Source organism: Chryseobacterium sp. LJ668 (assembly GCF_019613955.1).
Classification (GTDB): domain Bacteria; phylum Bacteroidota; class Bacteroidia; order Flavobacteriales; family Weeksellaceae; genus Chryseobacterium.
Window position 1 is genome coordinate 2,789,387 of sequence record NZ_CP080443.1, and the last position, 115,343, is coordinate 2,904,729.

General features: G+C 35.0%; 100 protein-coding genes, 3 tRNA genes and 3 pseudogenes (2 of these 106 running past the window's edge). 70 read left to right on the top strand and 36 right to left on the bottom strand.

The annotated features are described in order from the left end of the window. On the bottom strand, positions 1–2,383 hold the 5' portion of the coding sequence (locus tag K0U91_RS13015; RefSeq protein WP_220179958.1) for a DUF4450 domain-containing protein. It extends 1,181 nt beyond the left edge of the window; the window shows 2,383 of its 3,564 coding nt (coding positions 1–2,383); the start codon lies at positions 2,381–2,383; its stop codon lies off the left edge, out of view. A 1-nt stretch (position 2,384) separates the two neighbouring features. Continuing rightward, positions 2,385–3,788, bottom strand: a complete 1,404-nt coding sequence (locus tag K0U91_RS13020) for a glycoside hydrolase family 28 protein (RefSeq protein ID WP_220179959.1) — start codon at positions 3,786–3,788, stop codon at positions 2,385–2,387. A 283-nt stretch (positions 3,789–4,071) separates the two neighbouring features. Here K0U91_RS13020 and K0U91_RS13025 point away from each other — a divergent pair, with 283 nt between their 5' ends. Both K0U91_RS13025 and K0U91_RS13030 read left to right on the top strand, forming a co-directional pair. Next, a complete protein-coding gene (locus K0U91_RS13025; RefSeq protein WP_220179960.1) occupies positions 4,072–6,225 on the top strand; it encodes an outer membrane beta-barrel family protein in 2,154 nt (717 codons plus the stop codon). 194 nt (positions 6,226–6,419) lie between these two features. Next, the gene (locus K0U91_RS13030) at positions 6,420–6,596 is read left to right on the top strand and encodes a histone H1 (RefSeq protein WP_219969300.1); all 177 of its coding nucleotides are present in this window, start codon (positions 6,420–6,422) and stop codon (positions 6,594–6,596) included. 137 nt (positions 6,597–6,733) lie between these two features. Here the strand turns inward: K0U91_RS13030 and K0U91_RS13035 are convergent, their stop codons facing one another. After that, positions 6,734–8,857 (bottom strand): Tex family protein, encoded by a 2,124-nt coding sequence (locus K0U91_RS13035; RefSeq protein WP_220179961.1) that lies wholly within the window; start codon positions 8,855–8,857, stop codon positions 6,734–6,736. Positions 8,858–8,964: 107 nt separating this feature from the next. Continuing rightward, a complete protein-coding gene (locus tag K0U91_RS13040; protein ID WP_220179962.1) occupies positions 8,965–11,370 on the bottom strand; it encodes a hypothetical protein in 2,406 nt (801 codons plus the stop codon). Positions 11,371–11,509: 139 nt separating this feature from the next. Here K0U91_RS13040 and K0U91_RS13045 point away from each other — a divergent pair, with 139 nt between their 5' ends. The 38 genes and pseudogenes from K0U91_RS13045 to K0U91_RS13225 all read left to right on the top strand — a co-directional run bounded on the left by K0U91_RS13045 (position 11,510) and on the right by K0U91_RS13225 (position 50,716). Beyond that, positions 11,510–11,773 carry a helix-turn-helix domain-containing protein gene (locus K0U91_RS13045; RefSeq protein WP_219969298.1) on the top strand — a complete coding sequence of 88 codons (264 nt, stop codon included), beginning with the start codon at positions 11,510–11,512 and terminating at the stop codon, positions 11,771–11,773. Positions 11,774–12,039: 266 nt separating this feature from the next. Next, positions 12,040–12,681 (top strand): DUF6266 family protein, encoded by a 642-nt coding sequence (locus K0U91_RS13050; protein WP_220179963.1) that lies wholly within the window; start codon positions 12,040–12,042, stop codon positions 12,679–12,681. A 345-nt stretch (positions 12,682–13,026) separates the two neighbouring features. Then, a complete protein-coding gene (locus tag K0U91_RS13055; RefSeq protein ID WP_220179964.1) occupies positions 13,027–16,170 on the top strand; it encodes a type III restriction-modification system endonuclease in 3,144 nt (1,047 codons plus the stop codon). A gap of 6 nt (positions 16,171–16,176) precedes the next feature. Beyond that, a complete protein-coding gene (locus K0U91_RS13060; RefSeq protein WP_220179965.1) occupies positions 16,177–18,114 on the top strand; it encodes a site-specific DNA-methyltransferase in 1,938 nt (645 codons plus the stop codon). 26 nt (positions 18,115–18,140) lie between these two features. Next, entirely contained in the window at positions 18,141–19,055 is a 915-nt protein-coding gene (locus tag K0U91_RS13065; RefSeq protein WP_220179966.1) for a COG2958 family protein, read from the top strand. A 277-nt stretch (positions 19,056–19,332) separates the two neighbouring features. Continuing rightward, on the top strand, positions 19,333–20,889 hold the full coding sequence (locus K0U91_RS13070) for a T9SS type A sorting domain-containing protein (RefSeq protein WP_220571808.1): 1,557 nt from the start codon (positions 19,333–19,335) through the stop codon (positions 20,887–20,889). A gap of 4 nt (positions 20,890–20,893) precedes the next feature. Next, positions 20,894–23,671 carry a hypothetical protein gene (locus tag K0U91_RS13075; RefSeq protein ID WP_220179067.1) on the top strand — a complete coding sequence of 926 codons (2,778 nt, stop codon included), beginning with the start codon at positions 20,894–20,896 and terminating at the stop codon, positions 23,669–23,671. Positions 23,672–23,681: 10 nt separating this feature from the next. Beyond that, positions 23,682–27,359, top strand: a complete 3,678-nt coding sequence (locus K0U91_RS13080; protein WP_220179068.1) for a DUF6443 domain-containing protein — start codon at positions 23,682–23,684, stop codon at positions 27,357–27,359. Positions 27,360–27,369: 10 nt separating this feature from the next. Continuing rightward, positions 27,370–27,735, top strand: a complete 366-nt coding sequence (locus tag K0U91_RS13085) for a hypothetical protein (protein ID WP_220179069.1) — start codon at positions 27,370–27,372, stop codon at positions 27,733–27,735. Positions 27,736–27,906: 171 nt separating this feature from the next. Next, positions 27,907–28,806, top strand: coding sequence for an RHS repeat domain-containing protein (locus tag K0U91_RS13090; protein WP_220179070.1), 900 nt, complete (start codon positions 27,907–27,909; stop codon positions 28,804–28,806). A gap of 4 nt (positions 28,807–28,810) precedes the next feature. Next, positions 28,811–29,269, top strand: coding sequence for a hypothetical protein (locus tag K0U91_RS13095; protein WP_220179071.1), 459 nt, complete (start codon positions 28,811–28,813; stop codon positions 29,267–29,269). Positions 29,270–29,382: 113 nt separating this feature from the next. Continuing rightward, on the top strand, positions 29,383–30,276 hold the full coding sequence (locus tag K0U91_RS13100) for a hypothetical protein (protein WP_220179072.1): 894 nt from the start codon (positions 29,383–29,385) through the stop codon (positions 30,274–30,276). A gap of 23 nt (positions 30,277–30,299) precedes the next feature. Beyond that, a complete protein-coding gene (locus K0U91_RS13105) occupies positions 30,300–30,653 on the top strand; it encodes an enoyl-CoA hydratase (protein WP_220179073.1) in 354 nt (117 codons plus the stop codon). Between the two features lie 231 nt (positions 30,654–30,884). After that, positions 30,885–31,292: an RHS repeat-associated core domain-containing protein gene (locus K0U91_RS13110; protein ID WP_220179074.1), complete on the top strand. Its 408-nt coding sequence runs from the start codon at positions 30,885–30,887 to the stop codon at positions 31,290–31,292. Positions 31,293–31,345: 53 nt separating this feature from the next. Beyond that, positions 31,346–31,783, top strand: a complete 438-nt coding sequence (locus K0U91_RS13115; protein ID WP_220179075.1) for a type III secretion system effector protein — start codon at positions 31,346–31,348, stop codon at positions 31,781–31,783. Positions 31,784–31,801: 18 nt separating this feature from the next. Further along, the gene (locus tag K0U91_RS13120) at positions 31,802–32,491 is read left to right on the top strand and encodes a hypothetical protein (protein ID WP_220179076.1); all 690 of its coding nucleotides are present in this window, start codon (positions 31,802–31,804) and stop codon (positions 32,489–32,491) included. A 55-nt stretch (positions 32,492–32,546) separates the two neighbouring features. Then, a pseudogene (locus tag K0U91_RS16375) lies at positions 32,547–32,738 on the top strand (RHS repeat-associated core domain-containing protein); the annotation flags it as partial. After that, on the top strand, positions 32,712–33,368 hold the full coding sequence (locus K0U91_RS13125) for a hypothetical protein (RefSeq protein ID WP_408912593.1): 657 nt from the start codon (positions 32,712–32,714) through the stop codon (positions 33,366–33,368). The pseudogene K0U91_RS16375 and the gene K0U91_RS13125, both read left to right, overlap by 27 nt. Before the next feature lie 3 nt (positions 33,369–33,371). Next, positions 33,372–33,788, top strand: coding sequence for a hypothetical protein (locus K0U91_RS13130; RefSeq protein WP_220179078.1), 417 nt, complete (start codon positions 33,372–33,374; stop codon positions 33,786–33,788). 36 nt (positions 33,789–33,824) lie between these two features. Further along, positions 33,825–34,862, top strand: coding sequence for an RHS repeat-associated core domain-containing protein (locus K0U91_RS13135; RefSeq protein ID WP_220179079.1), 1,038 nt, complete (start codon positions 33,825–33,827; stop codon positions 34,860–34,862). Beyond that, positions 34,859–35,293, top strand: coding sequence for a hypothetical protein (locus K0U91_RS13140; RefSeq protein ID WP_220179080.1), 435 nt, complete (start codon positions 34,859–34,861; stop codon positions 35,291–35,293). Before K0U91_RS13135 ends, K0U91_RS13140 begins: the two co-directional genes overlap by 4 nt. A gap of 6 nt (positions 35,294–35,299) precedes the next feature. Next, positions 35,300–35,485 (top strand): annotated as a pseudogene (locus tag K0U91_RS16380) (RHS repeat-associated core domain-containing protein); the annotation flags it as partial. A gap of 119 nt (positions 35,486–35,604) precedes the next feature. Then, positions 35,605–36,159, top strand: coding sequence for a hypothetical protein (locus tag K0U91_RS13150; RefSeq protein ID WP_220179081.1), 555 nt, complete (start codon positions 35,605–35,607; stop codon positions 36,157–36,159). A 1-nt stretch (position 36,160) separates the two neighbouring features. Beyond that, positions 36,161–36,529, top strand: a complete 369-nt coding sequence (locus tag K0U91_RS13155) for a hypothetical protein (protein ID WP_220179082.1) — start codon at positions 36,161–36,163, stop codon at positions 36,527–36,529. A gap of 53 nt (positions 36,530–36,582) precedes the next feature. Continuing rightward, positions 36,583–36,771, top strand: a pseudogene (locus tag K0U91_RS16385) (RHS repeat domain-containing protein); the annotation flags it as partial. A gap of 386 nt (positions 36,772–37,157) precedes the next feature. Then, entirely contained in the window at positions 37,158–37,406 is a 249-nt protein-coding gene (locus K0U91_RS13165) for a hypothetical protein (RefSeq protein ID WP_220179084.1), read from the top strand. Positions 37,407–37,426: 20 nt separating this feature from the next. Then, positions 37,427–37,921: a hypothetical protein gene (locus K0U91_RS13170; RefSeq protein ID WP_220179085.1), complete on the top strand. Its 495-nt coding sequence runs from the start codon at positions 37,427–37,429 to the stop codon at positions 37,919–37,921. Between the two features lie 272 nt (positions 37,922–38,193). Then, entirely contained in the window at positions 38,194–38,625 is a 432-nt protein-coding gene (locus K0U91_RS16305) for an RHS repeat domain-containing protein (RefSeq protein ID WP_408912591.1), read from the top strand. 406 nt (positions 38,626–39,031) lie between these two features. Next, complete coding sequence (locus K0U91_RS13180; protein ID WP_220179086.1) at positions 39,032–39,220, top strand: hypothetical protein; 189 nt, start codon at positions 39,032–39,034, stop codon at positions 39,218–39,220. A gap of 666 nt (positions 39,221–39,886) precedes the next feature. Continuing rightward, the gene (locus K0U91_RS13185) at positions 39,887–40,435 is read left to right on the top strand and encodes a type 1 glutamine amidotransferase domain-containing protein (RefSeq protein WP_219969283.1); all 549 of its coding nucleotides are present in this window, start codon (positions 39,887–39,889) and stop codon (positions 40,433–40,435) included. 303 nt (positions 40,436–40,738) lie between these two features. Then, a complete protein-coding gene (gene typA / locus K0U91_RS13190) occupies positions 40,739–42,544 on the top strand; it encodes a translational GTPase TypA (RefSeq protein ID WP_219969282.1) in 1,806 nt (601 codons plus the stop codon). 209 nt (positions 42,545–42,753) lie between these two features. Beyond that, entirely contained in the window at positions 42,754–43,869 is a 1,116-nt protein-coding gene (locus K0U91_RS13195; RefSeq protein WP_220179087.1) for a M23 family metallopeptidase, read from the top strand. 186 nt (positions 43,870–44,055) lie between these two features. Beyond that, positions 44,056–45,657 carry a glycoside hydrolase family 10 protein gene (locus K0U91_RS13200; protein ID WP_220179088.1) on the top strand — a complete coding sequence of 534 codons (1,602 nt, stop codon included), beginning with the start codon at positions 44,056–44,058 and terminating at the stop codon, positions 45,655–45,657. A 231-nt stretch (positions 45,658–45,888) separates the two neighbouring features. After that, positions 45,889–46,440: a ferritin gene (locus K0U91_RS13205; protein ID WP_219969279.1), complete on the top strand. Its 552-nt coding sequence runs from the start codon at positions 45,889–45,891 to the stop codon at positions 46,438–46,440. Positions 46,441–46,641: 201 nt separating this feature from the next. Then, entirely contained in the window at positions 46,642–47,733 is a 1,092-nt protein-coding gene (gene ychF / locus K0U91_RS13210) for a redox-regulated ATPase YchF (RefSeq protein WP_220179089.1), read from the top strand. Between the two features lie 82 nt (positions 47,734–47,815). Then, on the top strand, positions 47,816–48,892 hold the full coding sequence (locus K0U91_RS13215) for a hypothetical protein (RefSeq protein ID WP_220179090.1): 1,077 nt from the start codon (positions 47,816–47,818) through the stop codon (positions 48,890–48,892). A 35-nt stretch (positions 48,893–48,927) separates the two neighbouring features. Continuing rightward, positions 48,928–49,866 (top strand): helix-turn-helix domain-containing protein, encoded by a 939-nt coding sequence (locus K0U91_RS13220; protein WP_220179091.1) that lies wholly within the window; start codon positions 48,928–48,930, stop codon positions 49,864–49,866. An 85-nt stretch (positions 49,867–49,951) separates the two neighbouring features. After that, positions 49,952–50,716 (top strand): SDR family NAD(P)-dependent oxidoreductase, encoded by a 765-nt coding sequence (locus K0U91_RS13225; protein ID WP_220179092.1) that lies wholly within the window; start codon positions 49,952–49,954, stop codon positions 50,714–50,716. Positions 50,717–50,804: 88 nt separating this feature from the next. Here the strand turns inward: K0U91_RS13225 and K0U91_RS13230 are convergent, their stop codons facing one another. Beyond that, positions 50,805–51,953: a methionine aminotransferase gene (locus K0U91_RS13230; RefSeq protein WP_220179093.1), complete on the bottom strand. Its 1,149-nt coding sequence runs from the start codon at positions 51,951–51,953 to the stop codon at positions 50,805–50,807. Positions 51,954–52,175: 222 nt separating this feature from the next. On the opposite strand from K0U91_RS13230, the gene K0U91_RS13235 reads away from it, so the two are divergent. Genes K0U91_RS13235 through K0U91_RS13250 form a run of 4 tightly spaced genes read left to right on the top strand, consistent with a single transcriptional unit; the run spans position 52,176 to position 57,814 of the window. Next, positions 52,176–54,062: a DNA topoisomerase IV subunit B gene (locus K0U91_RS13235; RefSeq protein ID WP_219969274.1), complete on the top strand. Its 1,887-nt coding sequence runs from the start codon at positions 52,176–52,178 to the stop codon at positions 54,060–54,062. 13 nt (positions 54,063–54,075) lie between these two features. Continuing rightward, entirely contained in the window at positions 54,076–54,549 is a 474-nt protein-coding gene (locus K0U91_RS13240) for a hypothetical protein (RefSeq protein WP_219969273.1), read from the top strand. Positions 54,550–54,559: 10 nt separating this feature from the next. Next, entirely contained in the window at positions 54,560–57,145 is a 2,586-nt protein-coding gene (locus K0U91_RS13245; RefSeq protein ID WP_220179094.1) for a DNA gyrase/topoisomerase IV subunit A, read from the top strand. A gap of 12 nt (positions 57,146–57,157) precedes the next feature. Continuing rightward, positions 57,158–57,814 carry a rhomboid family intramembrane serine protease gene (locus tag K0U91_RS13250; protein ID WP_219969605.1) on the top strand — a complete coding sequence of 219 codons (657 nt, stop codon included), beginning with the start codon at positions 57,158–57,160 and terminating at the stop codon, positions 57,812–57,814. A gap of 197 nt (positions 57,815–58,011) precedes the next feature. Here the strand turns inward: K0U91_RS13250 and K0U91_RS13255 are convergent, their stop codons facing one another. Beyond that, complete coding sequence (locus K0U91_RS13255; RefSeq protein WP_220179095.1) at positions 58,012–60,507, bottom strand: pectate lyase family protein; 2,496 nt, start codon at positions 60,505–60,507, stop codon at positions 58,012–58,014. 242 nt (positions 60,508–60,749) lie between these two features. Between K0U91_RS13255 and K0U91_RS13260 the strand changes: the two genes are divergently transcribed. Next, on the top strand, positions 60,750–61,547 hold the full coding sequence (locus K0U91_RS13260) for a T9SS type A sorting domain-containing protein (RefSeq protein ID WP_219969270.1): 798 nt from the start codon (positions 60,750–60,752) through the stop codon (positions 61,545–61,547). Positions 61,548–61,710: 163 nt separating this feature from the next. On the opposite strand, the gene prmC is transcribed toward K0U91_RS13260, so the two are convergent. From prmC to K0U91_RS13280, 4 genes are read right to left on the bottom strand one after another with little or no spacing between them, the layout of a single operon-like run. Further along, on the bottom strand, positions 61,711–62,562 hold the full coding sequence (prmC, locus tag K0U91_RS13265; RefSeq protein ID WP_220179096.1) for a peptide chain release factor N(5)-glutamine methyltransferase: 852 nt from the start codon (positions 62,560–62,562) through the stop codon (positions 61,711–61,713). Then, a complete protein-coding gene (yaaA, locus tag K0U91_RS13270; RefSeq protein WP_220179097.1) occupies positions 62,563–63,321 on the bottom strand; it encodes a peroxide stress protein YaaA in 759 nt (252 codons plus the stop codon). A gap of 3 nt (positions 63,322–63,324) precedes the next feature. After that, positions 63,325–64,026, bottom strand: a complete 702-nt coding sequence (locus K0U91_RS13275) for a CPBP family intramembrane glutamic endopeptidase (protein WP_220179098.1) — start codon at positions 64,024–64,026, stop codon at positions 63,325–63,327. Between the two features lie 15 nt (positions 64,027–64,041). After that, entirely contained in the window at positions 64,042–64,653 is a 612-nt protein-coding gene (locus K0U91_RS13280) for an L-threonylcarbamoyladenylate synthase (protein WP_219969266.1), read from the bottom strand. Positions 64,654–64,753: 100 nt separating this feature from the next. Between K0U91_RS13280 and K0U91_RS13285 the strand changes: the two genes are divergently transcribed. The 4 genes from K0U91_RS13285 (at position 64,754) to K0U91_RS13300 (ending at position 65,709) form a co-directional block, all read left to right on the top strand. After that, positions 64,754–64,826: transfer RNA gene (locus K0U91_RS13285), tRNA-Met, on the top strand. Positions 64,827–64,866: 40 nt separating this feature from the next. Then, positions 64,867–64,939 (top strand) — tRNA-Met (locus K0U91_RS13290). A 39-nt stretch (positions 64,940–64,978) separates the two neighbouring features. Beyond that, positions 64,979–65,054 (top strand) — tRNA-Met (locus K0U91_RS13295). Positions 65,055–65,310: 256 nt separating this feature from the next. After that, positions 65,311–65,709 (top strand): hypothetical protein, encoded by a 399-nt coding sequence (locus tag K0U91_RS13300; protein ID WP_220179099.1) that lies wholly within the window; start codon positions 65,311–65,313, stop codon positions 65,707–65,709. A 61-nt stretch (positions 65,710–65,770) separates the two neighbouring features. On the opposite strand, the gene K0U91_RS13305 is transcribed toward K0U91_RS13300, so the two are convergent. After that, entirely contained in the window at positions 65,771–66,340 is a 570-nt protein-coding gene (locus K0U91_RS13305) for a hypothetical protein (RefSeq protein ID WP_219969264.1), read from the bottom strand. Between the two features lie 324 nt (positions 66,341–66,664). Here K0U91_RS13305 and K0U91_RS13310 point away from each other — a divergent pair, with 324 nt between their 5' ends. The 4 genes from K0U91_RS13310 to K0U91_RS13325 are packed head-to-tail and all read left to right on the top strand — an operon-like array spanning position 66,665 to position 70,647. Beyond that, complete coding sequence (locus tag K0U91_RS13310) at positions 66,665–67,030, top strand: BlaI/MecI/CopY family transcriptional regulator (RefSeq protein ID WP_220179100.1); 366 nt, start codon at positions 66,665–66,667, stop codon at positions 67,028–67,030. Between the two features lies 1 nt (position 67,031). Next, positions 67,032–68,864: a M56 family metallopeptidase gene (locus tag K0U91_RS13315; protein ID WP_220179101.1), complete on the top strand. Its 1,833-nt coding sequence runs from the start codon at positions 67,032–67,034 to the stop codon at positions 68,862–68,864. Positions 68,865–68,912: 48 nt separating this feature from the next. After that, on the top strand, positions 68,913–69,737 hold the full coding sequence (locus K0U91_RS13320) for a GLPGLI family protein (protein ID WP_220179102.1): 825 nt from the start codon (positions 68,913–68,915) through the stop codon (positions 69,735–69,737). 1 nt (position 69,738) lies between these two features. Continuing rightward, the gene (locus K0U91_RS13325; protein ID WP_219969260.1) at positions 69,739–70,647 is read left to right on the top strand and encodes a GLPGLI family protein; all 909 of its coding nucleotides are present in this window, start codon (positions 69,739–69,741) and stop codon (positions 70,645–70,647) included. Positions 70,648–70,705: 58 nt separating this feature from the next. Here the strand turns inward: K0U91_RS13325 and K0U91_RS13330 are convergent, their stop codons facing one another. From K0U91_RS13330 to K0U91_RS13370, 9 genes are all read right to left on the bottom strand, one after another. Then, on the bottom strand, positions 70,706–72,562 hold the full coding sequence (locus K0U91_RS13330; RefSeq protein ID WP_219969259.1) for a M61 family metallopeptidase: 1,857 nt from the start codon (positions 72,560–72,562) through the stop codon (positions 70,706–70,708). Positions 72,563–72,616: 54 nt separating this feature from the next. Beyond that, positions 72,617–73,228, bottom strand: coding sequence for a hypothetical protein (locus K0U91_RS13335; protein ID WP_219969258.1), 612 nt, complete (start codon positions 73,226–73,228; stop codon positions 72,617–72,619). An 8-nt stretch (positions 73,229–73,236) separates the two neighbouring features. Continuing rightward, positions 73,237–74,868 carry a M1 family metallopeptidase gene (locus tag K0U91_RS13340; protein ID WP_220179103.1) on the bottom strand — a complete coding sequence of 544 codons (1,632 nt, stop codon included), beginning with the start codon at positions 74,866–74,868 and terminating at the stop codon, positions 73,237–73,239. A 53-nt stretch (positions 74,869–74,921) separates the two neighbouring features. After that, positions 74,922–75,320: a hypothetical protein gene (locus K0U91_RS13345; protein WP_220179104.1), complete on the bottom strand. Its 399-nt coding sequence runs from the start codon at positions 75,318–75,320 to the stop codon at positions 74,922–74,924. A 10-nt stretch (positions 75,321–75,330) separates the two neighbouring features. Continuing rightward, the gene (locus tag K0U91_RS13350; RefSeq protein WP_220179105.1) at positions 75,331–76,083 is read right to left on the bottom strand and encodes a class I SAM-dependent methyltransferase; all 753 of its coding nucleotides are present in this window, start codon (positions 76,081–76,083) and stop codon (positions 75,331–75,333) included. Continuing rightward, positions 76,074–76,811 carry a DUF2071 domain-containing protein gene (locus tag K0U91_RS13355; RefSeq protein ID WP_220179533.1) on the bottom strand — a complete coding sequence of 246 codons (738 nt, stop codon included), beginning with the start codon at positions 76,809–76,811 and terminating at the stop codon, positions 76,074–76,076. Before K0U91_RS13355 ends, K0U91_RS13350 begins: the two co-directional genes overlap by 10 nt. Beyond that, positions 76,811–77,191 (bottom strand): DoxX-like family protein, encoded by a 381-nt coding sequence (locus K0U91_RS13360; protein ID WP_220179106.1) that lies wholly within the window; start codon positions 77,189–77,191, stop codon positions 76,811–76,813. The genes K0U91_RS13355 and K0U91_RS13360 overlap by 1 nt, the downstream gene beginning before the upstream one ends. Before the next feature lie 149 nt (positions 77,192–77,340). After that, the gene (gene tatC / locus K0U91_RS13365) at positions 77,341–78,165 is read right to left on the bottom strand and encodes a twin-arginine translocase subunit TatC (RefSeq protein WP_219969254.1); all 825 of its coding nucleotides are present in this window, start codon (positions 78,163–78,165) and stop codon (positions 77,341–77,343) included. 145 nt (positions 78,166–78,310) lie between these two features. After that, positions 78,311–79,270 (bottom strand): KpsF/GutQ family sugar-phosphate isomerase, encoded by a 960-nt coding sequence (locus tag K0U91_RS13370; protein ID WP_220179107.1) that lies wholly within the window; start codon positions 79,268–79,270, stop codon positions 78,311–78,313. Positions 79,271–79,428: 158 nt separating this feature from the next. Between K0U91_RS13370 and recQ the strand changes: the two genes are divergently transcribed. From recQ to K0U91_RS13425, 11 genes are all read left to right on the top strand, one after another. Continuing rightward, positions 79,429–81,633, top strand: a complete 2,205-nt coding sequence (recQ, locus tag K0U91_RS13375) for a DNA helicase RecQ (RefSeq protein ID WP_219969252.1) — start codon at positions 79,429–79,431, stop codon at positions 81,631–81,633. Positions 81,634–81,672: 39 nt separating this feature from the next. Beyond that, positions 81,673–82,758: a glycosyltransferase gene (locus tag K0U91_RS13380; RefSeq protein ID WP_220179108.1), complete on the top strand. Its 1,086-nt coding sequence runs from the start codon at positions 81,673–81,675 to the stop codon at positions 82,756–82,758. Between the two features lie 18 nt (positions 82,759–82,776). Then, positions 82,777–83,406 carry a hypothetical protein gene (locus K0U91_RS13385; RefSeq protein WP_220179109.1) on the top strand — a complete coding sequence of 210 codons (630 nt, stop codon included), beginning with the start codon at positions 82,777–82,779 and terminating at the stop codon, positions 83,404–83,406. Positions 83,407–83,465: 59 nt separating this feature from the next. Further along, positions 83,466–83,813, top strand: coding sequence for a hypothetical protein (locus tag K0U91_RS13390; protein ID WP_220179110.1), 348 nt, complete (start codon positions 83,466–83,468; stop codon positions 83,811–83,813). A 99-nt stretch (positions 83,814–83,912) separates the two neighbouring features. Next, positions 83,913–85,316, top strand: coding sequence for a dihydrolipoyl dehydrogenase (gene lpdA / locus K0U91_RS13395; RefSeq protein ID WP_219969248.1), 1,404 nt, complete (start codon positions 83,913–83,915; stop codon positions 85,314–85,316). A 142-nt stretch (positions 85,317–85,458) separates the two neighbouring features. Next, entirely contained in the window at positions 85,459–86,283 is an 825-nt protein-coding gene (locus K0U91_RS13400; protein WP_220179111.1) for a CvfB family protein, read from the top strand. A gap of 149 nt (positions 86,284–86,432) precedes the next feature. Further along, positions 86,433–87,026 carry a TetR/AcrR family transcriptional regulator gene (locus K0U91_RS13405; RefSeq protein ID WP_219969246.1) on the top strand — a complete coding sequence of 198 codons (594 nt, stop codon included), beginning with the start codon at positions 86,433–86,435 and terminating at the stop codon, positions 87,024–87,026. Positions 87,027–87,119: 93 nt separating this feature from the next. Beyond that, complete coding sequence (locus tag K0U91_RS13410) at positions 87,120–88,478, top strand: TolC family protein (RefSeq protein WP_220179112.1); 1,359 nt, start codon at positions 87,120–87,122, stop codon at positions 88,476–88,478. 48 nt (positions 88,479–88,526) lie between these two features. Beyond that, a complete protein-coding gene (locus tag K0U91_RS13415; protein ID WP_219969244.1) occupies positions 88,527–89,780 on the top strand; it encodes an efflux RND transporter periplasmic adaptor subunit in 1,254 nt (417 codons plus the stop codon). Positions 89,781–89,808: 28 nt separating this feature from the next. Beyond that, complete coding sequence (locus K0U91_RS13420; protein ID WP_220179113.1) at positions 89,809–93,381, top strand: efflux RND transporter permease subunit; 3,573 nt, start codon at positions 89,809–89,811, stop codon at positions 93,379–93,381. 639 nt (positions 93,382–94,020) lie between these two features. Continuing rightward, the gene (locus tag K0U91_RS13425; RefSeq protein WP_220179114.1) at positions 94,021–94,860 is read left to right on the top strand and encodes a hypothetical protein; all 840 of its coding nucleotides are present in this window, start codon (positions 94,021–94,023) and stop codon (positions 94,858–94,860) included. Positions 94,861–95,142: 282 nt separating this feature from the next. Here K0U91_RS13425 and K0U91_RS13430 read toward each other — a convergent pair whose 3' ends face one another. The 6 genes from K0U91_RS13430 to K0U91_RS13455 form a co-directional block, all read right to left on the bottom strand. Further along, on the bottom strand, positions 95,143–95,589 hold the full coding sequence (locus K0U91_RS13430) for a KTSC domain-containing protein (RefSeq protein WP_219969241.1): 447 nt from the start codon (positions 95,587–95,589) through the stop codon (positions 95,143–95,145). 225 nt (positions 95,590–95,814) lie between these two features. After that, positions 95,815–96,381 (bottom strand): hypothetical protein, encoded by a 567-nt coding sequence (locus K0U91_RS13435; protein WP_220179115.1) that lies wholly within the window; start codon positions 96,379–96,381, stop codon positions 95,815–95,817. A gap of 20 nt (positions 96,382–96,401) precedes the next feature. After that, positions 96,402–96,983 (bottom strand): GDP-mannose pyrophosphatase NudK, encoded by a 582-nt coding sequence (gene nudK / locus K0U91_RS13440; protein ID WP_220179116.1) that lies wholly within the window; start codon positions 96,981–96,983, stop codon positions 96,402–96,404. Positions 96,984–97,003: 20 nt separating this feature from the next. After that, entirely contained in the window at positions 97,004–97,921 is a 918-nt protein-coding gene (locus tag K0U91_RS13445) for a TIGR01777 family oxidoreductase (protein WP_220179117.1), read from the bottom strand. A 33-nt stretch (positions 97,922–97,954) separates the two neighbouring features. Continuing rightward, on the bottom strand, positions 97,955–98,293 hold the full coding sequence (locus K0U91_RS13450; RefSeq protein ID WP_219969237.1) for a hypothetical protein: 339 nt from the start codon (positions 98,291–98,293) through the stop codon (positions 97,955–97,957). 5 nt (positions 98,294–98,298) lie between these two features. Then, positions 98,299–98,895, bottom strand: a complete 597-nt coding sequence (locus tag K0U91_RS13455; protein ID WP_220179118.1) for an HPP family protein — start codon at positions 98,893–98,895, stop codon at positions 98,299–98,301. Positions 98,896–99,069: 174 nt separating this feature from the next. On the opposite strand from K0U91_RS13455, the gene K0U91_RS13460 reads away from it, so the two are divergent. The 5 genes from K0U91_RS13460 (at position 99,070) to K0U91_RS13480 (ending at position 102,757) form a co-directional block, all read left to right on the top strand. Then, positions 99,070–99,402 (top strand): single-stranded DNA-binding protein, encoded by a 333-nt coding sequence (locus tag K0U91_RS13460; protein WP_219969235.1) that lies wholly within the window; start codon positions 99,070–99,072, stop codon positions 99,400–99,402. Between the two features lie 25 nt (positions 99,403–99,427). Continuing rightward, entirely contained in the window at positions 99,428–99,886 is a 459-nt protein-coding gene (locus tag K0U91_RS13465; protein ID WP_220179534.1) for an HRDC domain-containing protein, read from the top strand. Positions 99,887–100,023: 137 nt separating this feature from the next. Beyond that, complete coding sequence (gene hisS / locus K0U91_RS13470) at positions 100,024–101,394, top strand: histidine--tRNA ligase (RefSeq protein WP_220179119.1); 1,371 nt, start codon at positions 100,024–100,026, stop codon at positions 101,392–101,394. A 17-nt stretch (positions 101,395–101,411) separates the two neighbouring features. Beyond that, on the top strand, positions 101,412–101,948 hold the full coding sequence (locus K0U91_RS13475; RefSeq protein ID WP_219969233.1) for a PH domain-containing protein: 537 nt from the start codon (positions 101,412–101,414) through the stop codon (positions 101,946–101,948). An 11-nt stretch (positions 101,949–101,959) separates the two neighbouring features. Beyond that, positions 101,960–102,757, top strand: coding sequence for a class I SAM-dependent methyltransferase (locus tag K0U91_RS13480; protein ID WP_220179120.1), 798 nt, complete (start codon positions 101,960–101,962; stop codon positions 102,755–102,757). 53 nt (positions 102,758–102,810) lie between these two features. Here K0U91_RS13480 and K0U91_RS13485 read toward each other — a convergent pair whose 3' ends face one another. The 3 genes from K0U91_RS13485 to K0U91_RS13495 form a co-directional block, all read right to left on the bottom strand. Then, on the bottom strand, positions 102,811–103,053 hold the full coding sequence (locus tag K0U91_RS13485; protein ID WP_220179121.1) for a YtxH domain-containing protein: 243 nt from the start codon (positions 103,051–103,053) through the stop codon (positions 102,811–102,813). A 99-nt stretch (positions 103,054–103,152) separates the two neighbouring features. Continuing rightward, positions 103,153–103,995, bottom strand: a complete 843-nt coding sequence (locus K0U91_RS13490) for an isoaspartyl peptidase/L-asparaginase (RefSeq protein WP_220179122.1) — start codon at positions 103,993–103,995, stop codon at positions 103,153–103,155. Between the two features lie 81 nt (positions 103,996–104,076). Then, positions 104,077–104,961 (bottom strand): cyanophycinase, encoded by an 885-nt coding sequence (locus K0U91_RS13495; protein ID WP_219969229.1) that lies wholly within the window; start codon positions 104,959–104,961, stop codon positions 104,077–104,079. Between the two features lie 186 nt (positions 104,962–105,147). Here K0U91_RS13495 and cphA point away from each other — a divergent pair, with 186 nt between their 5' ends. Continuing rightward, positions 105,148–107,775: a cyanophycin synthetase gene (gene cphA, locus K0U91_RS13500; protein ID WP_220179123.1), complete on the top strand. Its 2,628-nt coding sequence runs from the start codon at positions 105,148–105,150 to the stop codon at positions 107,773–107,775. Between the two features lie 103 nt (positions 107,776–107,878). Here the strand turns inward: cphA and K0U91_RS13505 are convergent, their stop codons facing one another. The 7 genes from K0U91_RS13505 to K0U91_RS13535 form a co-directional block, all read right to left on the bottom strand. Continuing rightward, a complete protein-coding gene (locus tag K0U91_RS13505; RefSeq protein ID WP_220179124.1) occupies positions 107,879–109,060 on the bottom strand; it encodes a hypothetical protein in 1,182 nt (393 codons plus the stop codon). 73 nt (positions 109,061–109,133) lie between these two features. Next, positions 109,134–109,967 (bottom strand): type 1 glutamine amidotransferase, encoded by an 834-nt coding sequence (locus tag K0U91_RS13510; protein WP_219969226.1) that lies wholly within the window; start codon positions 109,965–109,967, stop codon positions 109,134–109,136. Between the two features lie 33 nt (positions 109,968–110,000). Continuing rightward, a complete protein-coding gene (locus tag K0U91_RS13515; RefSeq protein ID WP_219969225.1) occupies positions 110,001–111,119 on the bottom strand; it encodes a carboxylate-amine ligase in 1,119 nt (372 codons plus the stop codon). Positions 111,120–111,142: 23 nt separating this feature from the next. After that, on the bottom strand, positions 111,143–112,096 hold the full coding sequence (locus K0U91_RS13520) for an ATP-grasp domain-containing protein (RefSeq protein WP_219969224.1): 954 nt from the start codon (positions 112,094–112,096) through the stop codon (positions 111,143–111,145). Between the two features lie 44 nt (positions 112,097–112,140). Further along, positions 112,141–112,854, bottom strand: coding sequence for an alpha/beta hydrolase-fold protein (locus K0U91_RS13525; protein WP_219969223.1), 714 nt, complete (start codon positions 112,852–112,854; stop codon positions 112,141–112,143). 104 nt (positions 112,855–112,958) lie between these two features. Then, complete coding sequence (locus K0U91_RS13530; protein ID WP_220179125.1) at positions 112,959–114,170, bottom strand: ATP-grasp domain-containing protein; 1,212 nt, start codon at positions 114,168–114,170, stop codon at positions 112,959–112,961. A gap of 141 nt (positions 114,171–114,311) precedes the next feature. Further along, positions 114,312–115,343, bottom strand: the 3' portion of a protein-coding gene (locus K0U91_RS13535; RefSeq protein WP_220179126.1) for a M17 family metallopeptidase. 384 nt of this gene lie beyond the right edge of the window; 1,032 of the gene's 1,416 nt are visible here — the last part of the coding sequence; its start codon lies off the right edge, out of view — the gene reads right to left on this strand; the stop codon is at positions 114,312–114,314.

A 115,343-nucleotide genomic window follows, 5' to 3' on the forward strand; every position in this document is an offset into this window, starting at 1 on the left:
TTTTCAGTTCTTCTCCAGAATAGTTGATTTCAATTTTAAAATCATCTCCTTGCAGCGTTTCAAACTGAATAAATGGTTGTGAAATCGAATTGGATTTAATCTTCCAATCCACCTTTTTGCCATTCACTTTCACCGATTTGATGTTGGAATAATTAACAGGAATCTGCATTTCCAACGAAACCGGATTCTGATATTTTGATTTAAATAAATATTCCGTCTTTTTAGAAGTTCTGGTAAATTGATATTCCCAATCCGGAAGTTTTAACTCAGCAGAATTCCAGTCTTTCGGGAAACCAGGTTTGATGCTGATTTTATTCTCTAACAAATTAGGGTAAACTCCAAAAAGTCCTTCCGTCAAAGTTCTTGAAGCCACACCAATCGGGTCGGCAAAATCACGGTATAATTCTCCACGGAACGCGTCGTAATGAGAAAGCTGTTCGAAATTCCCGGGACTGATGCCGTAATACATCGACTCAACCAGATTTCCCTTCCAAAGTTGGTAGGCATCTTCATTTCGTCCCGCCTGCCAATACGCCAAAGCAGTCTGTAAATTTTCCGCCAAAGCGACATTGTTAATCGACCAGTCGTAAGGTTGCCAGTTGGTGGTTGCTAAAGTGAAATAGTCTTTATTATCCGCACCTTTTACCGTCACCGGAATTTTCGGAGTGTGATGATTGATGTACTGTAAGTTTTGGTAATCTTCAAATTCATTCAGAATAAACGCGTCGGAAACGTGATAAATCGACCAGATTCCAGGTTTGTCATGAACGATTTGATTTCCTAATGCATCTTTATATTCAGCAAAATATCCTTTTTCTTTAATCCAGAGCTGGTTTTTCATTGCTTTTAAAATCGCATCAGCTTCCTGTTCGTAAGGTTGAGGATTTTCGCCAATGATTTTAGCCAGTTTCGCCATTTCACGGTTGGCTCTGTAATTATAAGCCGAAGTGTGCGTTACTTTTCCACCCGAATATTGCAGCGCATCGCTCGCCCAAATCGCAGCGTAGGCATCATACAAATCACCACGCTTGAAATTCCTTTTTTCCCAATCCATATGACGAACCATCGTCGGCCACATTTTTTTTAGAAATTCTTTGTCTCCCGTGTAATTGAAATGCGAAAATAGCTGGTCAAAAAATACCAGATTCATATCATAATGATGCGGTTTGGTATTGTCATTCGGGTTTCTGGAAATATATCCGCTCGAAAAAACCGAGGTTCCCATTTTTTCTGCACTCCTCGCCAAATGAAGCAAAGTATCCATTTCGACAGGCGCAGAATCAGGTTTTAAAACCTGAGAATTGGCATAACTTTCGAAATGTTCTTTCGCTCGGTCGTGCCAGCTCAAAGCATCGGCTGTGTAAGCACCACGCCACGCATTCAGTCGCATTCTCCACGCCACCGCACCGTGAAGGAAGGTCGGACTTTCCCAGATTCCGTCTGCAGCAACCGCTAAATTGGCTCCGAAATTATTCAGATCTGCATCCGGTGTTTTGAGCTGAATTCTGTTCGTTAATGTTAAACGGGATTTTTCCGCTTCATTAAAGATATTTTTCAATGCCTCATCCGAAAAGTTTTTCTCTGATTTTCCTTTGGCAACCTGAATATAAACCGGTTGTTTTTGTGAAGAATACGAAGCGTAAACAATCGGAGATTTGTCTGTTTTATTTTGAGTAAACTCAGACAATTTTTCTAAAGTCGTCGCATCGGTTTGCTGTAATGAATTAACATTTGAAAAACTTCCGCTGACCGTTTGACTTTCCTTTTTCTTATTTAAATAATTGAGTTGAAACTGATTTTTATTCAATTGAAACTGGTTGTTCAGACCATATTCAGGCAACAGATAAAATCCGGATTCCGGGTCTGCGCCGATGTCACCGTTTCTGCTGAAAGTCGTTCCGCTCGCACCGCCGAAAACCGCATAGATTTTTGTGGAAGAATCTATATTGACAGTTTCCATTTTTAAAACTAAACCTTCTTCTTTAGCCTGCGCCAAAACAGTCAGTTTTAAAATTCCCGTTCCCAGAATAGGATCTTTGATTTCATACAACATTGAGCCGGGTCTATAACGCGTTTCAATTTGATCCGCGTGAATCAATTTCTTAATCGAATTTCCTTTCTCAATGACGAACTGAAGATTGCCGCCCATTCCCGGAAGATAGAGTGCGAATTCCGGCAAATCTCCTGCTTCCACTCGTGATGCACGATTGTCTCCATACAACGCTCTGTTGAATCTGTACTTTCCGTTGACAAGTAAAAAATCGCCTTTGTCTTCTTTGTAATGCAGTTCACGCTCGTTATTTTGCCAGTGTTTCGACTGAGAAAAAGAAAGTGAGAATGCCGACAAAACAATCAATCCGGCGAATAGGGGTTTTCTTCGCATTTTATGGTTTTAACTCGGTTAACGGCTGTCCGTTGACGGTTACATTTTTTAAAGTCACATTTTTTAAGTAATCCACTTTATACGGAATTTCAACGCCGGTCATTTTAGCATTGATCATGGTGAAATCGGTTACAGGAGAAGTTTCGTAAGCATCAGAGAAGACAGCATATTTTCCGCCTTTGTCAACGGTTAGATTTTCAACCCAGATATTTCTGATGGTCGGAATATGATTCCCCGGTTTTTCATAATGCATATTGAAACGCACTGCTGCTTCCTTGTAAGCACCTACTTTTGTGTTGTAGAAAAATACATTTTCGATGATACCGCCACGGCTTGAGCTGGTTTTAATTCTTAAAGCACGGTCAAGATTCTTGCTGTCCATCACGTTACCGATGGCATAAATGTTTTTCGCACCACCAGCAATTTCGCTTCCGATCACCACACCGCCGTGACCGTCTTTCATTTCACAGTTTTCAATGATATGATTTTCGGCAGGTCTTCCGATATCTCTTCCATCCTCATCTCTTCCGGATTTGATGGCGATACAGTCGTCTCCGGTGTCAAAATAAGAGTCTTTAATCCAGACATTTTTACAGGCTTCAGGGTCGAAACCGTCATTGTTGGGTCCGTGGCTGATGACTTTTACCCTTTCAATCAAAACATTTTCGCATAAAACCGGATTTAGATTCCACATGGGAGAATTTTTTACCAAAACATCTGCCATATAGAAATTCTTAGACTTATACGGCTGAACGAAATTGGGTCTCAGGTACCATCCGTCCCCAAAAATTCTTTCTCTGGCAGGTTTTCTCTGAGCCATATATTCGTGAAGCTTTGCACGGGCCGGATTTTGTCTTCCCGGACGTGATGCGTTGTAACCATATTTTGTAGCGCCACACCAAAACCACCAGTTGTCTAGATCTGCGTTTCCGTCTAAGGTTCCTTTTCCGGTAATGGCGATATTTTCTTCTTCATAAGCATAAATTAAAGATGAATAATTCATGCATTCCATACCTTCCCAACGGGTGAAAACAATAGGGTAGTCGTCGCTGTCCTGGCTGAACAAAATGGTAGAACCGTCGCTCAGATGTAGATTGACATTAGATTTTAAATAGATAGCCCCGGTTAGGAAGATACCGTTCGGAACGATTACTCTTCCGCCGCCTTCAGCATTGCATTTTTCAATCGCTTTTTTAAAGGCTTCCGTATTTTTTGTTTTTCCGTCACCTACAGCTCCGAAATCGGTTATCAAGTAATCCACTTTTCTGAATTCGGGCTTTTTGATTTGTTTTTTTAGAGCTTTGATTTCTTTTAAAGGCTGCTTTGCCGAGGTCCAGGGTCTGTACTGAGCTGAAACCGAGACATTCAGCAGCATTATAAAGAAGAATAAAAAGTATTTTTTCATGATGTTGAATTACTAAAATTTGTAAGAATCAATTGTTTTATTAGGATGACTCTTTCTAATTGCAATCTAAAATATTTGTAGTACATGATTATCCTGCACTGTCGGCATATGGAATTTTCAAACTTAATTTAAATGTAATCATTGTTTTTGCCAATTACCTGAAGCCGCTAAAAAGATTACCCGTAACTAAAATTTAGTTTTGATATTAACGCAATTTAACGTTTAAGGGATGTAACAAATATTCCCTTACTGGTGTCTAAAAGTAATAAAAACTAAAGTTTTAATGAAAACCTTCTTTACACCGATCGCATTCTTAACAGGAATTCTTGCTTATTCACAAACGAATAATGATACGATAAAATCAAAAGAGAAAGAAATAGAAGCCGTTACCTTGACCTATAAAAAACCAACAGTTGAATCTAAAGCTGACCGCACTGTTTTTAATGTGTCCAACAGTTCTATTCTTGCAGGAAATACGACCTGGGATATTTTAAGGATGACCCCTTTGCTCAGTGTCGACAGCAACGATCTCTTAAAAGCAGAGGGAGAATCTGTAACCGTATATATCAACGACAGAAAATCAGTTTTTACAGGAAAAGAACTCAAAGACTATCTGCAAACCATTCCTGCAGATAATCTGCTGAAGATCGAAGTGATTACAAGCCCGTCATCCAGATATGAAGCTACGGGTTCTGTAGTGAATATTGTTCTTAAAAAACGTGATGACGAAGGTATAAAAGGCAGTGTTACCTTCAACAACAGGCAAAATACTCAAAATTCGCAATACACCAATTTAAATTTAAATTATCACAGGAAAAAATTTACACAGACTTTAATAGGGAGTTACAGCGATAATACTTTTGTGCAGAAAAATGCCTTCCTCAATACGGTATATGAAAATAATATCCTCACGACAGGAAGAGCAGTTAGCGTTTATAGAGGTAAAAATCCTTCGTTGTCTTCAACATCTGAGTTTGAGATCAATGATAAAAATACGGTTGGAGTTGTTTTGGAAATGTACCGTGGGAAAAGAAACAATTCTTCCGAAGCAGATGGGATACGCACCATTGATGATGTTCTCGATTATTCTTATGATCAGTTCCAAAACGCATCACAGCTCAGCCGTTCGTTGGGAACGAATGTTTTCTACAAATATTATGACAAAGATAAAAACAGAATTCTGGATATCAATCTAGGAACCAACTATAATGACCAGGACGATCATAATAATTTTCTTAGAAATACAGTTTCAAGCATCGATACTTCTGTAAGTGAAATTGGATTACTAACCGACAGTAAAAACAGAAATTATTTCATTAAAATTGATTACACCCATCAGTTGGGAAAATCCGGTGGGAATTTTGAAGTCGGCGGTAAGATGGATATTAATAATAACGCCATTGCAAACAATTTATCCGGAAATCTGCTTGACGGTCTCAGTACAAAAGATGTTTTCCATTATGAAGATCATATTAATTCTTTATACTTCAATTATTCTAAAACTTTCTTTAAAAAATTGGAAGCCAGAGTGGGAATCCGGTATGAATATATGGATTACAAAATCCGTCAGGATATTGCCGGAACTTCGAGAAATGATTCATACGGTAACTTTTTGCCCAATATTCTGTTGAAATATTCTTTTTCTGACCAATATGATCTGAGTCTTACGTATAACAAAAATCTGTGGCGGCCTTGGTATTCGGAGTTTAACCCTTTTATGCAGCCCACAAGCGAAGGATTTTATTCCCGTGGAAACATCGGTCTGGATCCCAATCCTAGCGACAGGGTTTCTATGAAGTTAGGATTTTTAAAGAAATATTTTCTTTCCGCAAGATACCTGTACACCGATCAGGATTACTGGACGTCTTATCTGACGGAGGGGGATAAAATTATTTCCCAGGAAACCAATTTCCCGGGTAAAGTGCACAAATATTCTGTGTATACCAGTACCAACCAGTCGTTTTTGAAGAATAAATTAAATGTCAACCTGAGCCTGGGCTGGAATTATATCGACAACAGTGATTTCAATACCAGAAACAAGCTGAACGGCGCAAGCAACTCTATCAGCTACTGGGCGGGATCTACCAATGTATCTTATACTAATCTCTTTAACAAAAATATTAATCTGAGCGCTTGGGTTGAAGTCTCAAATCAGAATAACGGGAATTCTTATGCGAACAGAACCAATGTTTTTCATAATCTTTCCGCTACCAAAATATTTCCCAAAACACAGATGGAAATCAGTGTACAGCTGATCAATATTTTCAGCAGACCCAATTTTGATTCAACCTCCTTCAACCAGATCGGCAGCTTCAGAAATTCAAATAAATCAGATTGGTACGGAGTTTCACTTTCATTTGTGAAACGTTTTGGAAACCAAAAAGTAAAAGAAAATACCAAAACGGATGTTGAGAAAAGCGACGGTGGAGAAAAATAACATTGATCTTAAGGCTTTGGCTTCAATTCATATTGAATGTGTAATTACCTGTTATACACCATGATCATGTTTCAGGTTATTTTTCCATAATTTATATTGTGAGACAAATAATTCACCTTTAGTATTAAATTTTTTCTCCAATGTTAGGCTGGAAACGTCTTAAAGTATATATTTGCATCCTAAATTTTATAGACATGAAAGAACTTATTGAAAAAATCAACGCAGAATTTGAAGCGTTCACCACAGAAGCAACTCAACAATCTGAGAAAGGAAACAAAGCAGCGGGTACAAGAGCTCGTAAATCAGCTTTAGAATTGAGCAAATTGTTTAAAGACTTCAGAAAAGTTTCTGTAGAAGAATCTAAGAAATAAAAATAATCCCTGTCAGTTATGACGGGGATTGTTTTTTAGTATTGTTTTTCTTTAAGTAATTCCTTATTTCTTTATGGTGGCAACTTTTGTTTCTTTTGTTTGATTCCGCCGAATCTTCAATTTCAAGACAAAAGAAATTATAAAATCATACTCAGCTGAATTCTCTTTCTCGCTTCATCCACTTCCGTTACTTTGACCTGTACGTGCTGATGCAGCTTCACCACTTCATTCACATCAGATACAAAACCTTCTTTTAATTGTGAAATATGTACCAGTCCGCTTTCTTTGATGCCCAGATCTACAAAGCATCCGAACGCAGTAATGTTGTTGACAATTCCGGGAAGAATCATTCCGGTCTTTACATTTTTAATGCTTTTTACATTCGGGTCAAACTCAAAAACTTTAGCGGCTTTCCTGGGATCCAATCCGGGTTTCTCAAGTTCTTTCAGAATATCTTTGATTCCCAAAATACCGATAGTTTCGTTGGTGTATTTTTCCGGATTGATCTGTGCGATTTTTTCTTTATTGGCAATCAGTTCAGTTGTTGTAATACCTAAATCTATCGCCATTTTTTCAACAATTCCGTAAGCTTCAGGATGTACTGCTGATTGATCCAACGGATTTTTACCGTTCGCAATCCTGATAAATGCAGCTGCCTGCTGATAGGCTTTTTCACCCAGTCTCGGAACTTTTTTCAATTGTTTACGGTCTTCAAAAGCGCCATTTTCTGCACGGTAGTTGACAATGTTTTCAGCCATCTTTTCACCGATTCCTGAGACATAGCTTAACAGAGATTTGCTTGCGGTATTCAGGTTGATTCCAACAGAATTCACGCACTTCATCACGGTAGCATCCAGCTCATTTTTCAGCTGGGTCTGGTCGACATCGTGCTGATACTGACCGACCCCGATCGATTTGGCATCGATTTTTACCAGTTCAGCCAACGGGTCGGCCAGTCTTCTTCCGATTGAGACGGCTCCACGTACCGTTACATCGTAATTCGGAAATTCTTCCCGGGCAATTTTACTGGCGGAATAGACCGAAGCACCCGCTTCTGATACCACAAAAACCTGCAGCGGCTTGTCGAAAGCGATTTTTTTAATAAAAAATTCTGTTTCCCGGCTTGCCGTTCCATTTCCGATAGAGATCGCCTGAATCTGATAAGCATTCACCATCGAACGGATTTTCTTCATCGCCATTCCGCTTTCGTTTTGCGGAGCGTGAGGATAGATCGTTTCGTTATGCAGCAGATCGCCCTTTTCATCAATGCATACGACCTTGCAGCCGCTTTTGTAGCCGGGATCGATGGCCAGAATTCTTTTCTCACCCAATGGCGGGGCTAAAAGCAGCTGGCTCAGGTTTTCCGAGAAAATCTCAATGGCTTTCTGATCGGCTTTTTCTCTAGCCTCCTGTAATGTTTCATTAGAGATAGCAGGTTCCAACAGCCTTTTGTAAGAGTCTTTTATGGCTAAAGCAATCTGTTCCGAACTTTCATTTCTTGACTTGATGATGGCATTTTCTATAAAATCAATCGCTTCTTCTTTATCAATTCCAATGTTTGTTTTCACAAAACCCTCGGTTTCGGCCCGCAGCATCGCTAAAAGTCTATGAGAAGGCGTTCTGCTGAGGCTTTCTTCCCATTCAAAATATTGGGAAAACTTCTGTGCTCCTTCCTCATTTTTTTTTGCCTTGACCACCTTTGAGGTAATGAGTGCTTTCCGCTGAAACAATCGGCGGAGATTTTTCCGGACGTACATATTTTCGTTGATCCATTCTGCCATGATATCCCTTGCGCCCTGCAAAGCTTCTTCTTCGGACGTGACCAGATCGTTTAGATACCTTGAAGCCAAATGCTGCAGATCATTTGATTTCTGGCTCATGATGATTTTGGCAAGAGGTTCCAGGCCTTTTTCTTTGGCAACATCCGCTTTTGTTTTCCTGCGTTTTTTAAAGGGCAGATACAGATCTTCCAGTTCCTGGAGATCAAAGCTTTCGTTAATTCTCTGTTGTAGTTCTGAGGTTAAAGCATTTTGCTCTTCAATCGATTTCAGAATGCTTTCCTTCCGCTTTACAATTTCATCAAACTGCTTATTCAGTTTAAAAATCTGTTCGATCTGTATTTCATCCAGGTTTCCGGTAGCATCTTTACGATACCTCGAAATAAAGGGAATGGTGCAGTCTTCCGAAAAGAGCTTTAAAGTAGCCTGGATGCTTTTATCAGATATTGGGAGGGTATTTTTGATATAGTCGGTCGTATTCATTCGGCATTTTTGAAGATGCTAAAATACTGACTTTTTCAGACTATTGAGATTGAATTGAATTAAAAAAAACCAATTATAAAACTATAATTGGTTTTGTGGAGCTATTTTTATTTTAAAATATCATTGTAGTAGAATGGTGTGTCTGTTTCCTCATCAAATCCGATAATGATTACTTTAAAACTTTTTGCATGATCATTATTGTAAAACTCAATAGGTTGATTATCATTTGATTCTATAGTATATTTAGGATTCCAATATAATGTTTCTCTGTTATCGTTGTCCAATTTTTTAAATTTTGATTCATCATATAACAGATTAATAAATTTAGTTTCGATATCATAGCCTTTTAAAGTATATTTTTTAAGATAAGATACTTCTGAGTTATGTTTATGAGGCATGTTACCGCGCCTTGTGTAAACAGCTATTGCATTCTTAATAATTCCCATAGCTCCTGGAAAGACCTTAACCATTGCAATGCTTGAAACAGGTATTGCCTGGAGCTGTTCATATCTTGCAGGCATCTCATTCAAATAAAGGTTTATTGGATTTCCTCTTAGATTGGCATTAATTCCTATCCCGGTAGAATATACTTCCAAGCCAGCTACCCGTCCTTGTAGCCAAAGAAGAATACTAGGGGCGTTGTATGCATTTTCATTATCATTCACAAAATCAAAAACTTTTTCATCAATACTTTGAAATAGGGAACTCACAAGTTCTTTTTCAAGTTTTTTTGTTTTACTCTGCAAGACTCCTTTTATTTTCACCTCTTCAATCTCGGTGACCTTTTCGTCAAAAGCTGTCTGAAATTTTATATTATTTATTGCTTTAATGGCGACATCCGTTTTTTGATCTTCTGCAGTTTTTTGGACTAATTTATATTTTTTATCTGGAAGATTATTTTTGTAGGCAATAAAATTATTATTAGGCTGAAAATAAACATTAAAATTATTGTTAGAACTTTTTGTATCCTTTTCTATCTGATAAGAGACATTCATATTTCCCTCAAACTGTAATCCACTTAATGTAAAATTGCCTGAGCTATCCGTTTGTACCTGATAAAATTTTGAACCGACTTCAGAACTATCAAAAATTAAATTCAACGCCTTGTTTACCGCTGGACCATTATCTAGCATTACTTTAGCCTTGTAAGAAATATATGCATCAGATAGATTTGTTATTTTTGGATATCGATCTGAAATTAAATCTTTAAAATTAAAACGTTTCCATTTTTCAGATATCAATAAAGCATCAAGCGCCTGTGAATTCCGGTTTTTTGTAAAATATTGTGCCGGCTTAAAAATATTTGCTCCTAAATCTCCTGTAAGCCAAAGACTGCTGAAGATGCTATTTTCTTCTTCTGAACTTTTTGCATTATAATCCAATACCATAATACTGTAGTCAGTGTAATGTTCATTTTTAGGTATGGTAAATGAATTTTTAGCTCTTTTTTCAGTATTAAGATTTGATTTTAATTCGGGAATTTTAATATTCACTTGATCAGCCTGTACAAAACAGAGACGTTGTGCGGCTACATTCTCTTCTGAATCGAATACCGTAAGCTGTAGAACTCCATTGGTCAAATTTTCTACAGGAATAATGAAGGTTTTGTCAGAAAGTTTTTTAAATTCTGCCTTGTAAACCAATTGACTGTTTATCGTAGCCAGTACTTTATAAGGTTTATTATCAGAAATATTTTTAGAATGTATTGAGTATTTTACTTCATTGTTTGTGCTTTCAACCTGAAGGTTTAATCCGCTGGTGGCAACCGGGGGTAAATTAAGGAGTACTTTTTTTCCTGTAGTGTCTTCAACGGTAAGCCGGTAATTTTTTCCGGCTTTGGGATTTAGACTGAAAGATCCTACATTCTGATCAAAACCTGTAAACTTTACGATAGGTACATCAGGACTCTCAGCGTCACTCACAAAACCACTCCATTCTGAAGGTGTGATCCCTTTTGAATGTAATCTTACCGCAAATTTTGTTTTAATACCATCTATAAAAGTCCCGCTTTCAGGATATACCGTTGCTGACCATACTGCCTCAGTGTCAGTTTTTAACTTCTGTGGGGATTCAGGATTATATACAGTAATCGGCTGAAGATAATTGAAGTTTTCACTGAAATTTGTCATCCAAGTAGTGTAGGCCCTGATAAAATACGCATCTTCTTTTAAGTTTGTTGGAAGAAGAAAACTGCCATTTCCTTCTCCTTTTATAAGGGGAACCATCTTTTTGTCGATGAGCTTTTTGCTGATATCATAAAGTTCTACAAAAAGAGATGTAGAAATTGTAGAACGGTTGTACCCTTCAAAAACAAAACATTTAAACCAGAGGTTTTCTCCGGCTACATATTGGTCTTTGTTAAAAAGAAGATGAATTTTTTCCTGTGGATAATCCTGCTCAAATTTTTGAAGTGCTTTTTCTGCTTTATCCTGAGCACTGAAATACTGAATAAAGCTCAGAAGAACAATAATGAAATAAATTTTTCCAAACAACTGCTTATGGGTAAATTTCATGTGTTTTTTTGACAAAAATACATTTTTTCTTTTTACTGGCAGATACTATCTTGAGAAGATTTTACGTTAAAAATAAATGAAAAAATTAAGATCAGAAATATGATTTAAAAATAATTCTGATCCGTTAAAACATTATTTGATGAAAACAAAATTAAACCGGCAGGTAACGGAAGACCCGCTAATGGAGGCTGTTCTGGTGCTCCTTTCAGAAATTTTGGAAACGTTGAAGCAAACGCATAAGCACGATGCGCTGTATTATGACAGTGCAGATGTCAAGCGGCTGCTGAATATCAGCGACAGCACGCTGAGCCGTATCAGGAAATCACAGAGTATTCCTTGTGTCAGGATTGGCAAGAAGTTATTTTATCCTAAATCATTTTTCAATAAAGCCTTCAAAAAGTGAAGGCTTTTTTTTATGGGTGCAGGTGGTCATCAAGAAATCCGGTCATTTCTCCATATTTCTTCGCATCCGGTATGGTATCGGTTCGGAAAAAGATCCTGTTTTCCGAAAGAAACTGAAACAAAAGCCTTGCAAAACCCGAAAAACGTTCATAGTATACCCGTCAAAACCAGCCATTTTTTGTCAGAACCTATCATTATTTTCGCAGGTGGTCCGGTGACTGGTTTTCTGTTTTACCTTCGTATCATTAACCTCAAAAAACAAGTGATATGGCTAGAATTACAAAAGGGATCCTTGGCGGATTCTCAGGAAAAGTAGGAACCATCGTAGGCGCCAACTGGCGCGGGCAGGACATCATCAGGAGTACGCCCAAACCCAGTAGCAGGCCGCCGAGTGAAAAGCAGCTCTTACAGCAGAGCAAATTCAAGCTGGTGATCAGCTTTCTGCAACCGATCAACAGCATTCAGAAAAGATATTTCGGATCGGGGACCGGTTCAAAATCCAGGGTCAATATGGCGGTGTCATACACCATCAATGAGGCTGTGGAGGTAGTAGGGGATGTGCCGCAACTGATGTACAACAAAGTGCTGATTACCAGGGGCGATCTTGCAGGTTTTCAGAATGTATCGGCTACTCCGCAGGCGGCACAGGCTATCGTCCTGAACTGGGAAGACAATTCTGTACAGGGAAATGCCAATGCTGCCGATAAAGTGAATGCAGTCTGCTATTGCGAAGAGCTCGGCACCTTCGAGATCTTTGAATCACTGGGTGAGCGCAGTTTCCTGACCGCAGCAGTCACGCTGCAGTCCTATTATGCAGGAAAAACGGTTCAGGTCTGGGTCTACTTCAACAATACAACAGAGACCCTTGCCTGTAACAGTCCGTATCTCGGGACGTTTACGATTCTTTAATTTTTAATCTCCATCGTTAGCTGGAGATTTTTTTTGAATCGTAATGTAATGTTCTCCTGGATACAATTTATGATGGATTGGTTAAATTCTCATTGAGGTAAAGAAGCATTTATATAGGCCGCAACTGACCAAGCTGGAGTGATATGAAGCAAGAATATAAAATACATTGAGTATTGCTGTGATGAATGACGTTAAGCTTTTAGAGTTAATCAAGGATTTTCTTGACTAAAAAACAAAGTTTTATTATTCTAGTGAAATTTGTTTTAATATATAAATAACTAATTATGCTTTGTTTTCTAAAGATAGTATAGTTATTTTCGCATAAAAATAGAATTAAATTTATTAATGAAATTACAATTCAAAGAGCAGAATTTTCAGATTGATGCTATTAATGTTGTCATTAAATGTTTTGAAGGACAGACCTTGACAACTAATAGATTTACTTTGGAAAGAAGTAGAGATATATTGAGGAGAACCAAGCAAATTGTTTCAAATAATGCTTATCAAGCTTCAGCTTTTGAAAGTGTTGTTTTAGAAGATATTGGTTATAGAAATAGTGCTATTCAAATTACAGACTCTCAGATTCTTGAAAATATTATTGGTGTACAGCGTGAACATTACCTAATTGAAAATCAAAAAATTGATATTGTAAAAGGTACGAATATCGGCTACAATTTTACCATTGAAATGGAAACAGGTACGGGTAAAACCTATACTTACATCCGTACAATGTATGAATTGAATAAAAAATATGGTTGGAGCAAGTTTATTATTATTGTTCCCAATATTGCCATAAGAGAAGGCGTTTTCAAAACTTTTGAATTGACCCAAAACCATTTTCAGGAAATTTATGGACAAAAAATCAGTCCGTTTATCTATAATTCTTCACGCCCGCAGGATATTGAAACGTTTGCATCTGATGGTCGTATCAGTGTCATGGTTATCAACACGCAGGCTTTTGCCGCAAGAGGTGCTGATGCCAGACGTATCCATCAGGAGCTCGATCATTTTGGTTCAAGACGACCAATTGATATCATTTCACAAACAAAGCCCATTATCATTATTGACGAACCACAATCCGTAGGGAAAGAAGGTTCTGTTACTTTAAAAAGTATGGAGGATTTTCAGCCTCTGTTTACCTTGCGTTATTCTGCAACACATTTAGAAGAATACAACAAAATTTACCGGTTGGATGCGCTTGATGCGTACAATAAAAAATTGGTGAAGAAAATTCAGGTAAAAGGAATTAATCTGAAAGGTTCTACGGGAACTACTGGGTATTTATATCTGGAGTATATCAGTCTTAGTGCCAACAAAGCGCCTTTGGCGTATTTGGAATATGAGAAACGTTCTGGGAATGGTGTAAAGCGTGTTCGCGAAAAAATAGCTCAAGGAACGGATTTGTATGAAATATCAGGAAACTTACCAGCATACAAAAATTGTTTGGTGACTGAAGTCAATGGCTATCTGAATAAGATTGTGGTCAATGGTCAGGATATTTATCCCGGAGATATTATCAATGATAAAGACGAGTTGGCTTTCAGAAGAATTCAAATCAGGGAAACTATTCTTTCGCATCTGCAAAAGGAAAAATATCTTTTTGAAAAAGGCATTAAAGTCCTTTCTCTATTCTTCATCGATTCGGTTGAGAAATATCGAAAGTACGATGAAATGGGTGAAGAAGTTTTGGGCGAATATGCGCAAATATTTGAAGAAGAATATAAAAATGCCATCAACCAATTTGTTGATCTTTTCCATCAGGAATATACCGATTATGTGATTGAAACCGATGTCAATAAAACTTCAAAAGTGTATGCACCTGGTAATTATCTCGATTATTTGAAACGTGATGATGCCGACCGTGTGCACAACGGCTACTTTTCTATAGATAGAAAAGGGAAACCTGTTGACCCAACCATAAAGCGTGGCAGTGAAGATTCGGATGATGTTTCTGCTTACGATTTGATTATGAAAGATAAAGAACGTTTGTTGAGTTTTGAAGAACCCACGCGTTTTATCTTTTCACACTCGGCTTTGAAAGAAGGATGGGATAATCCCAATGTTTTCCAGATTTGTGCTTTGAAGAATGCGGACGGTGGAAGCCAAACCAAAAGACGGCAGGAAGTAGGACGTGGAATGCGTTTGTGTGTTGATAAAAATGGAGTTCGCCAGGATTTTGAACAAGTGGGTGAACAGGTGCACGACCTCAATGTGTTGACGGTGATTGCTTCTGAAAGCTACGAAGAGTTTGCAAAAGGATTGCAAACAGAAATTGCAAAATCGCTGAAAGACCGCCCAGTAAAAGCGGATATTAAATTCTTTTTTGGAAAAGTATTGACGAATGAAATGGGCGAAACTTTGCGCCTTACTGATGAAGATGCAAAAAAACTGAATAAGTTTCTTTATAAACACGATATTCTGGATGAAGATGATAAAATCACACCCGAAGGAAAAGAACGAATCAAGAAAAATGAAGTTCCTGTTCCGGAACATTTGACAGCTTATGCTTCTGCAATAAGCCAATTGCTGCAAACGGTTTATGATGGAGAAGGTATTAAGCCGGATGACGACCGGGACACTGTACCTTTAACCGTTAATAAAAACTTTGCTAAAAAAGAGTTTCAGGAGCTTTGGAAAAAGATTAGTCTGAAAACGGTATATGAAGTGAAATTTGATACGGATAGACTGATTGAGGATAGCGCAATACGAATGGATGCAGATCTGCATATTTCTGAACGAAAATATGAAATTAAAACCGGAGAAATGCGTGAGGTTTCCAAAGAGGACCTGAAAGAGGGAACGGCTTTCAATGTAACCAGAACGGAACCTAAAAAACTGTCTTCTGACCTTTACACTGAAGTAACTTATGACATTGTTGGCGAAATAGAAGCATTGACCAATTTAAAACGAAGCACGATTGTGGAGATTTTAAAGAAAATCAATCCGAATACTTTTGCATTATTGCGAAAAAATCCTGAAGAATTTATTGCCAAATGTGCGAAGCTTATCAATGAAACCAAGGCTTCACTCATTATCAATAATATTGCTTATCATAAAACCGAAGAATCATTTGATGCGAAAACCGTTTTTACCAATGGAAAAAATGTATTGCGTACCGAAGAAATCCTTAAAAAACATATTTATGATTTCCTGGAAACCGATTCTAAAATAGAACGAGAATTTACCAAGAATCTGGAACAGGCTACAGAAGTAGTGGTGTATGCCAAATTGCCAAAAGGATTTTACATTGCTACCCCGGTTGCCAATTACAGCCCCGACTGGGCAATCGTTTTGGACAATGAAAAAGTGAAGCACATTTATTTTGTAGCCGAAACCAAAGGTTCTGAAAATACGATGGATCACAGAGGAATTGAACAATTAAAAATACACTGTGCAAAAGAACACTTCAAAACTATTAGTAATGGAGAAGTGAAATTTGATGTCATTACGACTTATGACAAATTAAGAGATATTGCGCAACTAAAATAAACCAAGATGAAAGATAAATTAGACCTACAATCTACCGATATAACCAGCCTTAATATAGAAAAAATTGCTGCCCTTTTTCCGAGCTGTGTTACCGAAACGGCAGAAGGTAAAAAGATTGATTTTGATTTGCTGAAACAGGAGCTTTCTACCGAAATTGTAAAAGGTAACAAAGAACGCTACCGACTGGAATGGCCGGGTAAACGTGAATCTATTGTCAATGCCAACTTGCCTACTACCAATACCTTGCGACCAATAAGGGAAGATTCTGTTGACTTTGATACTACCGAAAACATCTATATAGAAGGTGATAATCTGGAAGTGCTAAAACTGTTGCAGGAAAGCTACCTGAGCAAGATTAAAATGATCTACATAGACCCACCTTACAACACTGGGAAAGATTTTGTATATAAAGACAATTTTGCCAAAACAGGCGACGAAGAACTAATAGAAAGCGGACAAAAAGACAAGTACAACCAACGCTTGGTAGCCAACCCGGAAACTAGTGGGCGCTACCATTCTGACTGGCTTTCTATGATGTATCCAAGATTAAAACTAGCAAGAAATCTTTTGACCGAAGATGGTGTTATTTTTATTTCTATTGATGATAATGAGGTTCATAATTTAAGAAAAATTTGTGATGAGATTTTTGGCGAAGGAAATTTTGTTGGAAACATTATATGGGAAACAGCAACAGATAATAATCCCTCTCAGATTGCAGTAGAACACGAGTATGTAATTTGTTATTCAAAAAACAAATTAAATTTAGGCATTTGGCAAGTACAATCTGAAAAAGCGCAGATAATACTAGAAAAATACGAACAATTTAAAAAGAATAATTTATCTGTAAAGGAAATTCAACTTAATCTTAGAGCTTGGATAAATTCAAATAAAAAGTCAAATGCTGTTGATTTATCAGGTGTTTCTCATTATAATTATGTTGATCATAAAGGTGTTTTTTACCCAGGAAATCCTGCCAATACAAAAAAAGGAGGTTATGATTTGGATATTGTTCATCCTATAACTAGAAAAATATGTGTTAAGCCGGAAAATGGTTTTAGATGGCCTCTAACAACTTTTAGAAAGGCAGACAATGAGGGTGACGTGTTGTGGGGAGATGATGAAAACACAATACCAAAAATCAAAAAACGCATAGAATCAGCAACAGAACTATTCAAATCTTACTTTTATCAAGATAACAGAATAACAACAAATATGCTCAAAGAGTTATTTGATAATAAAAAAATATTTGAAAATCCAAAATCCTTAAATCTTTTAAAAAAATCAATTTCTTTCGCTTCAGATAAAAAAGCAATAATTCTTGATTTTTATTCAGGTTCAGCTACAACAGCTCACGCGGTAATGCAACTTAATGCAGAAGATATAGGTAACCGTAAATACATAATGGTGCAACTACCCGAAATCACAGATGAAAAAAGCGAAGCGTATAAAGCAGGCTACTTAAACATCTGTGAAATAGGCAAAGAAAGAATCCGCCGTGCTGCCAACAAAATAAAAGAAGAAACAAAAGCAAATATTGATTATGGTTTCCGTGTGTACCGTTTAGATTCTTCCAATATGCAGGATGTGTATTACAAACCGCAAGATTATAATCAAGGTACGCTAGACCTTTTTGCAGACAACGTAAAAGAAGGCCGTACCGCAGAAGATTTGCTCACTCAGGTAATGCTCGATTGGGGATTGCCACTTTCGTTGCCTATAGAACGCAAAACCATTTCGGGCAAGGAAGTCTATGCCGTAGCCGGAGATTCTCTGTACTGCTGTTTTGATGACGGCATCGATGAAGCTTTCGCCAAAGAAATCGCACAGGAAAAACCATTGCGTATTGTTTTTAGAGATAAAGGTTTTAAAGATGATACGGCAAAGGAAAATGTGAAGCAATTGTTGAAGCAGTTGAGTGGTCGGACGGAGATGAGGGTAATATAAACATTAAAAAAACTAATACACCGTAAATGACTTTTTTAGAATTATCAGAATTAATAATAAAAGAAGAAAATAGACCTTTGACCGCCAACGAAATTTGGAATATGGCTGCAGAAAAGGGATATGATAATCAGCTTAATACTCAAGGAAAAACACCTTGGGCTACTTTGGGCGCGTTACTTTATGTGAATGCAAAAGATAATCCCAAGTCAATATTTTTAAAAACAGATTCAAGACCAAAAAGGTTTTATCTGAAAAATATGGCTGGTAAAGTTGACTTTTATGAAAATACAATTCCGGAAGAACCAATTATAAAAAATAAGAAATTTGATTTTTTAGAAAAGGATCTTCATAAGCACTTGACATTTCATGCATATTATTATATGCAATGTTATACTAAAACTATAAATCACAGTGTGTCAAGCAAAAAAGAGTTTGGTGAGTGGGTGCATCCCGATATGGTAGGATGTTATTACAGAACTCAGGATTGGAAAAAAGAAGTCGGAGATTTTAGCAATGCTATTGGTGTAAAATCCATTGTTTTGTATTCTTTTGAAATTAAAAGAGAATTGACTTTTGCGAATTTAAGAGAAAGCTTTTTTCAATGCGTTTCCAATTCTTCCTGGGCTAATGAATCATATCTTGTTGCTGCAAGGATTTCTGAAGATGAAGATTTTATGAAAGAGCTTGAACGACTTTGTTTATCTTTTGGAATAGGAGTTATCGAATTAGATCTCGAGGATCCTCATTCTTCTGATGTAATAATTCCTGCAAAACATAAAAAGGATTTAGATTTTGAGACAATAAATAAGTTAGCAATGAATAGTGATTTTAGGGAATTTCTTGAAACAGTAAAAATTGACTACAAAAATGGAAAAATTCACGATAAAGAGTATGATAAAGTATTTGAACTTGAAGAATTGATAACTAATAAAACAAATTAATGAGATGAAAAAAATGTTCACTTTACTTGATGCTGAAATAAAATACTGTTCTATTCAATAATTTAAAACACTTTTTGTTCTTAAAATATTACTTCCATGTTGTCTCATAAACAGCATGGAAATTCATATTATAACACGCCACGTTCTGTCGCATTACCCATTTAGCTTTGCATTAAATAATTACATCGTATTACATTTAGTTAAAACTATTGTAGTATATATTAAAAAAAAGATAAATTCGCAAAAAATTAATAACAAACCATAAAAATACATAATGATGAAAAAACTCTACACGGGTGCATTTTTGATATGCACTGCTGCTGTATGGTGCGCTCAGGAAGTAGTATGGCAGAAAGACATCAAATCTTCCACGCAGGATTTTCTTTCACAGGTTACTACAACCATCGATCAACAGTATCTTATCACAGGAAGTTCCATTCAGGCAAAAAAACTCACTTCAGAAAACAAACAAAACAACGGCTACGACTTTCATTTGGTGAAGCTCAACCAGCAGGGTGAAGAAGTCTGGGAAAAATATTTCTCGGGTCAGAACCATGATTTTCTTTCGGCAACGGTTGCCACGCAGGAAGGCGGATTTCTTTTAGCAGGGACATCCTATTCAGGCAAAAGCTCAGACAAAAAAGATGATGCTAAAGGCGGATCTGATATCTGGCTGATCCGGATTAATGAATTTGGAGATGAGCTGTGGCAGAAAACACTGGGTTCGGCTCAGGATGAAGAGGCGAAAGCAGTCATTCAGACCACAGATTTCGGATTTTTCGTGGCCGGAAATGTGCAAAATGCACCGAAAGGTTACGGATCAAAAGATGTGCTGATCTCAAGACTGGATAAAAACGGAAAAGAACTGTCACAGATTATTTTAGGCGGAAAAGGTCTGGATGAAGTGGAAAAGATGATTCCAACCATTGACGGCGGAGCTTTGCTGGGAATTTATTCTCGAAGCAATACCGGCGGATCAAAGAAAACGGAAAACTTCGGTGAAGGCGATTACTGGATCATCAAGCTCAACAAAGACGGAAAAGTAGAATGGGAGAAGAATTTCGGAGGAAAAGGAGATGACCATCTGAGAACTTTAGCGATGACTTCTACAGGATATATTGTTGGCGGTGAATCAAGATCCGAAAGATCAGGAAACAAAACAGCAGGCATTGAAGAAGGAACCGATATCTGGCTGATTTCATTAAATGAAAAAGGGGATGAACAATGGCAGAAATCCTACAATTTCAAGAACCGGGATATTCTGATGGGGATGAATGTGATTCAGAGGAAAGATGAAAGAGCAAAGAATAAAGATTTAACTCAGGGTATTTTACTTGGTGGTTACACTCAGGCAGAAGGAAGAATTGAAACTGATGATGAAACTTTCTGGATGCTGTACCTGAACCAGGATGGAAATGAGCAGTGGAGAAAGCATGTAAAAGGAGAATCGAGAAAAAGAGAAGAAAGGTTATCGGATATCAAACTCAACAGAGACGGTTCGATTATTCTGGCAGGAACGAGCGCCGAAGAACTAGGAAAGGAGAACTGGAAGATCGTAAAGCTGGGAGACAAACAGCTGGATCAGCTGATTGAAAAGCAGGACATCAAGATTTATCCGAATCCTGTTTCTGATTACTGTTATGTAGAAATCGGCTTTGACTTTAAGGAAGCAGACATTACCATTTACGACATGGGCGGAAGACAGCTGCAGAGCCTGAAAACTAAGAATAAAGTGACCAAGATTAATACGCAGAATCTGATTCAGGGGGCGTATCTGGTGACGATAAAAACGGATACGAATGAGACTGCGAATGCTAAACTGATTAAAAAATAAAAACATGATGAAAAAAATAATTACATTATTATTTGTTATTTGTCTGGCAAATAATTACTGGGCACAGACAGGAATAATCACAGGTCCTACTTATTCAAGTCCTGCGGCAGCTTCAGTTCCGACATTGATCAAAAGCCCTATATCTGTTGCAAGTGGTATTCCTGATGTAAGTTTTTCTTTATTCTCTTTGGCTACCCATAGCAAAAACATAACTGTAGATTCAGGGATCATCTATCACCCTAATAACACATATCAAGATAATGGTGCTACTGAAGTAGGCTTAGGCTGGGGAATTACAAATACACATTGTGTAATTTACAATGAGTCTGAAGCAGGTGCAAAAACAAATATTTACTATTTTACATTTTTAGGAAGAAATGGAAAATTTAAAATTAATAAAGATGCAAATAACAATTGGTTTGTAAGTTTGTTAACACAAAATAAACTAATTATAGATCTCACTACAGACTCTGCAAACGAAATTACTAAATATACAATCACAGATGAATTGGGGTATAAATTCATATTTGACATACAGGACAAAGTTCGTCTTTCCGGGATAATCACCACAGGTGGATATTTCCTTTCAAGTATAAAAGACCCCAAAAATAGTGAGCTTCTAAAATATGAATATATAGAAGACAATTACAACACATCACCACCGGGCAATCCTATCCAGATAATGGCTAAAAATTTAAAGCTGAGCAAAATAATTTCACATGATTTTGGCTCGATTAATTTTGAATACATCTTTAATGCAGCGCAAAGAAATAGCTATAACGATCCTTTTACATTAACTTATGCCATACTGAAAAACACAGCCGGAAAAGAAATACAGAAATTTGGTTTTCAATATCTTGATTTAGGCTATGACTATCCCATCCCTTACCGGGAAGGATTTGATGTGATCTGCCAAACCCAACATATTAGTAAAAGAGCTCTTCATAAACTATTAAAGTATAGTAATTCGGGAAGCTATGAGATCACAGAGTTTGGTTATGGTAATTATTTTTTGGATAATGCATGGACAGAGGGTATATACCAGTTAGGGTGTCTGAAAAATGAATATCTGAATCCTAAGCATTTTGCACCGGGAATCTTGATTTCTACAAAATTACCTACAGGATCAGAAATTAGATATGAGTATGAGCCCAATCAGTATTTTGTCAACAAAAACACATCTGAGTATCTGACCTATTTTGGTGCTCCTGAAGATCTCAACGATCGTGATGCCCAGTATTATGAATATGTAACTACCGTTAATTTTGATAGTCAGTTTTTAAATACTTTTAACTTAAGTCCAAATCCTGACAATCAAAGCGGGTCAAGTTATCTTGCATATTGGTATACAGTGAATGAATATTATAATGATGACCTTACAAATACAACCAACACAACACCTACAAGTAATCAGTATGTAAAGCTTAAAATACCAGGTACAGAAACGTATTCGGATAATCGTGTAAAATGCAATGCGGGATTTAACAATATTGAAATTTTGGGTACCGGTGGTAAAGGTACGCTTACTATTATGCGAATAAGATATAAAACGGTACCAATGCGTAATTTTTCTACCGGTCAGGGTGTCCGTGTAAAAACAATTGATTATTATGATAACGGAACTTTGGTACCTGCTCTTTCACGCAAATATTTTTACGATAAGTTTGACAGTCCTATTACCAGTGGGATATTGAACAATTTTGACAACAATAACTCTGTAGTATATAAAAACGTAAAAGAAGTGATAGGAAATGGTATTGGATATACAAAACATTATTTCCTGACTGTTGGAGATTTTATTGAGAATTTAAAAGAGGACGGATCCCTGAAAAGTTACGGTTTAAAATACACCAATATATTATCTAAAGGATTACCACTAAAAAAAGAAGTTTACGACAACAATAATATGATTGTTGCATCTGAGGAAAATGGGTATGATTTTCAGGAAATACCTCGTTTTTTTGACAATAAACCTGCAATCATAAAAAAGCAGGTGACTACGTCAAAAAATATATCTTCATCGGGAACGCTTACCCAAATCAGCGAATCTGTAAGAGATGTAAAAGACTATAATATAACATATAATAAAACTATTGCTCCGGACGGAACGATCATAGAAGAATCCTTTACATATCCTTGGAATCAAATCCTTACAGCTCCACGGTTGTATGAAGCCGGCATCAGAGATATTCCGCTGTCCAGAGAAGTAAAAAGGAACGGATCGGTTATTGCAAAAACAGAGACAAAATTTGATGACATTTCTCATTTCTATCCCACTTCAGAGATCAGCTTCTTGCCAGATAATCTTTCTCAATCTGTGAAAAACGTATCGTATGATCTATATGATGATAAAGGTAATCTGGTACAGTTTTCTACTTTTCCGGATGTAAACTCGGGAGGAGTTCCAACAACCATCATTTATGGATACAACAAAACTCTTCCGATTGCAAAAATAGAAGGTGCCAAACTTTCAGACATTCCTACATCGTTGATTACAGCTATTGTGAACGCATCCAACGAAGATGGTAACGCAACAACCGCACAGGAAGAAGCTAAAGAACAGTTATTAATCAATGCATTGAATTCATTTAAAAATGATGCTGCGCTTCAGAATTTCATGATTACCTGTTTTACCTACAATCCTTTGGTAGGAGTTACCACAACGATTCCGCCTAACGGAATGATGGAACTCTACAAATATGATACTTTCAACAGGCTGCTGAAGACTGTAGATGTTAACGGAAATACGGTAAAAGAACATAAATACAACTACAAACACTAAGAATCAAATCATGAAAAAAATAATCATCACACTTTTGTTGTTTGTAGCTCATTGTATTTGGGCGCAGTCATTGACAACAAGTGAAAATTATGTTTACACCAAAGTATACCTATCTGAAGACGGCAGCAAAAAATCTGAAACTGTACAGTATTTTGATGGTTTGGGTAGAGCTAAACAGATTGTCCAGGTAAAGGCCACTCCTCTGGGACAGGACCTTGCCGTACCTGTAACTTACGATCAATTTGGCAGACAGACCAGAACATTTCTTCCGATTCCTGTTGCGACAGGAAATTCAGCGATCCATACGATTGATGAAAACTCTGTCAACAGCTATTATGGCGTTGCCAATTCATACTCCGAGCAAAAACTGGAAACATCACCTTTGGGAAGAGTACTTGAAGTTGCCAATCCCGGAGCGGAATGGGCAATGAGTTCCGGGCATACCACCAAAATGCAATATCTTACCAATACAGAAGCTGATAAGGTAAAAAGATTCAATACCACTTCCGCATGGAATAACGGTATATTAACGACTTCTATAAGTAATGTTTCTTTTTATGATGCTAACCAACTGTCTAAAAATAAAGTAACTGACGAAGACGGAAAGATCACAGTAGATTTTAAAAACTCTGAAGGTAAGACGGTGCTTCTAAGAAAAGAAAGTGCATCGGGAAAGCTTGATACTTATTATGTCTACAATAATTACGGCCAGCTTGCCTTTGTGATCTCACCGAAAGGAAATGAGAAGATCACTGCCAATGGTAATGCTGTAACACCGCGAATCTTAGACGATCTCTGCTATCAGTACGTCTATGACAACCGATTCAGGCAGGTAGAGAAAAAGCTTCCCGGTAAAGGCTGGGAATATATGGTCTATGATCAGCAAAACCGCCTCGTAGCCTCACAGGACGCCAATATGAAAAACAATGCGACTCATCCCAACAGGTGGAATTTCACCAGATATGATCAGTTCGGGAGGGTGTTATATACCGGAGTTTTTACGGGCGGAACCAGAGCAGAGGAGCAGAGCAATGCCAATGCTAAAGGACTCAACAACGAAACACGCAGTACTACTTCCTTTACGCTCAACGGTCAGCAAATATTTTATACCAGTACTGCTTATCCTTCTGTAAGTTTTGTACCGTATTCCGTCAACTATTATGATACGTATCCGGGAACGAATGCTAACAATACGGTTGTAGCGCCTTTTAGTATTCTTCTGCAAGTTACTCTTACAGGCTCATACAGCATGACACAGAACGGAGTGACCAGTATCAGAAGCTTGAAATCTATGCCTACAGCATCTATGGTAAAGAATCTGGATGACGACGCATGGTCTTCTACTCATATTTGGTATGACAGATCTGGGCGATCAATCGGAAGCCAGGGTAAGAATTATTTAGGCGGGTACACAAAAACGGAAAAGCAACTTGATTTTTCCGGTGCCGTACTGTTTGCCAATACCTATCATAAAAAAACAAATTCAGATACGGAAGTCGTGATTAATGAAAGGTTTGTTTATGACAACAATTTCAGGCTCAGACAGCATTATCACAAAGTAAACAGCAATGCAGAAGAGCTTCTTTCAGACTACACCTACAATGAGCTGGGTCAGGTGACCAATAAAAAAGTAGGAAATAACCTGCAAAGTATAGATTATACCTATAACATCCGTGGTGCGATGATCAAGGTGAATGATCCTTCAAATCTTGCCGGTAAGTTATTTGGATATGAGCTGAAATTTGCTTCTACCTCCGACGCATCTGTAGCTCCGGCAAACTACAACGGAAACATTACCGAAATGATCTGGAAACATGCAGGAGATGACGTGCTGAAGAAGTACAGCTACCAATACGACTCGTACAACAGATTGACAGCAGCATTGTATCAGGAGCCCAATGCCAGTCTTCCGCAAAACGGACTGTATAACGAAACCATGCATTATGACAGCAACGGAAACATCACCGACCTCAAAAGAAACCAAAAAGGGTATGATGGTTTTGTAGAGGAAATCGATGATCTAGTGTATGCTTACAATACCGGTAACAGGCTGACTTCTGTGGTAGATTATAAAAACAATTACAGCGGGTATCCCGATACATCAGGACATACCATTACGTATGATGATAACGGGAACATGACCAATCACGTAGACAAGGGGATTCTTGAAATAAAATACAATGACCTAAATTTACCTTCTTATATTAAGTTTAACAATTTTGTGGTAAGAGCCGGCGGAAATGTTTACCAGAACCTGAGCTATTCTTACCGTGCAGATGGGGTAAAGATCAAAAAAGTTCATCATTATTTCTCAGGAAGAAAACAAATTGATGCTTTTGCAACGACTGACTATATTGATGGCTTTCAGTACAGTGATGACCAATCCGGTTTTATGGTGCCATCTGCATTAAAGTTTTTTGCTACTTCAGAAGGGTATTTTGATTTCGAAAACAATCGTTATATTTACCATTACAATGATCATTTAGGTAACGTAAGAGTAAGTTTTGCAAGAGAAGGTAACGAGGCAATCATTGTAGGGCAAAACGATTATTACGCATTTGGCTTAAAGCATAACGGTCCTGTCTATAATCCTACAGGATTGAACTATAAGTATCAATACAATGGTAAGGAAATGCAGGATGAAATCGGAATGTATGATTATGGAGCAAGATTCTATATGCCCGATTTGGGAAGATGGGGAGTTGTAGATCCTTTAGCGGAAATGAATACCAGATTTTCACCGTATCATTATGCTGCGAACAACCCGATGAGATTTACTGATCCTGATGGCAGAAACGCAATGGATACCATGATGCAGCTTGGCGGAACGTGGCAAAATGTAGGATATGGTTACTTTAATGCTGAACTCGGTAAATACATTGATTACGAAGGTAACGAAATGAATGCTGCTCAAGTGTTGGAGTCAAGAGCCATTATTAATGGTGGTGGCGGTGCTGGTTCTGGCGGTGGTTCCAGCAGCGGAAATGGATTTTGGCAATCTATTGGCAATCTCTTAGATAATATTTTTGGAAGAAGTAGTAAGGGAGCAGGTATTAAAACTTTTGCTGCAGGAGCAACTGTGACGAGAATACCTCCTGTACAGGTGGGACCTCTAATTTCTGAAGGTGTCGTTGCAGAAGCAGCGGCAAGTATGGAAGCTATAATTGCAACAATTGCATCTACAGGAGCCATGACACTTGGAGCAGTTTTAATGCCTACGATGATTGCAGAACCTGAATTTGACTGGACGAGAGGTTTAACAAGAGATATTCCGATTACAACAACAGACAAACCAGATTCTGAAAAATTGTATTTTTATAGAAATATGAGGAGTGTGAATGGTATGCCTATGGTTGGAGAAGGTTTAGATAAATTAGGTTTAAGAGATAGAGATGTTAATAATCTTTCTAGTTCTACCATGATAACACCACTTTTTTCAAATGGACTTTCTGTCACTGTAGGATATGGTAATGTAATACCGTCTGATATTCCTGATTTTAGCAGAGGTAAAGGAACACTTTTTAGAGTATCAGCAAATTCATTATTAACTTTTGGTTTAGTAGGATTACCTGTTTTAAATCCTTCAATTCCAAACTATGGACAGATTCGTCCTGCGATACCTATGAATATAGGAGCATTTAGAACATTTATTCAAAGTACTGCCCCTGCTTGGCAACCTGTAAGATAATTTAATATATATGGAAAAAAGAGATATTATTATAAGAAAAATTTTAGAAAAATTATATATTGAATTTAATCCGGAAAATCTTTCTAAGCTAACTTTAGATCAATATAGAGATTTTTTCTTTTCAATATTTGAATATATTAATTTGTATAAAAATAAATACGATTTGACAGAAAAGGATTTTATTGAATTTAGCAAGAGTATTCATCATAAATATAATTATGATGAATACGAAGATAATTGTTGGGAAAGAGTAGCTTTTTTTATGGATGAATTGATATTTCGTTTTTCTACACCTCCTCCGTATTTTTTTCATTCTAATTTTGAAGATTTTAAAAATAAATTGAAAAGAGATTTTACACAAGGTAATGGTTTGTGAAAGTGGGGGTAATGTATCAGAAGTGTTTGTTTGTTGTATTGATCAAAGTTTAATGTGGAGTTGCTATCTTTTTTAGGACAAAATTGAGCTAATGTTGAAAAATTAGGGTATTGAAATTTCAATATCCTAATTTTATAAAAATAAATACAACGGTAAAGAGTTTCAAGAGGAATGTATGATTACGGCGCAAGATTCTATATGCCTGATTTGGGAAGATGGGGCGTTGTAGATCCTTTAGCGGAACTAAACACAAGACACTCACCTTATCATTATGCATTAAACAACCCGATGAGATTCATCGATCCCGATGGCAGAAATGCGATGGATACCATGATGCAGCTTGGGGGAACGTGGCAGAATGTAGGATATGGATATTTTAATGCTGAATTAGGAAAATATATCGATTACGAAGGAAATGAGATGAATGCGGCTCAGGTTCTGGAAACGAGAAGTATTATAAATGGCGGTGGCGGAGCTGGTAGCGGTTCATTTATAGAAAAATTTTTCGGAAATAGTGGATCTGCTGTTGGTTTATTGAGTTTAATCAACCAATTGAAAACTACTGAAGTAGATAAAGAAACCAGAAAACTATTTAGGACTCTTGTTAGAGCTAAAGATTATCAAGGTGCATTTGATTTAGTAAATTCTAAATATAATTTAGACGAAAACATTAAAGGCGAATACATTATGTTTTACCAAAATGCTGACGAATTTTCTGGTTTAACTGAAGGCAGTGCATATGGACTTCAAACCGTAACCATTTCTACGAAAATTTTCAACAATTCAGCTGAAGCATTTATTAGGGTTGTTCACCATGAGTTTATCCATGTACATCAACGGGCTGTATTAGGTTTTGCTGGTAGTTTGAATATTTATGAAGTTAGAGAATTTCTCGCATATCATGATACTATATTTAATAAAAATATTCCTAATGCTTCATTTACAGAGATGGAAGGATATTGGAAGAAAGCACAAACGTTTTATGACTATATGAAAAAGAATCCAAATCTTATTAACGAATATCAATCACAATATAATGATTTTATGAAAACTTATTTTTTTAATAAATAATATTATGTACAAATTTATTTTTCTATTTCTATTAAATTTTCTATCTGCTCAGCAAGCATGCAGACTTTCTTTTTCAAATAATTGTCTTTCAGAAAAAGGCAGTATAACTTTTTCTATTAAAAATATGGGCGAAAAAAAAATAAAAATCCCTGTAGAGTTCAATAAATATTGGGCAAGACCAACAGATATACAAGTGTATGATGAAGGAGAAAAAGATTTCCTTGACACTAATTATAGCTTTGATGGCGCAACATGTTTAGATGTTAAGAAATGTTTAGGAAAAACTCTTTCTTTAAAAAAAGAAGGAATAAAAAAATATGATATTCAAATTATTCCTGGGAGAATAACAAAAGCCTTTAAGGAAAAGAAAAAATATAGATTTAAATTATCATTTGATACTTATCTATTCAGTGGTTGTAATGATTTTGTTACAGATTGGCTTTATTATGACAATAATAATTAATATGATTACGGAGCAAGTTTCTACATGCCTGATTTGGGACGATGGGGAGTCGTTGACCCGTTAGGGGAAATGAATACAGATTCTCACCGTATCATTACGCTGCGAACAACCCGATGAGATTTACTGATCCTGATGGCAGAAATGCGATGGATACCATGATGCAGCTTGGGGGAACGTGGCAGAATGTAGGATATGGATATTTTAATGCTGAATTAGGAAAATATATCGATTACGAAGGAAATGAGATGAATGCTGCTCAGGTTTTGGAGTCAAGAGCCATTATTAACGGCGGCGGCGGTGCTGGTTCTGGAGGAAATAGCGGTCCTTCAGTTTGGCAATCAATCGGAAACTTCTTCAGCAATCTTTTTGGAGGAAATAAAGGGGCAGGCATTACAACTTTTGCAGCAGGTGCTACCATAACAAGGATACCTCCCGTGCAAGTAGGACCTCTAATTTCCGAGGGGGTAGTTGCTGAAATAGCTGCAAGTATGGAAGCTACAGTTGCAACAATATTTTCGACTGCGGGGATGACAGCTGCAGCAATTTTTTACCCTGCAATGATTAAAGAACCGGAATTTAATTGGACAAGAGATTTACCTAAGAGTATACCTATAACGACAACTGGTGATAATCCACAACAAACAATAACTTTATATAGAGGTATATCATCAAAAGCAAAAGGTTCAATGTATTTTGAAGCAATGCAGGGAATTGCAATACCAAATGGCTTTAGACAGGTTGCTGCTACATGGGGACCTCATAGTGACATGGAATTACATGCTGGAGGAGATAATCTTAGCATTTGGACTAGTTGGACAAGTAATATAAATACTGCAAGAGATTTTGCTACAGGTACAGCACTTTATAAAAACGGGGTTCCGGGAATTATTATGTCTAAAACATTTAGGACAGGACAAGCCACTCCAAACCCTTTCAATCCGGCAGAATCAGAGTGGTTAGTGCCAGGAATTACATATGGTGCTAAAGTTAAATATGTTTCACCATGATCAAAATAAAAAAGTAATCTATTATGTTAACATCAGAAAATATTTTTAAATTAATCAAAAAAGAAAGAAATTCTTTAGGCAATATTGAAGAATATAAAATTAAAATAAGTGATAGTAATAATTTTGAAAGGGAAAACTTAATAGGAGTGTATAAGATTAGACAGTATACCGCTACAAGGGAGGGTAACAATAAATTATCAAAACAAATTAACACTCTAATATTAGGTTTGGAAAATTATTCTAAAGAACAGCTAAGATTTGTAAGTATATTAGGTCAAAAATACTATGGAACATTTTATTTAAGTGAAGATTGGGATAAAGTTATTGGATATTTAGAAAGTGAAGTTGACGAGGAAGGAAATATTATAAATGAATAATGGTAATGTATCAGAAGTGTTGGTTTCCTTTGTTAATAGATGTTTAAGAATAGACACCTTATAAAAATCAATTAAAAAGAGTAACCATTTAGTGGAGTTGCTATCTTTTTTAGGACAAAAAGTTTATACTTCTAAATTGAAGTAATGTTGAAAAATTAGGGTATTGAAATTTCAATATCCTAATTTTATAAAAATAAAAAAAACGGTAAGAAGCTACAGCAGGAAATCGGAATGTATGATTACGGCGCAAGATTCTATATGCCGGATTTAGGTAGATGGGGTGTGGTAGACAATTATAGTGAGAATTACTTTCCTATTTCTCCTTATAGTTATGTGGCAAATAACCCCTCTAAATTTATTGATATAAATGGAGAATGGATTTATATCAATGACCAAAATGGGACACAATATAGATATCACAATGGTGCTACACAGAATCAAGTAGACGGAAAATGGACGAATATAGATGCAAATACGCAATTATCTGATTATGTTACTCAGACTGTAGCAGGATTAAACTATTTAGACAAAAATACTTCAATAGGAAATGAAATGATTGGATATTTTGACCAGGCACAAGGTAAAGATGGAAAAGTAAGAGATATTTATTTTAATTATACTAATGGTGGTTCACAATAAAATATGGCATAAGCAATATAATTGAATTAAATACATCATCAACCAAAGGGGTTTTGACTACTTCGGGTAATGATGCTAAATATTCTCCTTTATATACAACAATAGCACACGAAATGGGGCATATTTACGAAAACTATGCTTTAGGAGTAAACTCTCAATCCGATACAAGATTTGGACCTAATAGTACCACAGCGGAAATATATGGTACACACGTAGAAAATATTGTAAGAGCTGAATCAGGCCTTCCTTTAAGAACACATTATGGAAAAATTATAGATGGTGCTGGTAATGTATTTCCTTCAAAAGCAAGCAGGTTAATAGATAATGCGGGAAGTAGTATTTATTATAATTCAAATGGAGGTCAAATATCTCCTACTCCTAGTGTTCAAAGTGTCCTTAATGTAAATAGTACGATATTGCAAAATAGGTATAATTATAATGGTGCAGCAGCAGTATTTCATATGCAAAAATTTAAAAGTCGAGGTAAGTAATAATTTAAAAATTATTTTATGAAAAAAATTATTTTATTGTTGAGTGTTATTTTATTTTATTCCTGTCTTTCTCAAGAAAAGAAGTCCCTTAAAGAAATGAATGATTATTTACTGAATAATAATTATGTTTCTTTTGGTGATTTGGATTCTATTGAGCTTAAAGGTATGAAAACCGCACTCTCAAAATATAGATTATTAGGTGTGAAATCTTGCAATATAAATCCTGATAAGAAATATTCCCATATATACATAGAAGATGGTTTTCACGATGAAGAAGGATTTTATAACGGAATTATTGTGGTAAATAATACAGAGGTTTGCGAGATAACAGACAGCCATTACAAATTAAAGGCTGACAGCCTTTCATATATGAAAATCAAAGATGGTAATTTTGTATTATATTCTAAGAAAGTTTCTATGCAAGACTTTAAGAAGAAATATCTTAATGAGTATTTTAGGTATGAACTGGTAGTTCAAAATAAAGCAAGCGATTTAAAAAAATGTTTAGCAATAGATGAGTATACCCCAAAACCATCTACTTATGTCCAAAACTATTATTTTGCAGACAAAAAAGTAAATAATTATGGTATTGTAAGAATAAAATATGAAGAAATCAAAGACGGTATAGAAGGGATTCCACATCTTAAAGAAGATAAAAAGATAGAATTTATAGACTGTATAGGAAGATTAAATATTGTAACCGAGTAAGATAAGAGAATAGACTCAATTCCGTTAATGAAAATAATCCTACTTCGGTACTGCTAATTTTAAGAATTATAAGTACAACGGTAAGGAGTTGCAGGAAACAGGAATGTATGATTACGGCGCAAGATTTTATATGCCCGATATTGGTAGATGGTCACAAATAGATCCTTTAAGCGAAAAATACAGAAGGCATTCTACTTATAATTACGCAGTAAATAATCCCATGAGATATATTGACCCTGATGGAAGATTTATTATTGATCCAAACGCAACTAAAGAACAACGTGCTATAATACAAAGGGCAATAAATATGGCTAAAATGTTACTACAAGACAAAAAAGTACTTCAAGCTATGATGTCTAAAGGACATTTAAGCCGCTCTCAAATAATGAATGATTTTACCGATGGTAAAGGACCTGTGTTAACCTTAAGTAAGGATTTGTTTGGAAGAGCATTCGGACAATATACGCCCAACGGCAAGGGATCTGGAAAATTTGAAATAAATGCAGTTACAACTGATAATGCATCAGAATTCTCCGAAGATTCACAATTAAATGTAATATTTCTACTCGCTTCTACAATAATGCATGAAGATGTACATAGAGGAAATGACGCTGCTGGATTCAATGAACATGAAGAAGGTGTGGAACAAGGTGAAGCCTTTGAAGAACAAGCTTTTGGAGAAAGTGTACAATATTCCAATTCAGAGGAAATTAGAACCCGCTTCAATAGTCATTTTAAAAAGGTTGTTAATTCAAAAATTTTCGATGCAAATTTTAAGGCAAAAAACGAATGGAAGAAATATGAAGAAAAAAAAGTAAATGACAAGATAGATATAAAAAAACGTAAGGAAGAAAATATATTAAAAAGCAAAAAATAACTTATGAAAACTATTTTTTTATTTTTATTACTAATCAGCTGCAATCCAGAAAAAAAAGAAGTCGTTCAGGAAGATTATTCAAAATTAATTGAAATAGCATTGAACATTTGTCCAGAAGTTGAAAAGTATTATCATTTTGAAATTGAGGAAAGGAGAACAATAAATTTATTATCAGGTAAAAATAGTCCTTTAATAGGAACTATAATGTGCTTCGATTATAAAGTTAATTATGGGAAAAAATATCAGAACAATAATAGTACATGGATAGAAATTAGGAATTACAAAAAAATTAGTGCAAATGAGTTTTATTTATTATATAAAATTGAAAATGAAGGTGTGTTTGTAGAAACAACGATAAAAAATTCAGATGGTAAATGGAGAACAGATGATTGTAAAATAAGTGAAACGAAATCTAAATAGAAGGATCTCTAAAATTTATAAGACTATAAATTCAGTATGGATTGCTACAAAAGTCGAGATATTAATGTAAGAGAATGCACCGATATGGGAGATGGAAATGTAGTGTGTATTGACATTTGGAAACCCGGAGAAATTGTAGAAGTAAATAACTATTATCCTTTTGGATTGATGCATAATTATACAGCAACTACAACGAATGCTTATCAGTATAAGTACAACGGTAAAGAACTTCAGGAGACCGGAATGTATGATTACGGCGCAAGGTTTTATATGCCGGATATTGGAAGATGGGGAGTCGTAGATGCTTATGCAGAAAAGTACACAAACAATGGTGAATATAATTATGCCATAAATAATCCTATACGATATATTGATCCCGATGGAAATTATATTCGAATTTATTTCGGTTTGAACAATCAATATAGTGATGACTATACTTATAAAAAAGGTAGAGATTATGACAAATTAAATATGCCAGATTATTTGAAAGATACTTATAAAGTTTTAGATGTACTTTATGAAGCATCCAATATAAATGTCGATGGCAAAGAAGTTAACCTAATCCAAAACATAATTAATGACAAAAGAGAATTGTCAGTGTTTGATGATCATAATGATAATACTTTAACCAAGTTTAAAAGTGGAGTAACAAAAGACCAAAAATATGAGCCATCTACCCATATCGGATCAGTTATCTTTAAATCTAATGTTGGAGTACTTTTCGACGATAAAAATGATTTAAATTATGAAGATTTGAAAGCAAAATATGAAAAGAATGATTTAAAAGGTTTAAAAGTTGCCACTCCACTTCATGCTTTAGGTCATGAAATTGGACACGCTTACGGTTACGCCACTAATGCTAGTAAACATGCCGTAAGACAGAATGATCTTAGCACTCAATATTGTTCACCATATTTTAGGAATGCTGAAGAAAAAAGAGTAAATGGAATTTCCCAACAGATTGATATGAATCTAAAGAAGATTTATCCCAATATTGTAATTAGAAAAAATCATAGTGGATTTCCTGTCATTACAACAGGACCTACGTCAAATACAATAAACGCTAAACCATGAAAACAATATTGTTTTTTTTCTCCGTCATTTTATTATCTACAATTTCTTTTGAAAAAGAAAAAATAATTCCTGCCAAATATAAAAATGAGACTAAAGTAATTAAATTTATGTACTCAGAAGAGTATCTTATGGATTATGGTGAGAAAATGTTTTGGGATAATACACAAGAACACGCTATTATGTTTCAAGACCGATTTGAAATTAAAAATTTAGTGCAAAAGTTACCACAATCTAATTCGAAATTATTTAAAAATCATAACTATTGCTTTATTATACCTAACTCGAAAGTTAATGATACGGTTTATGCCGATTTTAGTTTGAAAGCTTGGATAATAAAAAAAGATGGCAAAAGTATATATTATTACGATAAAGAGGGAAATTTAGCACGCGACTTAAGAGCTAATTATTCTTTTTTTAGAGAATGTTGGTAACCAACCTATCAATATAAGTACAATGGCAAAGAACTTCAGGAAACTGGAATGTATGACTACGGAGCGAGATTTTATATGCCGGATATTGGAAGATGGGGTGTTGTAGATCCGCTGGCGGAAACTTCGAGACGTTGGTCACCCTATACTTACGCTTATAATAATCCGATTAGGTTTATTGATCCTGATGGAATGGAAAACAAAGACATTCATATTTTAGGTAAATTGGCTCAACAAGGTTTTGATCAACTACAAGCAAGTAGTAAACTTTCAATGGAATTTAATAAGAATCCGGAAATGTTACGACGGCTGATTTGAGTAAAGAAGATTATAATAATCTTTCAAAAAGTGATAGAGCAATCTACGATGGAATAAAAAATGAGAATACAGACTCTAGAATTCATGCTGAAAATAACAATATTACACCAGATGGTGGTTTGATTCCGGGTGGATCTTTTGGAGGAGCAACATATGATAAGGCTACAGGTAAAGTTATCAGTAACCAATATGTTAATCCTAGTGTTTTAGGTAGTGCGGAAAACTTTACTGGAACTAGATCTGGTACTGGTATGAAACATGAAGTTGTAGAAAATATACTTATAGCATCTAAGGCTTTAGAAACAAAAACTTCAGTTCCTATTGATACTGAAGCAAATCAAAGCCCTATGTTTAGAGAAGCACATAATAAGACAAAAGCAATGATGCCAAATGATAATATCGTTATTATGGCGAGACAAAATTTTGACACTGTGGGTATGAGTATTAATAGATATTGGGAAGGAGTTGCTAAGAAAACTGATATTAATGGTAAAATACAAACAAAACCGTTATATAGGGTTGATATTAACGATAAAAGATTGAGAAAATAAGATGAAGAATTTACTTTTTTTATTAATAGTTATATCTATTAATTTTAGTTGCCAAACTAAAAAAAATACTATTAGTTCAAAACCTTTTAATTTAAAACGAAATATTATAGCAATGCAGGAGAATGAAAAAGCTTATGTTTTAATTGCAGATAATAATGATATAATTGAAGTCTTTAAACCGCCTTTTAATAAATCAACTACTTGCAAAAAAATGGACTTGAATAAAAAGTATAGTTTTAAAGTTTTTCCTGTAAGTAATTTAATACAATCTGGTATTGAATCACCAAATGAGTATATTTTAAATGACTCAACCATAATTAAATACAAGAATTACTATTCTTCAAAAAAATTTCAATTTTTTTGTAAATAAAAAACTCTCCAGCTTTGCGGAGATAAACAAAAAAACCTCAAAAATGTGAGGTTGCTTATCAGTATATGTACAACGGAAAGGAGTTTCAGGAGATGGGTATGTATGACTACGGTGCAAGATTCTATATGCCGGAGATAGGTAGATGGGGTGTTGTTGATCCGCTGGCGGAGAAGATGAGGAGATGGTCGCCATACAATTACTGTTTTGATAATCCTTTACGTTTCATTGATCCTGATGGGCGAGGTCCAAATTATTATGTTGGTACAGATGGAAAAAGAGTTGATGCTAATGTGGTAAATGGTAAAATAGTTTTAGGTACTAATGCGTCAAAAGATTTACAACGTATGGCTTCTATGACAAATGATTCTGGAAGTTCCAAGGGTATGTCTCAATTTATGGGAGTTGCTAATAATGAAACTAAAACTAATTTTCAAATAAAGTCAGAAAAAATTAATAATGGTTTATTAGGTCTACACCAAGCACATGACGCAAGTGGCAAAGCATTAAATTGGAATGATAAAACAAATACTTGGGATGGGAAAGCTGAATATATAAAAGATTCAAATGGGAATTTTGTTTACAAAGAAGCAACGATTACGATTTTCGAGGGAATCACACCCCAGATCAAGTGGATGTAGCGAATATCACAGGAGCTAATAACTTCACCAAGGCAGATGCAATGGTAGTAACGAATGCACACGAAGATGAACACAATTTAAATATAGAAGACACTAGTACTATTAAAGGTCGATCTGAAGGAATACCCAGTTCCAGAGATCCTGAAGCTGCCGCTACGAAGGTCGAAATGACAACTGCCGTTCAGATTGGAATTAAAAGAGATCCTGTCAATGCTGAAAAGTTTTTAAATTCTAATTAAAATAATGTAAAAAAGTTAACATGAATAAGTTTATATGTTTGTTTCTACTTATAATTGTGAATTGTAAGGCTCAAATAAAAAATGATAATGATTATCAAAATATGAAGGATGTAATAAATGAAAATATAAAAAACACTATATATTATGAAGTTTTAAAAGAAAATAATATACAAGCAAAATTTTATATTACGGATTTGTCTTCTGATGTAAAAGAAACTATAAAATCTGACTCTGTAAAAAATAAGCCATTACTAAGTGCTGGAGTTTATGCTTTTTATATAAAGGATATTAGATACTCATTTATTCACATTTATTTAAAGTCTAAAGGAAAAATAAAAATATTTGAATCCGTAAATTGTCCTCCCAATAATCTAAAAATAAAGCAAGCAATTACTTATATAAAAGATAATTTTGGATATAAAGAAAATTTAGTTGAAAGTGTTTCTAATTATTCAAAATATATTCAATATTATAAAATTGATCCCCAATCTAAATTTAATTGTGAAACACGATGAACACTCACCCCCCGCTACCGCACGATTGTATCGTGTGGCAGATAATAAAAACTTCGCAAAAAGCGAGGTTTTTTGTTTTATAATGCAGCTACACTTTTATTAAAGAAGTCTTTAAATTTTTTTGTGGTAAGCATTTTACCGATAATTTTAAAGACGGTGCTTTTGTCTTCTTCGTCGAGCTGCTGAATGAGTCTAACTACTTACGAAGCTATTTTGATTTTGAAAAAAATAAGTATATTTACAATTACAGCGATCATTTGGGTAACACCAGGTTGAGTTATCTGAATGGTCCGGGTGGAATAGAAGTTCTTGAAGAAAATAATTATTATCCGTTTGGGCTAAAACATGAAGGATATAATGCTTTGGCAGGAAACCCTAGTTATCAATATAAGTACAACGGAAAGGAGCTTCAAGAGACCGGGATGTACGATTACGGCGCAAGATTCTATATGCCGGATATTGGGAGATGGGGTGTTGTGGATCCGCTGGCAGAGAAAAGTAGAAGATTTTCTACCTACACTTATGCTTTAGACAACCCGATTATGTTTATTGATCCAGATGGTAGAGAAGCTACAACTTATACGGGACAGGCTGCGCAAGATATGGTGAGACAATTACAAAGTCAAATGCCTACTGATGATCATTTAATCAATTTGGGAAGTTTCTGTCTACTGATAATAAAAAAACAAATAATATTGTCATAGATTTTCAGAACCCAATGACGCTTATCCTTTTAACGCTTTAACCCCAACTAAGGGAACTGATGATAAAGTATTTACTAAATTTTCAACTAATATTATTGTAGGAAGATTAGAAGTTGGTAATAATACCAATATTTCAAGAAAATCTGATGGAGGTTTTAACGATAGTAGACCTATAGGAGCTGCTGTTTATAACTCAAATGGTAATTTTAGAATGAAATTAACAGTACCTGTAATTAAGAATATTTTAAATCGAAATTCAAAATAAATTATGAAAAAGACAATGGTTATGATTTGTTGCCTTTTATTATTTTTATGCAACGCTCAATTAAAAAAAATTAATTTCCTTATTATGATTGATGAAAAACCATGTTTAATTGTGAGCAATCTACAAATTGAATCTTAATCTATGAAATCAATTAATGCAAATTATAATGTTGGTGCAATTGATATTTCAGAAAATAATTATTCTACAATGATTGATGACAAATCATCATCTTTTAATCTAACTTTTGAAGCAATTCTGTCAAAAAACACTTATTTATCAATCTATTCAATTATTATCCCTAAATTTTTTTCAATCAAAAATACATTATAGTTAATATATTTAATATGGATAATAAAATATATAGGAAAAAATACTCGAAACTGATGAAAGATAAATCAAAATATTATGTAGTTATAGAAACACCCAATTCTATGAGATTTAATTAGTAGGAATAGTAGATAATGTATTAAAAGTGTTGGTTTCCTTTATTAATCAATTTTTGATAAATAACTTATAAAAATCAGTGGTAATGTTTCAAAGTTTGTGATGAGCATTTTAAAAGATTAAATTGTTGAATTTTAGCAATATTTAAAAATAAAACAATCAAAACAAGAGTAGGCATTCCCTGCTCTTGTTTATTTTTGCAGAAAAAACATATTTAAATGATTGAAGATCAGTCCTTGTGTATCAGAGTTAATGATGAGAAAATTTGTAAGAATTGTTATTCAAAAAACATGATCAAAACGGGAGTACAAAGACAAAAAAACAACAGTATATCTTTAAGAATTGTAAAGAAGATTTTTAGAGTTTTAAAGCTACAAAAGCTTATCAAGAGAACATCAATTCAAAATAATTCGACTCATAAGGGTATAGAGCGTAATTTAAATTAGTTAAAAAAACATCTAGACAATCTCTTTAACAAAAATTATAATTCCTAAAAACCTCCACGGCACCATTTTTTCTTATCCATTGACATAACATCAAAAATAAAATAATATGTCAAAGAAAATTGCAATCCTGTCGACACACGGTTTTGAAGAAAGCGAATTAAAATCTCCAAAAGAACATTTAGAGCAACAAGGCTGGACGGCTCACATCATTAGTCCGGAATCTGGAACCATCAAAGCATGGGCAGAGAAAGACTGGGGCAAAGAATATGATGTTGATAAGACGTTGGATGAGGTTTCGGCGTCAGATTACGATGCTTTGGTTTTGCCGGGCGGAGTCATCAATCCGGATCAGTTGAGGACAAACGAAAAAGCACTGACTTTTGTGAGAGATTTTTTCGACCAGCACAAACCTGTGGCAGCCATCTGTCATGGACCACAAATTCTGATTAATGCAAACGCTGTAGAAGGAAGAAATTTAACTTCAGTCAACTCCATCAGTCAGGATCTGAAAAACGCAGGAGCAGTATGGGAAGACAGTGAAGTAGTGGTAGACAACGGTTTGGTTACCAGCAGAACCCCAAAAGATCTTCCGGCCTTCAATGCCAAACTGGTAGAGGAAATCAACGAAGGAAAACACGAAGATCAAAGTATCTGATCAAACTAGTACATAAAGATAAAGGCTTGGATAGAGAATTATCCAAGTCTTTTTGTGTGCAACATTTCTTGTTTCACATAATGATGAGAATAACTTTGTAAGAGAACTATTCTTTTAGAGTCTAGTAAAAAGTAATCCGAAAATCTACATTCTCATCTTAGTCTAACCTCATCCTCAATCTCATTATTAATACCTCAAAACTCATAACCGCTCAAACCTTCTCATTATGAATTTGTTAATTAATAAAACTTTTTATGGTTAATTCATTAAAAATCACTAATTTCGCACCCGTAAAAATCATTCATGCAAAACATTAGAAATATTGCGATTATCGCACACGTTGACCACGGTAAGACTACTTTGGTTGATAAAATAATCCACGCAACAAGCGTCTTTAGAGACAATCAGGAATCTGGAGATTTAATAATGGATAATAACGATCTGGAGAGAGAGCGTGGTATCACTATTTTATCAAAAAATATTTCTGTAATGTACCACGGTACAAAAATAAATGTTATTGATACACCTGGTCACGCCGATTTCGGTGGTGAAGTAGAGCGTGTTTTAAAAATGGCAGATGGTGTACTTTTATTGGTAGATGCTTTTGAAGGACCAATGCCACAGACAAGATTCGTATTGCAGAAAGCTTTGGAATTAGGTTTAAGACCGGTTGTGGTGATCAATAAGGTAGATAAGCCAAACTGTCGTCCGGATGAAGTTCATGACAAAGTTTTTGACTTATTTTATAACCTGAATGCTACCGAAGAACAATTGGATTTCCCAACATTCTACGGTTCTTCAAAACAGGGTTGGTTCAATACTTCATTAGAACAAACTGACAATATTTTCCCTTTATTAGACGGGATTTTAGAACACGTTCCGGCTCCTGAAGCTAAAGAAGGTCCATTGAGAATGCAGATCGTATCTTTAGATTTCTCTTCTTTCTTGGGAAGAATTGCTATTGGTAAAGTGATTCAGGGTTCTGTAAGTGAATCACAATGGATCGGCCTTGCACAGGAAGATGGTAAAATCGTAAAAGGTAAAGTAAAAGAATTATACGTTTTCGAAGGTTTAGGTAAGAAAAAAGTTACTGAAGTGAAAGCCGGAGATATTTGTGCAATTGTTGGTTTTGATAAATTCCAGATTGGTGATTCATTCGTTGATTTAGAAAATCCGGATCCATTGCCAAGAACTGCAATTGATGAGCCAACGCTGAATATGACGTTCTCAATCAACAACTCTCCTTTCTTTGGAAAAGACGGTAAATTTGTAACTTCAAATCACCTGAAAGAAAGATTGATGCGTGAGTTGGAGAAAAACTTGGCATTAAGAGTTGAACCAACTGAAGATGCTAACACATTCTTGGTTTTCGGTAGAGGTATTCTTCACTTGTCAGTTTTGATCGAAACAATGAGAAGAGAAGGGTACGAAATGACGATCGGTCAGCCACAGGTTATCCTGAAAGAAATTGATGGGGTGAAATGTGAGCCTTACGAAAGTATGGTGGTAGATGTTCCTGAAGAATTTGCTTCAAAGGTAATCGACTTGGCGACACAGAGAAAAGGTGACCTTCACATTATGGAAACTAAAGGTGAAATGCAACACCTGGAATTCGAAATTCCTTCAAGAGGTTTGATCGGATTGCGTTCTCAGATGTTGACGGCTACTGCTGGTGAAGCGATTATGGCACACCGTTTTGTAGATTATAAGCCTTTCAAAGGAGCAATTCCTGGAAGATCTGTTGGGGTTTTGATCAGCAAATCTCAAGGTCCTGCAACTGAATATTCTATTGCTAAATTACAGGATAGAGGTAAGTTTTTCGTTGATCCGGGCGAGGAGATCTACGCTGGAATGGTGATCGGTGAACAAAACAAGCCGAATGATATGGTAGTAAACATTGTAGAAGCAAAACAGCTGAACAACATCCGTGCTGCAGGAAAAGATAAAGACGGTAACATCGCTCCGAAAATACTTTTCTCTCTTGAAGAATGTATGGAATACATCCAGGGTGACGAAGCAATCGAGGTAACTCCAAACTTCATCCGTATGAGAAAGAAAGTACTTTCTGAAGAAGAAAGAAAAAGAATTGAAAGAGGAGCGAAAGCTTAATCTGAAAATCTAAAATATATTGAAGCCCCGAATTTTCGGGGCTTTTGTATTTGTGCAAGACAAAAGTTTTTTTTCAAGTTTCCAGGTCTTGTTCAGGAGTTTGGTATTGTTCTTTTGTTTGACTTCGTTGAATCTTTTATTTCAGGACAAAAGAATATATATTGTATTTACTATCCGTCCTACGGCTAAATTTTTGTATTTAACCGCTTATGGTCAGATACAAATCATTTTTAGCCCTCATCCTTTCAGTTTTATTCCTCATTTCCTGTGACGGATTGAAGATTCCCAAAAACGTGTTTGAAACTTCCGAACGTGCAAAATATGAACGTAGCTTTTTGGGAGCAGATAGTCTGATGACGCAATGGAAGAGAGATTTTTCTGCAGCCGCCGCCAATCAACTGAAAATTAAAGACGGAACATCTTTAATCATTAATGCAGACAGTTTGGATACTCCTGCATTTGGATATTCAATAGAACTTCAAAAAGGAGATTTGCTTGTCATCGAAACCGAAACGATTAATGCGGATAAGAAAATATTCATTGATCTGCTTAATCAAAATTCCGGTTCTGAAATCATGAAAAGCGGTGTTATAAAAAATAATTTATTTTCAAAACAGATCACAGAAAACGGTTGGTATAAATTGGTGATGCAGCCTGAAATTGCTTACAGCGGAACATTTAAAATAAAAATCTACACCCAGCCATCTCTTACCTTTCCTGTTGCAGGCAAAGGAAATAAAAACGTTCAGAGTTTTTGGGGCGCAAGCCGTGATGGTGGTGGCAGAAGTCATGAAGGAGTTGATATTTTTGCACCTCGAAAAACTCCTGTTGTAGCCGTTGCTGATGGAACAATAGTACGAACCGGGAATCAGGGATTGGGTGGGAAACAGGTTTGGTTGCGTGACGATGCAGTGGGGAACTCGCTTTATTACGCTCATCTCGACAGTATTATCACCCAAAACGGAAAAAGCGTAAAAGCCGGAGACACATTGGGATGGGTAGGGAACACAGGCAATGCAGCAGGAGGAGCCACTCATCTTCATTTTGGAATCTACTCAACTGGTGGTGCCGTAGACCCCTATCCATTCATAAAACAACGTGCTGTTCCTCAAATGATTTCAGAATTAAATAAAAAAAAGTTTGATGATAAAAATCTAAAGGCCGGAAAGAATGTGAGAAGTGGTCCGGGAACTCAATACGCAATATTGGCAACGAATGACCTCAAAAGATCTGTTCAGATTCTTGCAACCGATGGACAATGGTATCATATCAAAACTTCAGACGGTCTTGAGGGATTTGTGGCAAAAGATCAGATCGAGCATTAATCCTGTCCCTAAGTCTTAAAGCCAAACCCACTCAAATGCTTTCTGAAAAATGTTTTTAAATAAAATTAACAGCATAATTATTCAATTTTGTACTGTTAATTTTATTTCAACTTTCTAAATTTGTATTTCTTCAAATAAGAATGAGATTGGTCTTATTCAAAACTGTTAACATCCTTTTTGCACTCTATGAAAATCAACAAAATAAAAATACTATTCATTTTAGGTTTTTTTGCCTCAATCAGCAGTTCGTGTTCTGTCCAGAAAAATACTTCAACGATACAAAATACATCTAAAGAGAACAGATATAAATCTAAACCTAAAGATTCTGCTGTTGCTGTTAAGCCACAGACGACCACAATCATTGAAACAGATTTTAAAGTAAATCTTCCTGCCATCAAGCGTGAGTTTCGGGGTGCATGGATTGCCAGTGTTGCCAATATCAACTGGCCTTCGAAAAATAATTTGTCTGTTGAGCAGCAAAAAGCCGAAGCCATCATTATGTTGAATATGCTTCAGGAAAATAATTTTAATGCCGTCATATTTCAGGCGCGTCCGTCCGCAGATGCTTTATATACAAGTGAACTGGAGCCGTGGTCATACTTTCTGACAGGAAAAACAGGTGAGCCGCCTTACCCGAACTATGACCCCTTACAATTCTGGATCGAAGAATCTCACAAAAGAGGAATAGAGCTTCATGTGTGGCTAAATCCATACAGAGCGCATCATTCTAATGGAGGTGTCGTTTCCAACCAATCGATGGTCTATAAGCTCTCAGATATTACCATAAAATTAAAAAACGGGATGTATTGGTTTGATCCTGCCAACCCCAAAACTCAGGGGCATGTATCCAATGTGGTGAAAGATCTGGTCAAGAGATATGATCTCGATGCGATCCATTTTGACGATTATTTTTATCCGTATGCAACGTACAACAGCGGAAGAGATTTTCCGGATCATACAAGCTGGAATGCCTATCAGAATTCAGGCGGAACCCTTTCAAGAGCTGACTGGAGGCGAGATAGTGTCAACAAATTTGTAGAAAGAATTTATAAAGAAATTCACGCAGAGAAAAATTATGTACGTTTCGGAATCAGTCCGTTTGGAATCTGGAAACCAGGTTACCCGGAGGGAATCGTTGGGTCATCGCAATATGATGAATTGTATGCCGATGCAAAATTGTGGTTAAACAAAGGTTGGGTAGATTATTTTTCGCCCCAATTATACTGGCCGATCGAATCTAAAGGTCAGCCGTTCGGTTCATTACTCAACTGGTGGAAATCTGAGAATACCATGAACCGCCATCTGTGGCCGGGATTAAATACGGTAGAGATTAAAGTTTCAGACCGCCCGACGGAAATTAAGAATCAGATTGAATTGTCTAGACAGATTTTAAACAACGATGCCGGTGAGATTCATTGGAGTATTGCAGGTCTTACAAAAAATTCAAATATGCTTCCAACGTTGAAAAACGGACCTTACAGAGAGAAAGCATTAATCCCGAAAAGTCCGTGGATAAAATCTATTCCCTTAGAAAAACCGACCTTATTTATAAATGATAACGGAAGCTTTATCAAAACAAGCTGGAGTTCAAAAAATATAGGAAACGTTTTCCAGTGGGTTCTTTTTACTCAATACAACGGGATCTGGGAAACTGAAATCCTGACTTTGGAAAAACTTTCAAAAGAAATTCTTAAAAACAAAGACGGTAAAATTCTAAATACTATTGCAATAAAGGCAATCGACCGTCTTGGGAATGAAAGTGACTACATGGCAAAGCAAATAAAATAAGTTGAGGAGTTATACTGTCATTCATAGTAACAAAAATCTTCCAATATCATCATATTTAAAGTCAGTTAGAAAAATCGAACTGGCTTTTATTTTAGATTCACTATAAATTAAATATATAAATTATTGACACACAATTTACTACAGTCCTGTCACGGCCAATTTATATCTAAAATATTGTCTCGGAATCATTTTTGTATCCTATTAAGCTTATACACTTAAAAATATATAATTATGAATACAAACAGACTTTCACCAAGACTGGAACAGGCTTTGAGCGACCAGATGAATACTGAAGATTTGCAGTCCAGAGTTTATTTTTCTTATGGAATTTGGGCTGCAGATAAAGGGTATGGTGGAATTTCAAATTTTCTCTTTCGCCATGCACAGGAAGAAAGAGACCACGCTGTAAAATTTATGCAGTATGTGCTCAACAGAGGCGGCAAACCAACTGTTACAGCACTGCCTTCACCGGGTCAGGAACCGACAAGTCTTTCCCATTGTTTTGATCTTGTTTTTCAACATGAAGTAGACAATACAACAGCAATTTATAACTTAGTCAATATTGCTTTCGAAGAAAAAGACTGGGCTTCATGGAATTTTCTGCAATGGTTTGTTAAAGAGCAAATTGAAGAAGAAACTTTTGCAATGAATTTAATAGATAAATTGAAAATTGCAGGTGGAGACAGAGCCAGTGACGAATCTCTGTTTACACTTGATAAAACTTTGGAAACACTACCGGACGATGCTGAGCAGGCGCAAGATGCAACCGGTGCAAACCCATAAAAACACTTCGTTAAATTATTATTTCTGAAAATCTGTCAATTCTTTTGGCAGATTTTTTTTATTATGAATCTCTCTTTAAAATCACTATCTTTGCTGACCTTTATTTTTAACATGCAAAAAGCAAAAAGCTGATTGCAAAAACCAGGTAAAGTATGGAGCCGAAAGGTTGCATAACACAATAAATTAAAACAAAATTTCGTTATGAAATGTGGAATCGTAGGCTTACCCAATGTAGGTAAATCAACTCTTTTTAACTGCTTGAGCAATGCTAAAGCGCAATCAGCCAATTATCCTTTCTGTACAATTGAGCCTAATTTAGGAACAGTTTCTGTACCTGATCAGAGACTATTTGAGCTTGAAAAACTGGTAAATCCTGAAAAAGTTTTACCTGCTGTTGTAGAGATCGTTGATATTGCCGGTTTAGTGAAAGGAGCGAGCAAAGGGGAAGGTTTAGGAAACCAGTTTTTGGCCAACATCAGAGAGTGCGAAGCGATTATTCATGTTTTAAGATGTTTCGAAAACGGAAATATCATCCACGTTGAAGGTTCTGTAGACCCGATGAGAGATAAAGAAATTATTGACATCGAACTTCAGTTGAAAGATTTGGAAACTATAGGAAAAGCAGTTGAAAAAGCTAAAAAATTCATCAAGTCAGGAAAGAAAGAAGATATTTTGACGTATGAAACGCTTCATAACCTTGAAAAATTTCTCGAAGACGGTAAAAATGCAAGAGAATTCCCGATGGATGATTTTGCAGCTTCAATCATAGGAGATGTTCAGCTATTGACCAATAAACCAGTTCTTTACGTTTGTAATGTAGACGAAAATTCTATCAAAAATGGAAACGAATGGATTGCCAAGATTGAAGAAATGGCACAGAAAGAAAAGGCTGAAGTCGTGGTTTTAGCTGCTCAGATCGAAGCAGATATCAATGAATTAGACACCTTTGAAGAAAGAGAAATTTTCTTGGAAGAATTAGGCTTAACTGAACCAGGTGTAAACCGTTTGATCAGAAAAGCGTATGATTTATTAAAGCTACAGACTTATTTTACTGCCGGAGTAAAAGAAGTGAGAGCGTGGACAATCGGACAAGGCTGGACGGCTCCTCAAGCTGCAGGTGTTATTCACACCGATTTTGAAAAAGGATTCATCCGAGCAGAAGTGATCAAGTATAACGATTACGTGAGCTACGGTACAGAAGCTAAGGTAAAAGAAGCCGGAAAGCTCTCTGTTGAAGGAAAAGAATACATCGTACAAGACGGTGATATTATGCACTTCAGATTTAATGTTTAAAAATATTAAAAGTTAGTTATAGTATTTTAAAGAGCGCTCCCATGAATTTGGGAGCGTTTTTGTTATCTTCATAAAAAGTTTTATGAAATATTTTATGCTTTTACTGTTTATCTTATTTTTTGTATCGTGCTCGAAAAATCCCGAAGAAAATTGTTTTATTGAAAAGGAAGATAAGACTATTTATGAGGAAGAAAAACCATTTACTGCTCAGCAAATTCTTGAAAATAAGCCAGATTATCTTGAAGTGGTAAGTTTAAAAAATTACAGATCGTTCAGGCAAGACAGTATTGAACGTAATTATTTTCAAGATGAAGAATTAGAAGAAATAAAATGGGAAAAGAAAAAAGAAGAATACAAAGATTTTAAGGAGAAATTTGATGATCAGTTTTCATGCTCTAATAAACAAGTTTTGGGAAGTGCTCAATACTGTTTGGGGGAAAATAATCTGGGATACTGGCTGTTGAAAATTGAAAATAATAAAACAAATGCTTATTTTTTAGGATTGAGTTTCAGCCATTATTATTTTAATGAAATTCAGAAAAAGCCAATGATCAATAAGGGTTTTTTAGAACTTGAAGGAAGTCTCGTTAAAATTGTTAAAGTTGCTGGCTTACCTGGATATGATGATTATTCTGCGATTGCAGACGGAAAATTATTTAAAATTAAATTAGAAGATTTAATGAAAGATTCCGACGATGATGGCTATAATGATATTTTTGAAAACGGTTTTGGTTTAAATCCGGATAGAAAAGATTCGGATGGTGACGGAATTGATGATTTTAAAGACCTCAATCCGATGTTTAAATCTGAGAAAAATAAATTTACCCAACTTTACGAAGATCTTCTTCCTGATTATGGAAATGAAAATCTTCGTGATCATAATTATTTTTTTGAAGTTTTTATCAGTGATTGCGATTACTTTCATCAGATAAATCCTAAATATCATGTTTTATTTATTCCAGAAGATTTGAAATCACAAACAGATTATGTGAAAATTACTGATGTGTCAAGACATGGAATTGATAAAATCAAGAAAAATAAAAATAATCCGGATATTTTTTATATAAACAGTTGGGGAAGCGGCAGTTCGAGCGATTTTTCTGCTGAATATAAGAACGGAAAATGGGTTTTAACTATGGTAGGACAAACAGTGTCATAAAATTTTTTATATTTGATTCATACAAATTCCGCATCATGGAAAAAATTGCTCACGCTTCTTTAGAAGACTTTTATGGAGAAATGGCAAAAATGCTCGGGAAAGATCTGGAAAGTATTTTTCCTAAAGGACTTCACAAAGATATCGGTCATTTTAATGTTTTTGATATTGCTCAAACCCTTGCGAATGTCAAGAAGACTTCTGAAATGCCTTACAACAGAAGAAAATATTATAAAATCAGTTTGATTCGGGGTAAAAACAGAGCGGAATATGCAGATAAAGTAATTTCGATAAAAAAGAACGCTTTGCTTTTTGCAACGCCCAAAGTTCCTTACCATTATGTTCCTGAAGATGAAGATCAGAAGGGAAGTTTCTGTGTTTTCACCGGTGATTTTTTTACTAAAAATTCTTCTCAGAATATATTGGAAGATCTGCCTTTATTTCAGCCGGGCGCAATTCCTGTTTTTGAAATTGATGATAAAATGGCGGATGAAATTGAATTATTGTTTTCAAAAATCAAAAAAGAAATTGATTCTGATTATGTCTTTAAATATGATCTGATCAGAAATTATGTTTTTGAACTGATTCATTACGGACAAAAGTTACAGCCCGCCGTCAAATCTTCAACTTCTCACAACGCTTCGCTGCGTGTCGTTTCTTTATTTATTGAACTGCTCGAAAGGCAGTTTCCTATCGAATCTCCCGATCAACGTATTCAGCTGAAAGTTGCCAAAGATTATGCGGAAAGATTATCAATTCACGTGAATTATTTAAATAAAAATTTAAAAGAAAGTACAGGAAAAACGACCACCGAATTTATTGCAGATCGTGTCATTCAGGAAGCTAAGATCTTATTAAAGCAAACCAATTGGAACGTTTCTGAGATTTCCTACGCATTGGGATTTGAAGAAATTGCTCATTTTTCAAATTTCTTTAAAAGAAAAACTACAATTGCTCCTCTTGAATTTCGTTCGTGATTTGAATTATGCAAATTTCAGATTGATTGAAGCAAATAAAGAACTTACAAAATGACGGAACTTTGTCTCAATAAAAATATCAAAAATGGATAACAGAACAAAAGTCGCAGTAATAACAGGCGGAAGTCGTGGATTAGGAAGAAATTCTGCATTGAAAATCGCTCAAAAAGGTCTAGATGTCATTATTACTTATCATAGCAATAAAGAAGAAGCTGAAAATGTAGTGAGCGAAATTCAGGCTTTAGGAAGAAAATCGATGGCTGTGCAATTAGATACTAGAGATGTAAAAAGTTTCGATCACTTTATTAAAACCGTCACCGAGCATTTACAAGAAAATACAGGAAGCCCGAATATAGATTTTCTGATCAATAACGCAGGAACGGCTTTGTATTCTCCAATCACAGAAACCACTGAAGAGCAGATGGATGATATGTTCAACATTCATTTCAAAGGTGTTTTCTTTTTAACTCAGAAATTTTTGCCATTCATCAATGATGGTGGCGGAATCATCAATATTTCTTCAGGATTGGCAAGATTTGCCTTACCGGGATCATCAGTTTACGGTTCTATGAAAGCCGGAGTTGAAATGTTGACGAAATACATGGCGAAAGAATTAGGTTCAAGAAGAATAAAAGTCAATGTGGTCGCTCCGGGAGCCATTGAAACCGATTTTGGTGGAGGAAGAACAAGAGATGATGAAAATATCAATGCAATGATTGCTTCAAATACCGCATTGGGAAGAGCAGGTTTGCCAGACGATATCGGTGGAGTAGTAGCATTTTTGTGTACCGAAGATGCAAGATGGATCAATGCACAAAGAATTGAAGCTTCTGGCGGAATGTTCTTTTAAACTGACAAAAAATAATTTCTTTTAATTCATTATCTCTAGCGGATTTTGCGAATTGTACAGATCAATCAAAATCTGCTAGAGATTTTTATTACAACTTAGCCAAATTCTCGATCGCTTTTTCCAATGTTTCCTGCTTTTTAGCAAAACAAAGTCTGATTACATTTTCGTTCAGTTTATTTTTATAAAAAGATGAAAACGGAACGCTCGCCACTTTATGTTTAACCGTTAATTCCTGAGCGAAATCAAAATCAGATTTGTCTGAGATTTTATCATACTTCAAAGCCTGAAAATAGGTTCCTTCACAATCGAGCAATTCAAATGAAGTTTGCGCTAAACCTTGTCTTAAAAAATCTCTTTTTTCCTGGAAAAAATGATTCAGACCCAAATAATGCTCATCATTTTTCATATATTCCGCCAAAGCCATTTGAATGGGTGTGTTGACCGAGAAAACATTGAACTGATGTACTTTCCTGAACTCGTCTGTCAAAGCTTTTGGAGCGGCACAATATCCGATTTTCCAACCGGTAACGTGAAAAAGTTTTCCGAATGAAGCAACTAAAAGACTCCTTTCTTTCAGTTCGGGATATTTGCAGATGCTCAAATGTTCTTTTCCGTCAAAAATAATATTCTCATATACTTCATCGCTTAAAATGAGGATCGAAGTGTCCTTTACAATAGAAATAAGTTCCTTAACATCGTTTTCCTTTAAAATCTTTCCTGAAGGATTGTTGGGATTGTTTATAATAATCATTTTGGTTTTTTCCGAGACTAAATTTTTCACAACATTCCAGTCAATTTCATAATCGGGAGCTCTCATTTCAAAACGTTTTATAATTCCTCCGAAAAGCTCTACTGTAGGCTCATAACAATCATAGGCAGGTTCAAAAATAATGACTTCATCATCTTTTTTAATGAAAGTAGCAATTGTCGTAAAAATAGCTTGGGTTCCGCCTGCGGTAATGGTTATTTCAGAGTCCGGATGATAAGCCGTCTGATGACTGTTTTCGATCTTTCTAGCTATTTCTTCTTTTAGACCCATTATTCCACCCATTGGCGCATATTGGTTAAAACCTTTTTGAATGAAATGATTTACAAAATTTAAAAGTTGAGAATCGGGCATAAAATCAGGAAATCCCTGCGATAAATTGATGGCCTCATTTTCATTGGCCAATTGAGTCATCTGACTGAAAATTGTGGTTCCTACATTTGAAAGTTTTGAAAAAGGGAGTTGTATCATGTGATAAAAAATAATAAACTCTAATGTACAGCAATTTTTGAAATTTCAATTATATAACACTATTGAAATTTCTAACTTAATCAATATTTAAACTTAAGTATCTGTCAATTTTTAAGGTTTAAACTTTAAACCGACCCCTATAAAATATAGTAGAAAAAACGGTCTCAAATATTCGGATATTTTTGTTTATTTCGTACTTTTGTATGTTTGCTGAAATAATCTATGTCACAAGAAATAAACCCTGTATATTCCGAAGATAACATCAGAACCCTCGATTGGCAGGAGCATATTCGTTTACGTCCCGGTATGTACATTGGGAAGTTGGGAGACGGCTCATCTGCCGATGACGGTATTTATATTTTACTGAAAGAAATTCTTGATAACTCAATTGATGAGTTCAGAATGAAATCCGGGAAAAGAATTGAAATAAAAGTCGACGACGGGAGAGTAACGATTCGCGATTTTGGGCGTGGAATTCCGTTAGGAAAAGTGGTTGATGCAGTTTCAAAAATGAATACCGGTGGAAAATATGACAGTAAAGCCTTCAAAAAATCTGTTGGTTTAAATGGAGTGGGGACTAAAGCTGTGAATGCACTTTCAGATTACTTCCGTGTACGGTCTTTCCGGGAAGGGAAAATGAAAATGGCAGAATTTTCAAGAGGAATCATTACCGAAGATCATGTAGAAAAAGAAACTTCAGACCGTAACGGAACTGAAATTTCATTTGTTCCGGATGCTGATATTTTTCTTCATTTTAAGTACAGAAAAGAGTATATCGAGAGAATGCTCCGTAATTATTCTTACCTGAATCCGGGGTTAAAAATTCTTTTTAACGGCGAAACTTTTTATTCTGAAAACGGTCTTAAAGATTTACTGGAAGAAGAACTGGAAAATGATGTATTGTATCCGATTGTCCATTTACGCGATAATGACATCGAATTGGCGGTGACGCATACTGATAAATCACAAACAGAAACGTATTTTTCTTTCGTCAACGGACAAAATACTACCCAGGGCGGAACACATTTGAATGCATTTCGTGAAGCTTACGTAAAAACGATCCGTGAGTTTTTTAATAAAAATTTTGATGCATCAGATATCAGAAAATCTATTGTCGCAGCAATTTCAATCAATGTCGAAGAACCGGTTTTTGAATCTCAGACGAAAACGAAATTGGGCTCAAACGATATTGGCCCCAATGGTCCGACCGTAAGAATTTTTATTATCGATTTCTTAAAAAGTAAGTTGGATAATTTCCTGCATAAAAATCCTGAGATTGCAGAAGCGATTCAGAGAAAAATTTTAATTTCAGAAAGAGAAAGAAAAGAACTTTCAGGAATTCAGAAGTTGGCGAGAGAAAGGGCAAAAAAAGTTTCGCTTCACAATAAAAAATTGCGTGACTGCAGACAGCATTACAACGATCAAAAAGCAGAAAGAAAAGCCGAAACTCAGATTTTCATTACCGAGGGAGATTCTGCATCAGGATCTATCACAAAATCTAGAGATGTAGAAACACAGGCTGTATTTTCTTTAAAAGGTAAACCGTTGAACTGTTATGGTTTAACCAAAAAAGTAGTTTATGAAAATGAAGAATTCAACCTTTTGCAAGCTGCTTTAAACATTGAAGAAAGCCTTGAAGATTTAAGATATAATCAGGTTATTATCGCAACCGATGCTGATGTTGACGGAATGCACATCAGACTTCTGATGATCACTTTTTTCCTTCAGTTTTTCCCTGATGTGATCAAGAACGGACATTTGTATATCCTCCAGACACCATTATTCAGAGTGAGAAATAAAAAGGAAACCAGATATTGTTATTCTGAGTTGGAAAGGGTAAAAGCTTTAAATGAACTAGGTAAAAACCCTGAGATTACCCGATTTAAAGGTTTGGGAGAAATTTCGCCCGATGAATTTAAGAATTTCATTGGAAAAGATATTCGCCTAGAACCTGTTGTTCTGGGAAAAGATCAAACGATTGAGCAGCTGCTCGAGTTTTATATGGGCAAAAATACGCCTGACAGACAGGTTTTTATTCTTGAAAATCTAGTGGTTGAAGATTCTAATATCAGTGATAAAGAAATAGTAATAGAAGCTGAAGAGTTATAAAATATGAACACAAATGAGATTAAGTAACCGAAGTAAAGCTCCAATCTACAATTTTGTCAATACATTATTATTGATGACATTATTAATAGGAATCATTGCATTTTTATTGGAAGAATATAAGTTTAATATTTTGGGATTAGAAAGCTATCTTTTAATCATCATTCCACTCATTTTATTAACTCTTTATTATCTTAACGGCAGGCAGATTTTTGAATATGACAGTGATGGTGAAGCCATTCATTTTAGAAACAGAAATATTATACCCTTTTTAAGCAAAGCTTTAAGTGATGAATTTCCAAAATACAAACTCATTAAGTATGATGTGGTGAACATATTTTTTGTAAAAAGATTGTATTTAACAATATCTAGCAAAAACAGTGGTTCTACCATTTTAAAATACGAAATATCATATCTGACGCAGAAAGAAGTCAATGATTTGAAATTTTCGCTCAGTAAAGTAATCAAAGCAAATAAAGAAAGAAGATAGTAAGAAAGCAATGATAGAAGAAAACGCTCACGAAGGCGAAAGCTTAAAAAAAGTTTCAGGACTGTACAAAGACTGGTTTCTGGATTATGCATCTTATGTAATTTTAGACAGAGCCATTCCGTCTGTTTATGATGGCTTCAAACCTGTTCAGCGAAGAATTATGCATTCCATGCGTGAATTGGAAGACGGCAGGTACAATAAAGTTGCCAATATTGTAGGGAATACCATGAAATATCACCCACACGGTGATGCATCAATTACTGATGCGATGGTAGGAATAGGGCAGAGAGAACTTTTAATTGACACGCAGGGAAACTGGGGAAATATTTATACAGGAGATTCTGCAGCTGCCGCAAGATATATTGAAGCAAGATTGACACCGTTTGCTTTGGAAGTGGTTTTTAACCCAAAAACTACAGTTTGGTCTAAATCTTATGATGGCAGAAATAATGAACCTGTAGATTTGCCCGTAAAATTTCCTTTACTTCTGGCACAAGGTGTTGAAGGAATTGGAGTAGGACTTTCCACAAAGATTCTTCCGCACAATTTTAATGAATTAATTAATGCATCTGTTGCTCATTTAAAAGGAAAAAAGTTTGAGCTTTTTCCCGATTTTTTGACGGCAGGTTTTCTCGATGTTTCAGAATATAACGATGGCCACAGAGGCGGAAAAGTAAGAGCAAGAGCCAAAATTTCTCAGGTCGACAAGCATACTCTGATGATTTCTGAGCTTCCCTTTTCTAAAAATACAGGCGATCTGATAGATTCGATCATCAAAGCCAACGAAAAAGGTAAAATTAAAATTAAAAAAATTGAAGACAATACTTCAGATAAGGTTGAAATTCTGATTTATCTTCATAATGAGGTTTCACCCGACAAAACGATTGATGCATTGTACGCATTTACCGATTGTCAGGTTACTATTTCTCCAAATGCCTGTGTGATTGTCGGCGACAAGCCAATGTTCCTTAATGTTTCTGAAATTCTGAGAATGAATACCGATCACACGGTTTCACTGCTTAAAAAAGAATTGGAAATTGAACTCAATGAGCTGCAGGAAAGCTGGCATTTTTCTTCACTGGAAAGAATCTTCATTGAAAACAGAATCTATCACGACATTGAAGAAGTAAAAAGCTGGGAAGATGTTTTAACAACAATTGCAATTGGTTTAAAGCCCCACACAGCGCATCTTTTAAGAGAGGTTACTGAAGAAGATATTCTGAGACTAACAGAAATAAGAATTAAAAGAATTTCAAGATTCGATTTAGATAAATTTAAAGAAAATATTGCTGCGCTCGAAGGTAAAATAGAGCAGGTAAGGTATCATTTGGGCAATTTGACAGCTTATGCTATTGATTATTATTTAAATATACAGAAAAAATACGGAAAAGGAAAGGAGCGTAAAACCGAATTAAGGATTTTTGACACCATTGATGCCTCGAAAGTTGCCGTGGCCAACGAAAAATTCTACGCCAATTTTGAAGAAGGTTTCGTAGGAACTTCATTGAAAAAAGATCAGTTTTTATTTGATTGTTCAGACATTGATGACATCATTACCTTCCGGAAAGACGGATGCATGAAGGTTGTAAAAGTAGAAGCCAAAACATTTATCGGAAAAGATATTCTCCACGTTGCGATCTGGAAGAAAAATGATAAACGTACCGTCTACAATATGATTTACCGTGAAGGAATGCAAGGTCCGTACTACATGAAACGTTTTTCTGTAACCGGTGTGACAAGAAATACAGATTACCCTTTAGCATCAGACACAAAAGGTTCTGAAACACTTTATTTCTCAGCAAATCCTAATGGTGAAGCGGAGACAGTGACGGTTCTTTTAAAGCCGAACCCAAGAATCAGAAAAAATAAAATGGATATTGATTTCTCTGAAATAGGGATCAAAGGACGTGACTCTAAAGGAAATCTGGTTACCAAATATTCTATAAAAAAAGTAGATCTCAAAGAAGAGGGTGTTTCTACTTTGGCACCACGAAAAATCTGGTTTGATGATACGGTAAGACGCTTAAATGCCGATGTAAGAGGAACTCTACTGGGAAGCTTCAAAGGAGATGACAAAATCCTGACCGTTAATTCTCAGGGTGAAGCAAAACTGATTAGCTTTGACCTTGGAAACCGATTTGATGACGAATATATCATCCTCGAAAAGTGGCGACCACAACAGCCTATCACCTGTATCTATTATGATGGCGAAAAAGATATTTATTTTATCAAAAGATTTTTGCTTGAAAATACAACCAATCCGCAGACCTTTATGCCATCTGAGCATCCGAAATCTTTTATTGAAAGAATTTTAGTCTCTAATGGCGCAACAGCAGAGATCATTTTCGCAAAAGACAAAGGAAAAGAGCGTGAACCGGAAACGGTAAACGTAGATGAATTTATTGGTGTAAAAGGAATTAAGGCAATCGGAAATCAATTTACCAAATTTAAGGTAAAAACAATTAATATCACCGTTCCCGAACCGGAAGAAGAGGAAGAACCTGAAGTGTATGAAGAACCAGAAATTACGCCTTCACCAGACGATGACGGCGGAACGATTGGTAATCTTTTTGAAGAGGGAAGTATAGAAAATTAAGAAAATATGAATTTGAGTGTTATTGTTATCATACTTATTGCTATCACATGTATTATCAGTTATTTTGGATTGAATAATATGGCAATATTTGAAAAATATAAATTTAATGTTGCTGCAATAAATAATCGGAAAGAGTATATCAGATTGATTAGTTCAGGATTTTTGCACGCAGATTTTATGCATTTATTTTTTAATATGTTTTCTTTATTTCTATTTCAAGGCGCTGTAATACAGTTTTTTGGAGAAATAGGATTTCTGATCATTTACTTTGCCTCAATGTTTTTAGGGAATTTATTTAGTCTGTTTATCTATAAAAAGCAACCTTGGTATTCTGCCATTGGTGCAAGTGGAGGAGTTTCGGGGATTCTGTTTGCGGCTATAGCAATGGCTCCTAAAATGAGTTTGTTTCTGTTTTTTATTCCAATTCCGATTCCGGGATTTGTATTTGGACTTTTATACTTTGGTTATTCAGTTTACATGATGCTGAATCCGAAACAGTGGGATAATTTGGGACATGCTGCCCATTTGGGAGGGGCATTTTTCGGATTAGTTTATGCAATCGTTAATCAGCCAGAAGCAGCATTAGAGAACTCTTTATTTATAGGCATTATGTCGCTGCCTCTTTTATATCTATCTTACGAAATATTTATTAGAAAAAAAATCGGATAACATTTAGTATTTAAAATATCAAAACCAATGATTTACTCATTGGTTTTGTTTTACTTTAAACGATATCCATCAACATTTGATAACAAGTGTTAAAAATTCTTATTGGAATATTAATTTCTTAAAAAGATCAACGGAAAAAAAAGAGTTCGCCTTCATTTAGTAGACGAACTCCTGATTAACATGATAATTGTTTATGGTTACTTTTTAATAATTTTTTGATTGAAAATTCCTTCCTTCGTTTTAATTTGTAAAAAATAAACCCCATTACTCAAGTTGCTCATATCAACCTTTGTGATGGTTTCGTTTATTTTTTTTACTACTTGTCCCGCAGAGTTGGTTACAATTACCTTCTCTACCAAACTGTTGCTAGGCGTTGCAATAGTAAGTACTGAACTGACAGGATTTGGGTAAACAGAAAATTTTCCTTTGCTATTCTCTTGAGTTCCTAATGTTCCTGAATTGAAAACTGTTTTAATGTAGAACAAGTTGGCAACACTTCCTTTTGTAATCGTATGTGCTCCTGCTGCAACATTTTGTATTGTAACAATACCAGCCGATGCAGTATAGTTTACATTGTCAAACTTCACAGTTCCGGTGAATGTCGGATCAAAAACCAGTGTTAACGTTGAAGCCTGTAAAGTGTTGTAAGCTATAGAAGTCGCCGATTCTAATTTTAGACGTTTTGTTAAAGTAAGTCCATCGTATGTGGCTGATCCGTCAGTTGAATTGATGTTTGCTGATGTGAATGTATAAAATGAACTGCTTAAAGCTGATGTTGTGAAATTATGAATTTCATTTCCTTGTGCAGTTCCGGGCGCAATCACACTGATGCCTCCTGTTCCTGAAACCGGTGTTCCTGCTGAGCCAACAGTAATTACAGTAAAGCTTACATCATCCGTAGGATTTCCAGAGACTGTAACTGTTTTGTTGGTAGTATTTTTCACAAAACTTACTCCCGATACAGGTAATCCCGTTACTGTTACATCGGTTGCAGTTCCGCCCCAAGTGAATATCATGGGCGACATTGCAGTTGCCGTCACTATAGTTTGGTCGTTGTTTGCGGGGATTGTTAATGTTTGGGAGCTTATTGTGGGTGAAGTAATTCCTTGTACAGAAACCAACTGGGAAGTATAATTTTGTAATAATGCCATTAATCCTGTATTTACAGAAGAAGAGGTGTCATCTCCTGCATTGCTGAATGTCCAGCTGATATCTCCACCAGAAACTCTACCTGAAAACTGCATTGTTTTATCTCTTCCCTGCAACGGATTATCAATAACTAAAGAATTGATGTACAAAGCTGCATTTGTGTCAAAATTATTATAGGTCGCACCGCCCTGAGCAGCTGTAATACTGCTGGTTAGTACTTCATTTCTGTTAGTGGCAACATAGGCATCAAACTGAGTTAATGCTGCTGAACTGTAAGGGACAAAAGCGGTCTGACCTGTCATATAGTTGTTATGAGCTTTGATCATTCCCCCGTCTTCATTAGAAAATGTTCCTGGTGCACCTCCGGCAATATCAGTTCCTTGTTTAGAAATCAACATTGGATATTTACAGTTTCTGAAATAATTTCCTTCCACAAAAATTGATGATCCTAAAGTTGAACCCACACCATATTTAGAATTTCCGTCATAATAGTTGTTATAAACGTGTGCAGAAAAATAACGTACACGTGGATGTCTAGAATCTGAATGATCAAACCAGTTGTGGTGATAGGTAATGTACAGATCAGTTGTAGTTCCTTCACTTAAACCCAATAGGCAACTCTTTCCGTTATCCCAAAAGTGATTGTAAGAAAATGTTACATAAGTAGATTTTTTTGAATCAAGAGCGCCGTCTCCTTTTGCCTGATCGGCATCAGATCCCGGAGCACCATAAAATAGATCATTATTGTGAGCCCAAACATAAGAATTGTCTTGTTGAAGACTCAGATTATCACCTTCAGACGCATCAGTCAGCATAAATCCCAAATTACGAACCTCAATATTGGTCGCAGATTTTATCCTGATGCCCCAACCATTTACCAATGCATCAGATCCTACACCTTCAAAGGTTATAGAGCTGGCTGCGATTTTTTTATTTTCTATCACAATATCTCCATTCAACATATAATTAGGATCAGTAACATTTCCAATCATCCTAATATCTAGAGGTCGAGTATCCAGACCTTTTTTGAAACCATCCAAGATTGTCTGTAAGCCTACGCACGGATTTGCATTTGCCCCCGTAACATTCATTGAAATAGTATTTTTTGTATCCTGAGTGACGTATAAAACTACTGCATTGGCTTTAAGTGTACCGTCAAGATTATACGCTCCAGGTATTCTTCCGTTGCTGTGGGCGAAACCAGATCTGTCATGCGCGGTTACAGTAATTGGTGCAGATACAGTTGCCGGTCCGTCAACATTTGCGGTAACAGGAACTACTTTTATCGTGTATATCCCTGCACTCAGCCCAAGAACATCAGCTCTGTAATAAGAACCATAATTTCTGATTAATTGGGTATCGATGATTTTATCGGTGAAAGTTCCTCCCGTATAATACACTTTATAGCTGTCGACACCACTTACTGGCGTCCATTTTACATAAGCTGTTTCCATCCAGCCTGTTGCCTGGGTGATGGTGACATTTTGTGCATGCATGCTTAGGAATCCCATAAACAGTACATAAAATATAATTATTTTCTTCATAAAGTTGATCATTAAAATAGTTTGCTAATAGTTTCTAAGAATGTAATCGATTGCACGTAAATATAGTAAATTTTTTAATTTAACAAAATTTGTTGCCAAAAATTTATTTTTTAGTACTATTATATGACGTATTTAAATTAATTTAAATTTTTTCTTGCGTATATCGAAATTAGATTTAACTTTATGCAATCGATTGCGTTCACATTAAATTTATATAATAATAACATTAAAAGTCTTTAATTATGAAAAACACATTTATCTTATCGTTGCTGTTTGGCTTGTTTTTTACAAGCCTGATCAACGCACAAAGCAAAACCTGGGATTTTGGAAACAGCGCTACATGGCCGGTTTCTTCCGGATATTCTGCAGATACATTGTATGATAACTTAGCGATGATTCCGGGATCGAGTGTCACCAATCTCGGTGCAGTAGAAGCAAACAGTGCAACCTTCCTTGATGGATATACTGCGGCAAAACGTTTTAAACTAAATGGAGGTAGCTGGGATACGGGTGCAACTTCTTTTGTGATGCCCACTAAAAGGTATATTTATTTTGCAGTAACCGGTGCATGTACCATAAAAGTATGGTTCAAAAGCGGGGGCTCTGGTACAAGAACTTTATATGTTACTAATGGAACCAGCATTATTGGTTCTTTAGGAAGTGCCAGTTCTTCAGATCCTTTGTTATTAACTGCTAACTATGCGGGCGGAGCCGGAATTATTTATGTGGCGGGTGATCAGGCGATGAATATCTATAAAATTGAAGTTTCAAACAATGTAGGTACAACTTCCCTTGCAACTTTAGGTCTACATGACGGAGTGAAAAAAGCTCAGGCGACAGTTTATACGAAAGGAAATTCTCTATTTGTATCTAACCTGAATAACACAAACACTGAAGTAAAAGTGTATACAGCAACAGGAAATTTGGTGAAGACTGCAAAATCCAGCTCAGAAATGAATTTTGATCTTGAAAGTGGTTTTTATCTTGTGCATTTGAAATCTGCGACAGGTGAAAAATCTGTAAAAGTCGCTCTCAGATAATTAAAAAACAGCACCGAAAAGAGTCTTGTGAAAAAAAATTACAAGGCTCTTTTTGATTTAAATATCTAATGTTTGAAAATTCAATTCACTAAAATTCTGATAAATGAAGGGCTTTGATTATCATTTAAATGGCTTAATCATGATAAAATGGATAAATAAGCAATTATTTTATTCCAAAAATAAAACGGTCATTTCCGCTTAAATCTTTAATTAATTCAGCTTTTAAAAAACTATTTTGATATAATTCTAAAGTTTGCTGACCTAATTTCTGATTGATTTCCAAAAAAAATAACCCATTTTTATCTAAATATTTTTTAGCATCTTCGGCAATCTTTCTATAAAAGATCAAAGCGTCTGACGTTGGTGAAAACAGTGCCATTTTCGGCTCAAATCCTTTCACAGAATCATCAATTTCCCGTTCTTCTTCAATCCCGATGTAGGGCGGATTTGAAATGATGACATCATACATTTCATTCAAATTATAATTCAAATAGTCTGTATGAATAAAATCGATGTCAAACTGATGAAATGCTGCATTTTTTTTGGCAACTTCTAAAGCTTTTTCCGAAAAATCAATGGACGATACTTTAGAATTTGGAAAATATTTTTTTAAAACCAAAGGAATAATTCCGCTTCCGGTTCCGATATCTAAGATTTTTAAATTTTTACTTTCAGAGAATAAATTTTGAATGTTCTGAATTGCTATTTCCAGTAATTCTTCCGTTTCCGGACGAGGAATCAGCACATTTTTATTCACGTAAAAAATCATTCCATAAAACTCCGTTTCGCCCAAAATATGTTGATAAGGTTTTCCTGCTTTTAGTTCTGAAATAATATTCTGAATCTGATTTTCTTGCTCGACGGATAATTCATTCCCTGAAAATATCCTTTGCTGAACCTTATTAAATCCTGAAATTTTCTCGATAAATATTGAATAAATAAAATCGCTTTCAGAATCTGTATATAATTCTGAAAGTTCATCTTTAAATTGAATTTTGAATTCTGCAATTTTCATTTATCTCGTGAAAACAAGTTTTGTATCAGTCGATTTTTCCTCATCAATTCTGTAGCCATCATAATTAAAAGCTTTCACATCATTTAAAGTCTTAGCTTGAGTTTCTGCACAAAATCTTACTACCAAACCTCTTGCATGTTTTGTATAAACAACGATGGTTTTCAGTTTTCCTTCTCTTATTTCGTAAAATTCAAAATCGATTACTTTGTGATTGAGCTTTTTACGATCAATTACTTTGAAGTACTCATTGCTGCCAAGATTCAAAAGGATTTCATTCTTTTTCATTTCGTCATTCAGCTGGCCGGTGATTTTTTCACTCCAGAATCCATATAAATTTTTATAGTCATCAAACTGAAAAGGTCTTCCCATTTCCAATCGGTAGAGCATGATTTTGTCGGAAGGTTTCAGCAGGCCATACAATCCGGAAAGTATTCTGTAATTTTTCTGTAAATAATCAACCGCTTTTTTATCTAAGGATTGTGCATCCAGACCTCTGTACACTTCTCCCGTAAAGGCAAAAAGGGCGGGAGCAGATTCTTTTGCTTTTGGTTTTGAGTTCCACTTTTGATTTCTTTCCCAGTTTTCATCTGCCAGCTTTGTCGAAATATCCATCAGTTCCGAAAGATATTTGGGAGATTTATTTTTTAAAAAAGAATGTATAAATGCTGCACCATTAATGAATTTAGGGGTTGTACTTCTCAAGAAATCTGTTGAGTTTTCTATATTCATCAATTTGGCAGGTGATGTGATTATTTTCATGATTTAAAAAGCTGATAATTGTTTAATATCAACCAGATTCAGAAGGATTAAAGATATAAAATCAATCAAAAAATGGCAGATAATCAGGATTTTGATGTTAGAATATTTCTTGTAAAAAATTGCAAATACGATTCCAATAAAAAAAGGAACTACAACTTGACCAATTGTTCCATATGTGCTGTGAAGAATTCCGAATAGCAGCGCCGAACCAACAATTCCTGCGGCTGGACTATTGTATATTTTTTCGATTCTGGGCTGGATGTAGGCTCTCATCAGTAGTTCTTCAATGATACCGGCGGTAAGACATGTGAAAATAATCAGAAAATAATTGCTTTTAAAAATTGAATTGAGCTGTAACATCTTATCGCTTATTTTTTCCTGTGTCACAATCATAATGGCGGCATTTAAAAAAGCTCCGCCAAAGCTACAGATCAGATAAAGCCCAATAATAGATGCCAAATAGAATTTAGTGGGATATTTCTTATCTTCCCAAGCAAAGAATGATCTGTTTTCAAGAAAAAAATTATAAATTAATATAAGTAATAAAACAAGCCAGAGAACCAATCTGTCATAGAAAAAAAGTTCAGCAGTAAAAGTTTTAAAATTAAAAAATAAATTAATTACAGGAATTGAATACAACATTGCAGAGGCAAGAAGTACAAAAGTAAAAATAATGCCTACCGAGTATTTTCCGTTCAGACTCATAGTTTACAAGCAGTTCTAGATTTCACCTTTGCCTTGTCTTATTATTTCCGGTTCACCAGACGTCAAATCTACAATCGTTGATGCTACATTATCACCGTAGCCTGAATCGATTACAATATCAACCAAGTGATCATATTTTTCAGCGATTAATTCGGGATCTGTGGAGTATTCTATAATCTCGTCATCATCTTTAATAGAGGTTGATGCAATAGGATGTCCCAATTTTTCAACAATCAGTTGCGGAATCGGATGATCCGGAACGCGTATTCCTATTGTTTTGTGATTTTTATAAGCCAGAGGCAAACCTTTATTGGCTTCTAAAATGAAAGTAAATGGACCAGGTAAATGGTTTTTTAAAAATCTGAATACAGAAGTGTCGATGGGCCTGGTAAAATCTGAAAGATGGCTAAGATCATTGCATATAATTGAAAATTTCGCTTTTTCCAGTTTCTGTTTTTTTATCTGAGCGAGTTTTTCCATGGCTTTAAGATCAAAAATATTGCAGCCCAATGCATAAACGGTATCAGACGGGTAGATAATGAGTCCGCCATTATTCAGGGATTTAATCACCTCGTTGATAAGGTTTTCCTGAGGATTATCGGGATAAATTCTTAGTATTTTTGCCATAAAACAAAGATACAAATATTTAAATTATTTTGTTGAAGTACCGTATTTAAAAGAAAAACTTGCATTTTCAAAAAGTATTCGTATATTTGCAATCCAATATCGCGGGATAGAGCAGTAGGTAGCTCGTCGGGCTCATAACCCGGAGGTCATCGGTTCGAGTCCGGTTCCCGCTACTAAGTTTAAGTGCTTTCGGTAAGCACTCTAAAGATACACCGCGGGATAGAGCAGTAGGTAGCTCGTCGGGCTCATAACCCGGAGGTCATCGGTTCGAGTCCGGTTCCCGCTACTAAGTTTTAGTGCCTCGGTTGCACTCTAAAAAATATACCGCGGGGTAGAGCAGTAGGTAGCTCGTCGGGCTCATAACCCGGAGGTCGCACGTTCGAGTCGTGTCCCCGCTACCAATAGGAGAATTACGAAAGTAGTTCTCCTTTTTTTGTGCTTATATTTTTACTAAAATGCCCTAGAATATATTTTCGCCATAATTTATAAATGTTAAAGAAACCCATTTTTTATTAAAAAAATACTAAATAGGAAAGATTATCGGAAAATTATTAATAAAATTGGATAATTAAATTTAATTATGCTTTTAAACTATGAAAACAGTTATGAAAAGCTTAATAATTTTTAGATAATTAAACAATACACAAATAAAAAATTATGGAAAATTTACGGCAAGAAGATGTGGAAAAGATTGAAGCATTTATGAGAAGATGGTTTAAGCATTTTGATGATCTGGATGAAAACAGCTTCTTTCTGCAATATTTATCAGACGATGTAAAGATGAAATTCCCAGGAAATGACGTGTTTATAGGGCATGAAGGATTCATTAATTGGTTCACAGAATCTAAAAATAATCTTCTAGACAAAACAACGCATCATATTTCAGACATTGAAATAAAAGAAAATCCTAAAAACCTGTTTGCTATCAATTTTAAAGTAAGATACATTGCTGATATGAAAGACAATAGGATTGATATGAATGTAAGGGAAGACTGGAAGCTAATTTGGAATGAAGAGAATGATCAACCTATAATATTAGAATACTTAGTAAGCTAAAGTAAATACAAAATAAAAATCCCGTTTCAAAAAACGGGATTTTTTATATACTGAAGTATAATTAATTTACAAGCATATCAAAATTCTGAAGCTTAAAATCATCAGATTTTAACTGCTCAAAATAAGTCGATTTGTTGTTTCCTTTCATCTTCTTCACTGCACCTACAGCACCTGAGAAATCTTTATCAATTTTTGTGGCAATTTCTGTTGGTTTGAAATCAAGCTTTATACTGTCGTCTGCAACTCCTAAATATCCGTTCTTTTTGGTAACATAGGTAATGTAGTTTTCGTAGATACCGAGTGTATTTCTAAAGTACTGTGTATGGTAGTTCATACATTTTGTTGCTTTTTTAGATCTTCCTAAAATACAGCTTGCCATATTGCCTTTATAAAGCTCAAATTCCTGAGAAACTTTATCGTATTCATTTTTCAAAGCCGCTTTTCCATTATTTAAAACAGTTGCATCACCTTGCTTTTCACTGATCTTTTTCAAATGTTCCACAACAACAGGAACGGTACCTTCGATTTTTGATTTTGCTTCGGTAACCGATCCAAAAACAGACGACATCTGAGCCGATGTTACACTAAAAACAAACAATAATAATACAGGTAATAGATTATATCTTTTCATGAGAAATTTTTAAAGCACTAAAATAAATATATTTTCTGAGTTTAAGCAAGTAGATTTTAATTTTATTTAATAAATTTTAACAAGTTTTATGAATTTTCAGTAATCTCCGATCAAATGGTGTAATATAATTACCCATAAAACAATCTTTAATATAAATTTGATATATTTTAATAAAATTTATATATTTGATAATCAATCATTTATAAATAAATATTTGCTATCACTAAAAAAATAGTTTTATGAATGAATAAAATTTCTACATTTGTATAACTAAATTATTAGTGATAGTTAATTATTACATATTACACCAACAAAAAGCAGCTTATGAAAATTCAGAACCTAACAAAAGCAGAAGAGCAGGTAATGCAGTATTTATGGAAGCTAAATAAAGGTTTCCTGAAAGATGTTCTTGATCTTTTTCCAGAACCAAAGCCTCACACAAACACCGTTTCAACGATTTTAAAGGTTTTGAAAGAGAAAGATTTTGTTGACTATAATATATACGGTAGACAGCACGAATATTTTCCTTTAGTTTCTAAAGAACAATTTTCGGGGAAAACGATGAACAGCCTGGTGAAAAATTATTTTAAAGGATCTTATAAGAGTGCCGTTTCTTTCTTAGTGGAAAAAAATGAAATGACTGTTGAAGATCTTGAAATGCTTTTAAACGAACTTAAAAACAAAGATTAACATGGAAGCACTGATTTTATATTTCGGAAAAGTAGTCATCTGCTCAGGTGTAATGTTTTTGTACTATCAGTTGTCTTTAAAAGACAAGACATTTCATCATTATAACAGATTTTACTTATTGTCGGCAATATTGGTATCTATTTTATTACCGTTGATCAGCGTTGACGATTTTACCATTGAAGTAAATAATGATGTTTTTGTATTGATCAATAAAATACAGAATTTAAACTCAGATAAAACTACAGACCATGATTACATTTATTTTAGAATTATTTTTTCAGCTTTGGGATTGGTGTCTCTCTATTTTTTAGGAAAACTATTGTATGGAATACTAAAGATTTCTCAGTTTAAAAACCAATTTCAAAAAGAAACGTTCGAAGGAGTCAATTTTTATCAGACCAACCTTTCAGAAGCTCCGTTTTCATATTTTAAAAATCTGTTTTGGAAGAATACGATAGTGATCAATTCTGACATCGGTAAGCAGATTTTAAAGCACGAAATGGTGCACATTGAGCAGAAGCACTCGTATGATAAGATTTTTATAGAAATCATTACCTCTGTTTTCTGGTTCAATCCTTTTTTCCATATTATCAAAAAAGAAATCAGTTTAATTCACGAATATCTGGCTGATAAAAAAGCCGTCAAACAATCGGACACAAAAGCATTTGCGCAAATGCTTTTAGCAAGCCACTTTTCCGGAAACCAGTTGCCTGCGACCAGTCCGTTCCTAAGTTCAAACCTTAAAAAAAGACTCAAAATGTTACAAAAACCACAAACCAAATTCGGATATGCGCGTAGAATTCTTGCATTACCCGTTTTATTTACCATTGCTTTTGCTTACATGGTGAATGCTAAAAATAAAGAAATCACAGAAACCAATATTGAGATTGAGAAAGCAGTTTCTGAGATTAAAAAAGATACGATACGACCGGAAAAAACAGAGCGGGTAGAAAGAATTTTCAGAAAATCAAATGAAAATAAAAAAATTGCAGACCTTAGCAAAAAGATTGAAGAGAAAAGCAAATCGCTGAAAAACCTGAAACCGGAAAGCAAAGAATTTGAAAAAAATGTTGAGGAAATAGGTAAGCTGTCTGAAGAAATTGGCAGGATTTCCAGTTCAGATGAATTCTTAAATTCAGCAATGGCCTTCAGAATGGATGGCAATGACATGAAAATCAATGAATTTTTCAAGTCTGAAGATTGGAAAAATAATATAAAAGAGCTTAAAAAAATGGAAATCGAAATGCCGGATTTATCTGAGCTTGATTTTGATTTCCCGGAAGCACCGCTGCCGCCACATGCCCCCAATGCTCCGAAGGCTCCAAAAGTAAAGATATACAGATATAATGATAACGCAGACATGCAATGGTCTCCGGAATTAGGATCTATTTACAGACCTTCTGAAAGAATGAAAGATTCTCCGGAAATTGCAAAGAAGAAAGCCGGATTAGATAGAAAAAGAGCAAAGCTAAATGAAAAAAGAGCCAAACTTGAAGGTGAAAGAGCTAAGATTGAGGCTGAAAGAAGAGCTTTAGAAGGAAATAACAGACGGGTTTATATCTACAACAATACTTATGGGAGTATTCCTACTGATAAAAGACTGAAGATCAATACCAATTATATCCGAAGCAATAGCAAAGATCCAATTATTCTCGGAAGAGACTTTAAAACAATTGATACAGATTCTGATCATCTTAAAATCTACATCGACGGAAAAGAAGTGACAAAAAAAGAGATGGATGCCCTGAATCCGAATTCGATTAAAAATGTCAATGTCAACAAGACGAAAAATAATGGTGTTTCTTCAGGCGAGATCAAAATAGAAACAAAATAATAATGATCAGCTTTGTCAAAATTTTTGGCAAAGCTTATTTTTAAGCCTATGAAAAAAACGGTATTATTTTTTATGTTTTTGGGTTTCTTTGCGAATGCTCAAAACAAACGTTTCATTTATGAATACCGATTCGTACCCGATTCTACAAACATTTCCAATATCAAGACTGAAGTCATGAATCTTGATGTTTCACCTGCCGGATCAAAATTCTACAGTTATACCGTCTACAATTCAGATTCTATAATGAAAGCTGATCTGGATAAACAGCTGGCTGCAACAGGCTCAATCAATATAAGGTCTGACATGCGGAAAGGTTTGGTGAAATATTCTGTGACAAAAAACTATCCAAAATATGAAGTGTTTTTGCATGACAGAATTTTAGCGGATAAATATAAAGTTTCTGAAGAAAGACCCATCAACTGGAAAATAACTTCCGAAAAAAAGAAAATTGGCGAATGGACAACACAAAAAGCAGAAGCAGATTTCGCAGGAAGACATTGGTATGCGTGGTTTACTACAGAAGTTCCCATTCAGGACGGACCCTACAAATTTCATGGTCTTCCGGGACTGATTGTGAAGATAGAAGATCAAACACGGTCTCATCTTTTCACACTTCAGGCGGTAAAAAATATCAATTCGATTCAGGATGATGTTTTTGATTCGCAAGAAATTCCGGTCAGTTTAAAACAATATAGTAAATTGATGAAAGATTACGAAAACGATCCGACAAAAGGTCTTAAACAGATGCAGATAGGTGGTATAACAATGATCATTACAGATGGACAAAACAATCACATGAAAGATCAGGAAATACTTTTAAAAGAGAAAATAAAAAAAGATAACAACAAAATAGAAATCAATAAAAGCAAATAGTATGAAAAAATTATGTATCGCTTTATTTTTATCAGCAGGAATGGGAATTTTTGCACAGACCAACCGTTTTTTCTACGAATACAAATACATTCCGGATTCTACCGATAAAGCAGATGTAAAAAAAGAAATGATGCTTCTGGATATCGACAAAAACGGATCTCAATATTACAGCCGAGATAAATTTGTCGCAGATTCTACTTCAAAAGCAGATCTGGAAAAACAATTGAAATCGAGTCCCGGAAACATTAGCGTTAACAGAAGAGATAGACCAGGACAAGTTTCATTTAAGGTAACAAAACAATATCCCGACTTCAAAACCTATCTTTTCAGAAGCATCTCTACAGATCAGTACAAAATAAACGAAGACAAAAAACCGGAATGGAAAATTCTACCGGATAAGCAAAAGATCGGCGAATATAATGCTCAAAAAGCGGTGACCAATTTTGGAGGAAGACAATGGACAGCCTGGTTCAGTACAGAAATTCCTTTCCAGGACGGGCCTTACAAATTTTACGGTTTACCGGGATTAATTGTAAAGATTGAAGATGCTTCAGGATCACATTCTATGACATTGATCGGTAACAAAACAGTTCAGGCTTCCAATGTAGGCAAAGAAACCCAGCTTCCTGAAAATATTCAGATCATAGGAATGGGAGGGAAAGAAATTGAAGTTACAAAAGATCAGTTTAAAAAAGCATGGAAAGCATACGCAAATGATCCCAGCAAAAATATGCGGGAAATGATGATGAAAAACGGCGGAGATTCTAATACAAAAATGGTCTTTAAAATGAAAACTCCGGACGGAAAAGAACTTTCAGATCCTAATCAGGTTTTCAGAGAGATGGAAAAAAGAACTAAAGAGGCCCTGAAAAAGAATAACAATTCTATCGAACCGGATTTGTTTAACTAAATTTTAAACTATTAAAAAAACAAAAGCGAGGAATAATCCTCGCTTTTGTTTTTGCTATTTATTTTTTACCGGTCAGCCACTGATTTTGAAGTTTCTGCTCAGTTGGGGTCGGATTGGCTTTAAACTTCAATGTCTCTATGGTCATCTTATCTAAAACAGCTTTACCTTTCAATTCTATTTTATCGTTTTTGTCACCATTCTTTCTCAAAACAGTTACCGTCACATTCTGTCCGTCTTTGATCGTTTTAGAATAGCTGATAAAATCCTGTATTTTTTGTACGTCAATTGTTTTACCGTCTAATGCTACAATCTCATCTGTAATTTTGAAACCGATACTTTTTGCAAACGGAGATAAAGCAGAGCTTTCGTCAAAAATAAAAGTATTGTTTTTCTCATTGTAACCGGTTTGATTAGGATCTTTTACAAACCAGAAAATCGGCGGAGTTTCCTGCTTGCTGATCTCTACACCTGCCTGACTCAGGTATTCTGCGTAAGGAGTTGGTTGGCTTCCAGCAATATATCTGTTATAAAAATCTTTTACCTGAGGAAATCCTGTAATTGTTACCAGCTCATCAATCAGTTTGTCATCTTTGAACGGTTTGTTTTCACCAAATCTCTGCGACAGTTTTCTAATCATATCACGATAACCCATTTCGCCATTAGAAAGTTTTCTCAGCTCAATATCAAGACACATGGTCAGAAGAGTTCCTTTTTCATAAACATTCCTGTACTGATCTTTATACTGATCCTGAAGAATATTTTTACTCATCACTGTAAATGGCATTGTGTCATTATAGCTTTTTGAGTTTTTGATCTTATCACTCATTCTCTGAAGAAACTGATCTTTTGTAATCAGGCCTTCCTGAATTTGGAATAAATTGGCAAAATACTCTGTTCCGCCTTCATACATCCAAAGGTGCTGAGACATTTTCGGGTCTGCGTAATCGAAATAATGAATTTCCTCAGAATGTGTTTTCAACGGATTCACTGTATGGAAAAACTCATGGGAAACAACATCTACAATAGCCTCATCGATGGCTTCTTTAGGCATCATCTCGTGAAGCACAACACTTGTAGATTCGTGATGTTCCAATGCTCCGAAACCTTTGATCTGCGGACCTTCTGTTCCTGCAAGATAAAGCATGATCGCATATTTCTTATTGGTATTCATATCGCCCAAAAATTTCTTTTGAGCAACCACCATTTTTTCTAAATTTTCTTTAAAATCTGCTGCTTTATACTTTCCTGTTGGAGAATATACTCCCAAAACCAAATCCATTCCGCCTGCATTGAAGGTAATAAAATCAGGTTTAGAATACATTAGCGGAGAATCTGTCAGTTTAGCATAATTTGCCAAAGTGAATGTATCTGTAGCCTCAGATTTATCCTGGTCAACCAAAGCTGTAGTTCCATAAAAATCGGTAGGTTTCTGAATGGTCAACTGATACGGGACATCCTGCATATTATCAATATATCCTACAAAACCGTGGGTATTGATTAGATACAATTTACCTTGCTCAATATCGGTTCCGGATGGGGAAAATACAGCTTTATGCTTGTCTGTCTGATTTTCTTCATCGAAGCTGTCATTTACCAGGTAAGTGATTTTAGTTAAAGCTTGAGCATTTTTAAGAGAATAGGTATTGTCACCCACTTTTGTAAAGGCTATTTCTTTTCCTTTATTATCTAAAAATTTAATTCCTTCTATAAATCGTCCGTAATCATCCACAGAATACGTTCCGGGAACTGTTTTTGGAAAGTGAAATTTCACATCTCCTGATTTCATTTTCGGAAATTCCATGGTAACGGCAATTTTGTCGTCTTTCACATTCACAAGATCAATATTTGTTTTGATCGACTGCGCATTGATGAAAGCGGCCGAAAGAATTCCTAAGCTTATCGCTATTTTTTTCATTAGAATTTATTTTATAGATAAGTAGTTGACAGAAAATTGATTTTGTTACAGATTTTAAATTTTTTCCTCCATCTTTTTAATATATCTAAAAAGTGGAGTTTTTTTTTCAATAATTATTTTATCTGTATATGGAGTTTTAAAATACGATTCCATGACAATTTTATCATCCTCATCACCTAATGATTTTAATATATAATGAGTTAAAAGAAATTTTGGGTAATCATTATGAAAATAAAAAATATTTTCCTCTGAGTTGCTATGTAATACTCCAAGCAGGAAATATATACGCTCCATATATAATAATGAGTTTCTATCATTTAAATTAATAGGACTGAAAATTGAAGTGGGAAAAGAAAAATGATTGTTTATAATAGGATTACCTCTCTTTTCGAAAAAATCTATAAATGCTTTTATAAGGTTGACAGATTGTAAAGAGGCACCTTTTTTCCCTTCAAAATAATTAATTGTTAAATCATTTTCAAGTCTAGATTCTTTTAAAATTTTGGCTGAATACTTTAAGAGCACTTCGAAATTGCGCAGTTTTTGGTCATCAATTTTCCAATCAAAATTTAAGAAACTCATTGTCTTAAAATTTCCATTTATTGAATCAAAACCGCCAGAATAGTTATTAATCCATCCTGCTAAATAAAAAAACGATAAACTCATTTACTATATTAATTAATCTTTTTATATCTCAAATAATAATTTTTATTAAACTTCACAGGATTTGCGTTTTTCAAAGTTATTTTCTGCCATGATTCCGTAGGAGAAATCATCTGGTCACTAAATCTTATAGGAAGATTAATGTTTTTGATAACATCTGTGAAACGATATTTCAGTTCGGTTCCGTTCTGCGAATATTCTAGAACCGGAACTTTGGTAGTTCTTAAATATTGATTGAAAATACTCGAAAAATCAATTCCTGATTTCTCTGAAATATACTTTTCAATCTGCTCTGTCGTCACCGTTTGATGATAAAAATCTTTATTTAAGCCTCTTAAAATTTGTCTGAATTTCTCATCATTATTAATAATTTGTCGGATGGTGTGAAGCATGCTTGCACCTTTCGGGTACATATCACCGCTTCCTTCGTTTCTAACACCGTATTTTCCGATGATTGGCACATCGTTGTTAATGGAATTTTGAATTCCCTGAGCATAGGTTTCTGCAGATTTTTTGTCCATATAGTTTTCGGTAAAAAGCACCTCAGAATACATGGTAAAACCTTCATGCACCCACATATCAGCCTGATCTTTTACCGTAATATTATTGGCAAACCATTCGTGGCCGCTCTCATGGACGATGATATAATCCCAGTTTAGGCCAACTCCGGTTCCCGAAAGATCGGTTCCCAAATAACCGTTGACATATTGATTGCCATAAGCAATATTGCTCTGATGCTCCATTCCCAGATAAGGTGAGTCTACCAGTTTATAAGAATCTTCGTAAAAAGGATAAGGACCAAACCAGTATTCAAAGGCCTTCAACATTGGTTTTACCTGCTGAAACTGTTTTTTAGCTTTATCTAAATTGTATTCAATCACCCAGTAATCAAGATCGAGCTTTCCATTTTCTCCATTGTAAGAATCTTTAAAGTTGACATACTTACCGATATTCGGAATTATAGAGTAGGCGTTGATTGTATTTTTAACTTCCCAGGTAAAAATGTTTTTGCCGTTTACTGTTTTTTTATCAGTTAGCCTTCCATTTCCGATTCCGACTAAATCTGATGGTGTTATAATTTTCATCACGATTCCGTTTTCAGGCTCATCACTCCAGATATCTTTTACGGGTAGCCATATTGATGCACCAATCCCTTCATCAGCAACACTCATCCAGGGATTTCCTTTTTCATCCTTCGTAAAAACCCAACCGCCATCCCAAGGTGCATTCTTAGCAATCAAGGGATTACCGGAATATGCTACGTCAATTGTATATTTTTCTCCTTTTTTGAAATTTTTATTGGCTGTGATGAATATGAAATCTCCGTCTCTTTTAAAATCACCTTTTACGGGAAAACTGCACTCTACCTTATCCGCCTTCATCGGTCGCTGAAGATCTATCTGAAAGACAGGATTTGTAATGTCTTTGGTGATTGTAAAAACAATTGTGTTATTTCCTTTGATACTTTTTGATTTAAAATCGGGTTCTACAGAAAGATCATATTTTTTAACATCCCAAAAATTACGGTATTCTGTATCTGAACCTTTTAAAGTGTCTTGTTTTGTGAAGGCTTTGTTTTGTTCAAAAAACTGACCGAAAGCAAATCCGGAAGCCAGTAAAAATGAGTAGGAGAGTTTATTCATACGATGTGGAATTTGATGTATTCAAAAATATAAAATAAAATCTATACTAAATATCAGTGATTAAAATATATGATCCAAAACACAAAACTTATGTAAACCCAAAGTAATGAGAAGATAACGTGTATAATGGTTTCGAAAATTTTTCCTTTCCATAATTTTGATGAATATCCGAAAAACTGTATAATCAGCCGGATTGTCCAGAAAATTGCTAATCCGAGCGTAATTTTCATTCCTAGACTGGTTTCAATCAATTCATGTGAAGAAGTAAAACAAAGCAAACCCATCAAAAATACAGTTAAACCGATAAAAATAGTATGGACTTTCATGATCTGGCGGTTGATCAGACTTAAAGATTTAAATTCTTTTTCCCATTCAAAATATTTCGGAAAAATAAAATGGATCAATGCCAATACTATGAACAGAATTCCGATGATAACTAAATGAGTCTGCATTTTATAATTTTTAAGGTTTACAAATGAAAATAGACATAAAGGGAGTGAATTTTATTTCTTCAAAAGATGTAAAACCTGCACTTTTAAAAGCATTCCTCCAGACTGCCCGAGAAAAAAAGTGTGTAAAACCGACTGAAAAGGCTAGAAAATTTGGTAAATCCCTTAAATGTTCGACCATGATTATTTTTCCGTCGTACTTACAAACCCGATGACACTCTTTCAAAAATTCAATTTTTTCTTTGTGAGATCTGATCTCATGTACAGCCGAAAGCAGAAATATAAGATCAACAGAATGATTATTCATTGCTATTGAATTTGATTGCATTTGTTGCGTATCCGGATAAACAGTACTTACTTTTCTGGCTCTGATAATTGCGGGTTCGGTGTGTCGTTCTGCATCATAAAAATCAAAAACCTTCAGATCTGAATTTGGAAAATTATTTTTAATAATAAAACTTGTCTCGTCAAAGCCTGCATTGATATTGATTATCTGTTTGATCTGTGAATCGTTGATTGCACATTTTTTCAGCCAATTAAAATTATAATATCCTGAAAAATCATAAACATATGCGGAGACAATCAAAGGCACAATCAGTCCATACAAAAATGAAATAATAAGAATCCAAAACAAAATGCCGGACCAGCTAAAGAGTTGGTAACTGATGATAATTAAAACTAAAATACCGATTCCGAAAAAATAAAAATGTCGGTTAAAGCTTAATATATTCAATACACCTTGAAATTTTCTTCTATTTATTTCCATAATTCTATTTTTCCTTTTTTCCAATAATATGGAACATTTTTAATGATAAAAGCATTGGCTAAAATCGGATTTTTCAGTTTTAAATTTTTTAAAAAATTAAATTGATAGTCAATAACTTCCAGAGGTTGTGGAGTCCAGTTCTGTCTTACGCCTTCAATGATGAGAACTTTTTTGGTGTTGTGATTATACGTAAAAGTGAAAGGCAGTGGACCTGCAAATCGCCTAGCTTCTTTCCAGTCAGTAAACGGCGAATTTTTCGGTAGGGAAATATTATTCTCCGTTTTGTTGATAATGACTTTAAATTTTGACTGAACCGAATAAATCTCCTTAAAGAATTCATTGTCAGTTTGAGTAATATCGGTTGTTGTATAATTGTAATGGGTGAAAATATTTCCCATCAGTTCCATTTTCTTTTTATCAGTTTCAGATTTAAGAATGTATAAACCGCGAAGTCTTTTGCCGTTATTGTTGGTGTACTTTACAAATAAACGATAACCAATAAGGAAAAAATCATTCCCCATGAATTTCGGAAAGCCCTTCGGCCGCAGATCTTTTGTCTGCACCAGTGCTACAGCGATGAAAGCCCATTTTTCCTGAAAAATTTCCAATTCTAAACATTCCGGAATAAGATTTTGGAGCTCTTCCTTCGGAACAGCAAATGTAAATACAAGCGAACTTTCAAAAAAAGCTTCTACGGCAAACGGATGGTTTTTTAAATAGTTGAGCATCATACTTTTATTGTTTTAGGTTTTAATTGAAATTCATTAAAATAAATCAATAGAATAAACCAAAAAGCAAATAATGAATTGTAATGTCCCCAAAGCAATAAATCAGGAACTAGAATAAACTCAAGAATATTCATCACTGCAATAATGATAATTTGTGTGACTGCATTGAGTTTTGTTTTAATTCCGGATAAAACCCAAAAAGCCATGAGTATTTCGGAACATCCAATAAGTATGGTTAAGATTCTTGAATGACCCTCACTTAGAATTCTAGAAACGATTTCCTCGTGACGGGGAACAAAGTTCAGAGCTTTGCAAATCAGACCATTAATGAGCCAGACTACTGCAATGAAATAGTTTAATAGTTGATAGATTTTAATCATTTTTGAAGTGATTAGTTTTAAACAAATGTAGATAAATATTTTTGAACTTTCAGTAATTATTGAAAATAAATGTTAAAAAATAATTTGTGAAACTTCACAAATTATTTTATATTGAACAAGAAATGTCTAAATATACAATCTCCAAAATTTTATCTCACAGCAGGAAGTTTAGCTTCTCTTTTTTGCACTTTTTTATAAGTATAAGCGCACATCAAAATACTAAATTCGTAAAGAAATAACAACGGTAAAGCTGCCATCATCATACTCAAAACATCTGCAGGAGTAATAATTGCAGCTACAACCATGATTAAAACCACTGCATGTCTACGGTATTTTTTCATGAAAGCAGGATTCAGGATTCCTATTGATGTTAAAAAGTAAATTAATACCGGGAAAAGAAACACAACACCCATACCCAAAACAACCTGCAGGAAAAGAGTGGTGTAATCACTTAGATCATACAATGGTATAATAATGTCGGAAATTTTGAAAATAACCCCGAAATTAACGGCGAAAGGCAATATCAGAAAATAACCGCACAAAACGCCCATCAGAAAAAGAATCCATACGGAATTGATGATGAAGATTGAATTTTTTCTTTCATTAGGATGCAAAGCCGGTCCGATAAATCGCCACAATTCCCAAACAATATATGGGAACCCAATTACCAAACCTCCAAATATAGAAACCGCCATCATTACATTAAACTGCTGATACAATCTCTGCACACGCACCGGAAATTCATTGGGCAGCTCAATACTGTCTTCGCCCAAAATCATTCTCGAAAAATGATTAACAATTTTAAAGGTGGGAAAATCGTTTCTGGTAGGTCCGAAAAAGATATGATCCATAATCCAGTTAATATTGAACCCCACTACAAATGCAGCGATAATAATAGCAATAATTGAACGGATAAGATGACCTCTTAATTCTCCTATATGCCCGAAAAAGGACATTTCTTTACCTTCACTCACAGAATATTTTTTAATGTTTCAAATGTATGAAAAAAAGCGGGGAGTTAAATGATGGAAGCGGGAAGTTATAATTCAATCTTAAAATTAACATTATAAAAATATATTATTTAATTAATTTTGTTCTCAGCCTCAATCTCGCCTTTTCTTAATTAATTCCTTCGTCTAATAACTTATGAATATCAATAATTCCAAAATATTTTCCCTTTTCTGTTACAATAAGCTGTCCGATATTATTGTCTTTCAAAACTTTCATTGCTGATTTTGCCAGAGAATCTTTCTCAATTGTTTTTGGATTTGCCGACATAATATCTTTAGCCAAAACTTTAGAAATATCTTCACCATTCAGCAACATTCTTCTTAAATCACCGTCTGTAATCACGCCGAGAATTTGCTCATCATTCGTTACTACAGTGATCCCATGACTTGAGGCGCTGATAGATATAATCACATCTCTGATTGAAGATTCCTGCGTAACCTGCGGCTTTTGTGATGAAACAAACTGCTCTACTCTTGACGTCAGATTTTTGCCTAAACTTCCGCCGGGATGAAATTTTGCGAAATCGTTTTCTTTAAAGTCATTCAGTTCCATCAGGCAAATTGCCAAAGCATCTCCTAAAGCCATTTGTAGAGTAGTCGAACTTGTTGGGGCCAATTTATTCGGGCATGCCTCCAAATCAACATGAGTATCCAAAATAACATCAGAATATTCAGCTAATTTGCTTTTTTTATTTCCTGTCATTCCTATCAATGCTGATGAATAGTCTTTCAGGTAAGCAACAAGATTGATAATTTCAGGTGAATTCCCTGAATTTGAAATGCATAGAACCACATCTTGCTTTTGAATAACGCCCAAATCCCCATGAATAGCTTCCGATGCATGCAGAAATTGTGACGGAGTGCCTGTAGAATTTAAAGTGGCTACAATCTTATTTCCTACGTGAGCAGATTTTCCGATTCCTACCACAATTAATTTTCCTTGCGCAGAATGAATAATTTCTACCGCTTTTACAAAGTCTTCGTCGATCCTGTCTTTAAGTTTTTCTAATTCGGTAATTTCTATGGCTAATGTGCTCTTTGCAATTGAAATAATGTTTGATGCGTCCATTTTTCCGGTTTGATTTCTTTCTGTAATATTCCAAAGAAAAACGATGATTTTTGAAAATCTTAAAAGCTGATTCTATTTTTTATAAATCTCTTTCCTTTTATTTTCAGTAAAAATGTTATAACTTTGGGTAAGATGCAAATTTAGCAATACAAAATTAGATGAGCGCAAAAAAAGCCAATTTATCAGGCGAATTAAAGAAATACTTCGGGTTTTCTACTTTTAAAGGTCAGCAGGAACTTATCATAGAAAAACTATTGGAGGGGAAAGACATTTTTGTACTGATGCCTACAGGAGGAGGTAAATCTTTGTGTTATCAGCTTCCCGCACTTATTTCTGAAGGTACTGCCATTGTAGTTTCACCATTAATAGCTTTAATGAAAAATCAGGTAGATGCCGTCAACGGATTGTCATCTGAAAATGGTGTAGCCCATGTTCTTAATTCTTCTCTCAATAAAACCCAGACCAAACAAGTTTTTGATGATATAAAAAGCGGAAAAACAAAGCTACTGTATGTAGCCCCGGAATCTTTAATTAAGGAAGATTATCTTGAATTTTTCAGAGATGTGAAAATTTCATTTGTCGCCATTGATGAAGCTCACTGTATCTCAGAATGGGGACACGATTTCAGGCCGGAATACAGAAATTTAAAATCAATAATCGATAAAATTGCTGATGTTCCTGTTATCGCTCTTACAGCTACTGCAACTCCAAAGGTTCAGGATGATATTCAGAAAACTTTGGGTATGACGGATGCGCTTGTTTTTAAAGAAAGTTTCAACCGTCCCAATTTATATTATGAGGTTTGCCCCAAAGTAAATGTTGATAAAGAAATTGTAAAATTTATCAACAAGCACAAAGGAAAATCAGGAATTGTGTACTGTCTGAGCCGAAGAAAGGTGGAAGAGTTTTCGCAGCTTCTTCAGGTAAACGGTATCAATGCTCTTCCTTATCATGCAGGTTTGGATCAAAAAGTAAGAGTGACCAATCAGGATAAGTTTCTGATGGAAGAAGCCGATGTCATTGTTGCTACTATTGCATTTGGGATGGGGATTGATAAACCGGATGTCCGCTTTGTAATTCATTATGATTTTCCGAAATCACTAGAAAGTTATTATCAGGAAACAGGCCGTGCAGGCCGTGACGGGGGAGAGGGGCACTGCCTTGCTTTTTATGATCCTAAAGATATCGAAAAATTAGAAAAATTCCTAGCTCAGAAGCCGGTTTCGGAAAGAGAAATCGGGTTACAACTTTTAAACGAGGTAGTAGGTTATGCAGAAACTTCAATGAGCAGAAGGCAATATATTTTGTACTATTTCGGCGAAATCTTCGATCCTGTTACAGGGAATGGAGCCAATATGTGCGATAACGCATCCAATCCGCCTAAGCTTAAAGATGCAACAAAAGATTTAAAAAAAGTTTTAGAATTAATAAAAGATACCCAGGAAAAATTCAAGTCAAAAGATCTTATTTCGGTGATTGCAGGAAAAGAAAATGCAGTGACAAAATCCTATAAAATGGAACAAAGCTCATTTTTCGGTTTCGGGAAAGCTGAGACAGACAACTATTGGAAAACAATTCTCAGACAGGCAACCGTTCAGAATTTTTTATTAAAAGATATAGAAACGTATGGCGTTTTAAAAATTTCGCCAAAAGGTCATTTGGTCATTGACGGAAAGTTTAAGGATTCTTTCTTAATTGCTGAAGACCGGGAATTTGATCTGTCACAAACTAAGGCAGACAGCGATCAGGTACAGATGCAGGCGAGTGGAAGTCTTGATCAGAATTTATTTGGTCAGCTGAAAGATCTTAGGAAGAAAGTTGCAAAAAAATACGGAATTCCGCCTTATACTGTTTTTATGGATCCGAGTCTGGAAGACATGACCGTGCAATATCCCATTACCGTTGAAGAAATTGCAAAAATATATGGTGTAGGTGAAGGGAAAGCGAAAAAATACGGTAAAGAATTCGCAGATTTTATTTCTAAATATGTTGAAGACAACAGTATTGAGCGTACGCAAGATATGGTGTTGAAAAATGTGGCAAATAAATCGAGCCATAAAGTTTTCATCATCCAAAGCACCGACAAAAAGATTGATCTTGAAGATATCGCAAGAGCCAAAAACCTATCGATGAACGATTTGCTGAAAGAAATGGAACGTATTGTTTATCAGGGTACAAAATTAAATATCGATTACTATATTGAAGAAAATTTTGATGAAGATACGGTAGATGATTTTATGGAATTCATGACCGAATCTGAAAGCGACAGCATGAAAGTTTTGCTGGATGAGTTTGGAGATGAACTCTCAGATGAAGAAGTGAGAATGCTGAGAATTAAGTTTATCAGCGACGTTGCGAATTAAAAATAACCTTGTCCAAATTCAAGAATAGGGTTTTCTATTATGAAAAAGAAAATTTCTGTCATGTTTATTCTGCCGGATTTAGAGACCGGAGGTGCAGAAAGAATCGTTACAACCATTGCAAATCATCTTTCACGTGATCGGTTTGAGTCAAAGATTTTGCTTTTGCGCAAACAGGGAGGCTATCTTGATATTTTAAAAAAAGATGTTGAGATCATTGATATCGAAACCGAAAGAATAAGACATTCGTTAAAACCTATTTTAAAAGAAATTTATCGCAGAAAACCTGATATTGTATTTTCAGGATTTGGCGAAGTAAATGCTTATCTGGCATTATTTATTAAACTTTTCCCGAAAGTAAAATTCATAGCGCGTGAAACGAATGTAGTTTCCCAGCATGTGAGTAAAAAAGAGATTAAATTTTTCTACAATTTTTACAATAATTACCAGCAGATTATTGCACAAAGCGACGATATGCTGAATGATCTCGTTAATAATTTTAAAATAAGCCGTTCAAAAATCATTAAAATTAATAATCCTGTTGATTTTGATTATATCAATGAAAAACTTTTGTTTTCTCATAAGCCCGAAAGCTTTAAATATAATTATAAACATGTTATAGCCATAGGAAATTTATCTGCCAGAAAAGGCTTCGACAATCTACTGAAAGTGTTCTCCAGATTAAAAAACGAGAAAATTATTTTACATATTTTAGGTGATGGGAAAGATCGTGAAATTCTTCATCAGATGAAAGATTTTTTAGGTTTGAAAAATGTTGTATTCCATGGAAGACAAGAAAATCCGTATGAGTTTTTGAAGTACGCAGATTTGTTTATTCTTTCTTCTAGGTATGAAGGTTTCCCAAATGTTTTGCTTGAAGCCGGGGCTTGCGGTACCTATTCTTTAGCGAACAATTGTCCGGGCGGAATCAATGAAATCATTCAGAATGAAATCAACGGAGAAATTGGAAATATTGATAATCACGAAGATTTTGCACAGAAAATACGATCTATTTTGCAGCAAAATTATGATAAAGAATGGATCATCAATTCCATCAAATCAAGATTTTCGAAAGAAATTATTTTAGAAAAATACGAAAAAATTTTACTGGCTCTGATGAATCAATAATTTGTTTTTCTAAAATATATGGTAAGAATTATCTTATTTTTTTTATTGATGATCATGTTATCTTGTAAAGAGAAAGAAACAAATATCTTACCCCAAAAAGATACAATAAAGTATAATTCTACAAATTGGCAAGATGATCTTGAATTAACTCATTCTATTGATCTTGATTCAGTATGGAATAAGCCTGTAAGATTTTATGTGACAAATAAAAAACTTGATTCTACTGCATTAAAATTTTATTTAGGATCTTACAGACCGAAAGACGAACCCGAAACTGCAAGATTACTAAACCTTGTCACAGCAAAAAACGATAGTCTACGACCATTTAATCGTTGGATTTTAAATAACACGATTCTCATTCAGGACGGAGCTTTAGCAGAATACAGCGGAGTTCCTGCAAGAAAGTATGCTGAAAAATTTCCTAAAGAGTTTTTTGATTATATGGATTTTGATAAATCCGGGAAAAAATATTTTGATTGGTATAATTCAATTTCGTATAGTGGATTGTATGATTTTGAAAATTATAATGACCAAAAAACAATAAGGGAAAATCTTATTACAACGATGATGCATAATTGTAATGATTGTGATGCAAAGTATGAGAAAAGAATAAGAAAATTTGCTGAAGATTGTTTTTCAAAGCGATAGTTTTGAGAAATTTTCTTTAGATTTCCTTACATTTGACCTTTCCAAAATCAAATTCACCAATGAAAAAAATCCCTAAATTAGGATGTGGCTGCGAAAAGCCCGGCCAAAGCTCCTCGGATTACAGAACTTCAAAAATAGGAACAGATAAAACTAATGAGAGAGATGCAGAGGTGAGTGTTTTGCAGTGCAGACTTTGCCAAAGAATATGGATTATTTATCTTGTCAATTCTAAGTTACCACAGTCAGAAAAATGGTTTAGAGGAATAGTAGCTAAAAAAGATCTCTCATCAATCATCCCCGAAAATGCCGTACAACATTTAGAAAACTTAGAATGGTATCTTTACGGAGGTTCTTATTTTGAAAGTGAAGGAACATTTGGAGAAGGAAAGATTATTGTAGACATATAATGTTTACCTTAAACTTGACAAATCTCACTTTGCTGCATAGCAATTAATCAGTAAATTTGTAATCATAAAGAATAGCTAATAATAAATTATCAAAATAAAATGAGTCAATTCGATGTTACCGTAATAGGTTCTGGTCCTGGAGGTTATGTAGCTGCAATTCGTGCTGCACAATTAGGTTTCAAAACAGCAATTATTGAAAAATATTCAACTTTAGGCGGAACATGTCTTAACGTTGGATGCATACCCTCAAAAGCACTTCTTGACAGTTCTGAACACTTCGAAAACGCAAAACACAATTTTGCAGGCCACGGAATCATTATTAATGAGCCTCAGGCAGATATTGCAAGAATGATTGAGCGTAAAAACGAAGTTATTAAGCAAAATACAGACGGAATCAGCTATCTGATGAACAAAAACAAAATTACTGTTTTTGAAGGTCTTGGAAGCTTCGAATCTGCTACTCAGGTTAAAGTAACAAAAGCTGACGGTTCTACAGAAACGATCGATTCTAAATATACAATCATTGCAACAGGTTCTAAGCCAACATCTTTACCATTCATCACTTTAGATAAAGAAAGAGTGATTACTTCTACGGAAGCTTTAAATCTTAAGGAAATTCCAAAGCATTTAGTAGTTATCGGTGGTGGGGTTATTGGTCTAGAGTTAGGTTCTGTTTACCTAAGATTAGGAGCTCAAGTAACTGTGGTTGAGTTTATGGATAAGATCATTCCTACGATGGATGGAGCTTTAAGCAAGGAATTGACTAAAGTTCTTAAAAAGCAGGGTATGAAATTCATGCTTTCCACAGCAGTTTCAGCCGTTGAAAGAAATGGTGATACTGTAAAAATTACAGCAAAAGATAAAAAAGGAGAAGAAGTAACCGTTGAAGGAGATTATTGTCTGGTTTCTGTAGGTAGAAAGCCTTTCACAGATGGTCTTGGATTAGAAAAAGCGGGTGTTGAGCTTGATGAAAGAGGAAGAGTGAAAACTAACGATCACCTGCAGACTAACGTTGCAAACATCTATGCAATCGGAGACGTCATCAAAGGGGCAATGCTGGCTCACAAAGCTGAAGAAGAAGGTGTTTTTGTAGCTGAAACATTGGCCGGACAAAAACCTCACGTTAATTATAACTTGATCCCTGGAGTTGTTTACACTTGGCCTGAAGTTGCCGGAGTTGGTAAAACTGAAGAGCAACTGAAAGAAGAAGGGCTAGCTTACAAAGTCGGGTCTTTCCCGATGAGAGCTTTGGGAAGAAGCCGTGCAAGCGGTGATGTAGATGGTTTGGTAAAAATCTTAGCAGACGAAAAAACAGATGAAGTTTTAGGGATGCATATCGTGGGTGCTAGAGCTGCTGATCTTATTGCAGAAGGAGTAATAGCAATGGAGTTCCGTGCAAGCGCAGAAGATATTGCAAGAAGTTCTCATGCTCACCCAACGTACGCTGAAGCTATCAAAGAAGCTGCATTGGATGCTACGGGAAAAAGACCGATTCATATGTAGAATCAATAATAATTTCATCATTTAAAATAGAAGACTGTCATCATTGATGGCAGTTTTTTTTGGACTAAATAAAAGCCAAATTTCATTAACGCTGAAACTCTCAAACTAATTTCCGTACCTTTGCCAACTAAATTTATCATCAATGCAACTCGGGAAAACTCAGACTTTAAAAATTTCAGAAAAAAACAATTCAGGATGGATGCTGGAATCCGAAACTGGCGAGACCGCTTTTATGTCAAAAGTTTTCATTCGTGAAGAAAAAGAAATTGGCGATGAAATAGAAGTTTTTGTATATCAGGACGACCATAAACTGAAAGCAACAACAGAAACGCCGTTGGCTGAAGTGGGTGAATTTGCGGTGATGAGCTGTGTGCAGAGTCTTCCGACCGGCGCGTTTATGGATTGGGGGATCATCAAAGATCTTTTTATTCCGTACAAACAGCAAAAATCTAAAATCCTTGAAGGGAAAAGATATCTGGTTAATCTTTATGTAGACGAAGATCTGGACCTGATTACCGGAACGACAAAATTCAAAAGAAATCCCCAGTATGATAATGTACCTTTCCAGAGAGGAGATAAAGTAGAGCTTATCATGATGAACGAAAGTGAACTTGGATGGAACGTTGTCGTAAACAAAAAATATATCGGATTGATCTATGCTTCTGATGTTTATAAAAAATTATATCCTCTATCTGAAGAGGAAGGTTACATCAAAGCCATCCGGGAAGATGGTAAAATAGATGTCTCGCTTCAGCCGGAAGGTTTTGAAAATATCGATGAATTTAAGCAGAAAATTCTAAACAAATTAGAAGAAAATTTTGGTTTGCTGCATCTGTCAGACAAATCTTCTCCCGAAGAGATAAAAAGTGAACTCCAGATGAGCAAAAAGAATTTTAAAAAAGCTCTTGGTGGTTTATATAAGGATAAAATCGTTGATATTTTAGATGATAAAATCAAACTTGTATAAAGTCTGCTCTTAAAAATAATATTGAAGTCTGAACATTTGTTCAGACTTTTTTTATGATAATAATCACAGAAAACTACTTAATTATTTTGTTTAACAATTTTGTCAAAACAAATGTTTGATATATATTTGCACAAAATTGTTTAACAAAAATGTCAAAACAAGAAAAAAAAGATCAAACACAGGAATTAATAAAAGAAACTGCGAAAAATTTATTCTTTGTACAGGGGAAATTTAATGCAACTACACAGGAGATTGCAGACGAAGCGGGTGTCAACCGTACTTTAATCAACTATTATTTCAGATCAAGAGACAATCTGATTCAAATTATTTTTGATGATGCTCATCGCGTAGAAAAAGAAAAATCTGAAATCATTATGAATTCTGATCTGCCTTTCAAAGAAAAAATAGCCAATTTTATCGACGGAAGCTTATCGACAAGTCTCCAATACCCTTATCTGGAAACCTACATCGTTTCACAGATCAACAAAGGGAGCTGCCACAAAAAAGATGTGGAAGAGGAAGAGCTGAAAAAATTATACAAAGATATTGAGCGAGAGATGCAGTTAGGAAATATTGAACTAATGGCTCCGGTGCAGTTTCTTCTCAATATGGTTTCGCTTTTAGTATTTCCAAGTGCGGTTCGTCCGTTATTTTTAGAAAATTTAATGATCACAGATAAAGAATTTGATCAGATCATTTCAGAAAGAAAAGATATTATACTAAACATGCTTTTTAAGAAATAATTAAGACTTGTTAAAGTAATTACTAAAATGAATCGTTCTTTAAGAATGATACATAAGAATCAAACTATTAAAAAATAAACGAAGTAACAAATTATGGATAGAAAACGTATAACTGCAAAAAAACTAAGATTTGGGGTAGTTGCAGCATTTATGATTTCCGGTTTTTTACAGGCTCAGCAAAGCTTTACGGTAGAACAGAGTTTAGACTATGCTATTGCAAACAATGTCAATGTAAAAAAGGCGAAAATAGATCAGCTAAAAGCTTCCCAGAAGGTGAAAGAAACTACGGGAATCGGGCTCCCTCAGATTGATGGACAAGCAAAATACAACTATTATTTGAAGACACCTGTGATGTTGATTGACGCAAGTGTATTTGATCCGAATGTTCCAGCTGGCTCAATCCAAGAGTTTCCGCAGGGATTAAAACACAATACAAATGCTGGATTAACACTAACACAAATTCTTTTTAATGGTTCATATTTGGTAGGTTTAAAGTCTGCAAAAGCGTATAAGGAAACTGCAGCTCTTACAAGAGAAAAAACTGAAATAAGTGTAAAAGAAGGAATTATGATGGCATATGCAGCCGTCATCGTCACTGATGAAAACATTAACACTTTAGAAGAAAACATAAAAGTCGCCGAAAAAACGCTGCATGATACTAAAGAGACATATAAAGTTGGTTTGACGGAAGAACAAAACGTAGAGCAGCTGGAATACAGCTATAAAAATCTGCAGACCAATAGAGATAACCTGAAGAGAACGAGAACAAAGCTTTTGATGACACTAAAATATCTAATGGGTTATCCTTTGGATCAAGATATTGAACTTGCCACAACAATTGATCAAATGATTGAAAAGAATCAGGTTTTGGTAGATCAAAGTGCAAATTTAGATCTAAGTAATCATATAGATATAAGATTGAGAAACAACGCCCTTAAGGTTTCAGAATTGCAATTGAGATATCAAAAATCAAAATCTTTACCGTCATTATCAGGTTTTGCAAATTATGGTATTAATACAGGAAGTAACCAGTTTAATATTTTCAATACACAAACAAAATGGTTTGGTTCATCTATTTTAGGGTTGCAATTAGATGTCCCTATTTTCAGCGGATTGCAGAGACATTGGCAAACGCAGCAAGCCAAGCTTGACGTGCAAAAAGCCCAGCTGGATAGAGAAGATACAGAAAAAAGTATTAAAAGAGATTATTACGAAAGATCTGTAGAATACAATAATGCCTTTGAAAGCTATAAAACAGCACAGGACCTGATCAAATTGTCTTCAAATATTTATCGCAAAGAACAGATAAAATTCAAAGAAGGTCTGGGAAGCAGTTTCGATTTGCAAAACAGTGAATCGCAATTATATAATTCTCAGTCTCAGCTTTATGAATCTGCAATTAATTTAATTCAGACCAAAGTTGCTCTTGATAAATCAAAAGGTGAACTATAGATATTGTTATTCTAATCTTTAAATCATTCAAATAAAATAATATTCCACATGAAAAAAATATTCCTTCCATTAGCATTAATTCTTACTCTTGCAGCCTGCAAAAAAGAAAGTGCTACACAAGATAAAACTCTAGAAGCTCTTATAAAAACCAAAGATGTAAAAGGACTGCAAGCATACAAAGATCGCCAGAAAGCTAAAATGGACAGTCTCAACAATATCATGTCTGAGGTAGATAAAAATCTTACGGCATTAGGAGTAAGTCAAACATTAGGATATGTTTCTGTACAAAAATTAGAGTTAAATTCATTTGCCCATAATGTTGAGATACAGGGAAGTGTTACAACAGATCAGGATGTGAATGTACAGGCCCAGTTCAACGGAACATTAACGCTTTATGTAAAAGAGGGTCAGAGAGTAAATAAAGGTCAGGTATTAGGCAGAATTGCAGATGGAGGTCTTAATGACCAGCACAAACAGGCTTTAATTCAGGTTTCTGCATCCAATGCACAGCTTCAGCAAGTAAAATCTCAGGCTAATTTATCAAGAATTACTTTTGAAAAGCAAAGTGCACTTTGGAAACAAAAAATCGGTTCAGAATTCCAGTATCTTCAGGCTAAAACCAATTATGAATCTGCCCAGAAGCAAATTTCAGCTGCGCAAAGTCAGGTCGCTGCCACGCAAAAAGCTGCAGATGCAATAAGAGCCAACTTAATTAAAACAACAATTGTTGCCCCTTTCAGCGGGGTGATCGATAAAGTAATAACGCAAAACGGGCAGGCTGTTTCTGCCGGACCGGCAACTGATATTGTTAAACTAATTAGCCTGGGAGTGATGCGTGTGGAAGCTAAAGTTCCTGAAACTTATCTGGCAAAAGTAAAACCGGGAACAGGGGTAGAAATTAATTTCCCAGCTCTTAATAAATCTGTGAAATCAAGCATAAGATTGGTTGGAAACTATATTGATCCTGCAACAAGAACCTTCCTGATTCAGATTCCTGTTTCAAATGATGGGGGGTATATAAAACCAAATTTATTGGCGCAGATAAAAATTCAGGATTATGTAAATCCTTCTGCATTACAGATTCCGGGTCAGTATATTTATGAAGACGCAGCGCATAAAAGCTATGTTTTTGTGGCGACAAACATCAAAGGAGAAAACGCAGTTGCCAAAAAAGTTTATGTAGAAACCGGAGAAAAGTCTGAAAATAATGTAGAAATTACAAGAGGTCTTAAAGCCGGAGATACGGTGATTACTGACGGTTCTAAAAATCTTACAGAAGGACAGAAAATTAAAATTTCTTAATTAAACTCATTGAAATAAATAAACAATTATGGGCGAAAATAAGCACCACGAAAAAGAATCTTTCTTTTCAAGCTGGGCGGTAGACAATAGAACCACAGTATACGTACTTACATTTATCATTGTGATTCTTGGGATCTTTGCTTACACTTCTATGCCAAGAGAAAGCTTTCCGGAAGTGGTAGAAAATAAGATATATATTTCTTCAGTGTACCCGGGGAACTCAGCAGAAGATGTTGAAAAGCTGATCACTAAAGAACTTGAAGATAAGTTTAAAAATGTTTCGGGAGTAGATAAAGTGACTTCAAATTCCTTTCAGGATTACTGTCTGATTACAGTTGAATTTGAAGAAAAAGTAGCTTTAGCCGAAGCGAAGCAAAGAATTAAAGACAAAGTAGATGAGGCAAAAGGAGATCAGGACTGGCCGACAGTAGACTCTGGTTCTAAAGTAGAACCTAGTGTTTTTGATCTTAATATTTCTGAGGAAATGCCGATCTTAAATGTAAATTTAAAAGGAAATTATCCAAAATTTACGCTTAGACAATATGCAGATGACATCAAAGACGATCTTGAAGATATTCCTGAAGTAAAGGAAGCAACAGTTTTGGGAGTAGATGACAATGAAGTGGAAGTTGCGCTGGATATCTTTAAAATGAATGCCGCAGGAGTAAGTTTTGATCAGGTGATTACTTCTATCAAAAATGAGAACATTACCATTTCCGGGGGAAATCTTGTTACCGAAGGAAACCGTGAAAATGTCAGAATCAAAGGTCAGATTTCAGATCCGGCAGATATCAATAATTTCGTCATAAAACCAGGTGTAAGAATCATGGATATTGCGAAAGTGGAATTTAAAGAAAAAGAAAAAACTACCTACGCAAGAGAATCCGGAGAAGATGTAGTCATGATCAATTTGAAGAAAAGATCGGGTACTAACATGATTGCAGCGATAGAGCAGGCAAAAGAAAAAATTAAAAAAGCACAGGAAACGTATATTCCGAAAGATATTGATATTTCTTTAACATCTGACCAATCTACAGATGTTGAGCATCAGGTAAACGAATTGGCAAACCACATTCTGATCGGTATTCTTTTGGTAATGTGTGTGTTGAGTTTCTCGATGGGGCTTAAAAATGCATTATTTGTGGGTACAGCAATTCCGCTTTCCATGTTGATTGCCTTTGCGATATTAAGTGCTTTTGGAGTCACCTTAAATACCATGGTGCTTTTCGCAATGGTAATGGGACTCGGTATGCTCGTAGATGATGGTATTGTAGTTGTAGACAACGTTTACGCTAACATGGAAAAAGGCTACAAACGTAGAGAAGCTTCTAAATTTGGGATCGGAGAGATCGCTTTTCCGGTTATTACTTCCACTTTAACTACCGTTTGTGCATTCTTACCGATGTTGATGTGGCCCGGAATTATGGGAAAATTCATGAAATATTTCCCGATTACGATTTCTGTAACCTTAATGGCTTCATTATTTGTGGCGTTGATTATTAACGCTTCCATGACAGCAGGAGGAATGACATTAGATAATAAAAACCTTACCGGTTCTCAGGCTAAAAAATACACCCTTATCTTTGCAATTCTGGCAGTAGTTTTTGGAGCATTAAGATTAATTACAGGGGTAGAGTTTTTCCTGGCAATCGTAACACTTTCTGTATTGGCCATTGCAGCGATATGGCTGTATAAAGGATTTTTTCATGACAGAATTGAGCATTTCCAATATACTTTCTTTCCGAATCTTGCTAAAAGATATCAGAAATTTTTAAAAAATCTATTGCAGGGTAAAAAACCGAGATATTGGTTCTTAGGCGTTATTGGAGTGCTTATTTTCTCATTCATTCTGTATGGAATGATGATGGGAATCGGACGTTCAAAAGTCCTTTTCTTCCCTGAAAATATTCCTAAACAGGTGATTGTTTATATGGAATATCCTCAAGGAACAGATATTGCCAAGACAAATACGGCTACAAAACAGGTTGAAGCAAGGATTTTAAATGTTTTAAAGCAATATAAGGACGAGAAAACCGGAGAAAACTTTCTTGCAGAATCAATGGTAACCCAAGTAGGTAAAGGTGCGATCAATCCACAGGTTGATGCAGGTTCTGAAGCAGATACGCCATTTAAATCAAAAACGACAATCACGTTCGTAGAATTTGCAAAACGTAGGGGTATTGATACAGGTGAAGTAATGGAACAGATCCGAAAAGCAGTTCCAAATATTCCCGGGTTTACGTTTACCGTTGAAAAAGATGCCAACGGTCCGCCAGTAGGTTATCCTGTTTCAATTGAACTTAGAGGAGACGATTATGATCAATTGTTGACTGAAGCTCACAATATGATCACGTATATAAACAAGCAGGGAATTTCAGGAATCGAAAAACTGCAGTCAGACATCAATAAGGAAAGTCCGGAGCTGATTATAGATATCGATAGAGAGGCAGCAGGAAACATGGGAGTTTCGACGGCTTATACAGGGATTACACTTCGTAGAGCTCTATTCGGACAGGATATTTCTACCTTCAAAGATGTTAAAGATGATTATGATATTTCAGTAAGATTACAACAGGATCAAAGAAGAAATACGAGCTTGCTGTTTAATCAGCCGATTACGCTGCAAGGACAGAGCGGTCCTGTTCTGGTTCCGATGTCTACGTTCTCTACCATGAAGGAAGAAACAACTTTCAATAAAATCAAGAGAAAAGATAATACAAGAACTATTATGGTTTACTCTAACGTATTGAAAGACTATAATGCCAATGAGATCGTTCAGAAAATTCAGGAATCATTGAAAAACTATAAGACTCCGGAAGGGATTACCTATAGTTTTGGCGGAGAGCAGGAAGAGCAGGGCAAGAATATGAATTTCCTTTTATTTGCATTATTCCTGGCAATGGCATTGGTAACATCCATTATTGTATTCCAGTTTAACTCACTTTCAAAAACTTTGATCATTATGACTACGATTTTCTTAAGTTTTGCAGGAGTGTTTTTAGGACTGTCAATTTTCGGGATGGACTTTGTAATTCTGATGACGATGATGGGAATCATTTCGTTAGCCGGAGTTGTAGTGAAGAACGGTATCGTATTGATGGACTTCTTTGTTCTTAAACTCGACGAACTGGTGTATAAAAAAGGTGTTGAAACTCACGATGACCTTGAGCTTGAAGAAGTAAAAGAAGTCATCATCGAATCCGGAAAAGAACGTCTGAGACCGGTGTTGCTGACTGCTACAACAGCGATCTTGGGTCTGATTCCGTTAGCAATCGGTTTAAACTTCGATATATTTTCTTTCCTTACCACATTGAATCCTCATTTTTCATTAGGGGGCGACAACGTAATGTTCTGGGGACCATTGGCATGGACGATTATTTTCGGACTATCATTTGCTACTTTCCTTACCTTGATCATCGTTCCGGTAATGTTCTACATTATCTCAAAACGTAAAATCAACAGAAGAAAAAAGTTTGTTGCAAAACATGCGCATGATGCAGAAGATGAAGCTGAAGAGCAGGAAAGATTGAAGAAGCTGTATCCTCAGGAATTTGAAGAATATCACAAGAAAAATGATGATAATTTAGGTCTGGAATCATAAATTTATACTATCAATATTAACCTGAAAAACCGTATCGCTCTTGATACGGTTTTTTTATTTAAGGTTTTTTACGTATCATAATGATCATGCATAGATTTTTCGGGTGGTAAATTGAGTGAAAATGCACGATACAAACTGAAAGTATAAATTATTATTTGTGCAAAATATTTAAAAATAAATTGTTTAAATAATGAATTTTGTAATTTTATATAAATTATAGTATGATATATACATATATTTAACATTTTTTAAAGGTTAGATATATGTTAAATGTGATTTTTTTTATAAAATTAATTATTAGTTTTGATATGTCAATTGTGACAAATAACAAAATTTATATTTTAATTATAAAGAAATTAAAAAATTTAAAAAACACAGAAATTAACAATCTATCAAAAATTAAAGGTGGGGATTATTACAAAATGACCGAATACCAACGAGGAAATTGCACTGTTACAGATGTTATAAACTATGATGACAATATGGGAAAGAAACTGGTAGGGATAATGAAGTAACAGTATCTTGCCCTTCGTTGTCTATTAATTAAAATTTCGCAAAATTTTTCTTTAAAGAAATTGGTCTCGTCATTCATTACTGACAAGGCTAATCTTTTGTTATTAACTTTTAAAAGATTATAAAATGATAAAAAGAGGGTATCTACTGGTGTGCATTGTGATTTTTACATTCACTCATGCGCAGCAAAAATATTATGAATCTATGATTGCTATAGATGTAGCAATCAAACAAAATAATTACAAAGAAGCTTATACTATATTACAAGGAATAAAAGAACCTTTGTCAGATTTAAATAAGAGAACTGCATTAGATATATATCTGAAAAACGATAAAAAGAAACCGGCTCTGAAATTAATACGAGAATTGGGTGAGATAAATTATCATGTAAAATATATGCTTACAAAAGATTCATTGATATTGAAGGCTATGACCAAAGAAAGATTTTACAAAGCATATAACAAAGGGCTGAAAAAATTTATTGTAAACTATAATCAAGAATTTAGTGATATCATCACCGAATCTCAGTATTTGGATCAATATGTAAGAACCAATGAATCATTTACTAAACTAAAAAGGGAAACAGATTTTCTAAAAGAAACTGATCTATCTAATTATAAAAGGATTTCACAGCAAATCGATAAATATGGTTTCCCTACCGCTAAAACTATTGGTCAGCATAACCTTAATAATCTTGATCTTATTTTAATGCATTGCACCCGATATGATGACAGCATATATACCAAAGTAGTATCTTATTATGAAGCTGCCATAAAAAATAAGAATTTAAGACCAACGGACTTAGGATATCTAATAGATGATCATGATGCGGTTATACAAGAAAAAGCGACAACTTTTGGGCTTAAAACGCAGACCTCAAAGGAAGGACAAAAGCTATATGAAGAAAAAAAAATAACTATTATGGATTTGATTAAAGATAAAAAATATATTGAATTTAACCCATAAAAGATATAAAAAACGTAGATGCTCTGCGAAAAAAATATTTTCTTCCGATGGTATGGCAACAGGCTATATTAAATGAGATAAAAAAGCTGCCACCTGGATATGAAAGAAAATACGATTAATATAATTACCCAAGCAAATAATACAGTCTCTGATACAGTATGTGAATATCTTTTAGGAAAAAAAATACTTTTTAACAGAATTAACGATAACGATTTTTATCCCGTTACTTTTGATGTTAAGACTATAAATAAAGAGCTTAGGATAAAGATTATAAATCAGAAATTAATCTGCCATTACTTCACCAGACTTTCTGTAGATGAAATTTCCATAGATATGTCTTCTGGCAAAACGGCTTGGCGAATCAGAATTCACCATTTTGATGTAAGTATTTCTTGGGACACCGATATATTCAAACATTTTACCATTCAGATGCTGCACTTTTAAAATCTGTTTTTCAAGATAAAAATCTGTAATGATAGATGTTGTGATCGTCTCCGTATATTCTTCTCTATATTTTTCCTGTGTTTCTTCGTTGATGCTTACCAAAAAATGATAGGCTTCAATGATTGATTTGCTTTTTTCTTCAGCTTCTAATTTCCCTTCTTCATCATTGATAAATTTATCAGGATGCGTATCTTTCATCGTATTCCTGTAAATGGTTTTTAAGTCTTTTAAAGTTGCCGTTTTATCAACGCCAAGAAGCTTTCTGTGCTCGCCAATTCTTTTCATATGAAGATATTTATTGATTTTAAAAGGTCATAAGCAATCGCTTTATCGTGTATATTTGTATACAAAATTCTGTCTAAGCGTTTTCATACGATATAATCCTTTTTACGGGATGCAAAATTAGGCTTTTTAATTGTAAAACTGTAAGTTATTCATTATTAATTTATTTGGAAATGAAATGCTTGTCAAATTTTACATAAATCATTAATCGTCATATTCATACAATAGTTATTCCTGATCAATATAAGTCAGCTTGGCATCTTTTAAAAATTCATCAAGATTTATATTTTTAGCAGCCTTCGAATTAGTTAATTCAATAAAATAAACAACAGAATTGGGAAGGTTCCGATTTTTGGTTATCAATCGGAATCTTTTTACTTTATCGTTTAAATTGAGAAACGTCATTTCAGAAATTTTCACAGTGATATTATTGACATCAAAAGAAGCTTTCGGGTCTTTCTGCAATTTCAAAAATCTTTTCTGTGTTTTATCAGTGGTTTCATCCAGAAACTTCTCCATCTGATAGTCTGTCAAAAGCTGCGGATAAATCAAGCCTTGCTTTAAGATCGAAACAGTTAATTGATCAGATTTATCAAATAAAATCGCTTTGTCGTCAAACAAAACCTGATTATCCCTTACGGTAATTTTTCCGTCAAACCTTTTATAACTTTTCTTTTTATATTCCCTCTTAAAATGTTCGGAAGCGTGCTGATCTTTTGCATTCAGTACTTCTTTTTTCTGACCAAAAGCTACAGAAAATAATAGACAAAGGATCAGCGAAAATTGCAGTTTCATAATTTCTATTTTATTTAAATCTACATTAAATTTTTAAGGCGCAAATGTTGAAGAAGCATAATGGTTTTTGCATCTTTGATATCACCGGAATCAATCATTTTATGAGCTTTTTCAATATCGATTTCCAGAACTTCAATATCTTCTCCCTCTTCTTGCAGACCACCACCATTGTTGATTTTCATTTCATCAGAATATTCTGCAATGAAGAAATGAAGAATTTCTGTGACAGATCCGGGTGACATATAGGCTTCAAAAACTTTTTCAACCTTCGATATTTTGTAGCCTGTTTCTTCTTCGGCCTCTCTTATTATACAATCTTCAGGATGATTATTGTCTAATAATCCTGCACATGCTTCGATCAGCATTCCGGTAGAATTTCCGTTGATGTAAGTCGGCATCCGGAATTGTCTCGTTAAAATTACCGTTTTTTTGGCTGCGTTATATAACAAAATCACAGCACCATTTCCCCTGTCATAGGCTTCTCTGCTTTGGGTTTCGGTCTTGCCGTCATTTTTTAAAACATTGAAAGTGATCTTTTTTAAAGTGTACCAGTTATCTGATAAAATTTCAGTCTTTTCTATATGTATGTTTGTATTCTGCATAGATTGTACAATCTTATTGATTATGTAAGTTTATTATTTTTGAATAAATCTTCTAAAGCATTTTTTAAATCAGGAAATTTAAATTGAAAACCTGCGTTCTGCAGTTTTTCTGAAGAAGTTCTGGAGCCTTCAAGCAATACGACAGCGAGTTCACCAAAGATAAGCTTCATTACAAACCCCGGAACATTGGGCATAAAGAGAGGTTTGTCTAAGACTTCAGCAATTTCTTTCGTCAAGTTTTCATTATCAGTATGTTGTGGCGCAGAAGCATTGTAAGCACCGCTTACATTTTCGTTTTTTAAAGCAAATTCAAAGACCGAACAAATATCATCAATATGAATCCACGGTATGTACTGTCTGCCGCTGCCAATAGGCGATCCGATCCCAAATTTTACAGGAACAGACATCTTTTTTAAAGCTCCTTCTTTTTCGGAAAGTACAATAGATGTCCGAACTTTTACCACTCTTTCAGCGAGACCCTTCTCCAAAAATTCATCAGCAGCTTTTTCCCAACGGATAACGACTTCACTTAGAAAATCATTTCCCTTTTGGTCATCTTCCTTAAATATTTTCTCTGAAGTAATGGCTCCGTAAATGCCGACAGCTGATGCCGAAATAAAAGATTTAAGCTGAATATTTTTCTTTTGTAAGGCTTTAAGAATTAATTGTGCAGAGTCAACACGGCTCGAGATGATTTCTTTTTTTCGCTCTTCAGTCCATTTTTTTTCTGAAATATTGGCTCCGGCAAGATGTATGATATGACTTACATTTTCAAATGCATTTTCATCAATGATTCCTTTCTCAATATTCCATTCAAATTCATTTTCATGCTTTTTTGTTCTTGTTAAAAACCGGATAGCATATTTATTTTCAAGTTTTTTAGCCAAAGCTTTTGCTAAAGTTCCGCCTGCTCCGGTTATGATGACAATTTCTTTCATGTTTGATTTTTATTTTTCTGCAATTTGTAAAGATTAATTTTTAACTATTAAAATATAATCATCATCCAAAATTTTGTAACCCTGGTCATAGACAAATTTGTATTCCGAGCCATTTTTATAAACTTTAATCTGCGTAAAATAATTAAAATCAAATCCTAAGCCACCGAGTTTAGACTTGCTGATTTTAGTTTTACCTTCTATATTGGTTTCGCTCAAAATCCGGTAATTGCGGCGGAGTTTATTATTTACATTCCGCATCAGATTGCTCGAGTCTTTATTTTGTTTATTGTTGTAAGCGTTTCTACAGGCATCATTGCAGAATTTTTTATCTGATCTTCCAATGATTTTTTCGCCACATTCCAGACAGTTCATAGTGTTTAATTTTTCAATGGGTGTTTGTGTTTTTTATGTAAAAGCTTTTTCCACTTAGCACTTGTAGGATAACTTCTGTTTTTGGTAACATTGTTAAAAATCAATGCCGTTACAAGCAAGATAATACACCCAGACAAAACGGGTGATAGTGCATACCAATATCCTAAATCAGAGATTTTTCCTGGTGATGTCACCGCGATCAAAGCTGTAGCTCCGCCTGGAGGATGAAGTGTTTTTGTGTACTGCATCAAAACAATCGAAAGCGCAACTGCCAAAGGTGCAGAAAGCCACAAAACATCTGGAACGATTTGATAAACCGTAACTCCCACCAAAGCCGAAATTACATGGCCACCGACAAGATTTCTAGGCTGAGCCAGAGGACTTTGTACTGCCCCGTAAATCAAGACACTTGATGCACCAAACGAGCCTATAAGAAATACATTTTCTTGTTCCAGCAAATAGTGAGACTGTAAAAATGCAATAATTCCTATTCCGAAAAAAGCGCCCAGAAATGACCAGAAATGTTCTTTATAGTCAACCAGCGTCTCCTTATAAATTACATATTTTGATACCCGATAGGTTCTCTTTAAAGCTTTCCTCACAGTTTGATATTTTAAAATTTAAAGATACAAAATATCCGTTTGCAAACGACTACAAATGTATTTAAATATTTTTCTACCGATTCTCATTTCAAAATTCAACAATCTTTGCAACAGAGATTTGAGAAAAAAGTGAACGTCTCTTATCTGAATTATTAATCTTTAAAATATAAAGTTATGTCACTAAGAAACAAAGTAACATTGATTGGTTACACAGGAAAAGAAGTAGAAATGATGACTTTCGACAACGGAACTCTAAAATCAACTGTATCATTAGCTACAAACGATCATTACACCAACGCAAAAGGTGAAAAAGTAGAAGAAACGCAATGGCACAGCCTTGTTGCATTTGGTAAAACAGCAGAAATATTTCAGAAATATGTTCCGAAGGGTAAAGAAATTGCTGTTGAAGGTAAAATTACCTACAGATCTTATGATGATAAGGATGGCGTGAAAAGATATATTACCGAAATCAGGGTTGAAGAAATATTGCTTTTGGGCGGAAAATAGACATAAAATTCTAAAATCACAAATGATGAATATAAAAGTTTTAAAAGTAAGAATTGCAGATGAATTTCTACTCCAGGATCAGCATATGATTGATGATTTTTTGAATAAGCATGAGATTATTAAAGTAGAAACCGCATTTGTGCATGATGAAAGTTTCTGGTCTGTTGTCTTATATTTTAATGAATATAAAAGTACTTCAACCAATAATGTTGTCAAAGATTCAAAAGTAGTAAAATACTCTGCAGAAGATGAAATCCTCAATGATGATGAGATTAAAATTCTGGATGCATTAAAACTTTGGCGTTCCGAAAAAGCGAAAGAACAGAATCTTCCTTCATATTTTATAGCAACCAATAAAGAGCTGATTTCTGTAGCAAAATATAAGCCTGTGAAAATTGAAGAATTGCTTGATATCAAAGGTTTCGGAAAGCATAAAATTGAAAATTATGGCGAAGAAATTTTAGAAATTCTTGAAAGTGTCTGAAATAAAAAACACTAAAACACAAATGATGAAATAAAGGGCAGGCGAAACAATATCTCCAGCCTTTTTTATTAATTTAAAAGTCCTTTCAATTCCTTATTTTTGCACTTTAAATCATTTATTAATCATCAATTATAATAATGAAGCCAAGCTTAGCAAAAGGAACGAGGGATTTTACATCATTAGAAGTTTCAAGAAGAAAATACATCATCAATATATTACAGAAAAACTTTGAACTGTTCGGATTTCAGCCATTAGAAACTCCAAGCTTTGAAAATCTTTCAACTTTAACCGGAAAATACGGAGAAGAAGGAGACCGTTTGATTTTTAAAATTTTAAATTCAAGCATCAACGAGTCTAAAGATGAAAAGAAAACTCAGATGTTAAATGATTTTCAAAAAGCTTTAGATAAACCGTTCAGTGCTGAAAGTCTTACAGATAAAGCTTTGCGCTATGACCTAACGGTTCCTTTCGCAAGATTTGTCGCGATGAATCATGGGAAACTGACTTTCCCCTACAAACGTTATCAAATCCAGCCGGTTTGGAGAGCAGACCGTCCGCAAAAAGGAAGATTCAGAGAATTTTATCAGTGCGATGCCGATGTAGTAGGAAGCGAAAGTTTATGGCTGGAGGTGGATTTGGTACAATTGTATTTAAAATCTTTTGCTGAATTAAAAGTTTCGGTGACTATTCACATCAATAACCGAAAAATTCTTTCCGGTTTGGCAGAATATGCAGGAATTACAGAAAAGCTGATCGATTTTACCGTTGCTTTAGACAAACTGGATAAAGTTGGGAAGGATGGAGTAGTAAAGGAACTTTTAGAAAAAAACATTTCGCAGGAATCAATTGATAAATTAGATTTCCTCTTTAACCAATCGACTGATGCATTAGAAAATCTTCTTCAGCTTAAAGAAAAATTTATTGGAAATGAGATAGGCCTGAAAGGTGTTGAAGAATTAGAATTCGTTATTACTCAATCGATTAATCTCGGTATCAATAGTCAGGATCTGGTTTTTGATATTACATTGGCTCGAGGTTTAGATTATTATACAGGAGCGATTTTCGAAGTGAAAGCAGATGAAGCACAAATGGGCTCAATTGGCGGAGGTGGAAGATATGACAACCTTACAGAAGTTTTCGGAGTAAAAAATATTCCGGGAATCGGAATTTCTTTTGGTTTAGACAGAATTTATCTTGTTATGGAAGAATTAAATCTTTTCCCAGAAGATGCAACCTCAAACGTAGAATATCTGTTCGCTAATTTTGGGGGTGATGAAACTTTGGAAGCTTTAAAACTAATCAACCAGCTGAGAGAAAAAGGTATTTCTGCAGAATTGTATCCCGAAAACGCGAAAATCAACAAGCAATTCACATACGCAGAAAAGAAAGGAATTAAAAATCTTGTCTTCTTAGGCGAAGAAGAAATTAAAACTAAAACGGTTACTTTTAAAAATCTGGAAGCTGGGGAACAGAAAACGCTTTCTCTTGAAGAGTTTTTAAATCTATAATTGCATAAACAAAAACAATGGATGAAAAATCAAGACTTAAGCAAATAAGAGAAGAACTAAATCAATTAGATATAAGTCCTACTTTTTTTGCCAGAAAAGAAATCAAAGAATTGCCAAACATTCTTTCTGAAGGTGAAAAGATCATTTACTTAGTTGAGGGCAGAAACAAAACAACAAAGCATCACATTGTTTTGGTCGGAACCGACAGAAGGTTGATTTTCATCGATAAAGAATTCCTGTACGGATTAAAAGTGGAGGATTATTCTTATGATAAAGTTGCTTCCATTCAATATGAAACCTCATTTATGCTGGCTTCGATCGATGTCAATGTTTCAGGCGATATCGTTGAGATTGATGGAGTTGGGAAGTATGAAGCTGAATTGTTCTGTGAGAAAGTGCGAGATTTTATGTCTCGTCCGAAAGAATTTTTTCAGACAAAATCTGAACCCACTATTCTTGATCAGTTAGAACAATTGGGAAGATTAAAGGAAAGCGGAGTTCTGACCGAACAAGAATTTGATGAACAGAAAAGAAATCTACTTGAAAAACTATAAATTTAGAATCAATGGAAAACTATCTCGATATCAATAAAAATTCATGGAATGCAAGAGTAGAACCTCATCTGAAATCTGACTTTTATTTTTTGGAAGAATTTTTACAGGGAAGAAATTCACTTAATTCTATTGAATTAGAACTTTTTGGAGATATAAAAGATAAAAGTATCCTGCACCTGCAATGCCATTTTGGTCAGGATTCTATTTCGCTTTCCAGAATGGGCGCAAAAGTTACGGGAATCGATTTGTCTGATAAAGCAATTGATGCTGCAAAAGATTTGGCAAAACAATGCCACACAGATACCCAATTTATCTGTACAGACGTTTATAATCTTCCATATGTTTTAGATGAAAAATTTGATATCGTATTTACAAGTTATGGTACCATTGGCTGGCTGCCAGATTTAGAAAAGTGGGCACATGTTGTTAATCACTTTTTAAAGCCAGAAGGTAAGTTTATCATGGCAGAATTTCATCCCGTTGTTTGGATGTATGATGATGATTTTAACAGAATAGTATATAATTATTTTAATGAAAAACCAATTATAGAAACATCTGAAGGAACTTATGCTGATACTTCTGCAGAGATTGTTCAGGATTATATATCATGGAATCATCCTTTATCAGACGTTCTGCAAAATTTAATGGATAAAGAGATGGAAATAGAAAAATTTCAGGAATTTGACTGGTCACCGTACCCTTGTTTCAAAAACGTGGATCAATTTGAAAATGGAAAATGGAGAATCAATAAATTCGGAAATAAAATTCCGTTGATCTATGCAATAAAAGCAAAAAAGAAGTCATCATAACGATGGCTTCTTTTTATATAGAATGTAAATAATATTAAAGTGTAATTTCAAATTTAATAATTTGATGTCGTGTCTTCAACTTTTGTTTTTGCTTCGTCAAATTTATTCTGAGCCTGTGAAGCTACATCATTAGCCTTTTCTTTAAGATCATTTCCCCATTTATTAAGGTTATACTTTGCACTGTTAATCTTATCTTTTACAGCTTGCTGCTGCTCCGGCGTCGATTTTTTGTATTTCCAGTATGCTAAAGCACCTACTCCTAATAACGCTAATAATCCGTTTGTCTTATTTCCCATGATTTCTGATTTTAAAAGTTATATTTAAATTTGTTATACAACTTAGTATGTAAAATACGTGCCAAAAAAAACCAGGGATTAATAAAGTAATGTTAAAATTTATTTAAATGATTCAAAATTTTCTCCGTCGAAACTTGCAAAAACCATTGTGGGATGAGAATCCTTATGATACAAATTTCCGCTTTGATCAATAGCAATTGCGCCAGCGAAACCATCAATTTTCTTTAGTTCTGTAAAAGTTTTGCTAAATGCCTCTTCGAGATCCATACCATCGGTCACCCTTGTGACAATTTTTGTTGCTGTGGCATTGCTTACAATATCTTCTCCCACTCCGGTACAGCTTACTGCACAAAATTCATTGGCATAATTCCCTGCAACAGTTGCAGAATCAGAAATTCTCCCGGGAAGTTCAAAACCTTTGCCACCGGTTGAAGTTGCAACCGCTAATTTTCCTTCTCTATCAATAGCAACGCAGCCCACGGTTCCTTTTCCACCGTTATTTAGTTTGGCAACATATTCCTTTCGTCGTTGGGGAATTTCGGTTGAATAATTTTCAAAACCATGTTCTGAAGCATATTTTTTCGCACCGTTTCCGCCAAGAACACGGTCATCTTCCTTCATTAGATATTTTGCAACTAAAATCGGATTTTTTACATCCCGTATATTGATAACGCCGCTCATTTTCTGAGTTTCACCATCCATCATTGCAGCACTCATACGAATAATACCGTCACTTTGTATTTGTGAGCCGGTTCCTGCATTATATAATTCATCATCTTCTAAAAGTGAAACTGCGTAAGCCACGGTTTCAAAAGCTGAATGGGTTTCTAAATATTGGTAAGCCTTTTTAGCAATCTCTTTTAAAGAATTTTGTTTAGCAACCTTCACCTCATGGCTTTGGTCACTTTCAGAGAAAAAACCTCCGTGGATGATGATTTTCATAGAAATATGTTTGATATAAAATAATTGCTGATTAATGTTCGCAAAATACCATTTGTCAACAATCAGTTACTATTAGGTGTTTTAAATTTGAGGGATTGGATTAAATTGTGAATTTTCAATTGTTAATTTTCGGGTTGTCAGATCATAATGATCATTCATTGACATCACATGCACCGTAAGATTGTCAATGGAAATAGGTTCACCCAAATTAATATTTGTAAGATTGGTATCTTTTATAAATCTTCCGTCAACAATAATGACAAGTCCAGATCCTACAGCAGTCATCGTATCATTGTGGATGAATAACCCGGTATCTTCACCTAAGCCTATTCCCAAAGTCCTCGGATTGTTGACAACAGCCTGAAAAAGACGTCCGATTCTACCTCGTTGCACAAAATGAGTATCAACGATGACATTATCTATTAACCCAAGACCTTGTGTAGTTTTTATTTCACCTTTCAACAAAGCTTCAGAGCTGCTTCCTTGATAAATCATGTTTTCAGAAGCCGCAGCTGCACCAGCAGATGTGCCAGAATAGATAAAATCCTGCTCCTGATATTTCAGTAAAATGGTATCGTGAAATCTTGTTCCGCCAAGAATAGAGGTGAGCCGCAGCTGATCACCACCGGTAAACATGACAACATCGGCAGCATTAGCTCTGGCGACAATAGCATCAGAATTGGCCTCTTCACGGTTGTGAACGTCAAGTATATTTACATTTTTAGCTCCTAAAAATTCAAAAGCCTTTTTATATTCCGCACCTACAATTTGAGGGATTTGTGATGCAGTAGTAATTACTTCAATAATCGAATTTTCTTTATTTTTAGATTCGGTAATGATCTTTCTTAAGATTCCTCTTTCAAAAAAGTTAAGATTTTTTTCAATATTCTGATCGTAATCGGTTTCGGAGAAACTGCCTTTATTAACTGCTCCACCGATAATAATTAATTTTCCAACAGGTTTCATAGTTTGCAAAGTTAGAAAATTATTAATTGTTGAGAAAATAAGAAAGGCTTTTTAATGCATTTGCTTTGATTTTAAATTGATTATACATTTTAAAGTTTTTTAATAAATCTTTAAAGAGTCTGTGGTTTTTTTTAAGGTTTTACATTATCTTTGATTTTAGAAGATACTTTTATTAAAAGATAAACTATGAAAATTGAGAAGATACAAGCTTTGAGGGGACCTAATATCTGGAGCATTAGAAGAAAGAAGCTGATACAAATGCGTTTGGATCTTGAAGAGATGGAGAATTATCCAACCAATAAAATCGAAGGTTTTCGTGAACGAATAGAAAAGCTGATCCCATCATTGATTACGCACAGGTGTTCTGAAGGTACACATGGTGGCTTTTTCCATCGTGTAGAAACAGGAACATGGATGGGACATGTGATAGAGCATATTGCTTTAGAAATTCAGACATTGGCAGGTATGGAAACCGGCTTTGGAAGAACCCGCGAAACACGAACACCCGGAGTATATAATGTAGTTTTTGATTATATTGAAGAAAATACAGGTATTTATGCTGCCGAACAAGCCGTAGAAATAGCTAATGCATTAATAGAAGGTACTGAATATGATATTGTTGCCTGTATCCAAAGGTTAAAAGAAATAAGGGAACGTGTACGTTTGGGTCCTTCTACAGGAAGTATCGTTCAGGAAGCGGTATCCAGAAAAATTCCCTGGATAAGACTTGGTAGCAATTCATTGGTTCAGCTCGGCTATGGTGTTAATCAGCAGAGATTTCAGGCAACCATTACCGGAAAGACGAGCTCTATCGCGGTAGACATTGCATGCAATAAAGAACTGACTAAGAGAATGCTGCATGATGCAGCAATTCCTGTTCCTACAGGTGATGTAATTACTGATGAAGAGCAGCTTCGAAGTGTAATTGACAAAATAGGCTATCCTATTGTAACCAAACCTTTAGACGGTAATCATGGAAAAGGTTCTTCAATTAATGTAAATGATTGGGAAGCTGCAAAAATTGGTTTGGAGCACGCTCAGAAATATTCCAATAAAGTAATTGTTGAGAAATATATTACCGGGTATGATTTCAGAGTTTTGGTCATAAACAATAAAATGGTTGCTGCGGCACGGAGAGTTCCGGCCCATGTTGTAGGTGACGGCGAAATGAATATTCAACAACTGATTGATAAAGAAAATAAAGACACTAGAAGAGGATACGGACATGAAAATGTACTTACCGAAATCGCAGTAGATAAAGATACTACAGAATTACTTGATAAACTTCAATATACTTTAGAAACTGTTCCTCAAAAGGGAGAAGTCGTTTATCTAAAATCCACAGCCAATCTTTCAACAGGGGGTACTTCCATTGATGTTACCGATATGGTACATCCGGAAAATATCACGATGGCAGAAAGAATTTCTAAAATCATCGGTTTAGATGTTTGCGGAATTGATATTATGGCCGAAAACCTTACCCAGCCTCTAAAGGAAAGCGGCGGAGCAATTATTGAAGTAAATGCTGCACCGGGTTTCAGAATGCATCTTGCACCTAGCGAAGGCCTTCCGAGAAACGTCGCAGCACCGGTTGTAGATATGTTATATCCTCAGGGGAAACCATTCACAATTCCTATTATTGCGGTTACGGGAACAAATGGGAAGACGACTACCACAAGACTAATATCGCACATTGTTAAAAATAATGGGTACAGAGTTGGTTTTACTACATCAGACGGTATTTACATTCAAAATACAATGCTGACGAAAGGCGATACCACCGGACCGGTCTCTGCAGAATTTATATTAAAGGATCCAACGGTAGAATTTGCCGTACTTGAAACTGCAAGAGGCGGAATTCTTCGTTCAGGATTAGGTTTTTCTCAGTGTGACATCGGAGTTTTGACCAATATCAAAGAAGATCACTTAGGTTTGAATGACATCCATAATCTAAAAGATTTAACCAAGGTAAAAAGGGTAGTACTCGACAGCGTAAAGAAAAACGGCTGGAGTGTTCTGAATGCCCAAGATGAATATTCTATGAGAATCATCAATGATTTACCGAGCAATGTTGCTATTTTTAGTTTAGACGAAAACAATGAGTACATCAAGAAGTTTGCTAAAGAAGGAAAAATTACCTGCGTTTATGAAGAAGGTTTTGTAACCATCAAAAAAGGCGATTGGAAAATAAGAATCGGAAAAGCCAAAGACTTCCCGATTACAATGGAAGGAAAGGCGAAATTCATGATTGATAATGTATTGGCAGCGAGTTTAGCTTGTTATCTTCAAGGTTTCGGAATTGAGGATATTTCAAATTCATTAAGAACATTCATTCCGAGTGCACAGCTTACACCGGGCAGACTGAATATTTTTAAATTTAAAAACTTCAAGGTTTTAATAGATTTTGCGCACAATCCTGCCGGATATGAAGCTATTGAAGATTATCTTAAAAATGTAGAATCAACCAAAAAAATAGGTATTATTTCAGGAGTGGGCGACCGTAGAGATGAAGACATCACATTGTGCGGACAAATCGCCGGAAGAATGTTTGATTATATTATTATCCGAAACGAAAAACATCTTCGTGGAAGAAAAGAAGAAGAAATCAACGGTTTGATTATCGACGGAATACAAAAATCCGGAAGAGATGTCAGCTATGAAATTATTCCGAAGGAAATTGAAGCCTTAAAGCATGCGATGAGCATGGCTGAAGAAGGCACATTCATTACCGCTTTAAGCGATGTTATTTCAAATGCTATTGATCTCGTACAGGAATATCAGGCAAGAGAGTTGCTAGAAGATGGTAAAGTTTAATTAAAATTTGCTTAAAATTATCGGCGGGCTTCGAAGAAGCCCGCCGATAATCACTATTTTACAAAACCTCAGAAGTTCTGAGGTTTTTATGTTTTGCTTTCATTTAATCTGCAAAAAAAGCATTGGAACTCCCAATCCAGATCGCATCTTTTTTATTAAAATCCACATTTACCATAGCAGCTTTAGTCATTCGTCCTAAATTTTCAAGGAGAATAGGCCGCTCATCCTGATCTCTCCAAATATACAACAAGCGTATTTCCGCCTTTGAAAATTCACCGTTGATATCTTCAAAAACCGGTTCGTAAGTAACTTTTCGCTGTAGGATATAATTTTCTTTATCCTCGATTTCATCAGTAATTTCTTTTGTCGGATTTAGATTGACCCCGCTTCCTGCAAATGAAAACAAAGGTTTCAGGACAAAATTTTCTAAGCTTTCATGATCTGGAAATTCGTGTAGAAAATAACTTTTCGGAACAAACTGATGTTTCAGCATGGGCAAAAGAAACTTAGAAATTTTAAAAAACCAGTTCGGATGCGTAACCCATTGTACGTCTGCCTCTTCACGGAAATCAAATTCAAGCTGAAGATCCGGAATTCGATCTAATTCATCAAAAATAACCCGGTTATAAATTCTTTTAATCTGAATCTCTCTCCCGTCATTTTCATAAAACAATTTATTACCTTTTTTCTTCACTTTCGTAAGACAAACTGTTTTTATTCCCAATAGTTTTTCCGTTAAGGCAAAATCTATTGCTGTTTTTTGTTTCTCCGGAAATATTTCTAGCAAAATTACATTCTCAGAGTCTTCATTACCAACAATCAACTCCTTCATATAGTTTTCAAACTCTTCATGAGGCATTTTGTTTTTAATTTCATTTAAGAAAGGATAAATTTCGCAAAATGTTTCTTCAAAAACTTTTTGAAATGCGTAAAGCGAAGGAAAGGCCTGCAATTCTATCAATTGCGGTTCAATTTCTCCGTTCTCACTTCTGCATATCCCAAAATCGATGGTGAAAAAATGAGGTTGAGCAGTATCATTCGGGACTTTACAATTTTCCGGAATGGCTTTTTCTAGAGTGCCTGAAGGTAAAGCTTTGATTTGATCGATAATGCTTTCGCTTGCATCAATCAATTTATTTTTAAAGTCATTGGTAAGAAACATCGGGCTTTCAGACAATCTGAATGCGGGTTCGATGCCACTTTTTTCCTTTAGAGTTTGTTTAAACTGCTGATATTTTTCCTGGGTAAATTCCTGATTAAATTGTTCTCGGTATTTTGAAATCATATTTCTTTTCTTTGTGATTTTAAAAAATCGAGCAGTTGTGCTCGATTTTTTGTATTAATAGTTATTATTTACATTAAGCCAAAGCCTTAATTTCTCTCAAGATGTTTTTTTTTGCAAAACTCAAAAATCTGGGCAAAATCTGAGCTTGTGTAAGAACGATTTTATCATCATCATTCATTCTGTCTAATGTTTCAAGATATTTCTCTGTTCCGAAATTCTCTATCATGGCATTTTTGTTCTTTTCGTCTTTCAGATTTTCAATCATCCCTGCAGGATTGGCTTCAGGATGAAACTGTGTTCCGAAAATTTCTTCGGAAAAACGAATAGCCATAATTGCTCTTTCCAGATTAATATGCGGACGGAATTTTTCAATTGCAACAACCTTCATTCCCAACTCATTAAATCTAGGATAATCGGGCTCAATAAATTGATAAGCCCTTGAATCTACTGCATAAAAAGGATCGGGCAAGTTTTTTAATAAGAATTCTTGCTCACCTTCTTCAGTTTTGTGCACAGGCATTACACCAAAAGAATAAGATTTTCTTTTACATATATTTCCTAATTTCCAATGTATGCTTGCCAGCTGAAAAGAATGACAAATTAAAAACAGGTATTTTTTTGAATCATTTTCCTTGTTGTAATAATATACTGAATCTAAAAAATCGGCAAATTTCTGTTCCCAATCATGTCCTTCCCTGTGAGGATTTCCGGGACCTCCTGATGAAATAAATATATCAAAATCTTCAATATTCGGCATTTCATTTTTATATCTTACATCAAAAACCTGAATGCTGATATTCTCTTCAGATTGTTGCCGGAAAGCCTCAGAAATTTCTTTGATATTTTTAAATCCTTGATTGACATGGTTATTATTCATGTCTAGCAAAGCAATTCTTACATCTTTCATAACTTCATAATTTATGCAAAGTTATTAAAAATATTACGAAGCATTTTCGCTATGCGTAATACCATATTCTGTTTCAGAGATCATGTAATCAACGACTTTCTTCAGATCTCCCGTTTCTTCAAAGACTTTAAGTTGTCGGTCTGCACCTGTTCCGTTTTCTAGAATCGTCCATGCATATTCGACCTCTTTTCTACATCCTAAATCGTCTACAACATCATCTATAAATTCTAGTAATTCTTTCAACAAATCCGCATAAGGAACAGATTCTTCTTTTCCAAAATCGATCAATTGAGAGTGAATTCCGTCTCTTGAAGCACGCCATTTATTTTCATTCAACAATAATCTTCTGTAGCTTCTGAAACTTAAATTCTGCTGGTGCAATTTGTAAATTTTTGCTACCAAGCTTTGCATGATTGCAGCCAGACAAACTGTTTCTTCAATTCGTAAAGGCATATCACAAATCCTGAATTCGATAGTGGGGTAGAACGGATGAACACGCAGATCCCACCAGATTTTTTTCGCATTATCGATCGTTCCTGTTTTTACCAAAAGATCAACATAGCTGTCAAACTCTGCCAAAGAATTGAAATAGCTAGGAATTCCTGTTCGCGGAAATTTAACAAAAATCTCCTGTCTGTATGATCTGAAACCTGTGTTTCTACCAATCCAGAAAGGTGAATTTACGGAAAGCGCATAAACGTGCGGTAAAAAATATCGCATTACATTCTGAATTCTTACTCCTTCCTCACGGTTTGGAATCCCGATGTGAACATGCAGACCAAAAATAAGATTTCCACGGGCCACATCGCCCATGTCATCTACAATTTTGTTGTAACGCTCGCCATTGGTGATAGTATTGTGTTCCCAATTTGAAAAAGGGTGCGTTCCGCCACCGGATACACGAAGTCCTTGTTCATGCGCAGTATTAATGAGGTGTCTCCTCAGATTCGTCAGCTCAGTCTGAGCTTCCTGAATGTTTTGGCAGATTCCGGTCTCCATTTCAATCATTGATTCGTGCATTTCGTGCTTTAAGTTTTCACTTAAAACCGCCTTTCCTCCTTCAATGATTTTTGAAACATGTGAAACCAAATCTCTGCTTTCCAAATCGATGATCTGATATTCTTCTTCAATGCCAATAGTAAACTGATGCATTTTTTTTCTGTGTTTTATTTAAATTATTTTACTGAATTTTTTACGAAAGTTCCCCAAGAGATATTCTGTTTTCCAGGAACATATTCTTTTGCTTTTTCGATAGCCAATTTTGCAGAATGTTCTACAATCCACGCAAAGTTTTCTTCACCAACGGAGTTTCTGTCAGCATCAGGTGCAGGATTACAGAAATCAATAGCATACGGAATACCATCTCTTACCGCAAATTCTACGGTATTGAAATCATATCCTAAAGCTTCATTCATTTTGATGGTGTAATCATGAATGACTTTCAGCAATTTTTCTAAATCTTTTCCTTCTGTCTGATGTGTAGTAGCATATCTCAAATGATGCGGATTTCTTGGTTCGTACGGCATAATGTGAACATATTTTTTACCTAAGCAATACACCCTGTAATAATCCTGGAAAACAATTTCTTCCTGTACCATCATGACCAATTGCTCTGTCTCTCCCAGTTTTTCCCAAAGATCTTCTGCATTTTCAACCCGGTAAACGCTTTTCCAGCCTCCACCATCATGAGGTTTCATATAAGCGGGGAAACCAACATAATTAAAAATGTAATCCCAGTCATGCGGGAACTTCAGGTTTCTGAATGATGTTTCTGAAGTATCTGTCGGTCTTTCATATGATGGAAGCAAAACAGTATTCGGCAGTGGAATTCCTAGTTTAGACATTAATGCATTATTGAAAAATTTTTCATCAGCACTCCACCAAAATGGGTTGTTGATAACGTAAGTTCCATTCAATGCAGCGTTTTTTAAATATGCTCTGTAAAATGGAACATCCTGAGAAATTCTGTCAATAATAACGGCATAACCGTAATCTGCACCTTGTTCCAATTTGTCGATTGTTACTGCTTCGGCAACGATTTCTCCTTTACCAAGTTCGTTTACTTTATCAATAAATGCCCACGGAAACGTATCTTCCATACCGAATAGAATTCCTACTTTTTTTGCCATAATTTGTTGTTTAATGTTTATTTTGTTATTTGAGTTGTTTCTAATTAAGAGAAAAAGGTCCCTATAAAATCAGGGAATGCCATTCTCCAGAGTGGCCAATCATGATTGATCCATTTTTTTTCATCATACCAGAAATCGATTCCTTTGGAGCGGAGAATTCCTGCCATCTCTACATTTTTATCTCTACAGATATCTTCATCTGAAGTGCTCAGAACAATGTGCATATGTTTGTATTTCCATGCCTGATCATCTTTTACAAATTCTCTCGGACAGTTAAAATAAACCAATTCATCGGAATAACCGTCCATAAAATTTCTGATGCTGAATGCCCCCGAAAGACTGAATAGATGAGAAACTACATCTGGAAATCTAAATGCAAAATTGGCTGCATGATATCCTCCGAAGCTCGCTCCGGCAACTGCAACACGATGGGTTTGATGCATTTTCTGAATGTACGGTACAAATTCCTGAATAAGAAACTGTACATATTTTTCATAGTTTCTTATTCTCTGTTGTGGTGAAATTTTATCATCATAAAAACTCCATGCATCAATCGTCTGAATATTGTATAATTTCACTTTTCCCTGCTCAACAAACCAATTGATGCTGCTGTTCAAATGAAAGTCATGATTTTGAGTGTATTGTCCCTGAGAAGTCGGAAACATGATAATAGGATAACCAAAATGTCCGGTAACTTCAACTTTGAGACTTGTTCCTAATATATGTGAGTAATAATCTGTGTGTTCTATATGTGGCATGTACTGTTTTAGTTTTATATTTAAATTTAAGCGAAATCATCTGAAATTAATTACTTCCAAATTAATAAGTTTCTGGATTCAATTAATTTAATGATAATTAATCATTATGCAGTCGGTTTTTCTTTCGGTGGAATAATATTGAGTAAATGTGCATGTATTTTTTCAGCAGCACGATCAAGTCTTTCAACTACTTTTTCAGAATCGTTTGATTTGTACACAATTCCTACATGATAATCTATCGGAAGGAATTTCACGACTTCTTCACATTCAAACTGGTTGTAATCGGGTTCTTTATCTTTAATCAAAGCTACAATCAATCCAGAATAATATCCTGTAGGTTTAGAAACTTCGTAGTTTTTGCCTCTCAAAAGTGCATCTTCAATTTTCGCCCATTCGCGCCAGATATTAATATTGCTCGAAGCTTCCACTAAATCTGGAATATGTGCACCGCCAACTCGTGACGAAGTTTCAAGAAAATACCATTTTCCGTCTTCTTTTCCGCGGATAAATTCTGTATGTGTAGCGCCGTTGAGCAGACCAAAATTCTTCAAAACTCTTGTATTGGCTTCGTCCAACGCTTTAAATTCGTCTGAATATCTTCCCAAAGTTTTGGTTCTAAATACTCCACCTTCATGAGAAACTTCCATGGGTGGTGCTAAATATTTTGATGCGGAAGTGAATACGATTTCTTTATTAAATGTCAAACTGTCAACGTGATAAACATCTCCGGGTTTGAAGCTTTCTAAAAGAAATAAGTGACGTTCTTCACCAAGTTTTTCCAATGCTTCCCAAAGCGCTTCTTTAGTCTTTAGTTTTTTAATTCCGGATGCAGATGCTTCGGATCTTGGCTTAAGAACCCATGGAGCAGAAATTTTATTGGTGAAATTCTCAACTTCCTGATCATTAAATACTGCAGTAAATTCAGGTACATTAATTCCTGAATCTTTTGCTTTCTGGCGCATTGCGAGTTTGTCTCTGAAGTAACGATGTGTAGTCTGTCCCATTCCGGGAATACGGAATGTTTCACGAATTAAAGCCGCTTTTTCTACATCATAATCATCTAATGCAATGACGGCATCAACTTTTCGAGTTTTCATCAAATGTGAAAATCCCTGAACGAGGTGATCTAAATTCCAGACAGACGGTTTCATTTCGGGCATATAGAAAACCTCGTCAATGGCCTCCCAAGGCCAATTTTTTTCTTTAAGATTTTCCGATGTTATTAATATAATTTTATTTCCGAGTTTCTTCATCTCTTCCATAAAATCGTAACCTTTGTAATAGCACGAAATGCAAACAATAGTTTTCTCCTCCATATAATGTTTTTTAATTTTTGATGAATTTTCAAAAATAAAAGCTATTTTTTATTGATGTTTTAATGTTAAAAATCAATAATCGATGCGTATTTGAAAAATCACTAATCAATTATACAGAGATTTTTTGAAATAAACTAATTTTTAATGATAATTTTCAATTAAATCAGCCAATAGTTGAACGCCATAGCCGGTTGCTGCCTTATCTTTAGCATATCCTACATTTCCGAAGGCAACTCCGGCAATATCCAGATGTGCCCAATTGCTGTGGTCTTCAATGAATTCTTCCAAAAATTTTGCTGCGATAATGCAGTCACCTATGGGTTTCATTGAAATGTTTTTAAAATCAGCCACATCAGATTGAAAATCATCTTTCCAGATATCCCACAGAGGCAGATTCCACAATCTCTGATTGGTTTTATCACCTATTTTGATTAAAAGATTCTTTAAATTTTCATTATTAGAAAATAGGGCACCACAAGTGTCACCAAACATCCTTACCGAACTTCCTGTAAGTGTGGCCAAATCAATCAGAACATCAGTTTTGTAGTTTTTAGAAAGGTAAGAAAGTCCGTCTGCTAAAGTCATTCTGCCTTCGGCATCAGTATTCAGAACCTCTATTGTTTTCCCATTATATGCTGTAATGACATCACTTGGCAAATACGCGTTTTCAGATACGGCATTGTCGGTAATAGGCAAAATTGCAGTGATATTTACAGGCAATTTCATCTGTGAAGCATAAATTAAAGCTCCGATTACAGCAGTTGCGCCACCCATATCAGATTTCATATAGTGCATATTGTCTGATGCTTTGATGGAAATTCCGCCGGTGTCAAACAGAACACATTTTCCGACCAATCCGAAAGTTTTTGCATTTTTGACAGTCGTTTTGTATTCTAAAATGGTAAAAGCCGCATCATAAGCGCTTCCCTGATTGACAGATAGGAAAGCCCCTAGACCTAATTCATGGCATTTTTTCCTGTTAAATACGGTATATTTCAGCTGATTTTTTTTTGCTAAATTTTTCAAATACGCATTAACGGCATTTGGTCGTTTTAAATTAGCCGGTTTGTTGAGCCAGTCCTGACAGGCAGTTTGTCCTTCGCAGATTGCATCGGCTCTGTTGGAAATCACGTCTAATTTTTTCTGACTTAAATTTCCAAAATGACATTCAAA

What these genes read in the sequence shown, in the direction of transcription:
- K0U91_RS13020 (WP_220179959.1), bottom strand. Translation starts at nt 3,788, where the DNA reads ATGAAAAAATACTTTTTATTCTTCTTTATAATGCTGCTGAATGTCTCG.
- K0U91_RS13025 (WP_220179960.1), top strand. Translation starts at nt 4,072, where the DNA reads ATGAAAACCTTCTTTACACCGATCGCATTCTTAACAGGAATTCTTGCT.
- K0U91_RS13030 (WP_219969300.1), top strand. Translation starts at nt 6,420, where the DNA reads ATGAAAGAACTTATTGAAAAAATCAACGCAGAATTTGAAGCGTTCACC.
- K0U91_RS13035 (WP_220179961.1), bottom strand. Translation starts at nt 8,857, where the DNA reads ATGAATACGACCGACTATATCAAAAATACCCTCCCAATATCTGATAAA.
- K0U91_RS13040 (WP_220179962.1), bottom strand. Translation starts at nt 11,370, where the DNA reads ATGAAATTTACCCATAAGCAGTTGTTTGGAAAAATTTATTTCATTATT.
- K0U91_RS13045 (WP_219969298.1), top strand. Translation starts at nt 11,510, where the DNA reads ATGAAAACAAAATTAAACCGGCAGGTAACGGAAGACCCGCTAATGGAG.
- K0U91_RS13050 (WP_220179963.1), top strand. Translation starts at nt 12,040, where the DNA reads ATGGCTAGAATTACAAAAGGGATCCTTGGCGGATTCTCAGGAAAAGTA.
- K0U91_RS13055 (WP_220179964.1), top strand. Translation starts at nt 13,027, where the DNA reads ATGAAATTACAATTCAAAGAGCAGAATTTTCAGATTGATGCTATTAAT.
- K0U91_RS13060 (WP_220179965.1), top strand. Translation starts at nt 16,177, where the DNA reads ATGAAAGATAAATTAGACCTACAATCTACCGATATAACCAGCCTTAAT.
- K0U91_RS13065 (WP_220179966.1), top strand. Translation starts at nt 18,141, where the DNA reads ATGACTTTTTTAGAATTATCAGAATTAATAATAAAAGAAGAAAATAGA.
- K0U91_RS13070 (WP_220571808.1), top strand. Translation starts at nt 19,333, where the DNA reads ATGAAAAAACTCTACACGGGTGCATTTTTGATATGCACTGCTGCTGTA.
- K0U91_RS13075 (WP_220179067.1), top strand. Translation starts at nt 20,894, where the DNA reads ATGATGAAAAAAATAATTACATTATTATTTGTTATTTGTCTGGCAAAT.
- K0U91_RS13080 (WP_220179068.1), top strand. Translation starts at nt 23,682, where the DNA reads ATGAAAAAAATAATCATCACACTTTTGTTGTTTGTAGCTCATTGTATT.
- K0U91_RS13085 (WP_220179069.1), top strand. Translation starts at nt 27,370, where the DNA reads ATGGAAAAAAGAGATATTATTATAAGAAAAATTTTAGAAAAATTATAT.
- K0U91_RS13090 (WP_220179070.1), top strand. Translation starts at nt 27,907, where the DNA reads ATGTATGATTACGGCGCAAGATTCTATATGCCTGATTTGGGAAGATGG.
- K0U91_RS13095 (WP_220179071.1), top strand. Translation starts at nt 28,811, where the DNA reads ATGTACAAATTTATTTTTCTATTTCTATTAAATTTTCTATCTGCTCAG.
- K0U91_RS13100 (WP_220179072.1), top strand. Translation starts at nt 29,383, where the DNA reads ATGAGATTTACTGATCCTGATGGCAGAAATGCGATGGATACCATGATG.
- K0U91_RS13105 (WP_220179073.1), top strand. Translation starts at nt 30,300, where the DNA reads ATGTTAACATCAGAAAATATTTTTAAATTAATCAAAAAAGAAAGAAAT.
- K0U91_RS13110 (WP_220179074.1), top strand. Translation starts at nt 30,885, where the DNA reads ATGTATGATTACGGCGCAAGATTCTATATGCCGGATTTAGGTAGATGG.
- K0U91_RS13120 (WP_220179076.1), top strand. Translation starts at nt 31,802, where the DNA reads ATGAAAAAAATTATTTTATTGTTGAGTGTTATTTTATTTTATTCCTGT.
- K0U91_RS13125 (WP_408912593.1), top strand. Translation starts at nt 32,712, where the DNA reads ATGAGATATATTGACCCTGATGGAAGATTTATTATTGATCCAAACGCA.
- K0U91_RS13130 (WP_220179078.1), top strand. Translation starts at nt 33,372, where the DNA reads ATGAAAACTATTTTTTTATTTTTATTACTAATCAGCTGCAATCCAGAA.
- K0U91_RS13135 (WP_220179079.1), top strand. Translation starts at nt 33,825, where the DNA reads ATGGATTGCTACAAAAGTCGAGATATTAATGTAAGAGAATGCACCGAT.
- K0U91_RS13140 (WP_220179080.1), top strand. Translation starts at nt 34,859, where the DNA reads ATGAAAACAATATTGTTTTTTTTCTCCGTCATTTTATTATCTACAATT.
- K0U91_RS13155 (WP_220179082.1), top strand. Translation starts at nt 36,161, where the DNA reads ATGAAGAATTTACTTTTTTTATTAATAGTTATATCTATTAATTTTAGT.
- K0U91_RS13170 (WP_220179085.1), top strand. Translation starts at nt 37,427, where the DNA reads ATGAATAAGTTTATATGTTTGTTTCTACTTATAATTGTGAATTGTAAG.
- K0U91_RS13180 (WP_220179086.1), top strand. Translation starts at nt 39,032, where the DNA reads ATGAAATCAATTAATGCAAATTATAATGTTGGTGCAATTGATATTTCA.
- K0U91_RS13185 (WP_219969283.1), top strand. Translation starts at nt 39,887, where the DNA reads ATGTCAAAGAAAATTGCAATCCTGTCGACACACGGTTTTGAAGAAAGC.
- typA (WP_219969282.1), top strand. Translation starts at nt 40,739, where the DNA reads ATGCAAAACATTAGAAATATTGCGATTATCGCACACGTTGACCACGGT.
- K0U91_RS13195 (WP_220179087.1), top strand. Translation starts at nt 42,754, where the DNA reads ATGGTCAGATACAAATCATTTTTAGCCCTCATCCTTTCAGTTTTATTC.
- K0U91_RS13200 (WP_220179088.1), top strand. Translation starts at nt 44,056, where the DNA reads ATGAAAATCAACAAAATAAAAATACTATTCATTTTAGGTTTTTTTGCC.
- K0U91_RS13205 (WP_219969279.1), top strand. Translation starts at nt 45,889, where the DNA reads ATGAATACAAACAGACTTTCACCAAGACTGGAACAGGCTTTGAGCGAC.
- ychF (WP_220179089.1), top strand. Translation starts at nt 46,642, where the DNA reads ATGAAATGTGGAATCGTAGGCTTACCCAATGTAGGTAAATCAACTCTT.
- K0U91_RS13215 (WP_220179090.1), top strand. Translation starts at nt 47,816, where the DNA reads ATGAAATATTTTATGCTTTTACTGTTTATCTTATTTTTTGTATCGTGC.
- K0U91_RS13220 (WP_220179091.1), top strand. Translation starts at nt 48,928, where the DNA reads ATGGAAAAAATTGCTCACGCTTCTTTAGAAGACTTTTATGGAGAAATG.
- K0U91_RS13225 (WP_220179092.1), top strand. Translation starts at nt 49,952, where the DNA reads ATGGATAACAGAACAAAAGTCGCAGTAATAACAGGCGGAAGTCGTGGA.
- K0U91_RS13230 (WP_220179093.1), bottom strand. Translation starts at nt 51,953, where the DNA reads ATGATACAACTCCCTTTTTCAAAACTTTCAAATGTAGGAACCACAATT.
- K0U91_RS13235 (WP_219969274.1), top strand. Translation starts at nt 52,176, where the DNA reads ATGTCACAAGAAATAAACCCTGTATATTCCGAAGATAACATCAGAACC.
- K0U91_RS13240 (WP_219969273.1), top strand. Translation starts at nt 54,076, where the DNA reads ATGAGATTAAGTAACCGAAGTAAAGCTCCAATCTACAATTTTGTCAAT.
- K0U91_RS13245 (WP_220179094.1), top strand. Translation starts at nt 54,560, where the DNA reads ATGATAGAAGAAAACGCTCACGAAGGCGAAAGCTTAAAAAAAGTTTCA.
- K0U91_RS13255 (WP_220179095.1), bottom strand. Translation starts at nt 60,507, where the DNA reads ATGAAGAAAATAATTATATTTTATGTACTGTTTATGGGATTCCTAAGC.
- K0U91_RS13260 (WP_219969270.1), top strand. Translation starts at nt 60,750, where the DNA reads ATGAAAAACACATTTATCTTATCGTTGCTGTTTGGCTTGTTTTTTACA.
- prmC (WP_220179096.1), bottom strand. Translation starts at nt 62,562, where the DNA reads ATGAAAATTGCAGAATTCAAAATTCAATTTAAAGATGAACTTTCAGAA.
- yaaA (WP_220179097.1), bottom strand. Translation starts at nt 63,321, where the DNA reads ATGAAAATAATCACATCACCTGCCAAATTGATGAATATAGAAAACTCA.
- K0U91_RS13275 (WP_220179098.1), bottom strand. Translation starts at nt 64,026, where the DNA reads ATGAGTCTGAACGGAAAATACTCGGTAGGCATTATTTTTACTTTTGTA.
- K0U91_RS13280 (WP_219969266.1), bottom strand. Translation starts at nt 64,653, where the DNA reads ATGGCAAAAATACTAAGAATTTATCCCGATAATCCTCAGGAAAACCTT.
- K0U91_RS13300 (WP_220179099.1), top strand. Translation starts at nt 65,311, where the DNA reads ATGGAAAATTTACGGCAAGAAGATGTGGAAAAGATTGAAGCATTTATG.
- K0U91_RS13305 (WP_219969264.1), bottom strand. Translation starts at nt 66,340, where the DNA reads ATGAAAAGATATAATCTATTACCTGTATTATTATTGTTTGTTTTTAGT.
- K0U91_RS13310 (WP_220179100.1), top strand. Translation starts at nt 66,665, where the DNA reads ATGAAAATTCAGAACCTAACAAAAGCAGAAGAGCAGGTAATGCAGTAT.
- K0U91_RS13315 (WP_220179101.1), top strand. Translation starts at nt 67,032, where the DNA reads ATGGAAGCACTGATTTTATATTTCGGAAAAGTAGTCATCTGCTCAGGT.
- K0U91_RS13320 (WP_220179102.1), top strand. Translation starts at nt 68,913, where the DNA reads ATGAAAAAAACGGTATTATTTTTTATGTTTTTGGGTTTCTTTGCGAAT.
- K0U91_RS13325 (WP_219969260.1), top strand. Translation starts at nt 69,739, where the DNA reads ATGAAAAAATTATGTATCGCTTTATTTTTATCAGCAGGAATGGGAATT.
- K0U91_RS13330 (WP_219969259.1), bottom strand. Translation starts at nt 72,562, where the DNA reads ATGAAAAAAATAGCGATAAGCTTAGGAATTCTTTCGGCCGCTTTCATC.
- K0U91_RS13335 (WP_219969258.1), bottom strand. Translation starts at nt 73,228, where the DNA reads ATGAGTTTATCGTTTTTTTATTTAGCAGGATGGATTAATAACTATTCT.
- K0U91_RS13340 (WP_220179103.1), bottom strand. Translation starts at nt 74,868, where the DNA reads ATGAATAAACTCTCCTACTCATTTTTACTGGCTTCCGGATTTGCTTTC.
- K0U91_RS13345 (WP_220179104.1), bottom strand. Translation starts at nt 75,320, where the DNA reads ATGCAGACTCATTTAGTTATCATCGGAATTCTGTTCATAGTATTGGCA.
- K0U91_RS13350 (WP_220179105.1), bottom strand. Translation starts at nt 76,083, where the DNA reads ATGGAAATAAATAGAAGAAAATTTCAAGGTGTATTGAATATATTAAGC.
- K0U91_RS13355 (WP_220179533.1), bottom strand. Translation starts at nt 76,811, where the DNA reads ATGCTCAACTATTTAAAAAACCATCCGTTTGCCGTAGAAGCTTTTTTT.
- K0U91_RS13360 (WP_220179106.1), bottom strand. Translation starts at nt 77,191, where the DNA reads ATGATTAAAATCTATCAACTATTAAACTATTTCATTGCAGTAGTCTGG.
- K0U91_RS13370 (WP_220179107.1), bottom strand. Translation starts at nt 79,270, where the DNA reads ATGGACGCATCAAACATTATTTCAATTGCAAAGAGCACATTAGCCATA.
- recQ (WP_219969252.1), top strand. Translation starts at nt 79,429, where the DNA reads ATGAGCGCAAAAAAAGCCAATTTATCAGGCGAATTAAAGAAATACTTC.
- K0U91_RS13380 (WP_220179108.1), top strand. Translation starts at nt 81,673, where the DNA reads ATGAAAAAGAAAATTTCTGTCATGTTTATTCTGCCGGATTTAGAGACC.
- K0U91_RS13385 (WP_220179109.1), top strand. Translation starts at nt 82,777, where the DNA reads ATGGTAAGAATTATCTTATTTTTTTTATTGATGATCATGTTATCTTGT.
- K0U91_RS13390 (WP_220179110.1), top strand. Translation starts at nt 83,466, where the DNA reads ATGAAAAAAATCCCTAAATTAGGATGTGGCTGCGAAAAGCCCGGCCAA.
- lpdA (WP_219969248.1), top strand. Translation starts at nt 83,913, where the DNA reads ATGAGTCAATTCGATGTTACCGTAATAGGTTCTGGTCCTGGAGGTTAT.
- K0U91_RS13400 (WP_220179111.1), top strand. Translation starts at nt 85,459, where the DNA reads ATGCAACTCGGGAAAACTCAGACTTTAAAAATTTCAGAAAAAAACAAT.
- K0U91_RS13405 (WP_219969246.1), top strand. Translation starts at nt 86,433, where the DNA reads ATGTCAAAACAAGAAAAAAAAGATCAAACACAGGAATTAATAAAAGAA.
- K0U91_RS13410 (WP_220179112.1), top strand. Translation starts at nt 87,120, where the DNA reads ATGGATAGAAAACGTATAACTGCAAAAAAACTAAGATTTGGGGTAGTT.
- K0U91_RS13415 (WP_219969244.1), top strand. Translation starts at nt 88,527, where the DNA reads ATGAAAAAAATATTCCTTCCATTAGCATTAATTCTTACTCTTGCAGCC.
- K0U91_RS13420 (WP_220179113.1), top strand. Translation starts at nt 89,809, where the DNA reads ATGGGCGAAAATAAGCACCACGAAAAAGAATCTTTCTTTTCAAGCTGG.
- K0U91_RS13425 (WP_220179114.1), top strand. Translation starts at nt 94,021, where the DNA reads ATGATAAAAAGAGGGTATCTACTGGTGTGCATTGTGATTTTTACATTC.
- K0U91_RS13430 (WP_219969241.1), bottom strand. Translation starts at nt 95,589, where the DNA reads ATGAAAAGAATTGGCGAGCACAGAAAGCTTCTTGGCGTTGATAAAACG.
- K0U91_RS13435 (WP_220179115.1), bottom strand. Translation starts at nt 96,381, where the DNA reads ATGAAACTGCAATTTTCGCTGATCCTTTGTCTATTATTTTCTGTAGCT.
- nudK (WP_220179116.1), bottom strand. Translation starts at nt 96,983, where the DNA reads ATGCAGAATACAAACATACATATAGAAAAGACTGAAATTTTATCAGAT.
- K0U91_RS13445 (WP_220179117.1), bottom strand. Translation starts at nt 97,921, where the DNA reads ATGAAAGAAATTGTCATCATAACCGGAGCAGGCGGAACTTTAGCAAAA.
- K0U91_RS13450 (WP_219969237.1), bottom strand. Translation starts at nt 98,293, where the DNA reads ATGAACTGTCTGGAATGTGGCGAAAAAATCATTGGAAGATCAGATAAA.
- K0U91_RS13460 (WP_219969235.1), top strand. Translation starts at nt 99,070, where the DNA reads ATGTCACTAAGAAACAAAGTAACATTGATTGGTTACACAGGAAAAGAA.
- K0U91_RS13465 (WP_220179534.1), top strand. Translation starts at nt 99,428, where the DNA reads ATGAATATAAAAGTTTTAAAAGTAAGAATTGCAGATGAATTTCTACTC.
- hisS (WP_220179119.1), top strand. Translation starts at nt 100,024, where the DNA reads ATGAAGCCAAGCTTAGCAAAAGGAACGAGGGATTTTACATCATTAGAA.
- K0U91_RS13475 (WP_219969233.1), top strand. Translation starts at nt 101,412, where the DNA reads ATGGATGAAAAATCAAGACTTAAGCAAATAAGAGAAGAACTAAATCAA.
- K0U91_RS13480 (WP_220179120.1), top strand. Translation starts at nt 101,960, where the DNA reads ATGGAAAACTATCTCGATATCAATAAAAATTCATGGAATGCAAGAGTA.
- K0U91_RS13485 (WP_220179121.1), bottom strand. Translation starts at nt 103,053, where the DNA reads ATGGGAAATAAGACAAACGGATTATTAGCGTTATTAGGAGTAGGTGCT.
- K0U91_RS13490 (WP_220179122.1), bottom strand. Translation starts at nt 103,995, where the DNA reads ATGAAAATCATCATCCACGGAGGTTTTTTCTCTGAAAGTGACCAAAGC.
- K0U91_RS13495 (WP_219969229.1), bottom strand. Translation starts at nt 104,961, where the DNA reads ATGAAACCTGTTGGAAAATTAATTATTATCGGTGGAGCAGTTAATAAA.
- cphA (WP_220179123.1), top strand. Translation starts at nt 105,148, where the DNA reads ATGAAAATTGAGAAGATACAAGCTTTGAGGGGACCTAATATCTGGAGC.
- K0U91_RS13505 (WP_220179124.1), bottom strand. Translation starts at nt 109,060, where the DNA reads ATGATTTCAAAATACCGAGAACAATTTAATCAGGAATTTACCCAGGAA.
- K0U91_RS13510 (WP_219969226.1), bottom strand. Translation starts at nt 109,967, where the DNA reads ATGAAAGATGTAAGAATTGCTTTGCTAGACATGAATAATAACCATGTC.
- K0U91_RS13515 (WP_219969225.1), bottom strand. Translation starts at nt 111,119, where the DNA reads ATGCATCAGTTTACTATTGGCATTGAAGAAGAATATCAGATCATCGAT.
- K0U91_RS13520 (WP_219969224.1), bottom strand. Translation starts at nt 112,096, where the DNA reads ATGGCAAAAAAAGTAGGAATTCTATTCGGTATGGAAGATACGTTTCCG.
- K0U91_RS13525 (WP_219969223.1), bottom strand. Translation starts at nt 112,854, where the DNA reads ATGCCACATATAGAACACACAGATTATTACTCACATATATTAGGAACA.
- K0U91_RS13530 (WP_220179125.1), bottom strand. Translation starts at nt 114,170, where the DNA reads ATGGAGGAGAAAACTATTGTTTGCATTTCGTGCTATTACAAAGGTTAC.